We start from the raw sequence: 114,923 nt of genomic DNA, 5'->3' as shown, positions 1-114,923 counted from the left end.
ATGCGCCGTCCAGGATCGAGACCTGCTTTTCGTGCATCTCGCCGATCGCGCTTTCATCCTGGCGCCATTTCACGTCGGGATTGCGGCGCAGGGTGCCCATGCCGGAGCATGGCGCGTCCACCAGCACGCGGTCGATCTTGCCGGCCAGGCGCTTGACCTTGGCGTCGCGCTCGTGGGCGATGGCCACCGGGTGCACGTTGGACAGGCCGGAACGCGCCAGGCGCGGCTTCAGCTTGCTCAAACGCTTTTCGGATACGTCGAAGGCGTACAGGCGGCCGGTGTTGCGCATCTGCGCGCCCAGCGCCAGCGTCTTGCCGCCGGCGCCGGCGCAGAAGTCCACCACCATCTCGCCGCGCTTGGCGCCCAGGATCTGGGCCAGCAGCTGGCTGCCCTCGTCCTGCACTTCAATCGCACCGGATTTGAACAGCGGCAGGTTCTGCAGCGCCGGCTTTTTGCGCAGGCGCAGGCCCAGCGGCGCGAACGGGGTCGGCTCGGCGACGATCGGGGCGGTCGCCAGTTCGGCGATCACCGCGTCGCGGTCGGTCTTCATGGCGTTGACGCGCAGGTCCAGCGGCGCCGGGGTGTTCAGCGCATCGGCCAGCGCCAAGGTTTCGTCTTCGCCGTATTGCTCGACCAGTTTATCGAACAGCCACTTCGGCATATTCGCGCGCATCGACTTGTGCAGCAGCGTGCGGTCGATTTCCAGCTGGCGGGTGAGCCAGGCCGATTCGTCTTCGCTCAGGCCCGGCAGCGCGTCGAAACCGACGGCGTCGGCCATGCCCAGCAGTACCAGGCGGCGCATGGTGGCGCCGCCGGAACCGGCTTCGGCGCGGTCGGTGAAGAAGGCTTTGTTACGCAGCACGGCGTACACCGCTTCGGCAATGGCGCCGCGCTCGCGGCCGCCCAGCTTCGGGTGCGCCTTGAAGAAGAACGACAGGGTGGTGTCGGCGGGCGCGGTGAAGCGCATGATTTCACGCAGCACGCTTTCAGCGTGGGTGAGGACGTATGGTGGCAAACGCATGATGTTCTTTCTTATTTAGTGGCGGTCAATAGCGACCTTGCCATCCTCGACCCGAATACGGCCTTCCACGAACCAGCGGATAGCGCGCGGGTACATGATCCATTCCTGCTCCAGCACGCGCGCCGCCAGCACATCGGCGGTATCGCCCGGCAGCACAGGCACGGCAACCTGGTCCACCAGCGGGCCGTGATCCAGCTCGGCCGTGACGAAGTGCACCGTGGCGCCGTGCGTGGTTTCGCCCGCTGCCAGCGCCTGTTCGTGCGTGTGCAATCCTGGGAACAGCGGCAGCAGCGATGGGTGGATATTCAGCATGCGGTTCTCGTAGTGGGCCACGAAGCCCGGCGTGAGGATGCGCATGAAACCGGCCAGCACGACCAGGTCGGGACTGAAGCCGTCAATGACTTCCTGCAGCGCAGCATCAAATGCTGCGCGGCTCGGGTAATCCTTGTTGCTGACTACTGCGGTCGGGATGCCGTGCTGGGCCGCAAATTCGAGGCCTTTGGCGTCCGCCTTATTGCTGATGACGGCGGCAATGCGCGCCGGCCATTGTTCGGCCTGGGCTGCACGGACCACCGCTTCCATATTGCTTCCGCGTCCGGAAATGAGGATGACGATGTTTTTCATGGCCGCCATTGTACCTGCTCAGGCGAGCCAAGGCGACATTATGCTGCTATGCAGCAAACTACGCAAGAGGGGAAATGGCGTTACTCGAAGGAGTAGAAGACGCGGAACGGAACTTTCTTTTCGGCCCAGAAATCGGCCGCATCGCGGAACACGTCGAGCAGGCACTCGCGCGCTTCGCGGTCAAACTTTTGCGTGTTTGGCAATTGTTCCAGCACGATCAGGAAGCCCGGTTGCTCCCCCGCCTTGGCCATGGTCTCGGTCAGGGTTTCGCGCAGCGCGTCGAAATTCTTGCTGTGCGGCTTAGGAATATGAAAAGACTCGCCGATAATGCCCAGGACTTGCTGCTTGGTCAGGCCGGCATGGCAATGCGCATACAAGAAGTGCTGCCCCAGGCGCGCTGCCTCGTCCTGCAGCTCCGCCACGCGAAACGCGCGAATAGACTGGACTAAATTAGGCGGCACAGTTATCAACAAACTCATCTTTCCCTCAAATCGACCTATCAAATACACGCCACAGGCGGGTCAATGCGCCGGGGCCGGAGCTTTCGTTTCTCCCTGTCAATCTGATTCCACGCCATAAGGGTAACGTGTTGTACTCTATGAATCAACCCGAAAGTGAGTCCTAACGCAAGTTTTGTTAAAAACCTACCATATTAACCCAAATGCATGGGGTTACATTTTGTTGCCTTACTTCCCGCAAGGCCACGGATACCGGCGTTACTATAAACACGTGCAATTCCCATTAAACCCAGCGAACTGCCGCCATAGAAAACGAGGTAAATAAAATGAACACCAAAACTAAATTGCTCTTCGCCGCCCTGAGCCTGGGCGCCCTGCCCCTGGCGCAGGCCACCGATTTTGAAGACTACGGTCGCGTCACCCGGGTCACCCCGGTGACCGAGCAAATCAACCGTCCGCGCCAGGAATGCCGCACGGAATACGTCCAAGTCCAGCAACCGGCCGAGCGCACCGCCGGCGGCGCCATTCTGGGCGGCGTACTGGGTGCCGTGGTCGGCAGCCAGGTCGGCTCCGGCAGCGGCAAAACCGCCGCCACCGCCGCCGGCGCCATTGCCGGCGCCGTGATTGGCGACCGCAGCGCCAACGCCAACGTCCAGCCCGGCGCGGTGCAGGAACAGGCGGTGAAGCAGTGCCGCATGGTGGACGCCTATGAGACCCGCACCACCGGCTACAACGTGGAATACGACTACCGTGGCCGCATTTACACCAACTTCATGAGCTTCGATCCCGGCCAGCGCGTGCGCCTGCGCGTCTCGGTGGAACCGATGCACAACTAAAGTTTCCAAAAAAATGGGGACGTACCCCATTTTTCCGCGGCGCGGGAAAATGGGGTACGTCCCATTTTTTTTTGTTTGTGCGCTTGCTGGGAAGCAAGGATAATGCCGCTATGCTGATCAAACGTAAATCCATCGAAAAAGAAGAATCTTCGCGTCCGGCGACGCGCAAGCCTAAGTTCGCGCCCGTGACCCTGTCCGAACTGGACGGCGTGCGCTACCTGCATTTCGGCACCGAGTGGGTGCAAGGTGCGATGCGCATCCGCAAGCCGGACTGGCTGGAGCTGGAGTATGCGCAGCAAATGATGGCCTGGATGCTGTGGAATCCCGCGCCGCGCCATGTCGCCCAGCTAGGCCTGGGCACCGGGGCGCTGACCAAGTTCTGCTACAAGACCTTCCCCGAGGCGCGGGTGACGGCGGTGGAGCTGAACCCTTCCGTGGTCGGCATCTGCTATTCCATGTTCAAGCTGCCCGACAACGACGGCCGCCTCAATGTGCTGGAAATGGATGCGATGGACTACGTCACCAATCCCGACCACCACGGCACCCTCGACGCGCTGCAGGTCGACCTGTACGACGCCACCGCGCGCGGCCCCGTGCTCGACACGCCGGAGTTCTACCAGGCCTGCGCCGCCTGCCTGACGGACGACGGCATCATGACCATCAACCTGTTCGGCGACCATCCAAGCTATGCCAAGAATCTGAAAGCGATGAAGTTCGCTTTCGCGCAGGTGGTTTCTTTGCCGCAGGTGCATGACGGGAATGTGGTGGCCATCGCCTTCAAGACCCGCCGCGCCATCGACGTTGCCGCGCTGGCCGAGCGCGCCGCGCAAATCGTGGCCGACACCAAATTGCCCGCCAAGTCCTGGCTCAAGGGACTGAAAGCCGCACTCGCATAAGGTTGCACATGGCAAAAGCACTCGATCTACAAGTAATCTTCACCTGGCTGCTGGCTGATGGAATGGTCGAGAAAGCCGACGTCAAGGCGCATTACGCGCAAGCCCAGGGCATCATGCGCAACACCCCGGGCGCCATGCATCCGCTCAGCGCCGTGGCGCACTGCAAGCTGATCTCAATCAAAAGCGGCAAGCTGCTCACGCTGGACGCGCTGACCGAATGGGTGGCGCAGCGCTCCCGCCTGCCCTTCTACCGCATCGACCCGCTGAAAATCGACTTCACCAAGGTGGCAGACGTGATGTCGGCCAGCTATGCGGCGCGCTTCAACATCCTGCCGGTGGAAATTACGCCCGATACGCTGATCGTCGCCACCGCCGATCCCTTCGCCCTTGAATGGGAGGCGGAAATCGCCAAGGTGGCGCGCCGCATCATCAAGCGCGTGATCGCCAATCCGCTCGATATTTCGCAGTACACCTCGCAGTTCTTCTCGCTCGCCAAGTCGATCAAGATCGCCAACAAGAACACCGGCCAGGACGTGGCGCTGCGCAATAACTTCGAGCAGTTGGTGGAGATGGGCAAGACCAACAAGGCGGTCGATGCCAACGACCAGCACGTGGTCAATATCGTGGACTGGCTGTGGCAGTACGCCTTTGAACAGCGCGCATCCGATATCCACCTGGAGCCCAAGCGCGACCTGGGCACCATTCGCTTCCGCATCGACGGCGTGCTGCACCAGGTGTACCAGGTGCCGGCCGTGGTGATGATCGCCATGACGGCGCGTATCAAGCTGCTGGGCCGCATGGACGTGATCGAGAAGCGCCGCCCGCAGGACGGCCGCATCAAGACCCGCACCGCCGGCGGCCAGGAAATCGAGCTGCGCCTGTCGACCCTGCCCACCGCCTTCGGCGAGAAGCTGGTAATGCGTATCTTCGACCCCGAAGTGGTGGTGAAAACCCTGCCGGAGCTGGGCTTCCCACCGCAGGACGCGCAGCGCTGGGACGCGCTGACCAACCGCCCGCACGGCATCATCCTGGTGACCGGCCCGACCGGCTCGGGCAAGACCACCACGCTGTACACCACGCTCAAGGCGCTGGCGACGCCGGAGGTCAATGTCTGCACGGTGGAAGACCCGATCGAAATGGTGGAGGCGTCCTTCAACCAGATGCAGGTGCAGCCAGGCATCGACCTCACCTTCGCCGACGGCGTGCGCGCGCTGATGCGCCAGGATCCGGACATCATCATGGTGGGCGAGATCCGCGACCTGGAAACGGCGGAAATGGCGATCCAGGCCGCGCTGACCGGCCACCTGGTGCTGTCCACCCTGCACACCAACGACGCGCCGTCGGCCGTCATGCGCCTGCTGGAGCTGGGCGTGCCCTATTACATGCTGGAGGCGACGCTGATCGGCATCATGGCGCAGCGCCTGGTGCGCACCTTGTGCGAAGCCTGCAAGGAGACCGGCGGCGAGATCGCCGACGATATCTGGCAAGGCCTGAGCAGCGGCTGGAACCTCGCCAAGCCAGAACAGATCTACCGCGCGGTGGGCTGCCCGGACTGCCGCCAGACCGGCTACCGGGGCCGTACCGGCATCTACGAGCTGCTCACCACCAGCGAATCCTTCAACGCCCTGGTGGAGGAGGAAACCGATATCACCGCCCTGCGCAAGCAGGCCGTAGCCGAGGGCATGAAGCCGCTGCGCATCGCCGGCGCGCTCAAAGTGATCGACGGCGTCACCACGGCGGAGGAAGTGCTCAAAGTCACGGCCATGGGGTGATGTAAAAAGCCTCTTGGCAAACGGCGGGAAGCTTGTATATAATACGGCCTCTTTCGGGTCGTTAGCTCAGTTGGTAGAGCAGCGGACTTTTAATCCGTTGGTCGCAGGTTCGAGCCCCGCACGGCCTACCAGAATGAAACAGGAAAGCCTCGTCTTCGGACGAGGCTTTTTTGTTTTCCCGCCTCCCCCTCCCCGCTCGGTGCCCTCCAGTTTTTGCGCAAGATCAATATGGTCGCAAACCGTTGATCGATACTTGCCTACCTGCGTCCCATCAAACACACTCCCAACGCTAAGGACTGCTGCGATGACCGAGATGAACAAACACGCGGACCTGTACACCCAGTCGCTCTCCTATCGCAGCAATAGCCCGCCTGCCCAGTGCCTCGCCCAGCCCTGGTTTATCCGCGCATCGTATCCAGTCTACTATCCGCGCTATGGGTGCTCCCTCGAACCGCTCATCTGCGGCGAGGAAGTTTTCGCCAGAATCGCCGAGGATCTGGAGAAGGCGCAACACAGCGTAGACATCATCACATGGGGCTTCGACCCGGGCATGGTGCTAGTGCGCGGCGCAACTGCGGAATCCGGCACGCGCGTCGGCGACCTGCTGAAAAGGATCGCGGAGCGCGGCAAAGACAGCGTCAAAGTTCGCTTACTGGTGTGGCACGATGATTTTTTCGCGCATGAAGCGATGAAAAACAACCCCGGCTATTACGGTACCCGCTTCCCAAGCATCGACTGTGTCTTCAATGACTACTACAGCGAATCGCACCAGGCTTATAACGCGGAATGGTACAAGGCCGTCAGCTCGAACAAAATAAGGAACATCCACCTGCACGTAAGACGCGTACCACGCTCCCTGCTTGACCTATCACTGGAGGGAGAAACGGCACCAAGTGGGGTAATGGCAAATCTATCCAAGCTTTACGCGACCCACCACCAGAAGATGGTGTTGATCGACTATGAGATGCCCGAACAGGCCAAGGGCTACGTCATGGGACATAACTTCATCACTGACTTCTGGGATACCAAAGAACACAAGTTCCGTGACATGCGCAGGGAACGCTTCTACGCAAAGGAACACGCAGACGTGCTGAACGAGGCATGGAGTCAGGGCCCGCAGTACGACCGGTTCCATAACCAGCCATCCGAAGCGCAGCGACGAAAAAAAGAGCAACTGGTCCAATCCCATATCGATGCGCACAGCCATGTGGCAAAGCCCTATCAAGACGTTTCCTGCCGTCTGCAAGGCCCCATTCTGTATGACCTTAACCATAACTTCTGCCAAGCCTGGACAGAGTCCAAGCCCCCAAGCTCCACGTTCAAAAAGCTCGCCTGGTGGGTGCCACCGACGCTCTTCCCAGGCACTAAGGAAACGCTCATTTGGGTGGAAGACAAGCTGCACCAGGAAATGGATCCCGGATTTATAGAGCGGCGCAAAACGATCGATTTGCGCGCACTCAGCTTGCGAGATGGCCGGCACAACGTGCAATTGCTGCGCACGCAGCCACTTCACTGCGAAAAATTGGTCAAGGAGTGCTACGCCAACTTTAACAGGCAGGCGCAGAATTACATCTTTATCCAAAACCAATACATCCAGTACAGGCCTTGGGCGGAACATCTGCTTGAATGTGTTCACGAATTGCGTGCAGCTGGATATCCCCACCCAATATACGTGTTCATCCTGACCTCCACACCGGAGAAGGATGGCATGGATCTCCCCACCTACGATGTGGCCAACAGGATCGGCATGAGCCACACCATGCCCGTCGAACATGCGGACGCAATCGCAGAGGCAAAGAAGCAGCGGGCAAGGCCACCGATCACTGCGGACGAACTATCCGTCAATGGCATCAACGTCTTTATGGGTTCGTTGTGGACGTGCGCAGAAAAGGAGGGACAACTGCTTCCCACTGATTACGAAGAGATTTACATCCACGCAAAGGTGGCGATCGTGGATGATGCCGCATTCACGATCGGTTCAGCCAATTTGAATCTACGCAGCATGGCGTTAGATAGCGAGCTTAATGTGCTGAGCGAAGCGCAGGACGTTGCCTACCAATTACGCGTTGATTTGTTCAGCCAATGCAGTGGCCAGCCCGGCCCGAAGCGCTTCGGCGACATGAAAAGCACGATAAGAAAATGGAAAGACCTTGCATTAGACAACAGTCGCTTGAAGGCCAAAGGCAAACACCTCGAAAGCCAATTGCTGCCATTTCATGTCAACCGGAAACCTGGTTCGCCGGTCATATAACGATGAAGAACGCCCGCTTACGATGGACGATCCTTCTGGCTCTGCTTTCTGGACCGGTAGCAGTATTTTTCTATATGGTTTCATCGAGGAGAGAACTTTGCGCGCATTGCCCGATGGCTTCAAAAAATTCAGCCTGTCTGATCCTCTTCCGCCATGTGGTCGCTGGAGGGAACACATGCCGCCTCATCGTGACCCTGCCGCATACCATCTCTACATCGAGGCCCGAAGACTGTGGCGCAGCAAAATTGGCTGGGAACTCACCCACCAGGAAGCTACGCGGATACTAACCGATGTCAGAAAAGCAGCCGACTTGGGCGACTGGGGTGCGCGTGCGCTATTGGCCCATTTCCATTTATACGGACTAGGGTCACTTAAAACTAACCATGTGCTTGATGCGGCGCCAGAAAAAGCTATAGAGATACAGCGAATGGCTGCCAAAGCGGGGCAACCGTGGGGGCTGTATGACCTTGGCGTGGCCTATGAGCACGGATACGGCGGCGTTCCTCGCGACGAAGATCTCGCTTGGGCCTATTATCTGCGAGCAGCAGAACTTGGCAGTCCGGAAGCGCAGATGGCGTTGGCCAGCATCTATCGAGACGCTGGCCGTCTTGAAGACGAAAAGACAATGCATAATTGCGCCTATATGCAGGGGCATGGCCCGGCTGCCTATGCCCTCGGCATGGATGCTAGAGTGGACGGCAGAATTGAAGATTCCGTCACCTATTATCACGAGGGAGCGAAGCTTGGAAGTTCAGACTGCGCGGCCACATTGTGGTTGCTGTTTGCAGAAGGTCATTGGCCAAACGATAGAGACAAGGAAAAGGAAACACTAATACTGCTTGGAATTCGCGCCGACGCTGAACGCGGCCGCCGCTATGAAGCTATCGCGGATGCACTGGCAATCAATCCCGATCTGAAGCTAACCCGCCTGGATTCAGTGCTTCCTCTGCCTCCCGCGCCCTTGCCGGAATGGTCAGGCATTAGCGATGCGATCGCACCTGAACCAAATGGGCCGCCGAAGTATTAAGGAACGACTTGGGCGTAGCGTGCAAGTCATGGCTTTCTGCTACGGCGCTGCGCGCGCACGTGGTGAGTGCCTAACGGCGGCCATTGCGGCGCCCGAAGCCGCCCTGCTGGCGGCGGCGGTTGGCGCTGTTCTGGTCTTGCAGGATGCTGTCGACGCGGGCCGAGGCGGAGCGCGACATATCGAGCGCCAGTGCCACGTCGGGGAAGTAATCCGGTAGACGGTAGCCAATCCAGGCGTAGGCCGAATACAGGCGGCAGGCGTCCTCCGCCTCCTGCAGGTTCATCCAGCCGGACGGCTGATCGCCGGCGTGCAGGCGCGTTACGCGCTGGCGCGAGAGCGAAACGCACCAGTGCTCCCAGGCCTTTTGCAAGGTGACCACGCGCGACGACACCGGCACCAGCGACAGCGTGAACTTGTCGGCCACCGAGAGCGGCAGGGTGTCGAGCCATTCGGCGCGTTCGAACTGCTCCTCCGTGATGCGCGGGAAGAAGAAGCCGTCCGGCACGTCGATGTTGTGCACAAAGCGCTTAAGCAGGCGCGCCAGTGAATCCTCGCCGGTGACGGCGGCGATGCGGTGCAAGTGCTCCAGCGTCGGCGCCACGGCAAAGCCGGTGGCCTTCAGCGGCGGCAGCTTTTCCTTCAGCAGGGAACGCATCACGTTGTGCGTTTCGTCGTCGTAGCCCGCGACGTGGCCTTCCTCGTGCACACCGTAGCGCCCTGCCCGGCCGGCGATCTGACGCGCCAAGGCGGCCGGGATCTCTTCTTCCTCGACGCCGTTGTACTTGACGGTGGTGGTCATCACCACGCGCTGGATCGGCAGGTTCAGGCCCATGGCAATGGCGTCGGTGCCCACCACCACGTCGGCCTGGCCGTCGCGGAAACGTTGCGCCTGGGCGCGCCGCACCTCGGGCGAGAGGTTGCCGTACACCGTGGCTACAGACAGCCCGGCCTCGGTGACCATGTCGCGCCACATCAGCACGTCGCGCCGCGAGAAGGCGATCACGGCGTCGCCCTTGCGCAGGGACTTGAGCTTGCGCACGGCGGACGGCTCCATCGACAGCGGTGCCTTGCGCTTGAGGATATGCACTTCGATCTCGCATTCGAGGCGCTCGGCCAGCGCCTCCACCGCGCGCCGCGCTTCCGCCGCGCCCACCAGGTACACGGTGCGTGCCGGCGCGCCGCACACGGCGGCGGTCCAGGCGGCGCCTCGGTCGCGGTCGGACAGCATCTGGATCTCGTCGATCACCGCCACCTCGACCGGTGTGCGCGTGTCGAGCATTTCGACCGTGCTGGCGATGTGGGTGGCGCCCTCCTCGATGCGGCGCTCTTCGCCGGTCACCAGGCTGACCTTCAGGTCGGGGTCGGCCGCTTGCAGGCGCTCGTAGTTCTCCAGCGCCAGCAGGCGCAGGGGCGCCAGATAAACGCCGCTGCGCGCCTTGGCCAGCGCTTCCATGGCCTTGTGCGTCTTGCCGGAATTGGTGGGGCCAAGGTAGGCGATGAATTTGCGCGGCAGGCGGCGCGCCACTTCAAAGGTGTCGGGATACTCGGCCAGGTTGATGCTCTGGCGTGTGCGTTCGGCGTGGCGCTCTTCGCGGTGGCGCTCCACCGCGTGCTCCAGGCGCTGGCGGATGCGGTCGAACACCTGACCGGCAGGTTCCGACGACTGCATGTCTTCCAGCGCGTGCAGGAAGTCCATCGGCTTCATGCCGTAGTCGTCGCACTCTTCGCGCAGGTCGGCGGCAAAGGCTTCCACGTCGGCGTGCAGGGCCGCGTGCGCCGCCTCGCTGCCGCGTTCCAGCAACAAGGCGGCGCGCCCTTCGCGTTCCAGCTTGCGCCATTTGGAGGGCTTGGCCAGCACGCCCTGCTGCGGCACCAGGTCGTAGGGAATGCGCAAGCCGTCCAGCTGCACGCTACCGGTAAAACGCAGGAAGACCCGGCCTTCCTGCTTGGCCAGCTGGATGCCGCGGGCCGTCAGGCCCAATTCGTTCACCAGCTGTTCGTCGTCGTCAAAATCTGTCATGGCGGGGCGATTATAGCGCCTTGACGCGGCCTGCCGCCCGGCGCACACTTGGGTAATCCCCCTGTCCCGCCGGAGCCCCAGATGGCTGCCTCCTGCCGCCCTTCGCGCCGCCCCTTCCGCTGCCTGATTCTGCTGCTGGCTTTGTGCCTGGCGCCATCGGCGCGGGCGGAGGTGCTGCGCATTGTGGCGGGCATGATTCCGGGCTTCTGCGAGGCCAAGAGCAGCGTCGCCGCCGGCGTCAGCGGGGTCAGTTGCGTGCTGGTGGCCGAGATGGCGCGCCGTGTTGGTTACAAAGGCCCGATCGACCTGATGCCCCAGGCGCGCTCGATCGAGACCGCGCGCGCCGGGCCCATGGTGCTGCTGCCGCTGGGGCGCAATGACAGCCGCGAAGCGTTTTTCCAGTGGCATATCAAGCTGCTGGAGGACGATGTGGTGCTGGTGGCGCGTCAGCATTCGAGCGTCGATATCAGCGCTGTGGGCAAGGTGCGCGAGCAGCCGGTGGGCGGCCTGCGCGGCGGCATGGCGTTTGATATCGCCGAAAGCGAAGGATTGCATCGCCTGGAGGCGGTGGCGGAAGAAAGGCTGAATGCGCGCAAGCTGGCGGTGGGCCGGATTGTGGCCTGGGTCGGCGTATGGAATTCCATCAAACGCGCCCAGGCTTCGGAAAACCTGCCGGTGACGGACTTGCGGCGCGGCGTCGTGCTGCGCCGCGTGGAAATCCACCTGGCGGCGTCGCCCGATGTGCCGCTGTCCGACCTGGCGCGCTGGAGAGCCGCGCTGGAGTCGATGAAGGCCGACGGCACCTATCGCCGCATCCTGGCCGACTATGATTACGAGCAGCCGCGCTAGCGCACTGCGGCTAACTCCAGATGCGATAGATCCAGTAAGTCTCATCGTCCTGCGCGCGGCGCAGGATTTCGCCCGGACTCAGGCCGCTGATCTCGCGCGCTTCGCGGCTCATATGCGCCTGGTCGGCGTAGCCGCCCGATTGCGCCACGTCGCCCAGCGAGACCTTGCCTTTCAGGGCGGCGTCGCGCGCGGCGATAAAGGACTGCTCGGCGCGGTAGTTGCGGCGCAGGCGACGCAGCGGCTGGCCGGCCCATTCGCGGATGCGGCGCTCTACCATGCGCGCGCTGCGGCCAATGCCGGCTGCGGCGGCTTGCGCGCCCAGGCGGTGCACCCAATCCCCCACCACGCCATCGAACGCGCCGCCGGGACGGGCGGCACGCCAGCGCGGCTCCAGGAATTCCTCCAGCAAGGCCACCCGCGCCGCGTCGTCGGGCGCTGCCACCATGCGCGCTCCCAGCGCCTGCCACGGCCCGTCCAGCAGCCCTTCCAGCGGCAGGAACTGGTCGACGATGGCATTCATGTCGAGGCCCGTCAGGCGGTGCAGCGCATCGGGGAAGAACAGCACCATCATGAAGTGCGCCGGTCCCGGATTGCTGGTGGCGGTGGGATGGGCCTGGGCGCCGGACAGCAGCACGCCGCCCGCCGGGCAGACCATGTCCGGGTCCCACGGTTCGGCCATGCCCGACGCGCCGGCCAGTTGCAGGAATATGGTGGGGAATGGCGTGGCCGGATAGCGGTTCAGGCGCTGCTCGGGCTGCAGCGTGCAACCCAGCGTGTTGCGCACGACAATAGCGCGCACGCAGGAAGCGAGCGACAGGCGCGGCACGATGAATTGACTGCTTGGCAACATGGGCAGCATTGTAGCGCGATGTCGCAAATGTTCAAGACCGGGGCGCGCGCACGGCACATACTAGGTGCATGGATACCACTACGACCCAGCACAACGGCGCCCTGCGCCAGCTCTCCGACCTGCCCGGCCCGGCCGGCCTGCCCTTCCTCGGCAACGCGCTGCAGTTGCGGCCGCGTTCCGTACACGCCGACGTGGAGGCGATGGCGCGCCGCTACGGCGCCCTGTTCCGCCTCCGTGTCGGCCGCCAGCAGGCGCTGGTGGTGGCCGATGCCGCCCTGGTCGGCGCCATCCTGCGCGACCGCCCGGACGGTTTCCGCCGCCCCGACGTAACGGCGCAGGTGTCCGATGAAATGGGCGGCGAGCGCGGTGTCTTCCTGGCCGAAGGCGCGGCCTGGCGCAAGCAGCGCAAGATGGTGATGCAGGCCTTTGCGCCACATGCCATCAAGGCCTACTTTCCCTTGCTGGCGCGGGTCGGCAAGCGCCTGCAGGCGCGCTGGGAAGCGGCCGCGCGCGAAGGCCGCCCGATCGCGCTGAATGCGGACCTGAAACGCTACACGGTGGACGTGGTGGCCGGTCTGGCCCTGGGCGAGGAAGTCAACACCATCGAGCACGGCGACGACGTGGTGCAGCAGCAGCTGGAACTGATCATGGAAGGCACGGCGCGCCGCTCCCTGCTGCCGGTGCCTTACTGGCGCTACGTCAAGCTGCCCTTCGACCGCCGGCTGGAGGCGGCGGTGGCCGCGCTGCGCACAGCGACGGACGGCTTTATCGCCAAGGCGCGGCAGCGCATGCGCGACGATCCCGCGCGCGCCGCGCATCCGCAGAACATGCTGGAAGCCATGCTGGCGGCGGCCGACCAGGAAGGCAGCAGTATCGACCACGGCGCGGTGGTGGGCAATGTGAGCACCATGCTGCTGGCCGGCGAAGACACCACGTCCAGTGCGCTGGCGTGGCTGGCCTGGCTGCTGGCGCGCCACCCGCAGGCGCTGCGCCGGGCGCAGGAGGAAGTGCGGCGCGTGGCGCCGGATGCGGATGCCTTCACCATCGAGCAGATGGACCAGCTGGAATACATCGATGCCTGCGCGCACGAAGCGATGCGCCTCAAGCCGCCGGCGCCCTTCATTCCCCTGCAGGCCAACCAAGATTGCGTGGTGGGCGATGTGCAGCTGCCAAAAGACAGCATCGTATGGTGCGTGCTGCGCCACGACAGCGTGTCGGAATCCAAGCTGCGCGATGCGGCGGCGTTCGACCCGCAGCGCTGGCTGGACGGCGGTCCGGCGCGGCAACTGGCCATGCCTTTCGGCGCCGGCCCGCGCCTGTGCCCGGGGCGCTACCTGTCGCTGCTGGAGATCAAGGTGGCGATGGCCTGCCTGCTGGGGCGCTTCGACCTGCTGTCGGTGGAAGGCGACAGCGCGGAGTACCACGGTTTTGTCATGTCGCCCGGCGCTTTGACGATGCGGCTTTCGCCAGCAGCTGGATAGTCAGGGCGAACACGAAGGCGGCGCCGAACGACAGCGGCACCGGCTGGGCGCGCAACAGCAGCGCCACGGCCAGGCAGAAAGCGGCGAAGGCGAAGTAGCCGAGCATGGTGCCGCGCAGCAGTTGCACCGCGCTGTTGCGGCCCGATTGCACGTGGGTGAAGCCGACCAGCACCGTGCCCATCACCGGGAACATGGCGAGGAAGCCGCTCAGGCGCGGCCCCAGCCCCGCCGCCGCCGCGCTGACCGACATCACCAGCACGGCCCCCGCCAGCATGCGCCACGGCAGGTCGCCGCCAAAGCGCTTGCCACCCGCAGGCTGCGACGGCTCCGCGTGCTCGGCTTGCAGCGCAGGAAACAGGCGCGGCGCGATGCACAACGCTGTCACCACCAGCAAGACCGCCAGCGGCAACGCCGGCCGCACAGACTGCAGGCCGGCCACCGCCAGCGCCCACGCGGCCAACGCGAACGGCATGGCGCGTGCCACGTTCCAGCGTCCCGAGGCCCAGGCATACGCCAGGCTGAAGACGATAATCGCCAGCACCGCCATCAGCGTCCCCTCCGCAGCTGTAGCCGCGAAATCAGCCCCCTGCTCCAGCGCAATGGCCAGCAGGATCGGCCCGGCGACGACCGGGAACGCCGACAACCACCCGGCGACGCCCGGCCCCCAACGGCGCCCCGCCAGCGTCACCGCATAAATCAGGGAAGGAACGAGGAACAGCTTGAGCGCGAGGATGGAGTTCATGAACGGCGGACTGGCAAGGAAGGCCGCAATAATAGCAAATTGCCAAGCGCAAGGCGGTGGCCAAGCCTTTGTAACAGCCAAGTAACAGCACGTTGACAGGGGTGGGCCGATTCCGCACTATCTCCGCTTCCATTGACTGAAGGAAGCCAGTGCCATGACTGCAACGAAAACCCTCCTCGCCTCCCTCCTGATCCTCGGCGCCAGCGCCGGCACGGGTCACGCGGCCGCCATCGACCCCGCCAAGCGCGCCATCACCCATGAAGATGTCTGGCTGATGAAGCGCGTCGGCGCCCCGCAACCGAGCCCGGACGGCAAATGGGCTGTGTTCTCGGTCACCGACCCGGCCTACGACAGCAAGGAGCAATGGTCCGACATCTGGATCAAATCCCTGGTGGACGACAGCGCCCCGCGCCGCCTGACCTTCAGCAAGGGCGGCGAATCGGCCCACGCCTGGTCGCCGGACAGCCGCTTCCTGCTGTTTACGGCCAAGCGCGAAGGCGACGACGCGCCGCAAATCTACCGCCTGGACGTCGCCAGCGGCGGCGAAGCGCAGCGCATGACCAGCCTGACGCTGGGTGCGCGCGTGCCGAAGTGGAGCCCGGACGGCAAGCAAATCCTGTTCGTGAGCGAAATCTTCCCCGGCAACGCCGATGAAGAAGCGGTGAAGAAAGCCGCCAAGGAGCGCAAGGACCGCAAACACAGCGCGCGCGCTTATGAGAGCTTCCCGCCGCGCTTCTTCGACAAATGGCTGGACGACAAAAAAGTGCGCCTGTTCGTGATGAACGCGCAGCCCGACGCCAAGCCGCGCGACATCCTGGCCGGCAGCAAGCTGGCCGAGCTGCCGGGCTTTGGCGGCAGCCAGGGCGACGACGGCCAATCGCTCAACGCGGTCTGGGCGCCGGACGGCAAGAGCGTGGTGTTCGCGGTATCGACCAACCGCGACCAGGCGGCGCGCGCCTCCACCTTCACCCAGATCTACAACGTGGCGCTGGCCGGCGGCGAGCCGACCCAGCTCACCAAAGACGGCCGCAGCTACCACGACCTGCGCTTCGCCCCGGACGGCAAAACCCTGTTCGCCCTGACCGAAGAAGAAGTGCCGAACAAGGTGTACGACCTGACCCGCGTCGCCAGCTTCGCCTGGCCCTTCACCAGCGCGCAGCCCAAGATCCTGACGCAAGACCTGGACCGCTCCATCTCGCGCATCGCCCTGCCGGCTGACGGCAAGCGCGTGTACTACTCCTTCGAGCACGCCGGCCTGGAAAAAGTGAACTCGATGAACTACGCCGGCGGCGACAAGCGCGAAGAGCCGTCGCTGCCGAACGGCGCCATCAACGCGCTGAACGCGGGCGGCAAGGCGCTGGTAGGCGTGTGGGAATCGTCCATCAACCCGCCGGAGATCTACTCCTTCAACGGCGCGCCAAAGCGTCTGACCTCCTTCAACGTGGACAAGGCCGCCGCCATCGACTGGCAGGCGCCCGAGCATTTCTGGTTCAAGACCCCGGACGGGCGCCAGATCCACAATATGATCGTGAAGCCGGCCGGCTTTGACCCGAACAAGAAGTACCCGCTGTTCTCCGTGATCCACGGCGGCGCGGCGAATATGTGGCGCGACCAGTTCGTGCTGCGCTGGAACTACCACCTGCTGGCCAAGCCGGGCTACGTGGTGCTGCTGACCGACTACAAGGGCTCCACCGGCTACGGCGAAGAGTTCGCGCGCTCCATCCAGTACGACCCGCTGAAAGGCCCGGCCGACGAAATCAACTGGGCGGTCGACGAAGCGATCAAAAAATACCCCTTCATCGACGGCAGCAAGCTCGCCGCCGGCGGCGCCAGCTACGGCGGCCACCTGGCCAACTGGCTGCAGGCCACCTCCACGCGCTACAAGGCCATCGTCTCACATGCCGGCCAGATGGACCTGGTCATGCAATGGGGTACCAGCGACAGCATCTACGGCCGCGAAGTGAACGGCGGCGGCCCGGTCTGGAGCGACTTGCCGGTTTGGCGCGAGCAAAGCCCGATCATGCAGGGCGGGAACCACGCCAAGGGCACCGGCTTCAAGACGCCGATCCTGATTACCGTGGGCGAGCTGGATTACCGTGTGCCGGTCAACAACGCGCTGATGAACTTCGCGGCGCAGCAGCGTTTGAATACGCCGAGCAAGCTGGTAGTATTCCCGGACGAAAATCACTGGATTCTCAAAGGCGAGAACAGCCGCTACTTCTACAACGAGGTGCATGGCTGGCTCGCCAAATACCTCAATAATTAAAGGAGAAGTACTCGATGACGGTTGCAAACTGGTGTATCGCCGCGGCCTGCCTGCTGCCCGTTTTGGTTGAACTGACGCCGAAAGTGGCCTCGTTCAAAGGCAAAGACCGCTACGACAACGCCCACCCCCGCGATTGGGAGGGCCGCCAGGCCGGCTGGATGCGGCGCGCCCACGCCGCCCACCTGAACGGCTTTGAAGCACTGCCGCTGTTCATTGCCGCCGTCATCCTCGCGCAGCAAGCCCACGCCAACCAGGACAGCATCGACATCCTGGCAATGACCTTCGTCCTGATCCGCGTGTTGTACAGCATTATCTACATCAGCAACCTGGCCACGCTGCGCACGCTGACCTGGTTCGCCGGGGTCGGCGTCAGCCTCGCCATTCTCGCCATGGCTTAAGCCGCACTCGCACCGGCGGGCGCTGCGGCGCGCGCCGGCTGCACGCGCACCGCCAGCACCATCAACGCCGCCACCAGGCACGCCGCGCCGGCGGCAAGCAGCGCCGGGTTATACGTCAGCAGCAGCGTGCGCACCTGGCCCGCGCCGTAAGCCGCCAGCGCTGCGCCCAACTGGTGCGCGGCGAAGATCCAGCCGAACACCATGCCCGCTTTCTCTTTGCCGAACGTGATCGCCACCAGGCGCACGGTCGGCGGCACCGTCGCGATCCAGTCCAGGCCATAGAACATGGCGAACAGCGACAGGCCGTACAGCGTGAACTCGGAATACGGGAGCCACAGCAGCGACAGGCCGCGCAGGCTGTAATACCAGAACAGCAGCTTGCGGTTGTCGTAGCGGTCCGACAGCCAGCCGGAAAGGATGGTGCCGATCAGGTCGAACGCCCCCATCATCGCCAGCACCGACGCCGCCGGCACCGGCCCCATGCCCGCGTCGCCGCACAGCGAAATGAAGTGGGTCTGAATCAGGCCATTCGTGCTCAGGCCGCAGATGAAGAAACTGCCCGCCAGCAGCCAGAACACCCCGCTACGCGACGCTTCGCGCAGCACGCGGAACGGCGTGGCAAAGCCCAGCACCGGCGCTGCGCCTGCGCCCTGCGCTGCCGGCAGCGCCGGGCCGGCTGCGCCGAAGGGCGCAAGGCCAACGTCGGACGGCCGGTTGCGCATCAACCCAAACACCGCCAGCGCAACAAGCGCACAAGCCACCAGCACCGGCACCACCGCCATGCGCCAGCCGAAGCGCTCCACCAGCCACGCCCCCACCGGCAGAAAGATCAACTGCCCGGTTGCCGAACTGGCCGTCAGCACGCCGACCACCAGGCCGCGACGGGATTCAAACCAGCGCGTCGAAACCACCGCGCTGAGCACCAGCGCCGTCATGCCCGACCCCACGCCCAGCATCACGCCCCACAGCAGCACCAGCTGCCAGAACTGCGTCATCCCCAGCGCCAGCAAAGAGCCCGCGCAGATCAGCCCCAGCGCCGTCACCATCACATTGCGCAAGCCAAAGCGCTCCATCAGGATCGCCGCAAAGGGCCCGATCAGTCCAAACAGCGCAAAGCGCAGCGCCAGCGCCGACGACACCTGGTCCACGCCCCAGCCGAATTCCTTACTGAGCGGCTGCAGCAGCGCGCCCGGCAGACCAAGTGCCGCCGAGGAAGCGAGGCCGGTGAAAAAGGTCAAGGCAACGATGACCCACGCATAGTGGATGCCGCGCCGTTGCAGGCGCATGGAGAGGGTATGGGCTATCATGACAATCATCATAAATGACGATCATCATCAAATCAAGTGGAAAAGAAAAGCCGGCGCAGCGGCCGGCTTTTCAGGGCGCGGGGCGCCGGATTATTTCTTGACCTGGATGGAAGATTTCACTTCCTGCACGCCTTCCACTTTGCGCGCCAGTTCAACCGCCTTGTCCGCCTCGGCCTTCGACGGCACGAAACCGCTCAGCATCACGATACCCTTCTGGGTTTCCACGTGAACGTCCATGGCCTTGACCAGGGGATCGGCCGCCATTTCAGCCTTCACCTTGGTGGTGATCATGGTGTCCGACATGGCAACGCGGGTATCGGCGGTTTTTTCACGCGCGGTATCGGCCATGTTCGAGCCAGTCTGGCGTGCATCCTGCGCAATGGCGGCGGTGGTGCTGGTAGCAGGATTGTTCACACTGGCCAGCGCGGTTTTATGGGCCGACTTGGCGTCGTTCTTGCAGGCCGACTTGGTGGAGCCGCTCATGTCATCGCAACGCTCCTTGGCCAGTTCATATTCCGCGTCAGCCAGTTTGCGGCGCGACTTCTCCACATCCTTGGCTGTGTTGTGGTGCTGCGTGGTTGCATCCAACTCTGCGCGGGCTTGCGCCACTTTAGCCTCTTCCTTGCAGACATCTTCAGCATTGCCCTTCAGTTCCTTGCAGCGGTCCTTGGCAGCTTTGTAGTCGGATTCAGCCCTATCCTTCGCGGCTTTGTATGCGTTGTTATCAACAGTTTGCGCAAAGGCAACCGAAGAGCTGAACAGGGCAGCCAGCGAAATACACAGGATTTTCTTCATGGTTAGTCCCCTTTAGGTTAGTTGGCAGAGCGATTAAACGCCTTGCTGGGACTATCTTCTGTGCGCGAGCGTACACAGTCGCGTTATTGACCGTCTTTCAGTAAGCCCTGAGCCCACAACGCCCGCGCCTGTTCGAAGGGGTTACGTTCGCTATCGAACACAGTCGCGCTGCGTGCGAGTTGCAGCCAGGCACGCGTGTTGTGCGAGCCATGTTCCACCGGCTGGCGCACCTGCATCAACCAGGCATGCACCTGCGGATATTGCGCCGCGTTGGCGCGCTGCGTCCACGCCAGCGCTACCAGGTCGGCGAATGCTTCTTCGCGGCGCGTATCGCGGATCTGCTTCGACAACTCCTGCAGTTCCGGGCTGGCCAGCTGCTGCAGAGAGCCTTCCACAAAGCCGGCCGGCACGGCATGCCAGCTGCCGTGCGCCTGGCGCCAGCAGTGGCCCACTTCGTGCGCCGTCATCGCTTCGATCAGCACTTTCTGTTGCGCAGCCGGCACGCCGGCCAGCACTTCTTCCGCCTGCGGGTTGCCGCGCATGGAGAACACCAGCTTGCAGCGGCCGTCGGCAAAGCCCATGGCCAGCGGCACGTCGTTCGGCCCGGCTTGCGGCTGGACGATGATATCGATGGGGAGGTTGAGTTCCTGCTTGGCGTAGGCCAGCACGGGTGCGCCGGCTTGCAGCCAGCGCGTTTCGGTTTCGGTCAGTTGGGCGGCGCCTGCCGAGGCGGCGCAGAAAGACAGCAGAATTGGCAGGCTCAGCTTCATGACGAACTCCGGTAACATGCTTCAACTATACATGCCTTACGGCAAGCTGTTACCGGAGTTTCCGGGCTGTTACAAAATATTGGCTGAGCTAGTCGGCAACTTTATTTTGCGAGCAAGGAGTTGGCAGTCGGGAAAGAAGGACGGATGTCGTTCGGTACCGTTTTCATCTTGTCCAAGGCCTTCTGCACGTCGGGACGGATGACCACGTACTTCGCCATCATGTCCTTGGCGCGCGCGTAATCGCCGGTCGCCTCGATGGTGAGGAACTCGCGGTCAAGATCGCTGACCGCCTGTTTGATCTTCTTGAAATCCACCGAGAAGGTGCCGTCGCCGTGCGATACGAAGCCGCCCTTATCCAGCAGGTAGTTCATCTGGATCGCCATGCCGCGCGCGTGCGAGGAGGTCAGGCCGAAGTGCAGCGTGCGGAAGCCGGACGCGAGGAAGGTGGTGAACAGCTTGCGCTCCGCCGCTTCGCCCTGCCCCAGCGAATCCTTCAGCTGGCCCTTGTCCATCATGTAGATCAGCGCGAACAGGCCGGTCATATCGGCTTTCGCTTCCTCGATGGTGGAATAGGCATCCTTCAAGTCCTGGCGCGGCGTGGAACCGCCCTTGGTGCTGTGCGGGCCCAGGCCGTGCGTGATCTCGTGCGCCAGGATGTGGGTGAAGAAGGAATTAAAGTCCAGGTCCTTCTGGTCCTGCGGGCGCAGCACGATCTTCGAGATCGGCGTCAGGGTCGCCTTGAATTTCTCTTCCTGCACGTTCTTCAGCATCACGCGCTTGGAGCCGCGCTGGCTGATGATGCGCTCATCGTTCGGCAGGTTGTAGGCAGCGGTCTGCACGCCCATATTGCCGTCGCCAGCGCCGTACACCTGGTTCACCACCACCATCGGCGCCACCGCGCCGACTTTAGGGTTGCGGTATTGCGGATCGACCGGCAGGTTGTCTTCCAGCTCCTGCATATGCTTGGCGAAGAAGTCCAGCTTGCGGGTTTCCTTCTCGTCGCGGATGCTGACGTAGGCTTCGAAGGCGGCCTTGTAGCCAAACAGTTCATCGTTATAGGTTTCGTACGGGCCGATAGTGACATCGACCGGCGAATCGAGGTCCATCCACGCGAAATCGGACGGCAGGTAATCGTTGGACAGGAAAGCGTCGGCGCGCAGGTCGAGGAATCTCTTCAGCGAGGCGTTGCTGGTGGCGGCGGACGCCTCCTTCAGCAGCTTGGCCAGTTTCTCCAGCTCCGGCTTGTATTCATCCGAGTATTTAACGACCTTGAACTTGCCGTCGTCGCCCTTGCGGATGGTGGTGAAGAACCACTGCGCTTCCTGCTTCTGGGCGGCGGACAGGCCGTTGATCCAGGACTCAAGCTGCTCCTTGCTCGCGCCTTCCGGATAGAAGTTCGACGCTGCGGGCTTTTGCGCCGGCACCTTGATGCCCGCTACTTCCGCCGGCAGGAAGGACTTGTTGTCATCCAGGATGGACCAGGGGCCCTTATTGAGCCAGAAGTAGTCGGCGCGCGCCTTGCCCAGCGCCGACTTGTCCTTTTGCAGCGCCGCGTACAGGGCCTCGTTGCCGGACCAGCGCTGGCGCAGCTGCAGCGTATCGACGATTTTGGCCGCCTCGATCAATTTGCGGATCGCCTGGCGGTCGCCCGCCGACAGTTGCGACGCATCGGCCTTCAATTGCACCGGCGCGTAGCGTTTGGTCATTTTCTGCAGTTCGGCCACATCGGCCGGCGCAGCGGTGGCGGTAGCGCTGGCAATCGCCAGCACCAGCGGGGACAGGAGGTTTTTCATGTGGCCTTTTCTCTATGTTAAAAGGAAGGCCACATTGTATGCCCCGCCCTACCAGGCGCGGTAAGTTTTTCCGCTCTCCGCGCCTTCCACGCAACGGCTGTCGGCACGCGCCACACGGGCTGCCGGGCCCGCCGCCGAGAACATGCCGCGCACCGATGCGATATCTTCGATGGCCACGCGCAAGTCGCCGCTCTGGCGGCCGTCAGTCAGCATGCGCTGCCGATGGTGCCCGCGCCGCCAAGCACCGGAACCGTACGCATTACCACACGCGATAGGTCTTGCCGTTGTCCGCGCCTTCCACGCTGCGGCTGTAGGCCAGGGCGGCCCGCTTCACAGGGACCGTTTCCATGCCGTAGAAATAAGGACCGTACGTGTCGACCGACTCATCGACCAGGGTCGGACTAACGGCGTTGATGCGCAGGCCGCGCGGCAGCTCAACCGCAGCGCCCAGCACAAAGCCATCCACGGCCGCATTGACGGTACCGGCATTGACGCCGTAACGGATCGGGTTGTGCGACAGGCTGCCGCTGGTCAGCGTAATCGAGCCGCCGTCGTTCAGGTATTTTTGCGCCGCCAGGGCCACATTCACCTGCCCCATCAACTTGGAATTGAGGCCGACGTAAAACTGCTCAGGGGTCATTTCCTGCAGCGCGCCGAAATGCGCATCGCCGGCAGCCACCACCACGCCGTCCACCTTGCCCACTGTTTCGAACAGCGCCTGCACCGAGGCGGGATCCTCGATCTTCACCTGGTACTGGCCGCTGTTGCGGCCCACGCAGATCACTTCATGGCGCAAGCCCAGTTGTTCCACGATGCCCTTGCCGATGGTGCCCGAGGCGCCGATAACGATAATCTTCTTCATGTGCTTTCTCCTGTTGGGTTTCAAAGTGAAGCCAGTATGCACTCCGTCACCACAGGAATAAATGAGCTATCATTTAGTTAATTACGAACTCATGGTTAGCAATGGACAAGCTGCGCAGCATGGAAATCTTCGTCGCCGCCGTCGACAGCGGTAGCTTCACGGCAGCGGCCGAGCGCTTCGGCATGTCCGCCGTCATGGTGGGCAAGCACGTGCGCGAGCTGGAGAAGACGCTGGGCGCAGCCCTGCTCGCGCGCACCACGCGGCGCCAGTCGCTGACCGAAATCGGGCGCCAGTATGCCGAGCAATGCCGCGCCATCCTGGCCCAGATCAACGCCGCCGAAAGCCTGGCCGAAACCATGCGCGTGACGCCGCGCGGCGTATTGAAGATCACCACGGCGGTCTCGTTCGGCATGGAGTGGCTCAGCCCCATGCTGCCCGCCTACCTCGAGATGCACCCCGAAGTCAGCGTGGACCTCAGCCTGAACGACCGCATGATCGATTTAGTGGAAGAAGGATTCGACATCGCCGTGCGCATCGGCACGCTGGAAGATTCATCGCTGGTAGCGCGGCCGTTGCGGCCGTATGGCGTGGTGATCTGCGGTGCCCCGGAATACTTCGCACGGCGCGGTGTGCCGCAGGTACCTTCCGACCTGGCGCGGCACGAATGCCTGGAATTCAGCGGCTGGGTGCCGCAAGCGCGCTGGCGCCTGAAAGGCGACAAGGACGCCCGCCACATTCCCCTGAGCCGCCTGCGCGCCAACAACAGCTACGCCCTGAAGCAGGCCGCGCTGAAAGGCTTCGGCTTGATCATGCAAGCCGAGACAGCGCTGGCGCAAGACATCGCCGCCGGCCGCCTGGTGCGCGTGCTGGACGACTACCTGCCCACTCCGCGCCCCATGCACCTGCTCTACCCGCGCGACCGCCAGCCAACACCCAAGCTGACCAGCTTCATCGACTTCATGTTAGCGCAACTCGGAGCCGGAAAAAATGGGGACGTACCCTATTTTTCGCGCAGCGAAAAATAGGGTACGTCCCCATTTTTCCGGTCCCGAACTTTACCAGCCGCCGCCCAGGGCGCGGGCGACGCTGACGGTGGCCAGCAGGCGCTGGGTGTTGATTTGCGCGGCGGCGCGGTCGGCGGCCAACGCGCTGCGTTGGGCGTCGGTGACGTCGAGGTAGGTGCTGAGGCCGCGCTCGTAACGGGCGCGGGCGACGTCGTAGGCGCGGGTGGCGGCCTGGCGCGACACCAGCTGGGCTTTGCCTTGCTGCCCGCGCTGCTGCAGGTCGGACAGGGCGTCTTCCACTTCGCGCAGTGCGGTCAGCAGCTTGCCTTCGTGGTTGGCTACGGCTTCTTCGTAGCGGGCTTTGGCGGCGGTCAGGTTGGACTGGTTGCGGCCGCCGTCAAAGATCGGCAGCGACAGGGCCAGCGGGCCGGCGCTGAAGACGCGCGAGCCGCCTTTGCCGATATCGCCCAGGCTCTCCGATGCGAAACCAAAATTGCCGGTCAGGCTGACCGATGGATAGAAGGCGCCTTCCGCCACGCCGACATTGGCGTTGGTGGCACGCAGGATCTCCACGCTGGCCGCCAGGTCGGGACGGTGCGACAGCAGGCTGGCCGGCAGGCCGGCGGGAATCACCGGCGGCGCCGGCAGTTCCGCAGCAGCGGCGACAGGCAGTTGCATGCTGCTCGGCGAGGCGCCCACCAGCACGGCCAGCGCGTGCTCCAGCGTGTTGCGTTGGCGTTGCACTTCTTCCAGGTCGGCTTCGGCATTGGCGCGTTCGATGCGGGCGCGCGAGGTGTCCAGCTCATTAGAGAGGCCGGCGTTGAAGCGGGCGTTCACCAGTTCTTCGCTTTCCTTGCGGGTCGCCAGGGCGCCGCGCAGGATCGCCATTTCGGCGTCCAGGCCGCGCAACTGCCAGTAGGTGGTGGCGATTTGCGAAGACAGCAGCAAGAGCACGCCGTCGCGGTCGTGGCGCGCGGCCAGGGCCTGCGCGTCGGCCGATTCCACGGCGCGGCGCACGCGGCCGAACAGGTCCAGCTCATACGAGAAGCCGGCGGCAACCGAGTAGTTATTGCCGTGGATCGAGCGCTGGCCCAGGGCGAGACCCTGCGAAGTATTGGCCGAGGTGCGCGAGTTGGAAACGCCGGTGCTCACCGTGACGGAAGGCAGCTGGCTGGCACGCGCCAGGCCCAATTGCGCTTCGGCCTGGAACAGGCGCTGCGCCGCCGCCTTCACGGTCGGGCTGTCGCGCAGGGCCTGGTGCTCAAGCCGGTTCAGCGTGTCGTCGCTGAACACGGTCCACCACTGCGCCGGCAGTTGCGCTTCAGCCGGTGCGCCAGGCGCGGCGTGGCGGAAGGCTTGCTCCTTCATCTCGGCCGGGGCCTTGAAGTCGCTGCCCACGGTGCCGCAGCCCGCCAGCACTGCCGCTGCGCTTACTGCCATTGCAATCAATTTGATGTTCATATTCGTTCTCTCTTTCAGTGCGCACCAGCGCCGCCGCCCGAAGGCGATTTCACTTTATCGGACAGCCACAGGATCAGGATGCAGGACAGCAGGATGGCGCCCACGATCAGGAAGCCGTCGTTGTAAGCCATCACAAACGACTCGCGCCGCACAATGCCGTCGATCGCTTTCAGCGCCTTGTCCGACGCGGTGACCGGGTCGAAGCCCTTGCTGATGAAGTTCTGCGTCAGCTGGTCCAGGCGCAGCTGGGTGGCGGCGGAGAAGCCGTTCACCGCCTCGCCCAGGCGCGCCGAGTGGAAGTGCTCGCGCTGCGTCAGCTGTGTCGCCAGCAGGGCGATGCCGATCGAGCCGCCCAGGTTGCGGATCATGTTGAACAGGCTGGAAGCGGAAGGCGTATCCTTGGGCGAAATGCCATTCATGGCGAAGTTCGACAGCGTCAGCATGACAAAGGGCTGGCCCAGCGCGCGCACCACCTGCGACAGCAGCAGCTGGTCGTAGCCGGTGCTCGCGTCCATATAGCCGTTCATGATGCAGGACACGCCGAACAGCCCCAGGCCGATCGAGCACAGGATGCGGTTATCCACCTTCATCGACAGCTTGGCCGCAAACGGCATGATGAACAGCTGCGGCAAGCCGGCCCACATGATCACTTCGCCGATCTGCATCGGCGAGTAGCCGGCGATCTGGCCCAGATACAGCGGCAACAGGAAGGACGAGCCGTACAGGCCCATGCCCATTACCGCCGCCAGCGCGGACGCCACCAGGAAGTTACGCTGCGCGAACAGGCCCAGGTTAACAAAAGGATTGGGGCGCATCGCGCTGGTCACCACCCAACCCAGCAAGCCCACCAGCGACAGGCCGGCAAACGCAATGATGAAGCCGGATTCAAACCAGTCCTTGCTATTGCCCTCTTCCAGGAAAATGGTCAGGCAGCCCAGGCCCAGCGCCATGAAGGCGATGCCCAGCCAGTCGGCGTTCAGCAGTTCTTTCAGCTTGCGCTCTTCCGGATCAAGGCCCCAGGCCACGCCGGCAATCAGCAGCAGGCCGGGCACCCAGTTGATATAGAAGATCGACGGCCAGCCATACAGCTCGCTCAGGTAGCCGCCCAGGGTCGGTCCCATGGAAGGCGCCAGCGTGGCGGTCAGGCCGAAGATGGCCATGCCGGCCGCGCGCTTGGAGGGCGGCAGCTTGGCCATGACCAGGGTCATCGCCATCGGGATCAACGCGCCGCCGGTAAAGCCCTGCATCATACGGAACAGGATCATGCTTTCCAGGTTCCAGGCCGCGGCGCACAGGGTGGAAAACACCAGGAACAAGCCGGTGGTGCCCATCATGTAGCCGCGCATGCCGAAGGTGCGCGTCAGCAGCGCCGTCAGCGGGATCACGATGATCTCGGCCACCAGGTAGGCGGTCGAAATCCACGAGCCCTCTTCCTGCGTGGCGTTCAGCGCGCCCAGGATGTCGCGCAGCGAGGAGTTGGTGATCTGGATATCCAGCACCGCCATGAAGGCGCCCAGCATGCCTGCTGCAACGGCGACCCAGGTGCGGGCGGATACCGGGCCTTCCGGCACCGTCATTGGGGCGCTCATTTTGCGTTCGCGACTTTAGCGTTCGATGCGATGCTGACTTCAGCGATGGCGGACATGCCTGGCACCAGGCGGCCATCCAGCGCCTTCAGGTCTTCCGGCTTGAGGGTGATCTTGACCGGCACGCGCTGCACGATCTTGGTGAAATTGCCGGTGGCGTTATCGGCCGGCAGCAGCGCGAACTGCGCGCCGGAGGCTGGCGAGAAGGAGTCCACGCGGCCAACCAGTTCCTTGCCCGGCAGCGCATCGATGGTCAGCGCCACTTCCTGGCCCACGCGCATATCGGCGAGCTGGGTTTCCTTGAAGTTGGCGGTGATCCAGACATTGTCCTGCACCAGTGCCACCAGTTGCTGGCCCGGCTGCACGCGCTGGCCCACTTCCAGGTTGCGCTTGCCGACGCGGCCCGTGACCGGGGCCACGACGCGGTTGTACGCCAGTTGCTGCTGCGCGTCCTTCAACTGCACTTGCAATACTTTGACTTGCGCCTTCAACACTTCGCGCGCGGAAGTGGCGGCGCCGATCTGCGCCTTCGCGGCGACGGCGCTGTCCTTGCGGGCTGCCACATCTGCGGTGGCGGCGGCGCGGGCGGCATTGGCGGCATCCAGTTCAGCTTTCGACACAGCCTTCATCTGGCTGGTGTACAGCTGGCCGTAACGCTCCGCGTCCTGCGAGGCGCGCACCAGGTTGGCCTGCGATTGCGCGATTTGCGCGGCGGCGGCGCTGGCTTGCGCGTTCACCTGCGCCACTTGTGCATCGGCTTGCAGGATCTGCTGCTGCACGCTGGCGATTTGCGCCTGGATCTGCTCCACCTTCACCTGCTGGTCGAAAGGATCGAGTTCGGCGATCACATCGCCCGCCTTCACCAGCTGGTTATCGTCCACCAGCACCTTGGTCACCACGCCGGCAATACGCGCCGACACCGGATGCACGTGGCCTGCCACGTAAGCGTTTTCGGTTTCCACGTAGTGATGGCTGCGGTACCACATGCGGCCACCGGCGACCAGGGCGGCCAGGGTAATCAGGCCGGCGATCACCAGGACGCGGCGGTTAGGAGGCGTGGCGGCTGCCGGGACAGCGCTGAGCACTTTTTGTTCAGCTGGATTGTGCTGGGACATGGGGAGGGCTCCCTAGAAATGAAATGAGTTCATTGCATTATTGGCGAAGCCTTGATCAAAGTCAAGAAATGAAACGATTGCATTTCATTTTAAAGTGGAATAAAGTGCAGCTATCTGATAGCCTCCGGGCATTACGTACGGTTTTCAATCATGTCTGTCGAACAACTCCCTGAGCCAGTCAAAGCCGGCCGCCCCAAGGCCGCCGATGCCGAGGCGCGCCTGAACGACCTGATGGATACGGCGGGACGCCTGATCCTCGAAAAGGGCTATAGCAAGGTCAGCCTGGAAGCCATCGCCAAGGAAGCGCGGGTGGCCGTGCGCACGATTTACGTGAAGTTCGGCGGCAAGGCCGGCCTGCTCAAGGCCATCCTGCTGCGCTACCGGGCCGGCGCATTCGACCCGAGCGTCATGGAAACTGTGAACCGCCCTATGCGCGACACCCTGCTGGAATTCGGCATGCGCTTCCACAGCCTGGTCAGCACCCCGGCCGCCACTGCGCTGTACCAGATCGTGGTGGCCGAATCGCACGCCAATCCCGACCTGGCGGAAGCCTTCTGGGATGCCGGCCCGCGCCAGACGCGCGAGCTGCTGGCGCGCTACTTCGCCCGCCCCGACATCAAGGCCCAGCTCAGCACCGACGCGCCGCCCGAGCGCCTGGCGGTGTACTTCATGAACTGCCTGATGGGCGACCAGCTGCGCCGCTTCCTGTTCGATTCGCGCTGCGGCGTCGCCACCACGCCCGAGGACATTGAACAGGGCGTCGACCTCTTCCTGCATGGCGCGCTGAGGCGGTAAGCCTGTGTGCGGCAGCGCACGGTGTAGCGTTGGCCCGCTGCCGGATACTGGACTCCTCAAAACCATAACTACAGTAGGAGGATGTATGAGCAAGGTCGATCGGCTCGAATGGAGCAGGAAAGTCGCCACCATCAACGAGCGCATCAGAGGCTTCCAGGAAAACCCGAACAAGGAACACCTGGATGCGGCGATCAATGAACTCAAGGCCTATGCGGAAGCTGCCAATAGCGGCGGCATTGAAATACCAGAGCGCTTCATAGCGAGCTGACAACAAACCGGGCAGATCGCCCGGTTTTTTATTGCGGCAAAGCGCATCCTGTGTCAGGATGGCCGCCCCTAATGTACTTTTTTGGTAGTAGAACATGAGCGACCAACAGCAACAGCAACCGAACGAACAGCAACTGAACGAGCAGCAGAAGATCGACGACCAGAAGTTCTTCGAGAACATCGACGCCTACATCGCACTCGCCAACGCCCACGAGACCAGCAACCGCGGCGCACCGCAGCTGGTAGGCGCCTCCCTGATCTTCGCCGCCGCCCGCTACAACACCTTCCTGGTCGCGCGCGCCAACGGTGAACCGGACGCCTTCAACGCCAAGAAGGAAGAAGCGAAAGCCTACTTCATGGACCAGTTCTCCAAAATGCTGGACGACAACTGGGCCGACTACAACCAGAACTTCGAGCAATACCGCATCCAGAAGTAAATGTCCGTTTTGGGGTCAGGAAGAAAAGTGGACATTTTTTCTCCTGGCCCCTGCCTTTCATCTGATTTAGATCAGATTGCCGCATTTTTGGAGTGCTATCGTCGGTGAATGAGCCGACCACCTCGCACCCAGTTCCCTGGCGCCATGCACCACGTCACCGCGCGTGGCAATCGCAAGGCCATCATCTTTCACGATAAGCTCGATTTTCTGAGCTGGCAGACCATCGTCGCCCGCGCGGCGGATCGATTCGGTTTCGTCTGCCATGCGTATTGCCAGATGCCGAACCACTACCACCTGCTGGTGGAGACGCCGACCGCCAACCTCTCCGAAGCCATGCACTACATTAACTGCCTGTATGCGCAGGTGTTCAACGTGCGGCATGGCTTGACGGGGCATGTGCTGCAGGGCCGCTTCCACTCCGTGCTGCTGGAGCAGGAAGAACATTTCATGGAACTGGCCCGCTACATCCCCCTGAACCCGGTGCGGGCGGGCTTGGCGGCCTGTGCGGAGGAATGGCTTTGGAGCAGCTATCGGGCAACCGCCGGGCTTGCCGTGGCGCCCGATTGGCTGGATACGGAAACCATCCGCAAGCGCTTCCACGGCAAGACCGATGCGGAGCGCACCAGCGCATTCTGCGATTTCGTGGCAGCGGGCATTGGCGGGCGCGATCCGCTGCGACCGCCGGCCCTGCCTGCCGTCAATGGCAAGCAAGACCGCCAGCACGCCATTGCGGAAGCCATCCTTTCAGGGCATTACAGCCCGGCCGAGATCGCCGAGCACTTCCAGGTATCGACCAAGACAGTACAAAGAATACGCGCAGCCGAAGCTGCGCGATAACTACAGGAAAATGTCCACCTTTCTTCCTGACCCCAGGGCGGACAAAAGTTGCTTTTTAGCGTTTGCGGGGGGGCGGGAGGTCGGTGCAGACGCCTTCGTAGGCTTCGGCGGCCATGCCGATCGATTCGCCCAGCGTTGGGTGCGGGTGGATCGTTTTGCCGATGTCCACGCCGTCGGCGCCCATTTCGATGGCCAGTGCGATCTCGCCGATCATGTCGCCGGCGTGGGTGCCGACAATCGTGCCGCCGATGATGCGGTGGGTCTCGGCGTCGAACAGCAGCTTGGTGAAGCCTTCGTCACGGCCGTTGGCAACGGCGCGGCCGCTGGCGGCCCATGGGAAGTGGCCCTTCTCCACCTTAATGCCTTTGGCTTTGGCTTCGTCCTCGGTGATGCCGGCCCATGCCACTTCCGGATCGGTGTAGGCCACCGATGGAATGATCTTGGCGTCGAAGTAGGCTTTCTCGCCGTGGGCGGCTTCGGCGGCGACGTGGGCTTCGTGCACGGCTTTGTGCGCGAGCATCGGTTGGCCGACGATGTCGCCAATGGCGAAGATGTGCGGCACGTTGGTGCGCATCTGCTTGTCGACGTCGATGAAGCCGCGCTCGGTGACGATCACGCCGGCTTTGTCGGCGGCGAGCTTCTTGCCGTTCGGGCTGCGGCCTACCGCCACCAGGACCATGTCGTACAGCTGCGGTTCCGGTGCGGTGGCGCCGGCTTCGGCGGCTTCGAAGGTGACTTTAATCCCTTCCGGCAGCGCTTCCACGCCGACGGTCTTGGTTTTGGTCATGATGCGGTCGAAGCGCTTTTCGTTGTACTTCTGCCAGACTTTGACGGCTTCGCGGTCGGCGCCTTGCATCAGGCCGTCCATCATCTCAACGACGTCAATGCGTGCGCCGAAGGTGCTGTACACGGTGGCCATTTCCAGGCCGATGATGCCGCCGCCGATGACCAGCATCCTCTTCGGCATGAAGCGCAGTTCGAGCGCGCCGGTGCTGTCGACGATGCGGTTGTCTTCCGGGACGAACGGCAGCTTCACCACGCTGGAACCGGCGGCGATGATGGCCTGCTTGAACTGGACCACTTTCTTGCTGCCGTCGCCTGCGGTGACTTCGATATGGTTCGGGCTGAGGAACTGGCCTACGCCCTGCACCACATTCACCTTGCGCATCTTGGCCATGCCGGACAGGCCGGTAGTCATCTTTTTGATGACGCCTTCCTTGTAGCTGCGCACCTGGTCGATGTCGATGGTCGGCTTGGCGAAAGTGACGCCGTTCTTGGCCATGTGGCTGGTTTCGTCCACCACGGCTGCCAGGTGCAGCAGGGCTTTCGATGGGATACAGCCAACGTTCAGGCAGACGCCGCCCAGGGTCGCGTATTTCTCGATCAGGACGGTGTTCATGCCCAGGTCTGCGGAGCGGAAGGCGGCGGAGTAGCCGCCTGGGCCGCCGCCCAGGACCATCATGTCGCAGCTGATGTCGACCTGGCCGGCGTAGCCGCCGGCCGCAGGCGCGGTCGCTGGCGCGGCCGGCGCTGGGGCCGGGGCGGGTGCTGCCGCCGGGGCGGAGGCTGGCGCGGACGGTGCAGCGGCCGCTGGTGCGGCTGCGGCGGCGCCTGCGGCCTCCTCCAGCACCATCAGCGGAGAGCCTTCATTGACCTTGTCGCCGACCTTGATCTTGAGTTCCTTGATCACGCCTGCATGGGTCGATGGGATCTCCATGGATGCCTTGTCGGATTCCACGGTGGCCAGCGATTGGTCCACCTTGACGGTGTCGCCAACCTTGACCAGCAGTTCGATCACTTCAACGTCCTTGAAGTCGCCGATGTTCGGTACTTTAACTTCGATCATCGTGGCCTCCTTACAGCAGGATCTTGCGCATATCGGCCAGTACTTCGGCCAGGTATGCGGCGAAGCGTGCACCGGACGCGCCGTCGACCACGCGGTGGTCGTAGGACAGCGACAGCGGCAGCATCAGGCGCGGCACGAACTGCTTGCCGTCCCATACTGGCTTCATGGAGGACTTGGACAGGCCGAGGATCGCCACTTCCGGTGCGTTCACGATCGGGGTGAAGGCGGTGCCGCCAATGCCACCCAGCGAGGAGATGGTGAAGCAGGCGCCTTGCATGTCGGTCGGCTTCAGCTTGCCTTCGCGCGCTGCCAGCGACAGTTCGCCCATTTCCTTGGCGATCTGGGTCACGGACTTCTGGTCGGCGTTCTTCACGACCGGTACTACCAGGCCTTGCGGCGTGTCGGCGGCGAAGCCGATGTTGTAGTACTTCTTCAGGATCAGGTTCTCGCCCTTTTCGTCCAGCGACGAATTGAAGGTCGGGAATTTCTTCAGCGCGGTGACGGATGCTTTGATCACGAACGCCAGCATGGTGAGCTTGGTGGCGTCCTTGTTCTTGGCGTTGGCGTTGTTGCTGTCGACGCGGAACTGCTCCAGGTCGGTGATGTCGGCGTCTTCGAATTGCGTGACGTGCGGGATCATCACCCAGTTGCGGTGAAGGTTCGGGCCGGAGATCTTCTTGATGCGCGGCAGCGGGGACAGCTCGGTTTCGCCGAACTTGCTGAAGTCCAGCGATGGCCATGGCAGCAGGTTCAGGCCTGCACCGCCACCGGCGGCGGCTGGGGCGGCGTTCGGTGCTGCGACGGCGCCGGAGACGATGCCTTTGACGTAGTTCTGCACGTCCAGCTGGGTCACGCGGCCTTTCGGGCCGGTGCCGCCGACGCGGGCCACATCCACGCCCAGTTCGCGGGCGAACTTGCGGACGGATGGGGAGGCGTGGGCCAGTTTGCCGTTCACCGCTGGCGCCGAGGCTGCTGCCGGCGCTGCGGCTGCAGTGCTGCTGGACGGCGCGGCAGCTGGAGCTGCGGCCGGCGCAGGCGCTGGTGCGGACGCGGCGGCGGACGGCGCGGCGGCTGGAGCGGCGCCGCCGACGGCGTCGACGATCAGCACCAGCGAGCCTTCAGCGACCTTGTCGCCGACCTTCACTTTGATTTCCTTGACGACGCCGGCTTGCGACGAAGGGATCTCCATCGATGCCTTGTCCGATTCAACGGTCAGCAGCGACTGGTCGACCTTGATCGTATCGCCCACCTTGACCATCAGCTCGATGACTTCAACTTCCTTGAAGTCGCCGATATCCGGGACTTTCACTTCAACCATGCTCATAGTGTTTGCTCCGTCTTCTAATTATTGGGTCACCGGATTTGGCTTGTTCGGATCGATGCCGTACTTCTTGATGGCGTCTTCCACCACGGACAGCGCGATCTTGCCTTCGTCCGCCAGGGAACGCAGCGCAGCCACGGTGATGTAGTAGCGGTTCACCTCGAAGAACTCGCGCAGCTTGGCGCGGCTGTCCGAACGGCCGAAGCCATCGGTGCCCAGGACCTTGTACGAGCGGCCGGCAGGCATGTATGGACGGATCTGGTCGGCGAAGGCGCGCATGTAGTCGGTGGTCGCCACGATCGGGCCGGTGGTGTCCTTCAGCAGGCCGGTCACGTAGGGCACGCGCTGTTCCTTGGTCGGGTTGACCATGTTCCAGCGTTCGCAGTCGATACCGTCGCGTGCCACCAGGGTCAGCGACGGCGCGGACCAGACGTCGGCGGCGATGTTCCAGTCGTTCTTCAGCAGTTCCGCCGCGAAGATGGATTCGCGCAGGATGGTGCCCGAGCCGATCAGCTGCACGCGCTGCTTGGCGGACTTGTCGCCCTCTTGCAGCAGGTACATGCCTTTCAGGATGCCCTCTTCCTGGCCGGCTTTCAGGCCTGGGTGGGCATAGTTCTCGTTCATGATGGTGATGTAGTAGAACACGTCTTCCTGCTCACCCACCATGCGGCGCAGGCCGTCCTGGATGATGACTGCCAGCTCGTGGCCGAAGGTCGGGTCGTACGGCACGCAGTTCGGGATGGTCGCCGCGACGATATGGCTGTGGCCATCTTCGTGCTGCAGGCCTTCGCCGTTCAGGGTGGTACGGCCGGCGGTGCCCGCCATCAGGAAGCCGCGTGCGCGCATGTCGCCCGCTGCCCATGCCAGGTCGCCAACGCGCTGCAGGCCGAACATCGAGTAGTAGGTGAAGAACGGGATCATCACGCGGTTGTTGGTGGAGTACGAGGTCGCAGCAGCGATCCACGAGCTCATACCGCCCGCTTCGTTAATACCTTCTTGCAGGATCTGGCCGGCCTTGTCTTCGCGGTAGTACATCACCTGGTCTTTGTCGACCGGCTCGTACAACTGGCCTTGCTGGTTGAAGATGCCGATCTGGCGGAACAGGCCTTCCATACCGAAGGTACGGGACTCGTCGACCAGGATCGGCACCACGCGCTGGCCCAGGGACTGGTCGCGCAGCAGTGCGGTGATGATACGCACGTATGCCTGGGTGGTGGAGATCTCGCGGCCTTCCGGGGTCGGGTCGGTCACGGCCTTGAAGGCTTCCAGCGACGGCACCACCAGCTTCTCGTCCGCTTGCATGCGGCGCTGCGGCAGGTAGCCGCCCAGCGCTTGGCGGCGCTCGTGCAGGTACTTCATTTCAGGTGCGTCGTCGGACGGCTTGAAGAACGGGATCTCGGCCAGCTTGTCGTCCGGGATCGGGATGTTGAAGCGGTCGCGCATTTCGCGGATCGCTTCGTCGTCCAGCTTCTTGGTCTGGTGCGCGGTGTTGCGCGCTTCGCCGGACTTGCCCATGCCGAAGCCCTTGACGGTCTTCACCAGCAGGACGGTTGGCTTGCCGACGGATTCGTTGGCTTGCTTGAACGCGGCGTAAATCTTGTGCGGGTCGTGGCCGCCCCGGGTCAGGCGCCAGATGTCGTCGTCCGACATGTTGGCAACCATTTCCAGCAGCTTCGGATGCTTGCCGAAGAAGTGCTTGCGCACGTAGGCGCCATCCTTGGCCTTGTAATTCTGGTACTCGCCGTCCACGGTTTCCATCATCACGCGCTGCAGGATGCCGTCCTTGTCCTGTGCCAGCAGGTTGTCCCAACCCGGGCCCCAGATGACTTTGATGACGTTCCAGCCGGCGCCGCGGAAGTCCGCTTCCAGCTCTTGAATGATCTTGCCGTTGCCGCGCACCGGACCGTCCAGGCGCTGCAGGTTGCAGTTGACCACGATGTTCAGGTTGTCCAGCTGTTCGCGGGCAGCCATGCCGATCGCGCCCATCGATTCCGGTTCGTCCATCTCACCGTCGCCGCAGAAGGCCCAGACTTTACGGCCTTCGGTGTTGGCGATACCGCGCGCGTGCAGGTACTTCAGGAAGCGCGCCTGGTAGATCGCCATCAGCGGGCCCAGGCCCATCGACACGGTCGGGAACTGCCAGAAGTCCGGCATCAGTTTCGGGTGCGGGTAGGAGGACAGGCCTTTGCCGTCCACTTCGCGGCGGAAGTTCAGCAGCTGCTCTTCGCTCAGGCGGCCTTCCAGGAAGGCGCGCGCGTAGACACCCGGGGACGAGTGGCCCTGGATGTACAGCAGGTCGCCGCCGTGCTCTTCGCTCGGGGCGCGCCAGAAGTGGTTGAAGCCGATGCCCAGCATGTTGGCCAGCGAGGCGAAGGAGGACAGGTGACCGCCCAGGTCGCCGTCGGCGCGATTGGCCTTCACGACCATGGCCATGGCGTTCCAGCGCATCCAGGAGCGCAGGCGCTCTTCATATTCCAGGTTGCCCGGGCAGTGCACTTCCTTGTGCGCCGGGATGGTGTTGACGTAGGCGGTATTGGCGGAGAACGGGATATCGGCGCCGCGACGGCGGGCCAGGTCAACCAGGCGCTCCATCAGGTAGTGGGCACGTTCCGGGCCTTCGGCTTCCAGAACGGCTTCCAGCGCGTCCAGCCATTCTTTGGTTTCCTGTGCGTCAGGATCGTTGGCGGTTTGTGCCGTGACCTGGTCAAGTTGAGCTGACATGTATCTAGTCTCCTATCGATTGAGGCGCCCCACCCTTTTTGCTGTCTCCGGACGGTGCTGGTGATTATTTACTAAGACTTTGGCTAAGTGTGAAGGATTCTATCAGCGAATCGCCGGTTTTTCAAATGGCGGAAAAACATTTCGCATTGTGAAATAGCACACCCGCTAGCGCCGGCCGGGAATCCCTCCGCGCCTTGATTTTGCGCAAACCCGGCGCACAGCACTGTTGACCATTCGATGCCGCCGCCTAGCTTGAAATATGCGGACCAGCACCTGTGAGGGCCATATGCTGCAAGAATTCATCCGGGAACATCGCGAGCATTTGCTTGACCGCTGCCGCCAGTTACGCGAGGCGCGCATGGTGAACGGGACGGACCGCCGGACCGACGAGGGGCTGAGCCGCTTTTTCGACCAGCTGGTCGAAACCATCGATGAGGAAAAACGCCAGCAAGGCCAGTCCGATGCCCTGTCCGGCAGCTACTCAGGCATCCCCTCGCAGTACGAAATCGGCAAGTACGCGGCCTTTCTCGGCAAGACGGCGCAGGACCTGGGCTTCAACGTGGACGATGTGATCCACAGTTACGGCGATGTTTGCCGTTCCATCACGGAACTGGCGCTGCAAAAATCACAACATATTCCGGTGGCCGAGTATCGCCAGCTCAACCGTTGCCTGGACAACGCCATTGCCAGTGCCGTTGCCGAATTCACCTTCCGGCGCGATGTCCACCAGGCCAGGCTGCACGGCCAGGAAGAAAACAAGCGCCTGGCAGCGCTCGGCAGTGAGTTGCGCAACCAGCTGGGCACGGCCACGCTGGCGGTGGCCGCGCTCAGGTCGCGCGAGCTGACGGTGGAGGGCACGACTGGCGCCATACTTGCGCGCAGCCTGCACAGTCTGGGCCGCATGATCGACGACATGCTCGACTACGCCGAGATCAAGGCGGCAGTGCCCGGGCTGCTCGACCTGATCTCCCTGACGCAATTCATGGACAGCTTCGAGCGAACCATCGAGCCTGCGGCGCAGATCACCGGGCGCCAGTTACGGGTAACGGAGATCGACCCCACCCTGGCCGTGATGGGTAAGCCGGAAACCCTGCAAGCGGCGCTGGCCGGCCTGCTGCAAACTGCCTTCCAGCAAGCGAAACCGGGAGATACCGTTGAAATCCACGTGTACGCGCACGGTGCCGACGTGCGGATCGACATTGCCTGCCCCAACCGGCCGGTGTCGCTGGCGGAGCAGGAGCCGGCCCTGGCCGTGCCGAGCCAGCTGCTGGCCGGCATGCATGGCCGCCTGGCGATACGGGACGAGCCCGACAGTCCGTATACGCTGACGCTGGTCCTGCCGCGCTACGCACTGCCAAGCTGAACGCTTAGCGCGCCCTGGCCGGCGCCGGGCAAATCCCATGGCGCGGGTGGAAGGGATCCAGCCACAGCTCCTTGCGCGCCAGGATGGCGGGGGCGATGTCGCGATTCGGCAATTCAATGCGGCGGCGTTCGCACAATCTGGCGCGCAGCAGGAAGCCGCGGTGGTGTTCCAGCACGAAGCGCTCCAAGGAGCCATCTTTCAGCAGCAGTTCCATCCCGGCCGAAATGCGCTTGTGCAGGCGCGGGTAACGCGGCGAAACGAAAAACAGCGAGGGAATATTGTCGTGCAGCACGATGCTGTCCTCGATCGCCAGTTGCGGGAAGGCGGCGCGGCGCAGGTCGTACTCCTGGAAGATCTCATTGACGCCGCGCGGGAAGTAGTCGAAGCGGCCAGCCATCAGCATGTCGAACAGCCCGCCGTAATTGCTGCCGGTGACATGCCGGAAACCGTTGTCGCGCAATGCAGCACGCGTGACCCAGGCCGTGCCCACGCCGGCGGTCAGCTCCCGCAAGCCGTCCGGCAGCGCCAGCCGGCGGAACTTGTCCTGCTGGCGCGCGTCGACCAAGGCGATGCGCCAGCTTTGCAAACCCATGTCGATCGGCACCGGCACCGAGCGCAGGGCCGCCAGCCAGGTGGCATCGGCCGGGTAGGCCGTCACGTTCACCAGCTTGCCCTCTTTCAGCGCCTGCAGCAGGCGTGGCCGCTCCATGTGGGCATCGGCAGCTTCAATCGAGAAGGAACCGAATTGGGGAACGGTGCGCTCCATCACCTGCTGCAGCAGGGCGCGCGAGTACTCACGGCGAAAATCGGCGGGCGAGGCGGCGCGGTCGAAGACCACCGCATCCATCGCCTGCGCCATGGGCGCAAGACAGGCCAGTAGCAGCGCAGCCAGGTGCGCCAATGTCTCCTTTATTTTCATCCGCTCATGATAGCGCGGCGTGCCCTGCTGCGCAGCAACGTTGTGGCTATCCGCCACCAGAGAGCAGGCGCTTCAGCGTGCCGCGCGGATTCGCCATGAAGTCGTGCATGACCTGGTAGTGTTCCGTGTCCTCATAGGCGCGCTGCACGATGCCGGCCGGGGTGCAGACGTAGATCGACGCTTCCGGATAGGCCATCAGGATGGGCGAGTGGGTAGCGATCACGAATTGCGAGCCGCCCTGTACCAGCTGGTCGATGCGCTTGAGCGCGGCCAACTGGCGTTGCGGCGAGAGTGCTGCTTCCGGTTCGTCCAGGATATACAGCCCCTTGCCCCTGAAACGCTTCTCCAGCAGCGCCATGAAGGACTCGCCGTGCGATTGCTCGTGCAGCGAAGTGCCACCGTAGGCCGGCAGCAGGTCGCCCAATTGATCGACCTGGGTCGCGACATTGAAGAAGCTCTCGGCCCGCAGGAAAAAGCCATCGCGCGGCAGGCGCACGCCGCGCCCTAGCCGCAGGTACTCATGCAGGCTGGAATGCGATTCCCGTGTGCGGAAATTGAAATGCTTGCTGCCGCCCTCCGCATTAAAACCCAGCGCCACGGCCAACCCCTCCAACAGGGTCGATTTGCCGCAGCCATTCTCGCCGACGATAAATGTCACCGCCGGGTCGAACTCCAGCTTGCCGAGGTGGCGCACGGCGGGCAGGCAAAAGGGATAGGCCGAGAAGTCGGGCGCCTTGTCAGGCCGCAGCTGGGCGTCAAGCAGGAACTGGTAGGAGATCATTTCTTGCCAATCGTACAATCATGCGCAGAGCATTACAAGGCCGCCACCCTTTATAATGTCGACTTTCCATTCCACCAATCCAAGCAATCATGTCTGCACAACTGATCGACGGAGTAGCGCTCTCCCAAAAACTGCGCGCCGAAATCGCTTCCCGCGCCGCCGCACTGACCGCCAAGGGCAAACAGCCGGGCCTGGCTGTGATCCTGGTCGGCGACGACCCGGCCAGCCACGTTTATGTGCGCAACAAGGTCAAAGCCTGCGAAGATGCCGGCATCCGCTCCGTCAAAGAGCAATACCCGGCAGACATGACCGAGCAAGCCCTGCTCGAACGCATCGCCAGCCTGAATGCCGACCCGAGCATCCACGGCATCCTGGTGCAGATGCCGCTGCCAAAGCACATCGACCCGCACCAGGTGATCGAAGCCATCGCCACCACCAAGGACGTGGACGGCTACTCCGTGCTGAGCGCGGGCGAACTGATGACCGGGCTGGAAGGCTTCCTGCCTTGCACCCCGTACGGCTGCATGAAGCTGATCGAATCGACCGGCGTCAATTTGAAGGGCAAGCACGCGGTGGTGATCGGCCGTTCCAACACGGTTGGCAAACCAATGGGCCTGCTGCTCTTGCAAGCGAACGCCACCGTCACCATCTGCCATAGTGGCACGGCGGACCTGGGCTACCACACCCGCCAGGCGGATATCGTGGTGGCCGCAACTGGCCGCCGTAATACCCTGACTGCTGATATGGTGAAGCCGGGCGCCATCGTGATCGACGTGGGCATCAACCGCGACGAAAACGGTAAGCTGTGCGGCGATGTGGATTTTGCCGGTATCAAGGAAGTGGCGTCGCATATCACCCCGGTGCCGGGTGGTGTGGGGCCGATGACGATTACCATGCTGTTAATGAATACTATTGAGTCGGCTGAGCGGGCTTAAACCCGGTAAAGCGGGGTCTGACCCAAAGGGACTAGGCGTCCCCGTCAGACCCCGTCTGCTCAGCTGCAAGCGGTTTTGCTTGTGCGCCTTTGATCTTCGCTGAACATCAAGGGCATAGAACCAACACCGAGATGCATGAACACTGGGGTCTGACCCTTGGGTCAGACCCCGCTTTTAAGGGTTTAGAAATGACCGACAATCCCCTGCTGGACTTTAGCGGCCTGCCGCGCTTCGACGCCATCAAGCCCGAACACGTCACCCCCGCCATCGAGCACCTGCTGGAGCAAAACCGCGCCGCCGTGGCCGAACTGGAAGCGCCGGGCGACAGCGTCAGCTGGGACAATTTCGTCACCCCGCTGGAAAACTCCGCCGAGCTGCTGGGCCGCGCCTGGGGCATTGTCAGTCACCTCAACAACGTGGTCGACACGCCCGAGCTGCGCGCCGCCTACAACGAAAACCTGCCGAAAGTGACCGAATTCTGGACCGCCCTGGCCCAGAACGAAGCCCTGTTCGCCAAATACAAAGCCCTGCGCGCCAGCACCGAATTCGCCACCCTGTCGCCGGCGCGCCAGCGCATCATCGACAACGCGATCCGCGACTTCCGCATGGGCGGCGCCGAGCTGCCGGAAGATAAGAAGGAACGCTTCGCCGCCATCCAGGAAGAGCACGCCGCCACCAGCACCCGCTTCAGCGAAAACGTGCTGGACGCGACCAACGACTGGAAGCTGCTGGTGGAAGACGAAGCCGAGCTGCGCGGCCTGCCGGACGACTCCAAGGCCGCCGCCAAAGCGCTGGCCGAGAAAGACGGCAAGCAAGGCTGGCAGTTCACCCTGCACTTCCCGTCCTACTACCCGATCCTGCAGTTCGCCGACAGCCGCGCCCTGCGCGAAAAGGTGTACCGCGCCAACGCCACCAAGGCCTCCGAGCTGGGCGATGCCTTCAGCAAGCGCGAAGACTGGGACAACAGCGCCAACATCGCCACCCTGCTGAAACTGCGCAACGAAGAAGCACAGCTGCTCGGCTACAAGAATTTTGCCGAAGTGTCGCTGGTGCCGAAGATGGCCAAGTCGCCGGAACAGGTGATCGAATTCCTGGAAGACCTGGCCAAGCGCGCCCGCCCCTTCGCCGAGCAGGACCTGGCCGAGCTGCAAGCCTACGCCAGCCAGGAACTGGGCATCGACGACCTGCAATCGTGGGACCTGCCCTACGCCTCCGAAAAACTGCAGCAGCATATGTATTCGTTCTCGGCGCAGGAAGTGAAGCAGTACTTCCCCGAGCACAAAGTCACCGACGGCCTGTTCAAGCTGGTGCAGACCCTGTTCGGCGTCACCATCAAGCCGGACAGCGCGCCGGTCTGGCACAAGGACGTGCGCTTCTTCCGCATTGAGCGCGACGGCAAGCTGGTGGGCCAGTTCTACCTCGACCTCTACGCGCGCGAAGGCAAGAGCGGCGGCGCCTGGATGGACGACGCGCGCGGCCGCCGCCTGAAAAACGGCGAGCTGCAAACCCCGGTCGCCTACCTGACCTGCAACTTCACCGAGCCGCTGGAAGTGGACGGCCAGCTGCAGCCGTCCCTGTTCACCCACGACGAGGTGATCACCCTGTTCCACGAATTCGGTCACGGCCTGCACCACATGCTGACCCAGGTGGAAGAGCTGGCGGTCTCCGGCATTTCCGGCGTGGAGTGGGACGCGGTGGAGCTGCCGTCGCAATTCATGGAAAACTTCTGCTGGGAGTGGGATGTGCTGGCCCACATGAGCGCCCACATGAAGAGCGGCCTGCCGCTGCCGCGCGCCCTGTACGACCGCATGCTGGCGGCCAAGAACTTCCAGTCCGGCCTGCAGACCCTGCGCCAGGTCGAGTTCGCCCTGCTCGACATGCTGCTGCACTACGACTTCCAGCCGGACGGCGCCAAGTCGGTGCAGGACGTGATCGACGAGGTGCGCCGCAAATTCGCCGTGATCATCCCGCCCGCCTTCAACCGCTTCCAGCACTCCTTCGGCCATATCTTCGCCGGCGGTTACGCGGCCGGCTACTATAGCTATAAGTGGGCGGAAGTGCTGTCGGCCGACGCCTATGCCGCCTTCGAGGAAGCGGCCGCGCTGGACGGCGGCAAGCTGTCCAGCGACACCGGCAAACGCTTCCAGCAGGAGATCCTGGCCGTGGGCGGTTCGCGCCCGGCCCTGGAGTCGTTCACCGCCTTCCGTGGCCGCGAGCCGACCATCGACGCCCTGCTGCGCCACAGCGGCATGGCCGCCTGACCTTGGAGAGACGCATGAAACGCGCTGCCCTGCTTTTACTGTTGCTGACCGCCGGTGCGGCGCACGCCCAGATGTATAAGTGGAAGGACGAAAAGGGCGTCACCCATTTCACCGCAACGCCGCCGCCCGCCTCCGCCAAAAAAGCGGAAGTGAAGAACTATGGCAGCGGCGGCACCGGCAGTGTCGAGCTGCCGTCGGAGCTGGCCGAAGTGGTGCGTGCCCGTCCCGTGGTGCTGTACACCACGGCCCAATGCGGCCCGTGCGACCAGGCGCGCCAGCTGCTGATCACGCGCGGCATTCCCTACCGCGAGAAGACGGTCGCCACGCCGGACGACCACGACGCCCTGCGCAAGGCCGGCAGCAATGGCGAACTGCCCATGCTGCTGGTGGGCCGCACGCGCCAGCTCGGCTTTGAAGCGGCGACCTGGGACGGCGTCCTGAGCGAAGCGGGCTACCCGCCGACCAGGATGCTGCCGGCCGGTTATTCGAACCCGGCGCCCACGCCTGCCGCCCCGCCCCGCCCGCCAAGCCCCGAGGACACCGCGCGCGCCAAGGCCGATGCCGCCAAAGCCGCCGCCGCCGCGGAAAAAGCACGCCGCGATCGCGAAACGCCGCAAAACGCCCCGGAAAATTTCCGCTTCTGACCGCGCTTCTTACCTATGACGCAAATTGATTTCCACAGCGGCGTGCCGGACAAGGTGGCCTATGCCTGCCGCCTGCTGCGCAAAGCCTACGCCAGCACGCCCCGCATCGTCGTGATGACGGAGGATGCGGCGCAACTGGCGGCCCTGGACCAGGCCCTGTGGACCTTCTCCGCCACCGACTTCCTGCCGCACGCCCACGCCAACGACCCGCTGGCGCCCGATTCGGCCATCGTGTTGGTTGACAGCGACACTACCGAATTGCCGGAAGCGGGCCTGCTGGTCAACCTGGCGCGCCGTGCGCCAGGCCAGTTCGAGGCTTTCCCGCGATTGATCGAAGTCATCTCCGCCGACGAGGAGGATGCGGCGGCGGGCCGCCTGCGTTATGCTGCTTACAAACGACAGGATTTCCCGCTCAAACATCTCACCGTAGGCAAGTAATGAACCAGGCATTTGACGCCAGCATCCCGGTACTGACCGAAATCATGCGCGACGAGGCGCCGGCGCCGGCGCCAGCCGCCCGCAGCGCCGCCCCGGCAGCGGCTGCGGCGACGGCGCCCGCCAACGATGCGCCAACCCCGGCCCTGCCGGCGCTGGACGATGCCGAGGCCTGGGACGCGCTGGAGCGCCGCCTGTCCGAACGCGTACTGCAGCAACTCTCCAACCGCGTCGATTTCGTGCTGGAGCAGCGCATCAAGGACAACATCCACGAAGTGCTGAACCACGCCCTGCACGCCCTCACCGTCGAAATCCGCGACGGCCTGCACAACACCATCGGCAAGATCGTGTCGCGCGCCGTACAACAGGAAATCATCCACCTGCAGGCCAATTCCACCCGCCGGAAATAATTCCCTCTTTGCCATTCGGGATTTTTGCTGTATTTTCTGGCGTACGTGAATTTTTGACTGGAGACCCCCGATGCAGTTCAAGAGCAAATTCATCCCTGTCGCCATCGCCCTGGCTTTCGCCGGCAGCGCCTATGCGCAGGACACGATCAAGATTGGCCATGTGTCGCCGGTATCCGGTCCGAACTCCCACCTGGGCAAGGACATGGAGAACGGCGCCAAGATGGCGATGGAAGACCTGGCCGCCAAAGGCATCAAGATCGGCGGCAAGCCGGTCAAATTCGTGGTCCAGTTCGAGGACGACGCGGGCGACCCGAAACAGGGCACCACCGCAGCGCAAAAACTGGTCGACGCCAAGGTACAGGGCGTGATCGGCCACCTCAACTCGGGCACCACCATCCCGGCCTCCAAGATCTACTTCGACGCCGGCATCCCGCAGATTTCCCCGGCCGCCACCTCGCCGGTGTACACCAAGCAGAAATTCAACACCGCCTTCCGCGTGGTGGCCAACGACAATAAGCTGGGCGGCACCCTGGGCGCCTACGCCGTGCAGAAGCTGGGCGTGAAAAAGATCGCCGTGATCGACGACCGCACCGCCTACGGCCAGGGCGTGGCCGACGAATTTGTCAAAGGCGCCAAGAAAGCCCTGCCGGGCGTGCAAGTGGTGGGCAAGGAGTTCACCAACGCCAACGCCACCGACTTCAACGCCATCCTGACCAATATCAAGTCCAAGAACCCGGACCTGGTGTTCTTCGGCGGCATGGACTCGGTCGGCGGCCCGCTGCTGCGCCAGATGAAGGCGCTCGGCATCAACGCCAAATTCATGGGCGGCGACGGCGTCTGCACCGACGCGCTGTACCGCCTGTCCGCCGGCGCCGCAGCCGACGGCGTGGTGACCTGCGCCGAAGCCGGCGGCGTACCGGCCGAGCTGCAAAAGAACATGGACGACTTCCGCGCCAAGTACAAGAAGAAGTACGGCCAGGAAGTGCAGCTGTACGCACCGTACGTGTACGACGCCATCATGACCATGGCAGCCGCCATGCAGCAGGCCAATTCGTCCGAACCGGCCAAATACCTGCCGGTGCTGGCCAAGATCAAATACCAGGGCGTCACCGGCGCCATCGAGTTTGACCAGTTCGGCGACATCAAGGATGGTGCCCTGACCCTGTTCACCTACAAGGGCGGCAACAAGACCAAGATGGAAGTAGTGAAGTAAGCACGAATACCGGGGGGAGCCCGTGGGCCGCCAGCCAGCATGGCGGCCCTTTTCGTTTCAGGAGAAAGTAGCAATGCAAACCAAAACCATCATCGCCGCCATCGCGCTGGCTTTTGCTGGAGCCGCGAGCGCCCAGGAAGTGGTCAAGATCGGCTATGCCGGCCCGCTGTCGGGCCAGTCGGCGCACCTGGGCAAGGACACCCAGAGCGGCGTGCAGCTGGCGGTGGAAGACTTGAATGCCAAGGGCTTCAAGATCAACGGCAAGGCCGTTAAATTCGTGATGATGGCGGAAGACGACGCCGGCGACCCGAAACAGGGCACCGCCGCCGCGCAGAAACTGGTCGACAATAAAGTGAACGGCGTGGTCGGCCACCAGAATTCCGGCACCTCGATCCCGGCCTCGAAGATCTACTACGACGCCGGCATCCCGCAGATTTCCGCCTCCGCCACCAGCCCGGTGTACACCAGCCAGGGCTTCAACACCACCTTCCGCGTGGTCGCCAACGACAACAAGCTGGGCGGTTCGCTGGGCCGCTACGCCACGCAAAAGCTGGGCGCCAAGCGCATCGCCGTGATCGACGACCGCACCGCCTACGGCCAGGGCGTGGCCAACGAATTCCTGAAGGAAGCCAAGAAAGCGGCCGGCGTGCAGATCGTGGACAAGCAATTCACCACCGACAAGGCGACCGACTTCAACGCCATCCTGACCGCGATCCGCGCCAAGAACGCCGACCTGGTGTTCTTCGGCGGCATGGACTCGGTCGGCGGCCCGCTGCTGCGCCAGATGAAAGCGCTCGGCATCAAGGCCAAGCTGATGGGCGGCGACGGCATCTGCACCGAAGCGCTGCCCAAACTGTCGGGCGGCGCCGACGACGTGGTGGTCTGTGCGGAAGCCGGCGGCGTCACACCGGAGCAGGAGAAGAAGCTGGTCGAATTCGGCACCCGCTTCAAGAAACGCTACGGCTTCGAAGTGCAGATCTACGCCCCGTACGCCTACGACGCCGTGATGGCGATGGCGCAGGCGATGGCGGAAGCCAAGTCCGCCGACCCGGCCAAATACCTGCCGCAGCTGCAGAAGGTCAAGCACGAAGGCGTCAGCGGCAAGATCGCCTTCGACGCCAAAGGCGACATCCAGGATGGCGCCCTGACCCTGTTCGGCTACAAGGCCGGCAAGAAAACCCGCCTCGAAGTCATCAAGTAAAAAAGACCGGGCTTTGGCCCGGTCTTTCTATTTAAATGGGGTACGTCCCCATTTTTTTATTTCTGCGCCAGAATCCATTTCACCAGCACTTTGGCATCGGCCTCGCTCACTTGCGGGTTGGCTGGCATCGGGACAGCACCCCAGGCGCCCTGGCCGCCTTTGATGATCTTTTGCGCCAGCTTGGCTTCGGCATCCTTCTGGCCGGCGTATTTGGCGGCGACATCCTTGAATGCAGGGCCGACCAGCTTGTTGGCGACTGCGTGGCAAGCCATGCAGTTTTTGGCTTTTGCCAGGTCAGCGTTAGCAAAAGCAGCCTGCGACGAGAGCGCCGCGGTTACCAGGAAACCAACCATCAGGGAACGTTTCATTTTCATCTCCAAGGAAAAAACTGCCACAATTCTACCCCACAACGCCTACTGCGTAGCATGGGTTGACCCGCAGCCGGATATTGCTATGATGGAATACTAAGGAGTGCAAATCCATGCCAATTATTCTATTGATCATCGCCCTGGTGGCCCTGAAGTACTTTGAAGTCTGGAAATTCGCCGAACTGTCGTGGTGGTGGATTGTCGCCGTGATGGGCGCGGCCTTTATCTGGTTCGAGTTCATCGAGCCGATGCTCGGCCTCGACAAACGCAAAGCCCACAACGTCGACGAACAACGCCGCAAAGACCGCGTCAAGAAGAGCTTCGAAGACTTGCGGAAGCGTAAGTAAAAATTCGGGGTCAGATCTGACCCCGAATCGGTTTTAGCGCTTGAGCTGGCTCAGGTCGCGCACGGCGCCGCGGTCGGCGGAGGTGGTCAGGGCAGCGTACGCCTGCAGGGCTTGCGAGACGTAGCGCTCGCGGTTGAGCGGCTGCCAGGCGTCGGCGCCGCGTGCTTCCATGGCGCCGCGGCGGGCGGCCAGCTCTTGCGGCGTGACGCGCAAGTTGATGGTGCGGGCGGGGATGTCGATGTCGATCATGTCCCCTTCTTCCACCAACCCGATAGCGCCGCCTTCGGCCGCTTCCGGCGAGGCGTGGCCGATCACCAGGCCGGAGGAGCCGCCGGAGAAGCGGCCGTCGGTGAACAGGGCGCAGGCTTTGCCCAGGCCTTTGGATTTGATGTAGGAGGTCGGGTACAGCATCTCCTGCATGCCTGGCCCGCCTTTCGGGCCTTCATAGCGGATGATGACCACGTCGCCTTCGTGCACGGTGTCGCCGAGGATCGCTTCCACTGCCGAATCCTGGCTTTCAAACACGCGCGCCTTGCCGCTGAACTTGAGGATGGACTCATCCACGCCGGCGGTCTTCACGATGCAGCCCTTCTCGGCGATATTCCCGTACAGCACCGCCAGGCCGCCATCTTTCGAGTAGGCGTGCTCCAGGTCGCGGATGCAACCGGCACTGCGGTCGGTGTCGGAGGAGGCAAAGCGTTCGGATTGCGAGAACGCCACCTGGGTCGGCACGCCGCCCGGTGCGGCGCGGAACAGCTGGTGCACGGCCGGGTCGTCGCTGCGCTTGATGTCGTATTTCTCGATCGCTTCGCCCATGCTGGCGCTGTGCACGGTGTGCTGGGTAGTGTCCAGCAGCCCGGCGCGCGCCAGTTCGCCCAGGATGGAGATGATGCCGCCGGCGCGGTGCACGTCTTCGATGTGGAACTTGTCGGTCATCGGCGCCACCTTGCACAGGCATGGCACTTTGCGCGAGATGCGGTCGATGTCGGCCATGGTGAACTGCACCTGCGCCTCATGCGCGGCAGCCAGCAGGTGCAGCACGGTGTTGGTGGAGCCGCCCATCGAGACATCCAGCGCCATGGCGTTCTCGAACGCTTCCTTGGTGGCGATGGAGCGCGGCAGCACGCTGTAGTCGTCCTGCTCGTAGTGGCGCTTGGCCAGGTCCACGATCAGGCGGCCGGCGCGCAAGAACAGTTCCTTGCGGTCGCTATGGGTGGCGACGATGGTGCCGTTGCCGGGCAAGGACAGGCCCAGCGCCTCAGTCAGGCAATTCATCGAGTTGGCGGTGAACATGCCGGAACAGGAGCCGCAGGTCGGGCAGGCGGAGCGTTCGATCTCGGCCACGTCGGCGTCGGACACGCTGCTGTCGCCGGCTTTGATCATGGCGTCCACCAGGTCCAGCTTGATGATTTTTTCGCCGCCGTTGACGGACTTGATCACCTTGCCCGCTTCCATCGGGCCGCCGGAAACGAAGACCGCCGGGATGTTCAGGCGCATGGCGGCCATCAGCATGCCGGGCGTGATCTTGTCGCAGTTGGAAATGCACACCATGGCGTCGGCGCAGTGGGCGTTGACCATGTACTCGACCGAGTCGGCGATCAGGTCGCGCGACGGCAGGGAGTACAGCATGCCGCCGTGGCCCATGGCGATGCCGTCGTCGACGGCGATGGTATTGAATTCCTTGGCGACGCCGCCGGAGGCTTCGATCTCGCGCGCGACCAGTTGGCCCAGGTCTTTCAGGTGCACGTGGCCGGGCACGAATTGGGTGAAGGAGTTGACGACGGCGATGATGGGCTTGTTGAAATCTCCATCCTTCATGCCGGTGGCACGCCACAGGGCGCGCGCGCCTGCCATATTGCGGCCTTGGGTCGTGGTGTAGGAACGGTATTGCGGCATGGTAGGGTCTCCTCAGTAAGAAGCTAAGGGTGCCTCCTGGACGTCCAGTTGTCAAATATATGATAAGCACCCCTGTGATATGCTGTGCGAATGAATATAGAACTTCGCCAGCTGCGCTATTTCGCCACCGTCGCCGAGGAGCTGCATTTCGGGCGCGCCGCGCGCCGCCTGCATATGACCCAGCCGCCTTTGTCGCAGACCATCATGGCGCTGGAGGAGCTGCTGGGGGCACCGCTGTTTGAGCGCAACCGGCGCGGGGTGACCCTCACCGCCGCCGGCGCGGCCCTGCTGCCGGAGGCGCAGCGCTTGCTGCAGCAGGCGGCCGGGCTGCCGGAACTGGTGCAGCGCGCCGCCACGGGCGCCAGCGGGCGCCTGGCGCTGGCCTTCGTCTCGTCGGCCGACTACAGCGTACTGCCGCCGTCCCTGCGCGCCTACCGGGCGGAGTATCCCCAGGTCGAGATCACCCTCAAGGAGGCCACCTCCGACCTGCAGCTGGACGACCTGCTGGCGGGACGGGTCGATGCCGGCCTGCTGATCCCGCCCCTGCCCGACCGCGCGCGCCAGGAGCTGGAATACCTGCCGGTATTGCGCGAGCCGCTGGTGCTGGCGGCGCCGGCCGGCTTGCCGTTGCTGGCCGCCGCCAGCGTGGATCTGCGCACGCTGGCCGGCATGCCGCTGATCATTTTCCCGCGCCATATCTCGCCCGGGCTGTACGACGCCATCCTGTCGGTCTTCCGCGCCGCCGGCGTCACGCCCGAGGTGGGACAGGAGGCGATCCAGATGCAAACCATCGTCAGCCTGGTATCGGCTGGCATGGGAATAGCACTTGTGCCACAATCCGTCTCGAATTTGCGCCGGCCGGGTGTGGAGTACCTGCCCCTGGTCCAGAGCACGCCGCTGGTGGAAACCGGCCTGGCCTGGCGGCGCGACAATGCCTCGCCCGTACTGCGCGGCTTCCTGGAACTCATGAAGAAGAGAATTTGAAATGCCCCTGATCCACCCAATGCCCGATCCGGTCGCCATCCACCTTGGCCCTGTAGCGATCCACTGGTATGGCCTGATGTATGTGCTGGCCTTCGCCATGTTCATTGCGCTGGGCCGCCTGCGCATCAAGCAGCCGCACATCGCGCAGCAGGGCTGGACCAAGGAGGACCTGGATGACATGCTGTTCTACGGCATGCTGGGCGTGATCCTGGGCGGCCGCCTGGGCGAAGTCCTGTTCTACCAGCCGGAAATGCTGCTCACGCCCCTGCGCATCTTCAAGGTGTGGGAAGGCGGCATGAGCTTCCACGGCGGCTTCCTGGGCGTGCTGGTCGCCATGGCGCTGTGGGCGCGCAAACGCCAGCGCAACCTGCTGGACGTGTACGACTTCATCGCGCCGCTGGTGCCGCTCGGCTATGCGGCCGGCCGCATGGGCAATTTCATCAACGCCGAGCTGCCGGGCCGTGTGGTCAGCAATCCGGACCTGCCGTGGGCCATGATCTACCCTGCCGTCGGCGACATGGCGCGCCACCCATCGGCGATCTACCAGATGCTGGTGGATGGCATTTTGGTGTTCTGCATTTTGTGGCCGTTCGCGCGCAAAGCCCGTCCGCGCCTGGCGGTGGGCGCGCTGTATGTGCTGCTGTATGGCTGCGCGCGTTTCTTCACCGAGTACTTCCGCACGCCGGACTGGGAAATCACCGTGGCCGGCCTGCCGATCACTTCGGGCCAGATGCTGTCGCTGCCGATGATTATCGGCGCCATCGCCATGCTGGCCTGGGCTTACCGCCAGCCTGCTGCGCGCACCGCCTGAGATGCAGCTGCAGTTCGCCGCCGATCCCGCCTTGCAGCCGGCCGCCACGCCGGCCGGCGTGCGCTTTGTCTACGAGGCCGCGCCGCAAGCACGCAGCGTGGCGCTGGCGGGCACGTTCAATAGCTGGGTGGGCGATGCCTGCATGATGCAGCGCGTTTCCCCGACGCGCTGGCAGGTAACGCTGCCGATTGCAGCCGGGCGCCACCTCTATAAATTCGTGGTGGACGGCAGCGCGTGGCTGCGCGATCCGGCCAATCCCTGGGTGTCGGAGGATGGCCAGAACAATTCCTGCCTGACGGTCGATGAAAGTGGCGCCGTGCTGCTGCGCCATGCCGGCTTGAGCGCCGCGGCGCCGGGGCCGCTGTATGCGCGCCCTGCCCTGGCCAGCCCGGAGTGGCTGCACGATGCGGTGGTCTACCAGCTGTCGGTCAAGGCCTTCGGCGGCGATTTCGACGGCGTGCGCGCGAAGCTGGGCTACCTGGCTGAACTGGGCGTGAATACGCTATGGGTCATGCCGGTTCAACCGATCGGCATCGAGGGCCGTCGCGGCAGCTGCGGTGATCCGTACGCGGTGCGCGATTTCCTGGCCATCGATCCGGTGCTGGGCGACGAGCAAGGTTTGCGGGCGCTGGTCGATGCGGCGCACGCGCGCGGCATGCGCGTGATGCTCGACTGGACGCTGAACCGCGCCAGCGTGGACAACCCGCTGACGCAGTCGCACCCGGAGTGGTTCACGCGCCGGGCCGACGGCAGCATCTATTACGCGGTGCCGAACCGCGACTATTTCGCCGGCTTCGATTTCAGCAACGCGGCGTTGCGGCGCTACCTGATTGATGCCATGTGCGGATGGGTCGGTCGCTTTGGCTTCGACGGCCTGCGCTTTGACGATTCCGATATCACGCCGCTCGATTTCCTGCAGCAGATCCGTGCCGCGCTGCTGCGCGTGCAGCCGGAAATTGCGCTCATCTCGCAGGCTTACGATGAGTTCCACCATTTCGCCAGCTGCGACCTGACCTACGAGGGCGGCACCCGCGCCATCCTGCTCGCCTGCGCGCAGGGCCAGGCCAGCGGCGCCGACCTGGCGCGCTATTGGCGCGAGTCCACCTACAGTTTCCCGCGCGGCGCGCTGCGTTTGCGCTGGCTGGATGAAAAGGAGCAGGCGCGCGCCAGCGCCTTGCTGGGGCCTGCGCTGCGGCCTGCGGCGACGGTACTGTTCGCGCTGGATGGCGTGCCGCACCTGCTCATGGGGCAGGAGTTCGGCGAGCCGGCCTGGCGCGACTGGACGGTACTCTTTGAGGACTACCGGCTGGACTGGGACGCTTACGACGCCGGCCTGTTCGCGCATTACCAGCGCCTGCTGGCCCTGCGCCGCGATCACGCGGCGCTGCGCCGGGGCGATGTGGTGTTCATCGAAGGGCTGCCGCCAGGGGTGGTCGGCTTCACGCGCGGCACGCCGGGGGAACGCTTGCTGGTGCTGGCAAACCTGCGCCGCGACGCCGCCGCGCTGCCCGCGCTGGCGCAATTGCCGCGCCAGCGGGCGCTGCTGGCGGCCGAGGGCTGGAACGCGGCTGGCGCGACCCTGGCCGCGCATGGCTGGCTGGTCTGCGCGCTAGACCAGGCCGACAGCGCCGGCCAAGGCGCCTAGGACGATCAGCCACACGGGATTCAGCTTGGTGGCATAGGCCGCCGTGGCGGCGGCCAGCGCCAGCGCGATGCCGCGCCAGCCGGTGCCGGACACGCTGAGGAAGGTCCACGCCGCCCCGGCCAGCATGCCGGCCGCCAGCGGCGCCAGCGCGTCGCGCAGGGCGCCGGCCCAGCGCCCTTCCCCGCCACCGTGGCGATTGATGAACGCCCCCAGCGCCAGCACCAGACAGGTGGACGGCAGGATCGCCGCCAGCGTCACCACCACCGCCCCAACCCAGCCTTTGATCATCCAGCCGATCAGCGTCACGAACAGCAGGTTCGGGCCGGGCGCCGCCTGGGCCAGCGCGTAGGCGGAGGCGAACTGCTGGTCGGTCAGCCAGTGGTTCTGCACCGAGACGTAGTGGTGCACATCCGGCGCCACCAGCACCACGCCGCCGCCGATCGCGGTCAGCGAGAGCAGGGCCAGATGCAGGGCCAGGCCGCCCAGCTTGACGTCCTCGCTCATGGCCGCCGCCACACAAAGGCGAACAGCACAAAGCCGATCGGCACCAGCGTACCCACCACCGCCAGCAAGCCAAAGCGCGCCACACCCAGGCCGACGAAGGCCGCCGCCAGCAGCAGAACCTGCACCAGGCGGCGCGCGCCCGGCGCGGTGCCGCGCAGCATGCCCACTGCCAGCTTGAACGAGGTGGCCAGGATCAGACCGGCCGCAGCCGCCGCCATACCGCGCACCGCCGCCGCAAAGACCGGATGGTCGGCCAGTTCCTGGTAGGCCAGGCCCAGGCCGATGACGATGAAGAAGGGGCCGAGCAGCAAGCCGGCCAGCGCGGAAAAGCCGCCCGCCACGCCGGCATAGCGCTGGCCGACCATGACGGACAGGTTGCAGACAGTGGGGCCGGGCAGGAGCTGCGCAATGCCGAGCAACTGGCCGAATTCAGCGGCTGTCAGCCACTGCGTGCGCTCGACCAGGTGGCGGAAGGCGAACGGCAGCACGCCGCCAAAGCCTTGCAGCGACATTTGCGAGAACACCTTGAACAGCGACCAGCAACCGACCTGCATGCCCGCCTCCTGCGTTTATGCGAATGCGTGGTAGAACATGTACGCCGCCAGTCCAAACAGCACCACGGCAAAAGCGCGCTTGAGCGACACCACGTCCATCTTGTGCGCGGTGCGCGCGCCGAGCGGCGCCATGGTCACGCTGGCCGCCACAATGACCGCCAGCGCCGGCGTGTAGATAAAGCCCAGCGAATACTGCGGCAGGCCCGGCTCCGACCAGCCGAAGTAAATGTTCGACAAGGTGCCCGACAGCGCGATCGGGAAGCCCAGCGCCGCGCTGGTCGCCACCGCCTGGTGGATGCGCACATTACACCAGGTCATGAAGGGCACCGAGATAAAGCCGCCGCCCGCCCCCACCAGCCCGGCCACCACGCCGATCACGCCGCCCGCCGCGAACATGCCGGGCGTACCGGGCAGCTCGCGCCCCGGCGCCGGCTTTTTGTTCAGGATCATCTGCAGCGCCGAGAAGGTGACGAAGGCGGCAAACAGCAGCGACAGCGCGCTGGTGTTCATCTGCTTGCCGATCCACGGCCCGATCCAGGAGCCGACCACAATGCCGGGCGCCAGCAGCGCCACAATGCGCCATTGCACCGCGCCGTGCTTGTGGTGGGCGCGCACCGACGACAGCGAGGTGAACATGATGGTCGCCAGCGAAGTGGCAATCGCCATATGCACCACCACCTGCGGCGGGAAGCCCTTGGCCGTGAAGATCATGGTAATGAAGGGCACCAGCACCATGCCGCCGCCGATCCCCAGCAGCCCGGCTGCGAAACCGCCGCCCGCTCCCATCAGCAGCAGGATGCCGACCAGTCCCCAATCCATCAAGCGCCCTTCAGCAGCGCCAGCACCTGCTTCCATTGCGCCGCCGTCACCGGCGTGATCGACAGGCGGCTGCCCTTCTGCAGCACCACCATATCCGCCAGCTGCGGCAGCGTGCGCATTTCCGCCAGCGACAGCAGGCGCGTCTTGCGCACGCCCTTCACGTCGACGGAAATCCAGCGCGGCTGTTCCTGGGTGGCCTTGGCATCGTAGTAATGGCTTTTTGGGTCGAACTGGGTGGCGTCGGGATAGGGACCGCTCGCCACTTCGGCGATACCGGCAATGCCCGGCTCCGGGCAGGAGGAATGGTAGAACAGCACGCCGTCGCCCTCTTGCATCGCGTCGCGCATGAAATTGCGGGCCTGGTAGTTGCGCACGCCGAACCAGGGCACCGTCTTGTCCTTGGCAGACATGACATCATCGATGCTCACCTCGTCGGGCTCGGATTTCATCAACCAATATTGCATGGCGCTCCTCTGGACGTAAAAAAACGGTTGCGCACCCGCAGGTGCTGGCAACCGCTCTTAAATGGAATGAGGCCCCGCCTGTGCCGTTATGCCGGCATCCCGAACCTTACGGTTCAAGGTGGTTGCAGTTAGTTCAACTTCGGGTTCATCAGACTAGTGACGCTCACGCCCGTCGAACAAATTCCCGCAACCGGTGCATGTAAATGGTTCAAGGAATATATGGCAAATCTCGAACACCGCAGGGTGACACGAAGTTTACTCCTCAAACGAATTTGGCGAAAGGCCTAAAACAAATTTTCTTGCGGGGTCAGCGCATTGTCGAGCACCTTGTGCATGGCGCCGATCTTTTCCTGCACTTCCAGCATGGAGGAGCCGCCGCTGGTCTTCGCCGCCAGGAATTCGGCCGCCATGCCCAGCGCCGCCATCACGGCGATGCGGTCATTGCCCTTGACCTTGCCGGCATCGCGAATCGCACTCATCTTTTTATCCAGCAGGTTGGCCGCCTCGCGCAGGGCGCGTTCTTCGTCTTCCTTGCATGCCAGCTTATAGGGCTGGCCCATGATGGTCACATCAACATGGATCATTGGGCATCCTCAGGGGTGTCCGCTTCCGCGGCGGGGATTTTGTCCAGCAGCGCCACGACGCGGTCGTGGGCTTCGCCAAGGCGGCGTTGGTATTCAAGGTTCTCGGTCACCAGGGCTGCATTGGCCTGGCGCAACTGCGAATTCTCGCGGCGCAAGGATTGCGCGAGTTCCGCCAGTTGGTCGATTTTATCGGAAAGGTCTTGGAAGTCTGCGATCATCCCGCAACTATAGGGCCGCACGTTTGCACGGTCAACCTGATGTTGGACATGCATGCCATTTTAGCACGCATGTCCAAGCCCTACGCCGCCTTAGGCGGGCTGGCCGGAGAAGGCCGTGCCCACCAACTGGGCGAAGTCCTGCATGCGGTCAGCGGTCCAGACCGACGCCATCTCGTACGGGCTGGCGCTGTTCTGCGCCCGCTCGAGCAATTGCGCCATCGTGAGCACGCCCACGGTGGCGCCGGCGGCGTCGAGAAGGTCGAGTTCCGCAATGTTGACGGACTTGTAGTTCTCCACCGTGAACTGGGCGTAGGACTTGTTATTGTCCACGTAGTTCACCACCAGGTCGCTCCCCTCGATATTGACCTTCACGTTGTCGGTCTTCATCGCCACGCTAAAGAGCTTGTTGGCGCTGAACTTGAGGATGTCGTTGCCGCCCGCCGTTTCGTGGATGGTGTCCTTGCCGTCGCCCATGGACATGATGTAGATGTCCTTGCCTGCCCCGCCGTGCAAGTGGTCGGCGCCCATGCCGGAGTAGATGGTATCGTCGCCGGCGCCGCCCCAGAGGCGGTTGTTGCCCGCGTACTTGTAGCCCATGGTGTAGGCGATGAAGCCGGCGATGAACAAGTCCATCCCCTTGAACTGGTCGAGCTGCAAGTTGACGCCGAGCTGCTTGCCGAGCCAGTCGATGCCGGAGGCGCTGGCGCCGGAGGCGGTGCTGACTGCCTCGCCGGTCCAGTTGACGGCGGTGCTGATGCCGCTGCCGACATCGACGTCGGCCACATAGCCCACGCCGCTGCCGATGCCGTTAATGGCCGTGTTCAAACCGCCCTTGCCGCCTTCCAGCGCCGACTTGAGCGCGCTGGCGAAGTCAAAATCGGCCATGTTCAGGCCCGACACGCCGTTGATGGCGTTGACGGCGCTGTTGCCGGCATTGGCCATGTCGTCGATCAGGTCGCTGGCGTTGACGGTGGCCTTGTCCAGCGCCGACTTCATATCGGTCGACAGGCTGTTCCAGCCTTTCAGCAGTTCTTCGCCGAAGGACTTGTTCAGGTACTTGGTCACGGCGTCGAAGCCCGCGCCCACGTCGCTCACCGCGCCGCTGATGGATTTGCTGTTGCTGACCAGCAGTTTGGTCAAGACGCCCCAGCCCAGGCCCATCATGGTGTCGTTGCCGTTGCCGCCGCCGACGTAAGTGCCGGCATTGGTGGCGAAGATGGTGTCGTTGCCGTCGCCGCCCACGATCACATTGCCCACCAGGTTCAGCTTGCCCAGGTCGCCCTTGGCCAGGGATGCGTACTGCGACTTGATGAACTTGGCGTTCATGGCGGCGCCCACCCAGTCGCCGGCCGATTCGTACTCGTTTTCGACCAGCGCTTCGGCCGCGTTGAAGACGGTGATCTCGGCCAGGCCGATGATCACGTCGTCGCCGCTGCCGCCGATGGCGACGTTGTTCTGGCCGGAGGACACGATGGTGTCGTTGCCCTCGCCGCCCATGCCGACGGTGGTGGTGCCGGCCAGGATCATGGTGTCGTTGCCGGAACCGGCGTGCACGAAGTTCATGCCGGTGTCGATGCTGACCTTGGAGGAGCTGACAGTCTGCGACTTGTCCGAACCTTCCACCGCCTGGGTGGTCTTGCTGCTGTAGGACAGCTTGCTGCCCGAGTTCAGCACCACCAGGGTGTCGTCGCCGGCGTCTGCCAGCACCACGTTGTGGTCGCCGTACACCACGGCCACGTCGTTGCCGGCGCCGGTCCAGCCCACGTTCAGCTGGGTGCTGCCGGTGGTCTGGCTGGTGGTGGTCTGGTCGGAGCCTTCCTTCTCGGTCGTGGTGTTCTTGGTGTTGGAGCCGCCGTAGCTGATCATCACCGCCACGTCCTTGCCGCTGCCGCCGACCACCACATTGTCCTTGCCGATCACGGTCATGACGTTGTTGCCGTCGCCGCCGACCAGGATGTTGGCGTTGGCGTTGACCTTGGCGGCGCTGCCGATGGCCAGCGCGGTCAGCACGTCGTTGCCGGAGCCGCCTTCGACCAGGTTGGCCTTGCCGACGGTGGTGACGACGTTGTTGCCCTCGCCCGCCACCACCACGTTGTAGGTGCCGACCGCAGTCACCACGTCGTTGCCGGCGCCGGACACGATGCCGGTCTTGCTGCCAGCGACGGTGATCACGTCGTTGCTGGCGCCGGTGGCCACCAGGTTGTTTTCGCCGGCGGCGGTCACGATGGTGGCAGCGCTGCCGCCCACCAGGACGTTGTTCTTGCCGAAGGCGGTGATCACTTCCGTGCCGGACTGGCTGGTCGCGGCGGCGCTCAGGCCTGCCTTGCCGACCAGGTCGGTGGCTGCCACGCCGGCGGCGATGGAGTCGATCAGGCCGACGGCGGTTGCCGCCACTTCCTTGTAGTCGCCGGTGACGACCAGGTTGTTGGCGCCCACCGCGGTCACCTTGTCCACACCCGCATCGCCCCAGACGATATTGCGCGCGCCGAACACGGTGGCGACGTCGTTGCCGTTGCCGCTCCAGACCACGTTGTTGGCGCCGATGGCGGTGGTCACGTCGTTGCCGCCGCCGCTGTACACCACATTGGTGTTGCCGATGGCGGTCACCACGTCATTGCCGTTGCCGCCGGCGACGTTGTTGCCGATGAACTTGGTGATTTGCGAGGTCACGCCGCCCGCCAGGTTGCCCAGCTTGGCGCTGACATCGTTGATGCCTTCGCCCAGGCCGGTGACGACCACGTTGTTCTGGCCGGCGGCCGTCACCACGTTGTTGCCGGCCATGTTCACCACCACGTTGTTGCCGCCCAGGGCGGTGGTGACATTGTCGCCGCCGTTGGCCAGCACGATATTGTTGCCGCCCACGGCGGTCACGATATCCTTGCCGCCGCCGGTGTAGACCACGTTGTTGCCGCCCGCCGCCACCACGATGTCGTTGCCGACGCCGCTGTTGAGGGCGGAGGTCAGCTTGCCGGTGGCGTTGGTCACGGCCTTCGCCGCATCCTTGGATGGCATCACGTTCGACAGCACCGAGCCCAGGCCGCCGGCGGCCGCCTTGACCATGCCGCCCAGTTCGGTCAGCACCACGTTGGTGCCGCCGGCGGCGATGGTGGTGTTGCCGCCCACGGCGCTGGCGATCAGGTTGCCCGCGCCCAGGCCCAGCATGGTGTTGCCGCTGCCGTTGGACAGGATCACGTTGTTCACGCCCACGGCTGCCTGCAGGTTGCCGCCCTGGTTGCTGACCAGGGCATTGGTGCTGCCCAGCGCGCCGACCTTGTTGTTGCCGCCGCCGGTATAGATCACATTGACCGCGCCGCCCGCCACGATATTGCTGCTGCCGCCGCCTTCCACGATGACGTTGGCGCCGCCGCCGGCGATGATGGTGTCGTTGCCGTCGTTGGCGTTGATGCCGTTGCCGCCGCCCAGCGCCAGCACGCTGTCTTTGCCGTCGGCCGCGTTGACCACGTTCAGGCCGCCGATCGCTGTCACGCTGTCGTTGCCGGCGCCGCTGTTGATGACGTTGGAGCCGCCCTTGGCGTCGATCTTGTCGACGCCGGCGCCGGTGGTCACCACGTTGGACGCAGCATTCACCGTCACGGTGTTGTTGCCGTGGCCTAGGTTCATCACGTTGGAAGCGCCGTTGGCGGTCACGCGGTCAGAACCGTCGCCCGCGTTCAGCACATTGCTGGCGCCGTTCAGGGTGACGTTGTTGTTGCCGTGGCCCGCATTGATTTCGTTCGACACGCCCGCTGCGGTGATGGTGTCGTCGTTGCCGCCGGCAGTGACCTTGTTGCGGCCGCCTTCGGCATTGATGGTGTTGTTGCCTTCGCCCGCATTGATCTGGTTATTGGCCGCCTTCACGGTAATGCGGTCGGCGCCGTAATTGGTGTTGATGACGTTGGAAATGCCATCCGCCACCACCACGTCGTCCCAGTTGCCGGTATTGATCACGTTGGAGGCGCCGCCAGCATTCACGGTGTTGTTGCCGTGGCTTGCATCAACCACGTTGGAGCCGCCGTTGACGGTGATATTGTCATGGCCGTCGCCCCAGGCATACACCTTGTTGCTGCCGCCGTTGGCCACCAGCACGTTATTGCCGTCGCCGATCTTGATCTCGTTGTTGACGCCGTTGACGGTGACGCGGTCGTGGCCGCCGTCGGTGTTGATGATGTTGTTGGCGCCATCGACGGTGACGGTATCGTCCCAGTTGCCGGTGTAGATGTTGTTGGCGGCGCCGATCGCGCGCACGGTGTTGACGCCATGGGCCGCGTTGACCACGTTGTTGGCGCCGTTGACGGTGATGTTGTCGTGACCGTCGCCGGTGGTGACCACCTTGTTGTTGCCGCCGTTGGCCACCACGGTGTTGTTGCCACCGCGCAACTCGATGTCGTTCCAGCCGCCGTTGGCGGTCACATCGTCGTTGCCGTTGCCGCCGTCGATCTCGTTGTAGGCCGAGTTGACCGACAGGCGGTTATTGCCCTCGCCCAGGTCGACGTCGGCCGCCGCGCCAGCGGCGATCGTGATGTGGTCGTCGCCATTGCCGCCGGAGACCTTGTTGTAAATGCCAACGTCGATGCGGATGGTGTCGTTGCCGTTGCCGCCGTCGATCACGTTGTAGCCGCCCACCTTGACGGTCAGGGTATCGTTGCCGTCGTCGCCGTAGATATTGTTATAGGCGCCGGCGTTGACCGTGATGTTGTCGTTGCCGCCGTCGCCATGGATGATGTTGGCGCCCAGCGAACTGGCGGTGTAATTGTTATCGCCATTGCCCAGGCTCTTCTTCGTATAGCCCAGCTCCGCGATTTTTTTGGCGGCGGCCGCCATATCGTTGCCGACTTGCTCAAAGGCACTACCAATGTCCTTGAAGTCGTCGCCCATATCCTTCACTGCGTCGCCCACCTTGTCGACCACCTTCTCGATGGGTTTCACGACGTTTTTTTTGAACCAGCTGCCGAAGCCCATGGTTTCTCTCCCGATTGTTGAAAAAGGATTACTACTCTTTCATTACATCAAGAGAAGATGACAAAAGGCCTTACACTTTGATTACAATTCTGTAATCGAGCGCCGCATTGACGGCGCTTTTGTACTTCTGGAAAATAGAAAAATGAAAGCCCTCCTCGTCGAAGATGAACAGCGGATTGCCAGTTTTGTGTGCAGTGGATTGCGCGAACAGGGCTTCCTGGTAGACCATTGCGAAGATGGCAACCTCGGTTACGACTACGCCCTCTCGCGCCAGTACGACATCATCCTGCTCGACATCATGGTGCCCGGGCGTGACGGCCTGGCCATCCTGAAGGGCCTGCGCCGCGAAGGGCGCGACACGCCGGTCATCCTGCTGACCGCGCGCAATGAGCTGGACGACCGCCTGCAGGGCCTGAACCTGGGCGCCGACGACTACCTGGCCAAGCCCTTCTTCGTGGAAGAACTGATCGCCCGCATCCACGCCCTGCTGCGGCGCGTGAGCGGCGAGCGGCAGAACGTGCTGGCGGTGGGGCCGCTCAAGCTGGACCGCCTGACCCGCGTCGCCGAACTGGAGGGCCGCGAAGTCGAGCTCACCAGCCGCGAATTCAACCTGATGGAATACCTGATGCGCTCGCCCGGCCGCGTCTACACCCGCACCCAGATCCTGGAACACGTGTGGGGCTACGATTTCGAGCCGCAGACCAATATGGTGGACGTCTGCATCCAGCGCCTGCGCAAAAAACTCAGCCTGCCCGACAGTATCGCCATCGAAGCGGTGCGCGGCGTCGGCTACCGCCTGCGCAAGCCGGACGGCGACAAAGAGCCGAGCGCATGATTCCCGCCGGCCGCCCCTTCATCCGCTCCTTCCGCGTCCGCATTGCGCTGATCACCACCGGCCTGGCCATTGGCGTGGTGGCGGCGCTGTTTGTCGCCTCCTCCTGGACGGTAATGCAGCGCCGCAGCAGCATCCTGGACCGGATGATGGTGGCCCACCTGGCCGGGCCCGGCTTTGGCGCCACGGCGCACACCGTCTGGCCGGCCATCGACGCCCACCTGAACGCCAGCTTCAGCGGCTTCGCGCCGGTCGGCAGCAGCGAGAACTTCGCCATCCTGCGCGCCGTGAACGGCAAGGGCGAAAAGGTGTACCAGAGCCGCAACTGGCCGGTCTCCCTGCTGGTGCCGGAAGCGCTGGACGGCGAGCTGCGCACCTACTACGGCGGCGGCACCCAGTGGCGCATCGGGCAGACCCGGCGCGGCGACGTCCTGGTGCAACTGGGCGTCAACACCTCCCTGTCGGAGGCGCAGTTGAAAGCCACCATCGTGCGCTTCGGCGGCGCCGTGGTGCTGCTGTGCCTGCTGGTCGGCCTGGTGGCCTGGTACCTGGCCGGGCGCGCCATGCGCCCGATCGAACATTTGACCGGCGTGATGGAGCGCATCCGCGCCAGCGATATGCGGCAGCGCGTGTCGGCCGACGACGAGGCGCTGGAGTTCGAGCGCCTGGTGACCGTCTTCAACGACATGCTGGACCGGCTGGAGCGCAGCTTCCTGCAGTCGGTACGCTTCTCCGGCGACGCCGCGCACGAGCTGCGCACGCCGGTCGCCATCCTGCAGGGCGAACTGGAGCGCGCTTTCGAGCGCGCCGCCGACAACCCGGAGCTGGAACAGGCGCTGGCCGACATGCTGGACGAAGTGCGGCGCCTGGACAGCATCGTGCGCAAGCTGCTCATGCTGTCGCGCGCCGACGCCGGCCAGCTGCAGATCCCGATGCAGCCGCTGGACCTGGTGCCGCTGCTGCGCGAACTGGCCGACGACCTGGACATGATGGCGCCGGAACGCCCGCTGCAGCTGCAGTTGCCGCCGCAGATGGCGACGCGCGGCGACGCCGACCTGCTGCGCCAGGTGCTGCAGAACATGGTCAGCAACGCCGTCAAATACGGCGTGCCGGAAGGCTGGATCGCAATCCAGGCGCGGCGCGCGGCGGGCGGCTGGCAGGTCGATATCGCCAACCAGTCGGCCGGCATCGCCTTCGAACACCGCGAGCGCCTGTTCGACCGTTTCTACCGCGCCGACGAAGCGCACAACCGGCGCGTGGCCGGCGTCGGCCTGGGCCTGGCGCTGGCGCGCGAAATCGCGCGCGCCCATGGCGGCGACTTGCGCCTTGCGGAATGCACGCCAAGCCAGGTCACGTTCAGCCTGACCTTGCCTGCCGCGCAGTAACTAGGCAATCTGCAAGTCATTGATTTCATTGAAATTTCGTCGGAAATTTTTACAGCAATATAATAGTTACCCAAATACCAATTTGTAAGTAATTGATAAGTGCTTGTATTTACACGCAGGCCCAGATTTAGGCATGGCGCTTGCTTATACAGGACTGGCAACCAGTTGGCATTAGCCAAACTTCCAACCAGAACCTGAATGGAGAACAAGCATGAAGAAACAGTTATGCGGATTGCTGGCAGGCGCCCTGGCCCTGCTCGGCGCATCCCAGGCATCCGCTGCCCCGATTTTCACGGTGGACCCAACCACCATCGCCGGCACCGGCACCATCTTTAACGCTGACGCCATCAACGGCTTCTCCTCCAGCCGCATCCGCCACGACGTGGGCGACCCGGTCAATGTGTACAAAGCCAATGGTTACGCCTTCTTCAACGGCTTTGCGCTGGACAGCTCGCCGGTGACCGGCGGCGTCTCGCGCGTGAACGTCGACTACGGCCTGTACGCCGTGTTCAGCCAGCAGTTCACCTGTACCGGCCCGCTGGGCCCGGGCGTGAATTGCACGGTGTCGAGCTTCAGCTTCGAAATGTGGGCCGATCCGGGCAACGACAACACTTATTCGCAATCGACCGTGGCGCTCGATCCGACCGTCGGCGTCAACGGCATCCAATACAAGCTGGCCAGCTCCAACGTCCTGAACGCCGGCATCGGCGGCCTGGATGCACTGGGCGGCGCGTTCCAGAACCTGAACTTCGGCTGGACCCTGTACGACGATCCGGTCAACCCGGACGGCTACGATTTCTTCACCGATCCCCGTCCGTTCTATAACGCCGCCTTCACCGCGTTCAACAACACCTCGCAAGGCATTATCTGCGACACCGCGAACTGCGTGGCGGCCAACGTGGTGGCGATCAACTCCGAGACCGGTATCCTGGACTTCAACGGCAACGCGATTCCTGAGCCGGGCAGCATTGCGCTGCTGGGCCTGGGCCTGATGTTGCTGGGCACCCAGCGCCTGCGCCGCAGCTAAGCAGGCCTCGCGCAAAGTCCCCGCCGCTTGGCGGGGACTAGCTATTTGGGCGACGCATTACGCTTGCCCACATGAGCTCGCCGTGCCACTATTGTTTTTTCGCGCTGCGCGTTTGTTGCATTTCATGGCTTTCACCATGATACCTTTGGAATGAGCTGACGCCTTGCGCTCGTTGGAGGAGTTCGCCATGCAGAGCAGCCAAGACGCCCCATCCAAGCTCGCGCCGGAATCGGCCGACGACGACGCCACCCCGCATACGGTGAGCGAAGGCGACCCCGTACTCGCGCAATTGCCCGACCAGATCACGCAGGAGCTGAACTTCGGGATCAGAATGGTCGACACGCCCGCCGGGCGCAACCAGGCCAGCATGCTGATCCACCGCATGTACAGCTGGCGCGGCTTCAGCGGCAACCACGCCTTGAAACCGGTGGCCAACCGGGTCACCCTGATGGCCAGCCAGAAAGGCGAAGCGGTCGGCACCCTGAGCGTGGGCCTGGATTGCCCGGAAGGCTTGCTGGCCGACGAATTGTTCAAACCGGAGCTGGACGCGGTGCGCGCCGCGGGCGGGCGCATCTGCGAGATCATCAAGTTCGCCTTCGACATGGCCGGCACCAGCAAGCAATACCAGGCCGCCATGTTCCACCTGGCCGTGATCACCGCGCGCGACCTGCACCAATGCACCCATATGTTCATTGAAGTGCAGCCGCGCCACCGCGCCTTCTTCGACAATGCGCTCGGCTTCAAGCAGCTGGGCGAGGCCAAGATGAATCCGCGCGTCAGCGTGCAAGGCATCCTGATGTGCGTGGAACTGGCGTATATGACCGAGCAGATCCAGCGCTACGGCGGCCAGGGCCATGTGCCCGGCGTGCGCTCCTTCTACCCGCATTTTTTCTCGCCGCGTGAGGAAATTGGAATCGTCAACAGAATGCTCGAGCTGCCCAATGGCAAGTCGTGACCAGAAACCGGCCTTCCGCTACGACGAGGCGTTTTCGCGCAACCTCGGCTGGGTAACGCCGGCAGAACAGCAAGCCCTGCGCGGCAAGCGCATCGCCATTGCCGGCATGGGCGGCGTGGGCAGCGGCTACCTGCTGACCCTGGCGCGCCTGGGCGTGGGTGCCTTCCACATCGCCGATTTCGACAGCTACGACATTCCCAACCTGAACCGCCAAGCCGCCTCCTACATGTCCACCATGGGCGTGCCCAAAGTGGAGGCGGCGGCGCGCATGGCGCAGGACATCAACCCGGAAGTCGAGATCCGCCAGTTCGGCGACGGCGTCAATGCGTCCAACGTGGCCGAGTTCCTGCAAGGGGTCGACGTGTATGTGGACGGCCTGGACTTTTACGCCTTTAGCGCGCGCCAGCTGGTGTACGGCCACTGCGCCGCGCACGGCATTCCCGCCACCATGGCGGCGCCGCTGGGCATGGGCGCCTCCTGCCTGAATTTCCTGCCCGGCAAAATGAGTTTTGAGGACTACTTCCAATGGGGCGACCTGCCGGAAGTGGACAAGGCGCTGCGCTTCCTGGTCGGCCTGGCCCCGGCCGGCCTGCACCGCAGCTACCTGGTGTGGCCGCAAGGGGTCGACCTGGCGCAGCGCCGCGGCCCCTCCACCAGCATGGGCTGCCAGCTGTGCGCCGGCATTGCCGCCAGCCAGGCCCTGAAAATCCTCCTGCGGCGCGGCGACGTGCTGGCCGCGCCCTGGGGCTTCCAGTTCGACGCCTACCGCGACAAGATGGTGACCACCTGGCGCCCCGGCGGCAACCGCCATCCGCTGCAGCGCCTGGCACTGGCTTTTGCCCGTCGCCACTTCGTCGGCAACACGCCTGACACCCGCCCCTGAGCTCATATTGCCTTATAGACACAATTGTCTTGTGCGCAAGGTTTGAGCATTCGCAAAAGAAATTCTCTTGAAAAGCCAAAGTGTCGTCCCTATAATCATTGGCACTCGTTAGCCGAGAGTGCTAACAACTGTCAATAAACCGAGTAAAAGGAGTTTTGTATGAACCTTCGCCCTTTGCATGACCGCGTCATCGTCAAACGCCTGGACCAGGAAACCAAGACCGCGTCCGGCCTGATCATCCCTGATGCAGCCGCTGAAAAACCAGACCAGGGTGAAGTGCTGGCAGTAGGCAACGGCAAAGTTGCCGACAACGGCACCGTGCGCGCTCTGGAAGTGAAAGTGGGCGACCGCGTCCTGTTCGGCAAATACGCCGGCCAGGCTGTCAAAGTGGACGGCCAGGAACTGCTGGTAATGCGCGAAGAAGACATCATGGCCGTGGTTCAGAAGTAATCACCGCCCTACCGATACAGAATTCAGGAGAATAAAACATGGCAGCTAAAGAAGTTATTTTCGGCGACAGCGCTCGCTCCAAGATGGTTGAAGGCGTCAACATCCTCGCCAACGCCGTTAAAGTCACCCTGGGCCCGAAAGGCCGCAACGTGGTGCTGGAGCGCTCCTTCGGCGCCCCAACCGTCACCAAAGACGGTGTTTCGGTCGCTAAAGAGATCGAACTGAAAGACAAGCTGATGAACATGGGCGCGCAGATGGTCAAGGAAGTCGCTTCCAAGACCTCCGACAACGCCGGTGACGGTACCACCACCGCAACCGTGCTGGCTCAGGCGATCGTGCGCGAAGGCATGAAATACGTTGCCGCCGGCATGAACCCAATGGACCTGAAGCGCGGCATCGACAAGGCAGTTGCTGCCACCGTCGACCAGCTGAAGTCGATCTCCAAGCCATGCACCACCTCCAAGGAAATCGCCCAGGTTGGCGCGATCTCCGCCAACTCCGACGCATCGATCGGCGAGCGTATCGCTGAAGCGATGGAAAAAGTGGGCAAGGAAGGCGTCATCACCGTGGAAGACGGCAAATCCCTGCACGACGAGCTGGACATCGTGGAAGGTATGCAATTCGACCGCGGCTACCTGTCCCCGTACTTCATCAACAACCAAGAGAAGCAAGTTGCCGTCCTGGAGAACCCATTCGTTCTGCTGTGCGACAAGAAGATCTCCAACATCCGTGACCTGCTGCCAGTACTGGAGCAAGTTGCCAAAGCCGGCCGTCCACTGCTGATCATCGCCGAAGACATCGAAGGCGAAGCACTGGCAACCCTGGTGGTGAACAACATCCGCGGCATCCTGAAGACCTGCGCAGTGAAAGCTCCTGGCTTCGGCGACCGTCGCAAGGCCATGCTGGAAGACATCGCTATCCTGACCGGCGGCCAAGTGGTTGCTGAAGAAGTCGGCCTGACCCTGGAAAAAGCCTCCCTGGCGGAACTGGGCCAAGCCAAGCGTATCGAAATCGGTAAAGAAAACACCATCGTCATCGACGGCGCCGGCGAAGCCTCCGCAATCGAAGGCCGCGTGGCACAGATCCGCACCCAGATCGACGCAGCGACCTCCGACTACGACCGCGAAAAACTGCAAGAGCGCGTGGCCAAGCTGGCCGGCGGTGTTGCCGTGATCAAGGTTGGCGCAGCCACCGAAGTCGAAATGAAAGAGAAGAAAGCACGTGTTGAAGACGCACTGCACGCCACCCGCGCAGCTGTGGAAGAAGGCATTGTGCCAGGCGGCGGCGTAGCCCTGCTGCGTGCTCGCGCTTCCCTGAACGTGAAGGGCGACAACCCGGACCAGGACGCAGGTATCAAGATCGTGCTGCGCGCGATGGAAGAGCCACTGCGCATGATCGTGCAAAACGCCGGCGAAGAAGCATCGGTGGTTGTGAACGCAGTACAAGCCGGCACCGGCAACTACGGCTACAATGCAGCCAACGGCACCTACGGCGACATGGTTGAAATGGGCGTGCTGGACCCAGCTAAAGTCACCCGCTCGGCACTGCAGAACGCAGCGTCGATCGCTGGCCTGATGCTGACCACCGACTGCATGGTTGCCGAAGTCACCGAAGACAAACCAGCCGGCGGCATGGGCGGTATGGGTGGCATGGGCGGCATGGGTGGCATGGACGGCATGATGTAATTCATCCCCCCGCCTCCCGGCACAGAAAGCCCACCCACGCGGTGGGCTTTTTTTATGTACTATGCGCGCATGAGCACCGATACCATCACCTGCCCCACCCACGGCGAAAGCCAGTTCGCCTTCGTCTGCCAGCACCTGCTCGCCAATCCTGTCCAGCCTTGGTACTGCGGCTATCCGGAAGAAGACGCCCAGTGGCGCGACGCCTGGTGCGCCGAGTGCGACCTTGCGCTCGAACGGGAAGGCGAATGGAATGAAAACAACGAGGACGAAGCGGGCATCCAACTGATTTGCTGCCACTGCTACGAGCATCACATCGGCCAGAGCGTTAATCGCCTGCAGGGCCCCGCTCTTGAGGCGTGGACCAAGTTCGTCGACGGCCATTGCGCCACCCTGTCGGAAAAACAGTCCGCCATGACGGCGCAACTCCGGCTGGACGACTATCCGCGCTGGGACTATTACCAGGAGCGCGCGCAGCTGGTGTTTTCCGGCGGCGAGCTGCCCGAACTGGTCGCCGACATCGAGTTCATCGGCACGCTCTCCACCGCCAGCAATACCTGGATGTGGTCCTGGGCGAATTTCAGCCTGCTCGAAGGCGTACGTTCACGCATCGCCGCCGTGCGCGATGCCGGCGAAGAGCGCGACTACCCGCACCTCACTGTCCCCATCTGGGAAGCCGACATGCACGACGGCTGGCACATGACCGCCATCGCCGTCGAGCAGTTGCAGGCCATGGGCGCTTATCGCGTCCCCTCCGACAATGGCTACATCTTCATGGCCATACTGTCCGCCCAGCACCGTCCGGCAGGCTGAAGCGGGCCCACCGGACCCGGATTGCGCTGTTGTCCTCGATACGCCTTTTTTCACGGCTGACGATTTTTTAGGCAATTGCCGTGCTACAATCGCACTGATTTTTGGACAACTAATATTGCTTTTTAATAACATGAAGAAGCTCATCGCTGCACTGCTCATCCTGGCCGCTGGCGCCGCCAATGCCGGCACCATTGAATTAATCAAGAACGGCAGCTTCGAAAACAACGGCGTTGCCGCCAACAGCTGGAACATCAAATACGCCCTGGACAGCTGGCTGGTCGGCGCGAACGGCGCCGAAGTGCGCAACAATGTCGCCGGCGCCGCGCAGAACGGCAGCAACTACCTGGAACTGGACACCACCGGCAACAGCTGGATCAGCCAATCCTTCGACACCAGCAACGGCGCCGAGTATAAGCTGTCCTTCTACTACGCCGCACGCGAGCAAACCGGCGCCGCGACCAATGGTATCGACGTGTACTGGAACGGCCAACTGGTCAAACAGCTGGCGCAGAACAACTACAGCAACCTGACCAACTGGACCAAATACGACCTGTCCCTGTTCGGCGCCGGCAACTTGAGCAAGCTCGAGTTCAAGGCCGCCGGCACCAGCGACAGCTTCGGCGGCTCGCTGGACAATGTATCGCTGACCACCAAGGTATCTGAACCAGGCACCCTGGCCTCGATCCTGCTAGGCCTGGGCTTGCTGGGATTCATGCGCCGCCGCCAGCAATAAGCGCGCTCGCTACATGCAAAAGCCTGCCGGTTTCACGCCGCGCAGGCTTTTTCTTTTACAACTGGCGGAACGCAGCCTGGTATCCGGTGCTGACGTTGAGCCGTTCCGGCCGCCCTTTCAACCGTACCTCCATCATGCCGTCCTCGCGGTAGATCGATTCAACACGGTGCAGGTTCACGATGGCGGCCCGGCTGACCTGGATGAACACGTCGGGATCGAGTTCTTCAATCAGTTCGCGGATCGGCTTGCGAATCAGCGCATCCACCTGCGCCGTCACAACGCGCGTGTACTTGACGTCCGACTGGAAGAAGAAAATCTCATCCACCGTGATCAGGCGCAGCAGGTTGCCGACCGAAGCCTGGATCCATTTCAGGGGTTTGCGTGGGGCCGCCGCCGGCGTCGGCTGGAGCAGCGCCGCCAGCGTCGCTTCCGGCACAAGTTTCAGCGGCTGGCCGAGGCCTGCCTGCAAGCGCTCGATGGTTTGCATCAGCCGCAGCTTGTTGATCGGTTTGGTCAGGTAATCGAGCGCGCCCACATCGAATGCTTCCAGGGCGTGCTGGTTGTAGGCGGTGACAAACACCACGCGCACCCGATCGTGGATCACGCGGGCCACCTCAAGGCCGGTCAGGCCGGGCATATTGATATCGAGGAAGGCGATGTCGGGCGCATGTTCGCGCACCGCTGCAATGGCGGAAACCCCGTCGCCTGCTTCGGCTACGATCGAAAGTCCTGGCCACAAAGCAGACAGCGCGTCGCGCAACTCGGCGCGCAGCAGCGGTTCGTCTTCAGCAATGACAGCGGTTGGCGTCTTCATGCGGCTTTTCCAAGTAAATTCCCTGCTTCATCGGGCACCACGATCGAGGCGATAAAGCCACCCGCAGCCATGGCCCCTACTTCGAGCCAGGCGCGCTGGCCGTAGATGGCCTCCAGGCGCTGGCGGATATTCGACAGGCCCAATCCGGTGCCTTCCACACTTGAAATGGCCGGCCCGTTGTCGATCACCGAGACACGCACCTGCCCCTCTTCGCGCATCGCGGCGCCACCGTCCTCAGCAATGCGTCCGTCGGCTGGGCGGAGATCAAGCTCACGCTGCCCGGACTCAATATCGTCTCGGACAAAGGCCAGACGTCGACCTACGTCAACACTTCCAGCGCCAGCATGACGACCGCAAAAGACATCCTGTATGACGCGATCCGCGACGCCATTGCCGGACTGGATTTCGATGGTGCGGCGATGGAAGTCAGGGATTACCACGTCAAAGCAACGCGGCAATCGGCCGCATCCTCCGGCAAACGCTAGCAGGTCCGTGCACGGGATGGGATCTGTTAGTATGGGCGCACTTTAACTGCTGTGGTGCGCTGCGCATGACCTCTTCCCGCAAATCCGCCATTGCCGGCACGGTCGCCGGCCTTCTCGTTGCCGGCGCCGGCGCCTGGTACGCCAGCAACCACCGATCCGAGGCGGCGCCCGCGCCGGCCATGGCGCCATCGGCTTTGGCGGTGGTCGCTGCTCCGGCGGCGAAAGCCGCCGTGAGCCGCGAACAGGCGGTGGCGAAGCTGATGGCGCTGCCGGAGCTGAAACGCTGGGCCGAGAACATCGAGCAGCGCAGCAGCGGCACCCGCCACGGCGCGCTGCTGGAAACCGATCCCGCGCCGCGCGACGTGAACGGCAAACCCCATTACCAGCTCAGCTTCGTGGAGAATGGCGACGATATGGCGCAGTCGCTGGCCAGCTTCCTGGTCTCGCACGCGAGCGGCGAGATCCTGGTGGAGGACGATACCAGCGGCGAGCTGTTGCCGCTTGATCAGTGGCGCAAGAAGCAGAAGGACTGACCCGATGTTCAAGAAGTTGTTTGCGGCGCTGGGCGTCGGTTCCCGCACCCGCGCTGACGCGCCCTATGCCAAAGACGAGCTGAACGTCGTCCACCGGATGCTGTTCGCCGACGATGCCGGCCAGTTGTTCGGCGATGCGCCCGATGTGCGCGTGGTGCAGGCCATGGCGCAGGATGCCACCGAAGAATCGCGCGTGCGCCTGCTGGCGGCGCAGTGGCTGCGCGCCCACGGCCACGCGCCGGCCGCGCCGCAAGTGCTGGGAGTGGTGATCGAAGTGCCGCTGGAGCACAGCATGGACACGCTGGCCGCCTACGCCGACGGGCGCGTGCGCTATATCGGCCAGGACGGCGGCACTGCCGTCTTCGAAGGCGCGCCGGAGGATGTGGCGCAGCAGGCCAAAACCCTGGTGGCGGCAGCCGTCGCCGCCTATGGCGCGGCCAACCCGCACAAGCCGGCGCACGCGCCGCACAACGGCCGCATGCGCCTGACCATCCTGGCGCAGGAAGGCAACCGCGTGCTGGAGGGCAGCCTGCACAGCATCATGCAAGACGCGCTGGCCAAGCCGGTGCTGGAGCAAGGCCGCAGCCTGCTGCAGCTGGTCGTCAGGCCGGCGAGCGCGTGACCGCCGGGGCGCTGGCCGGCTGCACGCGCCCGACCCACCACACGGCGAACGCCATCAGCACCGAGGCGATGATGCCGATGGTGTCATAGCCGACCAGGCGTCCGCCGGCATCGGTGTGCACCAGCAGGCCGCCGGCAAAGGCGCCCACGCCCGTCCCCAGCTGCTGGACCGCCGCATTCGCGCTCAGGAAGGCGCCGCGCCGTTGCGGCTCGGGGATCGTCGTCAGCAGCGCCTGCATCGGCACGAAGCGTCCTGACATGGCCACCATGAAGAAGGGGAAGAACAGCATCACCAGCAGCAGCGGGATCTGCGGCATGTGCGTCATGAACAGCGTGGGCGCGATCGAGAACAGCGCCACCCAGCGGAACACGCGCTGCTTGCCGGCCTTGTCCGACCAGCCGCCGATCAGGCGTGAGCTGAACAAGGTGGCAATGCCGCCGCACAGGTAGACATAGCTGATCTGCGCCGGCGCGATGCCCAGGTTCCCCACCAGCATGGGCGAGATGAAGGGAATCACCATCATGCCGCTCACCGTGACCGCGAAGCACAGCAAAAAGCCGCGCAAGTGGGCGCCCACCGTGAATAGGCCGAACAGCTCGGGCAGCACGCGCGCCAGCGGCACCGGCGCCCGCGCCATATGCTGCGTCATCGACGGCAGCGCGCGCGCCGCCACGGCCCAGACCAGCATCGACAACAGCACCAGCAGGTAGAACGGCGACTGCCAGCCGAAGTACGCGCCCAGCATGACGCCGGCCGGCACGCCGGCAATGGCGGCCATGCTGAAGGACGTCATCACGATGCCGGTGGCGGCGCCGCGCCGTTCAGCCGGAATCAGGTCGGCGATGATGGACATGCTGAGCGCGCCCAGCACGCCGCCGGTCATGCCGGCAAAGGCGCGCGACAGCACCAGCACATGGAAGTTCGGCGCCAGGGCGCAGGCCAGGTTGGACAGGTTGAACAGCATGAACACGGCCAGCATCAGCTTCTTGCGGTCGAAGCGGTCGGCATAGGTGGCGGCCAGCAGGCCGGAGAGCCCGGCGCACCAGGCGTAGGCCGAGACCGCGCCCGATACCTGGGCCGCGCTGATCGAGAAGGCCTGCATCAGCTGCGGGGCGAGCGGCATCATGACCATGAAGTCCATGATGACGGTGAACTGGATGAACGCCAACAGCCACAGGACTGCGCGTTCGCGTTGCGGGGTAAGTGCTTGGCTCATTAGTTCAGTTTATTGATTTCGTTGGTGGCGTGTTTGAGGATGGCGCGGATGGCATCGACGTGCTCGCGCGTGCTGCGCGGCCCGCGCCCGCGGCTGATGACAGCTTCCTTCAGCGCGTGCATCAGGCTGCGCAAATCGCCGCCCTCTTCCCCGCCGCTGCAGGACAGGCGCGCCATATAGGCGTCCACCATGGCGCGGTTCTCCTCGAGGAAGGCCAGGCCTTCCGGCAGCACGGAGTACAGCTTCTTATTGCCGTCCTTGACGATGTCGACATGGCCCATATCGGCCAGCATGGACAGCAGCGGGTAGATCGCGCCGGGGCTGGGCGAATAGCTGCCGCCGCTCAGCGCTTCCAGTTCCTTGATGATTTCATAGCCGTGGCGCGGCTTGTCGGCGATCAGTTGCAGCACGACGTAGCGCATGGCGCCGGAGTCGAACATCTTCGGCCCGCGCCCGCCGCCGCCGCGCTGGTGATGGTGGTGCTCATGGTGCAGCCGGTGCCGGCCGCGGAAGAAGTGGAACATGACTTTCCCCTTAAGATATATCTCAATACGATATATCGTAGCACTATTCCCTTACTTGCATATGATTTTTTTTGTTGACGTTTCTGAAACGTACGAGCTACATTCGCCTTCCGTCGCATCCCGGCGGTGACTTAGCAATCATGATCAACTTTTTTAAGAAAGAAGTGGAAAATGAAAAAGCAGAATGAGAAAAAGCTGTTTGCATTCAAAGTCGCAGAAATTAAAACCGAAGTGAGAAAGCCAGCCACCCAGCAGTGGCAAGCGCGCCAGGGTGTAGCCACCGCCGGCTGCTCCTTCCCTTCCGAGCGCGCCCGTACGCGCTGGGGCGACGGCGGCGTTTATTGCTGATTCGCGCAAGACAGGAAGCCTTGCTCCACCGGGGCGAGGCTTTTTTGTCGCCCGCCTATGGCACAGAACAACACGATTCTCATCATCAGCAATTCCCGCGACCTGCACGCCGACATGATGGCGCCGCTGCTGGCCGCGCGCGGACAGCGCTGCTTCCGCATCGACCTCGATGCCTTCCCGCGCGACTACCAGCTAAGCCAGGTCTTCCTGCACGGCGTGCTGCACGCGCAGTTGCACCACTTGCCAAGCGGCGCGCGCGTCAGCCTGGACGAGGTGCGCGCGGTGTGGAACCGCAAGTCCGGCGAATTCGCCTTTGCCAGCGACGACCTGGCGCCGCAGGAAAAGGCCTACGCCCTGCAGGAGAGCGAACAAGCCCTGTTTGGGCTGCTGTACACCATCGACTGCTTCTGGATGAGCCATCCGACCGCGCTGCGCGGCGCCTGCTGGAAGGGCGAACAACTGCAGCGCGCCATGTGCCACGGCTTCCGCGTGCCGGCCTCCATCGTCACCAACGACCCGCAGGAAGCGCGCGCCTTCCTCGATGCGCTGCCCGGAGAGGGCATTTTCAAATCGCTGTCCTCGCCCCTGCTGGGCGCCGACCGCGTGGCCGACGACGAGTGCATCGCCACCGGCCTGGCCACGACCCTGGTCACCGCCGACATGCGCGCATGCCTGGACGCGGTCAGCGAGCTGGCATGCCACTTCCAGGAATACATCCCCAAGCAGTACGAACTGCGCGTCACCGTGATCGGCGAGCGCGTGTTCGCCGCGCGCATCGATTCGCAGGACGATGAACGCACGCTGGTCGATTGCCGCGACATGTCCGCCGAGATCCGCTATAGCGCGCAGCGCCTGCCGCCCACCGTGGAACAGCGCTGCCTGGCGTTCGTCCACAGCTACGGCCTGTCCTTCGGCGCGCTGGATTTGATCGTGACGCCGGACGGCGACTACGTCTTCCTCGAAAACAACCCCTGCGGCCAATTCCTCTTCATCGAACAGCTGGTGCCCGAGTACCGCCTGCTCGATGCCGTGGCCGATTTGCTATGCAAGGAGTGCGCATGACAGGATTCGCCGGACTGCAGGCGCTGCGCGGGCTGGAGCAGGTGCGCAGCAGCCGCGTGCTGGTGCTGGCCGCCACCACGCTGGACATCGACATGCTGCCCGCCCTGTACGACCAGCTGCGCGCGATCGGCAAGAACGAGCGGCTCGACGTGCTGCTGTTCAGCCGCGGCGGCGTTGTCAACGGCGCGCGCCGCATCGCCCTGCTGCTGCGCGAATTCACGCAGCACCTGGGCGTGATCGTGCCGCACTACTGCGAATCCTCGGCCACCCTGCTGGCCATGGCGGCCGACGAAATCATCGCCGGCGACCTCGCCATCTTCTCGCCCATCGACCCGCACCTGCACGGCGACGCGGGCGGCGACACCAGCTCCATCTCCGCCCAGGACATCCGCCTGTTCGGCAAGATGTGCGCCAGCTGGTTCGGCGCCGACCCGGACGCCGCGCGCGAGCAGGCCCTGGCGCTGATGTGCCAGAACATCTTCCCGCCCACCCTGGCGGCGTTCTACCGCACCACGCTGGAGATGGAACAGATCGGCGAAGAGCTGCTGCGCCGCCAGTTGCCCCGGCTCGACACGGATGCGCGGCGTGCCATCGTGCGGCGCCTGATGCAGGACTACCACTCCCACAACTACGCCCTGACCGGCCAGGAGCTGGGCGGATTGGGCCTGCGCGTGGAGCGCCACGCCCAGGCCGAAGCGCTGGCCTGGGACATTGCGCGCGCGCTGCACACCAGCTTTGGGCGCGGCGCCGCCGAATCGGAAGAAGACGAATGGGACGACATGCTGCTGGCCACGCGCGACAGCCTGCACCTGCGGCGGCGGCGGCCCGGCGGGCTGCATGGCCGCTGGCGTGCAATCAAACCCGCAGCGCAGCTCGAAGCGCACCCGGCACCATGAGCGCCGCCCCCTTCTGCGCCGACGTGCTGCGCCTGATGGCCGCCCTGCTCCTGCTGGCCGCCGCCCACGGCAAGTGGCAGGCGCTGGGGCAGTTCCGCGCCAACCTCGCCGCCAGCTTTGGCATCGCGCCAGCGCGGGCGGCCTGGCTGGCGCCCGCCATCGCCGGCAGCGAACTGGGACTGGCGCTCGGCCTGGCGGCAGGCGGCGCGACCGGGCAGGCGGCGCTGGCCGGGGCGCTGGCCCTGTTCGTCGGCTTCACCGCCGTGGTGGCATGGAAGTACGCCACCGAAGACATCGTCAAGTGCAGCTGCTTCGGCGATGCCGACCGCGCCGTATCCGGCTTCGACCTGGCGCGCAACCTCGCCATCATCGCGGCGCTGGCGTTCAGCCTGGCGCATGGCGGCACGGCCGCCGCGGCGGCGGGCGGCTGGCAAGCCACGGTATGCGCCCTCGGCGTCGCCACCTTGCTGGCGGTGGTGCTGGCCAAGCTGCACGAGATCATGATGCTGCTCATGTACGCCAGGAAGGGAGTGCTGTGATGGATAGCGGCGTGCTTTACCTGGTGCTGGGCGTGCTGGCATTCGGCGTCGCCCTCGCGCTGCTGCTCTCGTTGGCGGCAGTCGACGCGGCGCGCCACCTGGCTGCGGCAGGCGAACGCCTGGCCACGCCGCCGCGCGGCGAGATCATCCCCGCCGTCACCGCGCGCCCGCTGCAAGGCGGCGCGCGCAGGGAGCTGCCCGGCGCCGGCATGCCCGCCGTGCTGGTCTTCCTCTCCAGCACCTGCCCCAAATGCCGGGAAAAGCTGCCAGAGCTGGCGAACTACCTGCCGCATCTGGACGACGCCGGGCTGGAACTCTGGCTGGTGAGCCGCGAACCGCGCTGGCGCCTGCGGCGCTTCCTGCGCGGCAGCCCGCTCGCGGCCCACACCCTGCGCCTCGACATGCGCAGCTACCAGGCACTGAATCCCACCCTCAGCTCCCCGTTCTACCTGTTCGTCGACGAAGAAGGCCGGCTGCAAACAGGCGGCACGATCGGCGACGAAAACTGGGAAACCTTCCGCCAGCAGATGCAGGAAAGACGCGCCGAGCAGGAGGCCGCCTGAACCCGCATCTGCGCCGCCTGCAACTGGTGCGCCCCTTCGCCTGGCGCATGGCGGCGGGCCTGCTATGCATGGCGCTGGCGGTCGCGGTGCAGCTGGCCTACCCCAAGGCGCTGGCCTACTTCATCGACAACGCCGGCAAGGGCCGCGAGGCGGCATGGTACGGCACCTTCTTCCTGGCGGCGCTGGCCGTGCTGGTGCTGCAAGGCTTTGCCGCCACCCTGCGCTACTACCTGTTCCAATCCACCGGCTACATGATCGTCACCAGCATCCGGCGCCAGGTGTACGCCGCCCTGCTGCGCCAGCCGGTCGCCTTCTTCGACCAGCACCACGTGGGCGAGCTGACCAGCCGCCTGGCGGCCGACGCCGAAGAGCTGCACGACGCCCTGAGCATGGGCCTCTCCATCGCCCTGCGCTGCCTGATCATTGTGGCCGGTGCCGCCGCCATGCTGCTGGCGATTTCGCCCGCCCTGTGCCTGGTGCTGCTGTGCTACACCCCGCTCAGCATGCTGCTCAGCGCCTGGAGCGGCAAGCGGCTCAAAGCCCGCGCGCGCGCGATCCAGCACGGCCAGGCCGAAGCCGGCAAGGTGGCGCATGAATACCTGGCCAATGCACGGCTGGTGCGCGCCTTCGGCCAGTATCGGCGCGCGCAGCAGCACTACGAAGCAGCCACCGCCAGCGCCCTGCAAACCGCCATCGCCAGCACCCGCCTGTTTGGCGCGGTGCGCGGCGTATCGTCCTTCCTGACCTACTTCGCCCTGCTGCTGACGCTGGGATACGGCGCCCACCTGATCAACCAGGGCACGCTCAGCATCGGCGAGCTCACCGCCTTCATTATCTACGCCGCCATGGCCACCGAATCGGCCGGCATGGTCAACGACTTCTGGAGCGACTGGATGCGCACCGTGGGCGCCACCGAGCGCCTGTTCGAAATGATCGACAGCGCGCCGCCGCCCGAGCCGGAAGCCGGAGGCGCCGCGCTCGCAGGGCAGTTCGCCTTCGACTGCGTGAGCTTCCGCTACCCTGAGAGGCCGCAGCACCTGGCGCTCGACAAAGTGGATTTCCGCGTCAGCGCCGGGCAGAAGATCGCGCTGGTCGGCCCATCCGGCGCCGGCAAATCGACCATCGCCAGCATGCTGCTGGGCTTTTACGAACCCGAGGCGGGACGCGTGCTGTTCGACGGCCGCCCCTGCCCCGCGCATGCGGCGCGCGCCGGCATCGCCATTGTGGAACAGGAACCCGCGCTGTTCGCCGGCAGCATCCACGACAACATCGCCTTCGCCCTGCCCGGGCGCAGCGCCAGCCGCGACGAAGTGGCCGCCGCCGCCCGGCTAGCCAACGCGCACGGCTTCATCAGCGCCTTCCCGCACGGCTACAACACCGAAGTGGGCGAGCGCGGCGTGCAGCTCTCCGGCGGCCAGAAACAGCGCCTCACCATCGCCCGCGCCTTGCTGCGCAATCCCGCCATCCTGATACTGGACGAAGCCACCAGCGCCCTGGACGCCGCCAGCGAAACGCAGGTGCAGGCCGCGCTGGAGCGCCTGATGGAAGGCCGCACCACGATCATCATCGCCCACCGCTTCTCCACGATCGTCAAAGCCGACCGCATCCTGGTAATGCAGGACGGCCGCATCGTGCAGCAAGGACGACACGAAGAGCTCATACGCGACCGCAGCGGCCTCTATTTCGACTTGATGCAGCACCAATTAAATTCTGGGTCAGGTCTGACATTCGGACAAAGTATGCGCGAAGCGCATACTTTGTCCGAATGTCAGACCTGACCCCGAATTTCAGTTGTCCAGGTGGGAGATCTGCAGGCGGCGGCTTTCCTGCACCACGCCGTTGGCTTTGTGCTCCAGCACCAGCTCGGCGTTCTGCTCGTCCAGCGAGATGCCGACCGACAGGATGTCGATCAGCAGCAGCTGCAGGATGCGTGAAATCATCGACAGGAAGGCGCTGCTGTCCTCCGAATGGTCCACCGCCAGGCAGACCGAGGCCTTCTTGGCCAGCGGCGACTGGCTGCTGGTGATGGCGATAACGTCGGCGCCGGCGCGGCGTGCCGCTTCCACCGCTTCCAGCAGCTCCGGCAGCTTGCCGGAATTGGAAATCGCAATCACCACATCGCCCGGCTTCAACAGCTCGGCGGCCAGGGTGAACAGGTGCGAGTCGCCGTATGCGGCGGTCGGGATGCGGAAGCGGAAGAACTTGTGCTGGCCGTCCAACGCCACCACGCGCGAATTGCCCATGGCGTAGAACTCGACCTTCTTCGCCTTCGACAGCAGCTCGATCGCGCGGTCCAGCGAATGCACATCCATCTGGTCGCGGAATTTCAAAATCGCCGAAACGGTATTGTCGATCACCTTCGCGCTCAGGTCGTGCGTGCTGTCCGAAACGCGCACCTGGCTGTGGCGCACCGGAATGGCGCCGGTCAGGCTGGACGCGAACTTCAGCTTGAAGTCGGCCAGGCCCTGGAAGCCGAGCGAACGGCAGAAGCGGATGACGGTCGGCTGCGACACCTCCGCCAGGCGCGCGATATCGGCGATCGGCTCGTTCAGCACCAGGCGCGGTTGTTCGATCACCAGCTGCGCCACGCGCTGCTCGGCCGGGGTCAATTCGTGTTTGAGCGACTGCACGCGCTCCATCAGCGTATTGGCGCCGGTGCGGCCGCGCAGGTGCTCGGACAGGATGGTGGCCACGCCGTAGAACGCGGGATTCGGCGTGGTGATCACATAAGTCGGGATTTCCGCCAGATAGGACGAGAAGCGGCCCTTGGCCTCGAAGCGCGCGCGGAACGGCGACTCCTGGAACCACTCCCCCATGCGCGGCACGATGCCGCCGCCGATGAAGATGCCGCCAAAGGCGCCCAGCGTCACCGCCAGGTTGGCCGCCGCGCCGCCCAGCATGGCGCAGAAGCACTCCAGCACCTCGATGCACAGCGCATTCTTGTCCTTCAGTGCGCCGGCGATGATCTGCTGCGAAGTGAGGTCGCGCACGCTCAGGCCATTGCGCCGCGCCAGCGCGCGGTAGATGATCTCCATGCCAGGGCCCGAGATCAGGCGCTCGTTCGACACGTGCGGCCAGGTTTGCCAGGCGTACTGCAGGATCGCGTATTCGCGCTCGTCGGCCGGCGCAAAGTTGGTGTGGCCGCCCTCCGAACCCAGGGTCACAAAACCGTCCGTGGTCGGGATCACGCCCGAGCAGCCCAGGCCAGTACCCGGCCCCAGCACGCCGATCACCGAATTCTGCGCCGGAGAACCGCCGCCCACCTGCATCAGGTCATCCGCCTTGAAGCCGGGGATGGCCATCGCCAGTGCTGTAAAGTCGTTCACCACCAGCAGCGTATGCAGGCCCAGTTCGCGCCGTACCTCGTCGGTGGAGAACTGCCAATCGCGGTTGGTCATGCGAATGAAATCGCCGTGCACCGGGTTGGCCAGCGCCAGCGCGCCGTGATTCAGGGTGATGTCGCCGTGGTCGGCCAGATAGCTGCGCAGCAGCGGGACAATGCCGGCGAAGTCGTCGCACTGCAGCACGCGCACCGCCTTGAATTCACCGGGCGCCGTTTGCAAGGCCAGGCGCGCATGGGTCGCGCCGATGTCCGCCAGCAGGCGCGGGCCGTCCGCAAAAGCGGAACGGTTGGCTTTTGGGTCTGCCTCTATCTGTTTCATTGTCTTTTTAAGTTTTAGATAACGCCTTAAAGGCGGGAGGATACCCGAAAAACAAGGCCCCGTGCACAGACGGGGCCTTCTTATTTATGCCGCATAGCCGAACCAGGCGCCATAGCCGGGCAGCTGCACCTGCCCATCCACCACCTCGCCCGGCAAGCCAGGCTGCGCTAGCTTTTGCGCGCCCTGCGCCGCCGGCAGCGCAAAGTTGACCGGCGCCGCGCCCAGGTTAAACAGCGCAATCACACTACGCTCACCTTCCAGGTCGCGGCGCAGCGCCAGCACCGGCTCCGGCGCATCGAAGAACGCAATATCGCCGCGCGTCAGCTGCGGCATGGTCTTGCGCCAGGCGATCATCTTGCGCGCGAAATTCAGCGGGGAGGCGGGATCATCCTCCTGCACCGACGCCGCAATCGCCTTATGCTCCTCCGCCACCGGCAGCCACGGCGTGCCGCTGGTGAAGCCGCCATGCGCGCCACTGGTCCAGGCGATCGGCGTACGGCAGCCATCGCGACCCTTGAACTCAGGCCAGAAGGTCTTGCCATACGGGTCCTGGATCAATTCATAGGGCACGTCCGCCTCGCTGAACGCCAGCTCATCGCCCTGGTACAGGCACGGCGTGCCCTTCAACGACAACTGCATGGCCAGCACCAGCTTGGCGAAAGCCGCCTGGTTGCCCATACCTTTCCAGCGCGTCACCACGCGCACCGCATCGTGGTTGCCGACCGACCAGGAAGGCTGGCCGTCTTTCACGCGCGCCTTGAAATCCTCCACCTGCTTGCGGATATGGCCAGCGCTGCTATCGGCCGTCAGGAGGTTGAAGCTGTAGGCCATATGCAGCTTGTTGCCGCCCTCCGTGTACTGCGCCATGACCGCCAGCGAATCATCCGCCCCCACCTCGCCGATCGCCACCGCGCCGTATTCATCCAGCAGCACGCGCAGCTTCTCCAGGAAGGCCACGTTCTCCGGCTGGCTCTTGTCATACACGTGCGCCTGCATGCCGTAAGGATTGGCATCGCTCACGGTGGACGTATCGCGCACCAGCGCCGGCGGATTGCTGCGCAGCTGGCGGTCGTGGAAGTGGAAATTGCACGCATCCATACGCACGCCATCGACGCCGCGCTCCAGCCAGAAGCGCAGCGCATCCAGGTGCGCCTGCTGCACTTCCGGGTTATGGAAATTCAGGTCCGGCTGGCTGACCAGGAAGTTATGCATGTAATACTGCTTGCGGCGCGAATCCCACTGCCACGACGAACCGCCGAAAACCGACAGCCAGTTGTTGGGCGGGCAGCCATCCGGCAGCGGATCGGCCCAGATATACCAATCGGACTTCGGGTTGTCGCGCGAAGAACGGCTCTCCTTGAACCAGGCATGGTCCTCCGACGTATGCGACATGACCTGGTCGATCATGATTTTCAGGCCCAGGCCGTGCGCCTTGGCGATCATTTTGTCGAAATCCGCCAGCGTGCCGAACATCGGATCGACATCGCAGTAATCGGCCACGTCGTAGCCGAAATCGCGCATCGGCGACTTGAAGAACGGCGAGATCCAGATGATGTCCACGCCGAGTTTGGCGATATAGTCGAGGCGATCGGTAATGCCGTTCAGGTCACCGATACCGTCACCATTCGTATCCAGGTAACTGCGCGGATAAACCTGATAAATGATTGCTTCTTTCCACCAAGGCGTGCTCATAAGCCGGATCCCCTCCAAAAATCTGTTATGTAGATAATATACATGATGATACGGGGAAGTTCAAATACTATGATTTGTTTAAAATCAATGACTTATAATTTTCCACGTAGTCAAACTACATGTAAGTGAAACCAGTAGTTGCCAAGCCCAGCCCGTTCGCATAGCATCGCGCCCATTCATCAAATTGGAGACTCCATGTCGACGCGAGAAATCGAACAGGGGAACGGGCCGCTACCCCCGCAAATCCCGTACATCATCACCAACGAAGTCTGTGAACGCTTCAGCTTTTACGGCATGCGCAACATCCTGGTGCCGTTCCTGGTCAGCACCCTGCTGCTGTTCATCCCATCCGAACACCGCACCAGCGAAGCCAAGCACGTCTTCCACACCTTCGTCATCGGCGTCTACTTCTTCCCGCTGCTGGGCGGCTGGCTGGCCGACCGCTTCTTCGGCAAATACAACACCGTATTCTGGTTCTCGCTGATCTACTGCGCCGGGCACGCCTGCCTCGCCCTGTTCGAGCACCATCTGGAAGGCTTTTATTTCGGCCTGTTCCTGATTGCCTTCGGCTCCGGCGGCATCAAGCCCCTGGTGGTGTCCTTCGTCGGCGACCAGTTCGACCAGAGCAACAAGAACAAAGCCAAGCTGGTATTCGACGCCTTCTACTGGTCGATCAACTTCGGCTCCTTCTTCGCCTCCCTGCTGATGCCGATTTTCCTGCGCGACTACGGCGCATCGATCGCCTTCGGCATCCCCGGCGCCCTGATGTTCATCGCCACCCTGGTGTTCTGGATGGGGCGCCGCAAGTACGTGCACGTACCGCCGCAAGCGCCGAATGCCGACTCCTTCACCCGCGTTGCCCGCACCGCCCTGCTGGCGCGCGCGCCTGGCCAATCCCGCCCAGGCCTGGCCGTGGCAGGCTTCGGCGCCGTACTGGCCGTGCTGTCGCTCGCCATGTCGTTCAAGTGGGGCTTCGTCATCGCAGCCTGCAGCGCCATTGTCCTGCTGCTCGCCTTCGGCGGCATCGGCACCGCCATGCAGCTCGAACGCGCACGCGGCACGCACCCGGACGAAGCAGTGGACGGCACCCGCGCCGTGCTGCGCATCTTCATCGTCTTCGCGCTGATCACCCCATTCTGGTCGCTGTTCGACCAGAAGGCCTCGACCTGGATTGTGCAAGCCAACGACATGGTGCGCCCGACCTACGAGCTGCTGGGCTGGAGCTTCAAATTCGAACCGGCGCAGATGCAGGCGCTGAACCCGCTGTTCGTGATGCTGCTGATCCCGCTGAACAACATCCTCATCTTCCCCATGCTGCGCAAGATCGGCGTTGAACCGACCCCGCTGCGCCGCATTGGCGCCGGCATCATGCTGTCCTCGATGTCCTGGATTGTCATCGGCACGATCCAGATGGTGATGGACGGCGGCACCCCGGTCTCGATGACCTGGCAAGTGCTGCCCTACGTGCTGCTGACGGCCGGCGAAGTGCTGGTATCCGCCACCGGCATCGAATTCGCCTACTCGCAAGCCCCGGCTTCGATGAAAGGCGCGATCATGGCGCTGTGGTACCTCGGCACCACGATTGGCAACCTGTGGGTGCTGATCCTGAACGCCAGCGTAAAGAACGAAGCCGTCTCCGCCTACATCTCCACCACCGGCCTATCGGTGATGGCCTTCCAGATGTACTTCTGCGCCGCCTTCGCCGCCGTAGCCGGCACCATCTTCGCGATGTACGCCACGCGCTACAAGATGATGGACTTCTACCGAAAAGACTAGATTCCGGGGTCAAAATTCGGGGTCAGGTCTGACAATCGGACACCGACCGCACACTTTTGATCTTTATCAAAACGCCCTGTTCCCGGCTCATCCAGGAACAGGGCGTTTTTTATGATGCGAAAGCTTTGAGAAATATCAAAGGTAAGCTGCCGGTGTCCGATTGTCAGACCTGACCCCGAATTTTGACCTCGAATTGACGTAGTAGGACTACACATATTGATGTAATATTTCTGTAGCATCACTACTACGGAGACAATATGCAGCAGCGTATCCTTGCGGCGGCACTCGCCACCGCCCTGGCCTCGGCAGCTCAGGCAGCCGCCCCAACCACCGCCCTCACCGCCGCGCCTACCGCTACCACGCCGCCTACCCTGGCTGCTTGCGATGGCCCGCACGAAACCGTGCTGGCGCGGACCCAGGGCTTTGATGCGCGTGCGTTGTGGCTGGATGGCGGGCGGGCCACTTGGCCGGGCGTGCAGGCTGGGGGGATCTTCAAACTATATTACGCGGCAGCTGCGGGGATCAGTGCAGCGCAAGGGGCGTCCGTTAGCGGTGCGGATGGCGCGTTGGCGCTGTCCGTGTCGGAGTCGGCGTTGCCGGCGCGCTTCAAGTACGCGGGCGATGGCGTGGTGCTGGCCGTGGCGCAGTCGGACCGGGCGCGCCTGCCTTCGCTGCTGTCCAGGCAACTGGTGCTGGTGCAGGAGAATCCGGACGGTACGGTGCGCGATGCGACCGGGCTGCAATTACCAGGCGCGCTGGACGCCCTCTACGCTGCAGCCGAGGATGCGCACGACCTGGGCGCGACCGTCGGCAAGGCCGGCACCAGCTTCAAGCTGTGGGCGCCGACTGCGCAGCGCGTGTCGGTGTGCTTGTTCGATACAGGCAGCAGCAAGCCGAAATCGATTACCTCGATGCGGGCGGATGCGAAGACCGGGATTTGGTCGGCGAACCTGCGCGGCAACCTGTCCGGCGCCTATTACAAATACATCGTGGATGTGGTGGCGCCGCGCACTGGCCTGGTGCGCAATGCGGTGACCGATCCCTATGCCGTCAGCCTGACTGCGGATTCGGCGCGCAGCTATATCGCCGACCTGGCGGACCCGCGTCTGGCGCCTGCCGGCTGGGGCAAGGATGCGCCGCCGGCCACGGTGAAGGCGCAGCCGGATATGTCGATCTATGAGCTGCATGTGCGCGATTTTTCGATCAACGACCTGTCAGTGAGCGCGGCGAATCGCGGCAAGTACACCGCTTTCAGGGAGGCCGGTTCGAATGGGATGAAGCACCTGGCTATGCTGGCGAAAGCGGGCATGACCGATGTGCACCTGCTGCCGGTGTATGACCTGGGCAGCGTGCCGGAAAAGGGTTGCGTGGCACCTGTCGTGCATGGGGCGCCGGACAGCGACCAGCAGCAGCGCGTCGTCGGGGAGAATGCGCAGAAGGATTGCTATAACTGGGGCTATGATCCGTGGCACTTCAATGCGCCGGAGGGCAGCTACAGCACCGATGCGTCGGATGGGGGGCGCCGCATCATCGAGCTGCGCGAGATGGTCATGGCCCTGCATCAGGCCGGCCTGCGGGTGGGTACGGATGTGGTCTATAACCATACTTATCGCGGCGGTCAGCACGAACGCTCGGTGCTGGACCGCATCGTGCCGGGCTACTATCATCGCCTGAACCTGAAGGGCGACATTGAGCAGTCGACCTGCTGCTTCAACACGGCGACCGAGAACCGCATGATGGCGAAGCTGATGATCGATTCGGCGGAGCTTTGGACCAAGCATTACCACATCGATTCCTTCCGCTTCGATTTGATGGGCCACCAGCCGCGGGCGGCGATGGAGGCGCTGCAGGCGCGCGTCAATAAGGCTGCGGGCCGTCATGTGCATTTGATCGGCGAGGGCTGGAACTTTGGCGAGGTGGCGGATGGCGCGCGCTTTGTGCAGGCTTCGCAGCTGTCGTTGAACGGTAGCGGCATCGGTACCTTCAGCGATCGCGGGCGCGATGCGGTGCGCGGCGGCGGTGCGGGCGATTCGGGCTTGCAGATGATTGCGCAGCAGGGCTTCGTGAATGGCTTGGTGTATGACGCGAATGCCGGTGCGGGCCTGCGTCCGGTGGCGGATTTGATGAGGGCGGCGGATATGGTGCGGGTGGGACTGGCGGGTTCGCTGCGCACTTACCGCATGCAGACATATACCGGTGCGACGCAGGAGTTGCAGTCCATCGTTTACGGTGGCAACCAGCCTGCGGGTTATGCGAGCGAGCCGGGCGAGGTGGTCAATTATGTGGAGAACCATGATAACCAGACGCTGTACGATATCAATGCCTTCAAGCTTCCGTTGGCCACCACCAGTGCCGACCGGGCGCGCGTGCAGGTGCTGGCGGCGGCGATCAATGCGTTTTCGCAGGGTGTGGCTTACTATCATGCGGGGCAGGAGATTTTGCGTTCTAAGTCGCTGGACCGGAACAGCTTTGAGTCGGGCGATTGGTTCAACCGCCTGGACTGGACTTACCAGGATAACTATTTCGGCGTGGGCCTGCCGCCGGCTGCGGACAACGGCAAGGATTATGCGCTGATCCAGCCGCTGCTGGCGAACCAGGGGCTGAAGCCGACGCCGACCGATATCGCTTTCGCGCGCGATGCGTTCCGCGATCTGCTGCGCATTCGTGCTGGCAGTACCCTGTTCCGTATGCGTTCGGCGGAGGATGTCAGGCAGCGTTTGCATTTCCTGAATACGGGCCCGCAGCAGGTGGCGACCGTTGTGGCGGCGCGTCTGGATGGTGCTGGTTATGCGGGGGCGGGTTTCCGGACTGTGGCTTACTTTATCAATGTGGATAAGGTGGAGCAGACTATCGTGGCGCCGTCGGAGATTGGCAGGGCTTACCGCTTGCATCCGGTGCAGGCGGCGCGTGACGCAGGGGATAAACGGGCTGCGGAGGCGCGCTTCGATGCGACCAGCGGGAGGTTTACGATTCCGGCGCGCACGGCTGTGGTGTTTGTTGAGTAGTTGAGGGGCTAGGAAAACCAGGGGCAGACCCTGGTTTTCCGGGTTTCCGGTTTTACCGGTTTTATTGCGAGAGCAAAATGGTATCGTGCTTGCCACTGGTGCGCACAACGCCATTCTTCACCTTGTACGTGGCACCGGAATAGGCATCCTTCACGCGGACGCCATCGGCGAACACGCCCGCTACCGGAATATCCAGGGCCTTCCCGGTCCCTGCATCCAGCGCCACCACAACCTTGTCATCCCCCCGCACCCGGCTGAAGGTATAAGGCGAGTCAGCCAGCTTCCTATGCTCCCCTGCCCCGATCGACGCGTGCGCGCGGCGGAACTTGCCCAGCTTGGCCCAGTGCGCGCGTACGGCCGCCACCTTGTAGCCTTCGCGCTGCGCATTCGATGTCAAATCCTCCCAGTTCATATAAGAACGCAGCTTGGCGTCGCCCGTCGCTTCCGCGATATCCAGCCGGCGCGCGGTTTCGTCGCCGTAGTAGATCTGCGCAAGGCCGGGCGCCAGCAGCAGCTTATTGGCCGATTCGAACGGCTTCTTGCGGGCCGGGTCGAACGGGTTACCGTCGTCGTGCGATGAAATATAGTTCAGCACCGAGTAGCCCTTCAGCGGGCCGGCCAGGTGCGCGGCGTATTTGCCGAACACGGACTCGTAATCGCCCTTGGCGTCATGCACCAGCCCGAAGTTGATCAGGTTGTCGAAGCTGTCGGCGTAAAAGTTGGTCTTGGCACCGCCGCCCATGTCGAATGACAGCCCGTGCGCGATGTTGTAGTTGTACACCTCCGCAGTCATGAAGAAGCGCCCGTCGCCCAGCACCTTCTTCGGGTTGGCGCGCTTCCAGTCTTCGTGCGCGGCCAGGGCCACCTTGCGCAGCTCGGCCCAGACGCCGGACTCCACATGCTTGACCGTGTCGGCGCGGAAGCCGTCGATGCCGAACTTGCGCACCCAGTCGGCGTGCCATTTCATGAGGTAGTAGCGCGGTGCGCGCGGGTAGCCGGTGCGGGCGAAGAAGTCGTCCAGCTCTTTCACTTCGCGCTCGTAGCGGCCTTCGGCCTTCCATTTGGCGGCCAAGGCTTCCGGCAGTGCGACCGGCTCATTGCTCTCGGTGCGGAAGTCGGGCAGGTTTTTCACCAGGGTACATCCGATCGTGCTGGGCGCGTCCTTGTACTGGCATTGCGGTTCGGTGCGCACCCAGCCAGCGGGCCACACCGGATCTGCATCGGTGACGGGGCCGGTGTGGTTCATGACCACGTCGAGCAGCACGCGGATGCCGCGCGCGTGCGCTGCTTCGACAAAGTCGCGGAAGTCCTTTTCGGTGCCGAGGTTAGCGTCCAGCGCCGTGAAGTCGCGCACCCAGTAGCCGTGGAAGCCGTAGGATTTTCCGGTGCCTTCATCCGTTCCCGCGTGGATCTGCTCGACCGGCGGCGTGGTCCAGATCACGTCCACTCCCAGCTCGTCAAAGTAGCCTGACTTGATCTTGGCGGTCAGGCCCTTGAAGTCGCCCCCCATATAGCCGCGCAGCGGTGCGCCGTCGGCCTTGCGGCCGTAGGCCAGGTCGTTGGCCTTGTCGCCGTTGGCGAAGCGGTCGGTCAGCAGGAAGTAGACGGTCGCACTCTCCCAGAGGAAAGGCTTGGGCGGCGCGGCGAGTGCGCTGTGCGCGCCGGTGGCAAGCAGCAAGGACAATGCGAGGGATGACAGTTTCATGCGGCTGGTTCCTTATGCGGTTTAGGTGATGACGGTGGGGTTACTGCGGCCGGTGTGCATGGCAATGCTGGCCACGCTGTCGGCAATGGCGATCAGCCCCGCCAGGGCTTGCTGCGTTGGTATATGGTGCTGCGCCGGGTCGGCCTCGTAGCGTTCGAGGTAGACGCGCAGGGTGGCGCCTTCGGTGCCGGTGCCGGACAGGCGATACACGATGCGCGAGCCGTCCGTCATCATGATGCGGATGCCTTGCTGGCTGGCGTGCGAGCCGTCCACCGGGTCGGTGTACTCGAAATCGTCGGCCGACTGCACCTGGTAGTGGTTCATGTTCTGGCCCGGCAGGTTGGCCAGCTTGATGCGCAGGTCTTGCATCAGCCGGCGCGCCGCGTCGGGATCGATGGCTTCGTAGTCGTGGCGCGAGTAGTAGTGGCGGCCGAAGCGCTGCCAGTGGGCGCTGACGATGTCCCGCACCGAGCCGCCGCGCACGGCCAGCAGGTTGAGCCAGAACAGCACGGCCCACAGGCCGTCTTTCTCGCGGATATGGTTTGAGCCGGTGCCGTAGCTCTCTTCGCCGCACAGCGTCGCCTTGCCGGCGTCGAGCAGGGTGCCGAAGTATTTCCAGCCGGTGGGGGTTTCGTAGCAGGGTATGCCCAGCGCATCGGCCACGCGGTCGGCGGCGCGCGAGGTGGGCATGGAGCGGGCAATGCCGGCCAGGCCGCCGGCGTAGCCGGGCGCTACCCCGGCATTGGCGGCCAGCACGGCCAGGCTGTCGGACGGCGCGACCTCGAAGCTGCGGCCGACGATCATATTGCGGTCGGCGTCGCCGTCCGAAGCGGCGCCAAAGCCGGGCGCGCCGGGGGCGGCCATCAGGGCGATCAACTGTTCGGCGTTGACCGGGTTGGGGTCGGGGTGCAGGCCGCCGAAGTCTTCCAGCGGCTGGCCGTTGATCACGCTGCCGGCGGGCGCGCCCAGCATGCCTTCCAGGATGGCGCGGGCGTAGGGGCCGCTCACGGCGTGCATGGCGTCGAAGCACATGGTAAAACCGCCCGCGAACAGGCGGCGGATGGCGGCGAAATCGAACAGCTGCTCCATCAGTTGCGCGTAGTCGGCCACGGGGTCGATCACCTCCACCGGCATGGCGTCGACGGTGCGCGTGCCGCGGCTGTCGATGTCGATGTCGGGCGCGTCGCTGATGCGGTATTCGGCCAGCGCCAGCGTGCGCTGATAGATTGCTTCGGTCAGCGCTTCCGGGGCGGGGCCGCCGTTGGCGCCGTTGTACTTGATGCCGAAGTCGCCCTCCGGGCCGCCGGGGTTATGACTGGCGGAGAGGATGATGCCGCCCAGCGCGCCGTGCTTGCGGATCACGCAGCTGGCGGCGGGCGTGGACAGGATGCCGCCCTGCCCCAGCAGCACGCGCGCGAAGCCATGCGCTGCCGCCATCTTCAGGATGACCTGGATTGCGGCACGGTTGTGGTAGCGGCCATCGCCGCCCAGCACCAGTGTTTGGCCGGCGGCGGCGCCCAGCGTGTCGAACACGCCCTGCACGAAGTTCTCAAGATAATGCGGCTGCTGGAAGGCGCTGACCTTCTTGCGCAGCCCGGAAGTCCCCGGGCGCTGGCCGGGGATGGGGGACGTTGCTACGGTCTGAATTGCCATGTTCGCTCCTCCGAAAAAAATGGGGTACGTCCCCATTTTTTCCTAGTTTGCCGCGAACGGCGCGGGCGGTGCGCGCCGCTGGATGGTCAGGCTTCTTTCTTGGCCGAGTCGCTCACGATGAGCGTGAGCACGCCGCCGATGGCCATGGAGATGCCGCCCAGTACCAGCACGCTGGCGGAGTGGCCGTCGAACAGGTGCTTGATGACCGGGCCGAGCACCAGGTTGGCGACGATCTGCGGCAGCACGACGAAGTAGTTGAAGACGCCCATGAAGTAGCCCATGCGCTTGGCCGGCAGCGCGCCTGCCAGGATCGCGTATGGCATGGTCAGGATGCTGGCCCAGGCAATGCCGACGCCGATCATCGGCAGCAGCAGCATGTGCCGGTCGTGGATGAAGGCGACGCTGGCCAGGCTCACGCCGCCGATCACCAGGCAGAGCATGTGCACAAAGCGGCGGCTGGTGACGTGCGCCAGTTTGGGCAGCAGGAATGCGGCCATGGCGGAGACGCCGCCGTAGGTGGCGAACAGCCAGCCGACCCAGTTGCCTGCTTCCTGGAACAGGGCGGATTTGCCGTCGGTGGTGCCGAACACGTTGTCGGCCACTGCCGGCGTGGTGAAGACCCACATGCCCATCAGCGCGAACCAGGTGAAGAACTGCACCAGCGCCAGCTGGGCCATGGTTTTCGGCATGTGCATCACGCCGCCGAATACTTCCTTCAGCGAGTGGGCGAAGCCGCGGCGCTGGGCGCGCTCCATGCGGAATTTCTCCACGTCTTCCGGTGGCAGTTCGTCGGCGGTCAGCACGGTCCACAGCACGGCCAGGAAGTAGGCGGCGCCGCCGGCGTAGAAGGAGTAGCGCACGGAGTCCGGAATGGCGCCGTTGACCACTTCGTTGCTGACGTGGAGGACGTCGGTGAAGATGGTCGGCAGCAGGGAGGCGATCACGCCGCCCAGGCCGATGAAGAAGGTCTGCATCGCGAAGCCGGCGGTCTGCTGCGATTCATCGAGCTTGTCGCCGACGAAGGCGCGGAACGGTTCCATCGAAATGTTGATCGATGCGTCCATCAGCCACAGGACCAGGATGGCCATCCACAACGCGGTGGAATTGGGCATCAGGAACAGGGCGATGCTGGCCAGCAGCGCGCCGATGAAGAAGAACGGGCGGCGGCGGCCCCATCTGGCGTGCCAGGTGTTGTCGCTCAGGTAGCCGATGATCGGTTGCACCAGCAGGCCGGTGACCGGTGCGGCCAGCCAGAACAGGGGCAATTCGTCCGGGGTGGCGCCCAGCGTGGAGAAAATGCGGCTGGTGTTGGTGTTCTGCAGCGCGAAGCCGAACTGGATGCCGAAGAAGCCGAAACTCATGTTCCACAGCTGCCAAAATGACAGCCGCGGTTTGATGGTGGAAGGTTGCATCTGGTGTCCCCGTTTTTTGTCCGCGCTTGCGTAAATTTGTAGCAAAATAACATGGCAACTACAGGCTGTCAATGCAATGACAGCCCGTAAACAGCCAGTTTCAGTGCTAATTTGTAGTCATGTTACAGAACGACTGACAATTTCGCTTTCATTGCCGCGCGCGCCGGCAGGGTCAGCTCAAGGGTGCGCGTGCGGGCGTCCCAGCGGGCGGCGACCGGCTTGCCATCCAGCGCCACGCTGCGCGGGCGGCTTGCCACATTGTGCACCTTGAGGGCATAGGTGCGGGCGACCGGCTGCCAGGCCTTGCCTACTTCGGTGTCGATGCCAATTGCAAAGCCGGCGGCGGAGGCGGCGGCGCTGAAGCGGGCCAGTTCGTACTTGCCTTGCGCGTGGGCGTCGGCGCTGGCCCCGTCGTCGTCGTACAGCTTGCCGGACGAGGCGGCGGCGCTGGCGTCATAGTAATAGTGCAGGTCAATCTGCTTTGCGCTGTAGTCGCGGGTGGATTGCACCACCTTGGCCATCGGCACCAGGGCGCCGGCGCGCACGAACACGGGAATGCGCTCGGGGACGACCTGCACTACTTCGTTGATGCCGCCCTTGTGCGCGGCGCCGCTGTGGAAGTCGAACCAGACTTTGGACGAGGCGGGGAAGTTGACTTCCTTGCGTTGCGCGCCAGGCTCGGTGACCGGGGCCACCAGGAAGTCGCGGCCCCACAGGTAGGTGGAGGCCACGCCGCCATCGCCGCCTTCGAACAGGATGGGGCGCATCAGCGGCAGGCCGCTCTGGCTGTTGTCGAAGGCTGCGCTGTAGTTATAGGGCAGCATGGCGTAGCGCAGGCGGATCGCTTCGCGCGCCAGCGATTTGGCGCGCTCGGCGCGGAACACCGGCTCGGACGGCACTTCCTCTTGCGCGTGCGGGCGGAACACGGGCTGGAACACGCCGTATTGCAGCCAGCGCACATACAGCTCGTCATCCAGCATCGGCGAGGCGAAGCCGCCCAGGTCGGAGTGCATATAGGCCAGGCCCTGCATGCCCATTTGCAGCGCGATCTCCATCTGCGACTGCAAACCGCCCCAGCTGCGCTGCACGTCGCCCGACCAGGGGATCATGCCGAAGCGCTGCGAGCCCGAGTAGCCGGCGCGCATCAGGATGAACGGGCGCTCCTGCGGGAACTCTTTTTGATAGCCTTCGGCGATCAGGCGCGCCCAGTCGTGACCATAGATATTGTGCACCTCGTCGGCGCCCAGCTCGCCCTTGCTGCCGTGGCGCAGGCTGGCCGGATGCACTTCCGGCTCGCCCAGGTCGCCCCACCAGCCGGCCACGCCGCCGGCCTTCAGCTCTTTATAGATGTTCCAGAACCAGTCGCGTCCTTCGGGGCGGTACAAGTCGATCAGGCCGGTGTTCCCAAAGTAGAAGTCGTAGCGGCCCGGCGCGCCGGTGGCGTCGCTCGCCAGCGCCTTCTTGGCGACCGCCTCCTGCCAGCGGCTGGAGGTGGTCAGCACGAAGGGCTCGGTGATGATCACGGTCTTCACGCCCTTGGCTGCCAGGTCGGCCATCATGCCTTTCGGGTTGGGGAAGCTGTCTTTGTCCCAGGCCAGGTTGCCCATGGTGCCCTGGACGGTCTTGCCGAACCAGTACAGGTCCAGCACCACGGCGTCGACCGGGATCTTCTCGGCGATGAACTTGTCGACCACGGCGCGGGTTTCCGCCTCCGTGCGGTAGCCGAAGCGGCTGGCGAAATTGCCGAAGGTCCAGCGCGGCGGCAAGGGCTGGCGGCCGGTCAGGCTGGTGTAGTTGGCCACCACGTCTTCCCATTGCTCGCCCGCCACCACCTGGTAGGTCTTGCGCCCGCCGATGGTTTCGTACGACAGGGTGCCGTCCTTCTTGCTGTCGAAGTCCAGATAGCCGGTCTGCGGGTTGTCGAAGTGGATGGCGTACTTCTTCGACGACAGCGCCATCGGGATGGTGAAGTTCAGCAGCGTGGAGCGCGCTTCGTAGCCATAGTGGGCGCGGTTATACAGTTGGAAGCGGTGGCCACGGCGGTTCATGCCGACCGCGCGCGCACCGGCGCCGTACAGGGCTTCGTCGCCGTCCAGCGCGAACTCCAGCGCCTCCATCTTGCCTTCGCGGCGGTAGCCGCGCTTCTCGGCCACCAGCGGCTTGCCCTTGTAGGCGTAGCTGATGCGGAAAGGCTTCTTCTCAATGCGCACGGTCAGGCCGGGCGTGGCGTATTCCAGCGCCCCGCCCTCTTCGCGCAGCGTGGTGGCCACGCCCGTTGGCGCCAGCACCACGGCGTGCGAGGCCGGGTCGAACTGTTCGCCGTTGGGGATAAAGGTGGTTTCCACCACAGCCGCCGAATACGGCTTGATGATGTATTTACCGTCATTTGTGCCGATTTCCAGCGAATTCGCGCTGCGAGCGGCAGAAATGAACTGGCGGTCGGCATTTTGGGCCAGGGCGGCCTGGCTGCAGAGGGCCAAAACTGCGAGTTGTATGAGTTTCATGAGTGATATATTAGCGGGCAGTTTTATCTGAGAGGAGATTGAATTGACTAAAACTACTATGAAAAAACCACTGGTCCTGGCCCTGGGCCTGGCCCTGGCGACGGGCTTCGCCCACGCCGCCCCCGCCCCGAAAAAGGGCAAGGGCACCCCGGCTGAAGCGAAGAAGTTTATCGCCCAGACCGAAGAAAAGTTCGACAAGCTGGGTCACATCGGCAGCCGCGCCGCCTGGGTCGCGCAAAACTTCATCACCGACGACACCGAAGCGCTGACCGCCTACTTCGGCGAGCTGCAGCTGGACGCGTCCGGCCAGGCCGCGCTGGAAGCACGCCGCTTTAACGGCGTGAAGCTGAGCGACGAGGAAGCGCGCAAGATCAAGCTGCTGCAATTGACGCTGATGCTGCCGAACGAGAAAGAGCGCCAGGCTTACGCCGACGCCAACGCCAAGCTGAATGGCGCCTACGGCAAAGCCAAGTACTGCACCGCCGACGGCAAGTGCCAGGCCCTGGGCGACCTGGAAAAAACCCTGGCCACCAGCCGCAACCCGAAAGAGCTGCTGGAAGCGTGGAGCGGCTGGCACCAGCAATCGCCGTCCTACAAAAAGCTGTACACCGAGTACGTTGAGCTGTCCAACAAGGGCGCGCGCGAAATGGGCTACGCCGACACCGGCGCCCTGTGGCGCGCGGGCTACGACATGAAGCCGGAGGAATTCTCGGCCGAGATGGAACGCATCTGGCAGCAGGTCAAGCCGCTGCACGAAGCGCTGCACACCTACACCCGCTACAAGCTGCGCGAAGCCTATGGCCCGGAAGTGGTGCCGCTGACCGGCCCGATCCCGGCCCACCTGTTCGGCAATATGTGGAGCCAGAGCTGGGAGAACATCTACCCGCTGCTGATGCCGGCCACCGGCGCCTCCAAATTCAACCTGACCAATGTGCTGGAACAGAAGAAGACCAGCGCCAAGGAGATGGTGCAGTACGGCGAGCGCTTCTACACCTCGCTCGGCATGCCTAAGCTGCCGGAGTCCTTCTACGAGCGTTCGCTGCTGGAAAAACCGCGCGACCGCGACGTGGTGTGCCACGCTTCCGCATGGCAGCTGGACGGCAAGGACGACGTGCGCATCAAGATGTGCATCCGCCCGACCGAAGAGGAATTCGCGGTGATCCACCACGAGCTGGGCCACATCTACTACGACCTGGCCTACAAGAACCAATCGAGCCTGTTCCGCAACGGCGCCAACGACGGCTTCCACGAAGCGATCGGCGACACCATTGCCCTGTCCATCACCCCGAACTACCTGAAGAAGGTCGGCCTGATGAACGAGGAACCGGACCCGAATGCCGCCACCGGCGAGCTGCTCAAGCGCGCCCTGGCCAAAGTAGCCTTCCTGCCATTCGCCTACTCGGTGGATAAATGGCGCTGGGACGTGTACGCCGGCAAGACCAAGCCTGCGGACTACGACAAGAGCTGGTGGCAGCTGCGCGAGCAGTACATGGGCGTGAAGCGCCCGCTGCCGATGCTGGCTGACGGTTTCGACGCCGGCGCCAAGTACCACGTGGCGGCCGACGTGCCGTACGCGCGCTACTTCCTGGCCCACCTGCTGCAATTCCAACTCCATCGTGCCCTGTGTAAGGAAGCCGGCTACACCGGCCCGCTGCACCAGTGCTCGATCTACGGCAGTGAAAAAGCAGGCAAGAAGCTGTGGTCCATGCTGGAGATGGGCGCTTCCAAGCCGTGGCCGGAAGCACTGAAAGCCGCCACCGGTGAAGAACGCATCGATGGCCAGGCTATGCTGGACTACTTCGCCCCGCTGAAAACCTGGCTGGACGAACAAAACAAGCAACTCGCCGCTAAAGCGAAGTAAAACAAAATCGGGGGCCGCGGCCCCCGATTTTTTTATGCTGCAGGATTAGAACTTGTAGTTCGCGCCCAGCAGGACGGTGCGGCCATACTTCTGGTATTCCAGTTGCTGGTTGGCGATACCGTTGTAGGTCTCGTAGGCTGCGTTGCGCAGGTTGTTCACCTGCAGCACCAGGCCCATGCCCTTGAACATGCCTTCGCCGAAGCTGTAGCCGATCTGGAAGTCGATGATGTTCTCACCCACCACGTAGCGCAGGGTGCGCTCGCCGGCGAAGTTACCGATCTCGCCCACGAAGTCGGAACGGCGACGCTGGCTGACACGGGTTTCGAAGCCTGCCTTCTCGTAGTACAGGGTCAGGTTGCTGGTGTTCTTCGACAGGCCCGGCAGCATAATGTTGGTGGCGATGCTGCTGCTCGGGTCCTTGATGGTGATCGCGCTGTCGGTGTAAGCATAGCTGCCGCTCACGCCGAAGCCGTCCAGCACCGGGGTTACCATGTTCAGCGGCAGGGAAGCGGTCAGCTCCAGGCCTTTCATGTTGCCGCCCTTGCCGTTGTAAGGCGCGGTGTAGTTACCGAACGGGGTGATCGCCTTGGTGCCCGGGATCTGCGCCGAGAAGTCGCGGGTGCGGGTCTCGGTGAAGATGTAGGTATCCAGCTTCTTGTAGAAACCAGCCAGCGACACGTACGCCTTCTTGCCGAAGTATTTTTCGTACGAGATGTCGAAGGCCTTGGCGCGCCATGGGTCCAGCTGGGCGTTACCGCCGCTGCCGCCTGGTTTGAAGTCGTTGGTGCCGACGTTGAAGTCCAGCGCAGCGCGCAGCTGGTCAACACGTGGGCGAGCCATCTGCTTGGCCAGGGCCATGCGCACGGTGTGGTCATTCTCGAAGCCGAACGCCAGGTTCAGGCTTGGCAGGTAGTCGGTATAGGTCTTGCCGTCGTGGACTGGCTTGACCTGGCTGCCGGCCGGGGCGGTGCCGTCCCAGTACTTGGCGTCGGACGACTGTTTGGTGTGCTGTGCCTGCACGCCGAAGTTACCGCGCACTGAAACGCCGCCCATGTCGTAGTCGATATTGGCTTTGGCGAAGGTGGTGGTGATCTTCTCATCCACGGTCCATGCCTTGGCAATCAGGTAGTCCAGGTTGTTGACCGGTGCAAAGGTCATGTACTTGGCAACCACGCCCGGGACGTTCCAGGCCGGGATCATGCCGACGCCGGCAAAGCCGAGATCGACCGAGTTATACATCAGGTCGGACGAGATGGTGGATGGCGCGCCCTTCAGGTTGATGCTGCCTTCCGGCTGGTCTTTGAACTTGCTGCGGTCGGAATAGTGCACGCCGAAATCGAAGCTCGAGAAGTACTTCTCCATAGCACCCGAGGACTGGATGTTGGCGGCCAGCTTGAAGCCGTTCAGCTCATCCTCGACCTTCGGGGTCTTGCCGTAGCCGGAACCGTAAATGGTGTTACGCACGTACAGGTTGGCCGGGTTGCTGTAATCGCGGCCAGGGTCCATGGTCGGGAAACCGCCGGTGCGGAAGCCCAGCTTGACGGAATCAAGGAATGGATTGCCGGCAGCATCGCTAATCTGCAGGTTGTTTTCCAGGCTCACTTCATCGCGCTTGGCGGTGGAGCGGCTGATGTCGGCTACCAGGGACCAGCCATCCAGCTTCCATTCATTGTTCCAGCCGATGGCGCGGATATCGTCCTTGCGCTTGTCGTACATGCCGCGCACCAGCGGGTACACGCCGGTTGCGGTGGCGCTGGACAGCACGCCGCCATTTGCGACGGCGTTTTCGAAGTTCAGGCCAGGGGTGTAGTTGCCGTTGTAGCCGCCGATATGCACTTCGAACTGGTTGGCGGTGTCTTCATGCTTGAACTGCGACGCGTACACGTCGATCATGCTGGTGAAGGTCTTGCTTGGGCGGTACTGCAGCACGCCCATCAGGCCATTGCGTTTGTTGTAGCCGCTGCGGCCCAGGGACTTGATGCCGTCGGTAACGGTGGTGCCAGCTGCTACGCCTGGGCGCGATTCGCGCTTCCATGGCTCGTACACGCCGGTTTCATAGGCCAGCTGCGGCTGATCCTGGTGGGCAAAGCCGATCGCCACGCCGATGGTGCGGTTGGCAAACTGGTCGATGTAGCTGAAGTTGAAGCGGTTGCCGCGGTCGTCGGTGTTGGCGATACCGCCCAGCGAGTTCTTCTCGACGCGGCCGCCCATGGAGAAGGTGCGCTTGCCAAAGGCCAGCGGACGCACGGTCTGCAGGTCCAGCGTACCGGACAGGCCCTGGCCCACCATGCCCGCATCCGGGGTCTTATAGATGGTCACGCCGCTAATCAGCTCGGACGGGTACTGGTCGAATTCCACGCTGCGGTTGTCGCCGGTGGAAACTTGCTCGCGGCCGTTCAGCAGGGTGGTGGAGAAGTCCGGCGACAGGCCACGGACGGAAATGTTCTGGGCACGGCCGGCAACACGCTGGGCGGCCAGGCCTGGCAGGCGGGCGATGGATTCGGCGATGGAGGAATCCGGCAGCTTGCCGATGTCTTCGGCGGAAATCGCTTCGACGATCGAGGTGGCGTTCTTCTTGACCGAGATCGCGTCTTCAATACCACGACGGATGCCGGACACGGTCACGGTTTGCATGGACGCATCGGCCGCCTGGCCGGTGGTGGTGTCTTGTGCGTATGCGGAGCCGGCGAAGGCAGATACGAAGACAGCGCAGCCAGCTGCAACTGGGCTCAGTCGGAATACGGTATTGCCTCGCTTACTTGCGAAGATGTTCATTAAAGTCCCCTCACTCATTAAACAATTTTCCCGCAACCTGCGCATACCGGTTTATTTCGACTACACGGGAATCCTTAGGAAGCGAACGCTCTTTCGGACGCTCTGAGCCGGATTCTGTACTAAAACTAGATTCAATGTCAATGAATGACTATCATCACCAGCATGTATTACTGCGAATAATTGAAGGCCGCCTTGGGGATTTCCTGTTGTTGCGTTGTATTTCGGCTACAGCCAGAGGCCAAATTCGATGTAGTAGAACTACAGCTCAATTGGGTGTATTGTCGGGCCCGTAAGACATTCCAACCGGAGACATGATGAGAAAGACCATTTGCGCCGCCCTGTTCGCGGCGGCCCTGCTGCCGAGCGCCTTCGCCGCCGAGGCGCGCATCCAGCATATGGAACCGCCGTTCTGGTGGGCCGGCATGCAGGACCCCAGGCTACAGTTGATGGTGCATGCGCCGCAGGTGGCGGGACTGGAGCCGTCCATCGACTATCCGGGCGTGCGCATTGCGAGCGTGAGCCGGGTCGCCAACCGCAATTACCTGTTCATCGACCTGGTGCTGGCGCCAGGCGTGGCGCCGGGGCGCTTCGACATCCGCTTCGCGGCACCGGGCAAGAGCGGCATGACGTATAGCTACCAGCTGCTGGCGCGCGCACCCGGCTCGGCCCAGCGCCAGGGTTTCAATTCGGCCGATGCGATCTACCAGGTCATGCCGGACCGGTTCGCCAACGGCGATCCGGCCAACGACAGCGTGGCGGGCATGCCGGACAAGGCCAACCGCGCCGATGGCAGCGGGCGCCACGGCGGCGACCTGGCCGGCATGACGGCGCACCTGGACTATGTGCGCGACATGGGCTTCACACAGATCTGGCCGACACCCCTGGTCGAGAACAACCAGGACAAGCATTCTTATCACGGCTATGCGGCAACCGACCATTACAAGGTGGATGCGCGCTATGGCAGCAACGAGGACTTCCGCAACTTCGTGGCGCAGGCGCGTACGCGCGGCATCGGCGTGATCCAGGACGTGGTGCTGAGCCACATCGGCAGCCGTCACTGGTGGCTGAAGGATATGCCGATGCCCGACTGGCTGAGCTACGACGGCAAGTTCACGCCCACGGCGCACCATCGGGTGGCCAATGTCGACCCTTACGGCAGCAAGGAGGATGCGCGCAACTTCACCCAGGGCTGGTTCGGGCCGCATATGCCGGACATGAACCAGGCCAATCCCTATGTGTCGAACTACCTGATCCAGAACAATATCTGGTGGATCGAGTATGCCGGGCTGTCCGGCCTGCGCGTGGACACCTACGGCTATTCCGAGACCGGCTTCCTCACCGAGTGGTCGCGCCGCCTGCGGGCGGAGTATCCGAACCTGAACATGGTGGGCGAGGAATGGAGCACGCGCATCCCGATCGTGGCGCGCTGGCAGGCGCTCAACGCGCCGAGCCTGATGGACTTCCCGCTCAACGACGCGCTGCGCAAGGCGCTGGCCGATACCGACGGCAGCTACCGCCTGTACGATGTGTACGAGACGCTGGCGCAGGACTACCTCTACCCTGCCCCCTCCAACCTGGTGCTGTTCGAGGGCAATCACGATTTGTCGCGCAGCTTCAGCGCGGTAAATAGCGACCCCGCCTTGCTGCGCATGGCGCTGGCCTTCACCCTGACCGTGCCGCGCATTCCGCAGTTCTATTACGGCACCGAGATCCTGATGCCGAGCACCGTCAAGGGACGCGACGATCCGTCCTACCGCCACGATATGCCGGGCGGCTGGGCCGGCGACCAGGTGAACGCCTTTACCGGCGCCGGCTTGAGCGCGGCGCAGCGCGAGATGCAGGCGTTCGTGCGCAAGCTGGCCAACTGGCGCAAGGGCTCCAGCGCGGTCAAACATGGCAAGATGATGCAATTCGGACCGGAGCAGGATACCTATGTGTACTTCCGTTATGACGACAAGCAGAAAATCATGGTAGCGCTGAACAAGAACACGGCCGATGTCACGCTGGACGCCGACCGTTTCCGCGAGATGCTGGCCGGTGCGCGCAGCGGCACCGACGTCATCACCGGCCGCAGCATGCCGCTGCAAGGCAAATTCACGCTGCCGGCGCGCAGCGTGCTGGTAATGGAGGTGCAGTGATGGCGCCCCGCCTCGCCCACGTCCAGCACCGGCCGGGCATGCCGCGCAAGGGCCGCGGCGCGGCGGCGCTCGCGGCATCCTTTGCGCTGGCGCTATCGGCCGCGCCGGCGCTCGCCAGCACCAGCATCGAACTGCCCTTCGGCGACCACCGCGCGCGCTTCGCAACGCCGGACGCGCAGGCGGCGCTGCGCAGCTACACGCACGCTACCACCATGGCGCTGCGCGACAACGCGCCGCAATCCATCACCTACACCGAGCAAGCCAGCCTGCCGCGCGTCCGCAGCGGCAACCTGGCCTTCGACGCCCTGTTCGCGCTGGCGGTCACGGAGATGAAACAGGACTCCGTCCAAGCCATCCGCGACGGCAGCTATAACGGCGGCCAGCCGATCGCCTGCGAGTGCTTTGAAACCGGCGAAAAGTGGCACTACGTGTGGACGCGCGACCTGTCCTATGCCGCCCACCTGGGCCTGGCCATGCTGGACCCGCAGCGCACCCGCAACTCCCTGCTGTTCAAGCTCTCCGGCTACCGTCAGGGCAAGCCCGCACTGGCGGCCGGCAGCGCAGACGGCCTGCAGATCGTGCAGGACACCGGCAGCGGCGGCAGCTGGCCGGTCAGCACCGACCGTGTCAGCTGGGCCTTCGGCGCCGAGCAGGCCCTGAAATCGTTGCCTGCCGCCGAACGCGCGCCGTTCGCGGCCAGCGCGCTGCAAGCCCTGCGCAACACCATCGAAAACGACCGCCTTGCAGCCTTCGATGCCGCCAGCGGCTTGTATAACGGCGAGCAATCCTTCCTGGACTGGCGCGAGCAGTCCTACGCGGCGTGGATTGCGCGCGACCTGTCCAGCATGGCCAGCGCCAAGTCGCTTTCCACCAACATCGCCCACTACAAGGCGCTGACGCTGGCCGCCGAGCTGGCACAGGAAGCGGGCGACAACAGCACCGCGCGCCGCTACACGCAATGGGCGGGCGCGCTGAAAATCGCCATCAACGAGCGCCTGTGGCTGAAGGATGCCGGCATGTACAGCAGCCTGACCGCCGGCCACTTCGACGGTGCGCCTTTGCACAAGTTCGACTGGCTGGGGCAGGCGCTGGCCATCATCACCGGCGTGGCCGATGCCGGCCAGGCCCAATCCATCCTGGCGCGCTACCCGCATGGCCCGCTCGGCGCGCCGGTCATCTGGCCGCAGCAGCCCGGCGTGCCGGTCTACCACAACCGCGCCTTGTGGCCCTTCGTTACCGCCTACGGCCTGCGCGCGGCGGTGCAGCATACCAATGTCGCGGTGGCGGATGCCGCCTACGCCAGCCTGCTGCAGGGCGCGGCGCTCAACCTCTCCAATATGGAGAATATGGAATGGCGCAGCGGCGATCCGTCCGCGCCGGCCATCAACTCGCGCCGCCAGCTTTGGTCGGTGGGCGGCTATCTCGGCATGGTGGTGCAGCAGATGTTCGGTATCGGCGTGGACGCGGAGCGTTTGCACGTGAACCCGTTCATCACCTCGCGCCTGCGGCGCGAATGGTTTGCCGGCAGCGACGTGGTCGAGCTTTCCAATCTCACATTGCATGGCAAGCGCCTGCACCTCAGGATCAAATTGCCGCCAGCCGTGGCGCTGGAAGGCGTCTACGTGCCAATCGGCGGCAAGCTGAACGGCCGCGACGCGCGCAGCCCGGTGCCGTGGAGCGAGCTGGCGGAGGATAACCTGATCGAGGTGGAAATGGGGCCGCTGGTGCCAGGGCGGCAGTCCATCACCTTCGCCGGTAGCGAAGACGCCTCCACTGCCCCGCCCGAACCCATCGTCCAGCAGGCCGCTGCCGGCGCGGCGGCAACGCTGCGTATCGCGCCCGCGCCCGGCACGCGCGACGAAGCGCGCTACAACATCTACCGCGACGGCCAGCTCGCCGCGCAAGGCGTCGCGGCCGGCGAGTGGCGCGAGCGCGCCACCGCGTCCCCGGCGCGGCATTGCTACACAGCGGAGGCAGTCCACCCGTCCAGCGCGGCGCGCAGCCACCATTCGCAACCGCTCTGCCCTGCCGGCGCACTGCAGGCTGACATCGACGCGCTGACGGTGACCAGGGAAGGCCGCTACCATCTGCAACTGCGCTACAACAACCACGCCCACCAGATCAACCTCGGCATCACCAACGCTGTGCAAGCCCTGCGCCTGCGCGACCAGCACGGCGCCCTGGTCGCGCAAGGCATCGTGCAAATGCCGCACAACGCCCCCGCCGACGGTCCCGCATGGTCCACCCCGCTGACCGCCCGGCTCAAGCCCGGTAGCTACAAGCTGGAATTGCAGCCCTTCTACAACATGAGCGACCTGCAAAGCAACGCCAGCTACGCCGACGCCGGCGGCGCCAGCGGCGCGCGCAACCGCGCCGAGGTACTGGCCACGCGCCTGCTGCCGGCAGCCGAAGCGCCCAAGCCGGCGCGCCACGGCACCCTGCAGCTGGTCGAAAAATTCAAATCGCCGCAACTTGGCAACGAACGCAGCTTGCGCATCTACCTGCCGCCCAGCTACGGCAGCGACACCAAGCGCCGCTACCCCGTGCTCTATATGCACGACGGCCAGAACCTGTTCGACGCCAAAACCGCCGCCTACGGCACTGAATGGAATATCGACGAAGTGGCCGACCGCCTGGTCAGGCAAGGGGATATGGAAGAAGTGATCGTGGTCGGCATCGACAATACCAGCGACCGCATCGGCGAATACACCCCCTGCTGCGACGCCAAGCATGGCGGCGGAAAGCTCAACGCCTACGCCGACTTTGTCGCCAAGACCGTCAAACCCTGGGTCGACAAGCAATACCGCACCAAGCCGGGCCGCGCCCACACCGCCATCATGGGATCTTCGCTGGGCGGCATCGCCTCGCTCGGCATCGCCCAGCGCTACCCTAAAGTCTTTTCGATGGCAGGCGGTTTCTCCAGCTCCTTCTGGTGGAACAACCGCGACGCGGTCCGCAACCCGCCCAAGCGCATGCCGCTCAAGCTGTATATCGACGCGGGAACGGTGTATGACGGCCTGGAGGACAGCGAAGCCTTCCGCCAGGCCCTGGTGAAGACCGGCTATCGCGAAGGGCGCGACCTGCTGTTTGTCGCCGACCAGGGCGGCCGCCACAACGAACTGTCATGGGCCAGCCGCGTCCACCTTGCGCTGGCCTGGTTCTTCGGCAAGCCAGCGCCCGGCGGGAAGCCTTAAGCAGGCAGGGTCTGCAGGCTGCGGCCTGCGGACATGCGCGTGCGGCCGGCAGCACCGGCCGGCTCGTGCACCTTGAACACCGAAACCGCCTCCGACAAGCTGGCAGCCTGCTGCTGCAAGGCCTCGGCGGCGGCAGCCGCCTCCTCCACCAGCGCCGCGTTCTGCTGCGTCACGCTATCCATCTGGCTGATGGCATCGCTGATTTGCTCGATGCCTTGGCTTTGCTCCCCGGTCGCCATGGCGATCTCGCCGATGATCGAGGTTACGCGACGCACGCTGCTCACCACTTCCTCCATGGTCACGCCAGCCTCGCCCACCAGGCGGCTGCCCGCTTCCACACGCTCCACGGAATCGCCGATCAGCTCCTTGATCTCCTTGGCCGCCGCAGCGGAGCGGTGCGCCAGGTTGCGCACCTCGCCCGCCACCACCGCAAAGCCGCGCCCCTGCTCGCCGGCGCGCGCCGCTTCCACCGCCGCATTCAGCGCCAGGATATTGGTCTGGAACGCAATGCCGTCGATCACGCCGATGATGTCCACGATCTTGCGCGACGATTCGTTGATCGCGCCCATGGTCTGCACCACCTCCGACACCGTGGCGCCGCCGCGCACCGCCACGTTGGACGCCTCGTCGGCCAGCTTGCGCGCCTGCGTGGCGTTCTCGTTGTTCTGCCTCACGGTACTGGTCAGCTCCGTCATGGAGGAAGCGGTTTCCTCCAGCGAGCTGGCTTGCTGCTCGGTGCGCGTAGACAGGTCCATGCTGCCCGTCGCCACCTCGTTGGACGCGCTGGCGATGGTCTCGGTGCCCTGCCGCACGCGGCTCACGATATCCGACAGGTTGCCGCTCATTTGCTTCAGCGCCGTCAGCAGCTCGCCCACCTCATCGCGCGTGGTCACTTCCACATCGCAGCGCAGGTCGCCCGCCGCCACGGTCTTGGCGATATCCAGCGCCTGGTCCAGCGGACGCGTAATGCCCTGCACAATCCACCACAGGAGGGCGGCGCCGATGGCGGTCGTCACCACCAGCACGATCATCAGCGTGAGGGTGGCGGCGCGGCTGCTCGCATCCGCCGCCGCCACCGCCTCTCCCGCATTCTTCTTGGCCTGGGCACCGATGTAGTCGACGATTTCATCGATCTTCTTGGTCGGCGCACGGTCCATGCCCTGCACCGCCTTGTCCAGCATCTTGTAGCTCTCCGGATTGGCGGAGTCGAACTGCTGCAGCGCAGCGCCGTAATTCTTGCCCAGCTCTTCGTGCATCTTGATCGCCTCATCCACCAGCGGGGTCTGCATCTTCAACTGGGTCAGCAAGCCGGACAGCTTTTGCAGCTCGGCGGCAGTGGACTGGCCGCTCTTTACAAAGGCCTTGGAGTACTTGTCCAGCTGCGCCGGGTCATGGCCGCGCACCAGGATATTCTTCCACTCCTGCACCTGGATCTTGAATTCCACCTGCGCGCCGCGCGCCGTGTCGACCGCCTGCGTCAGCGCGACCGAGCGCTGCATGCTCACCGCGTTGTCGGCCTTGATGGCGCCGATCGCGCTCCAGCCCTGGAAGCCCACCACCAACAAGGCGAGCAAAAAAAATCCACCCAGGCACGCCAGGCGGATACCGATTTTTAGGTTTCCGAAGTTCATGATTTGTATCCCGATTTGGTTGGCTGTTCGCCGGTTTTTTTCTTGGGGGCAACATTATGCCCCGCTTCCGGTCTGCTATCCAAATCATGCGCTCGAAAGTTGTAAAAGCCAAGAAACCAATCTTGGCCCAAACCTACTTGTTGTGTGGCGGGAACTCCATGCGGTACAGGTCAGTGGTGGGCTGGATGCGCTCCACGTAGTGCATGCCCAGCTTGCGCAGCAGCTGCGAGGAAGCGGTGTTGCTCGGCGACACGATACCGAGCAAAAACGGCAGGCCGACCACATCGCGGCCATAGGCCAGGGCGGCGGACGCCGCCTCCCACGCGTAGCCCTGCCCCCAATAGTCGGGCAGGTAGGCGTAGCCGATATCGGTGCCGGGCAGGGTGTCGCGCTTGATCAGGCCGCACATGCCGATGGCCGCACCGTCCTCCTTGCGCAGCACCAGCCACAGCGAATAGCCGAGGCGCGCCTGCATCTCGATCGGGCCGGCCAGCATGGCCGCGCGCGCGCCGTCCAGGTCGCGCACGCCTTTGTCGCCAATGTTTTCCAGGAAGGACGGCTCGTTCAGCAGTTTCAGGTAGAACGGCGCATCGTCAAGTGTGAGGGGACGCAGGGTCAGGCGTTGGGTATCGATCATTGTTCAGGCCAATCGTTGGGATCGGCCAGGAACTTGTACATCACATACACGTCGACAAAACCGAGCTGCTGGTGGCGGTAGGCACGCGGCAGCGTGCCGATTACGGAAAAGCCAAGCCGCTTCCACAGCAGCACGGCCGAGACATTGGTACTGACAACATAATTGAACTGCATGGCCAGATAGCCGTCGCGCCGCGCCTGCTCCAGGCAATGGCGGCCCAGCATCTTGCCGATGCCCACGCCTTGCGCGGCGGGGCTGACCATGAAGGAGGCATTGGCCACATGCGCGCCGCGGTCAAGCTGGTTGGACAACAGGCGGTACATGCCCAGCAGGCGGCCGGTATTCAGCACCGCCACCCAGGTCTTGACGCCGCGCCCGAACCAATAGGCATGGCAGTCATCGCGGCTGGTGTCCGCCGCGAAATAGTAGGTATCGCCGCTGGCGATCAACTCCTGGAAGATGGTCCACATGGAGTCAAAATCGTCTTCGGTGGCGGGGCGGATGACGATATCTTTCAAAGCTGCTCCTAATGGCAGGAATGATGCACAATTTTCATGCATTTTCCCTTGCAAGTCCAGCGCACCTGTCCAGCCGGAATCCGGTCTCGGCCGGACGGCCCGGCAAGTCCAGCCGCGCCCGCGCGCGCGGCGACTCGGCCACCACCCGGCCGCGCCGCAGCACCATGCGCCGGGCCGCGCGCAGGCGGATCGCCTCCACCGGATCGGCCGCGTCCAGCAGCACCAGGTCGGCATGGCAACCGGGCTGCAGGCCGTAGCCCTCCAGGCCCAGGATGCGCGCCGGGGCGCTGGTCACCGCCTCGAAGCACTGGCGCATGGCGTCCTGGCCCGTCATCTGCGCCACATGCAGTCCCATATGGGCCACCTCCAGCATATCGCCCGAACCCAGGCTGTACCACGGGTCCATTACGCAATCGTGGCCAAAGGCGACCTCGATGCCATGCGCCAGCATTTCCGGCACGCGGGTCATGCCGCGCCGCTTGGGGTAGCTGTCGTGCCGGCCCTGCAAGGTGATGTTGATGAGCGGGTTGGCGATGGCGGCCACGCCGGCTTCGCGGATCAGCGGCAGCAGCTTGCTCACATAGTAGTTGTCCATCGAATGCATGGAGGTCAGGTGCGAGCCGGCCACCCTGCCCTGCAGGCCCAGGCGCTGCGTGTGGTAGGCCAGGGTTTCGATATGGCGCGACAGCGGATCGTCCGATTCATCGCAATGCATATCCACGCGCACGCCCTGCTCCGCCGCGAATTCGCACAGGAGGCGCACCGACTCGGCGCCATCGGCCATGGTGCGCTCAAAGTGCGGGATGCCGCCCACCACGTCCACGCCGAGCGCAATGGCGCGTTTCAGGTTGGCCAGCGCGGTCGGGCTGCGCAGCACGCCATCCTGCGGAAAGGCCACCAGCTGCAGGTCGAGGTAAGGGGCCACGCGGCGCTTCACCTCCAGCAGCGCCTCCACCGCCAGCAGGCGGTCGTCGCAGACATCGACATGGGTGCGGATCGCCAGCAAGCCGCGCGCCACGGCCCAATCGCAGTATTGCAGCGCGCGTTCCACCAGCGCCTCCTGCGTCAGCTGCGGCTTCAGCTCGCCCCACAGCGCGATGCCCTCCAGCAGGGTGCCGGACTGGTTCACGCGCGGCAAGCCGTAGCTCAGGGTGGCGTCCATATGGAAATGGGCATCGACGAAAGGCGGCGCGACCAGGTCGCCCTCCGCATCGATTTCGCGCGCCGCCTTTACTTGCAAGGCGGGAGCGACAGCGGCGATGCGGCCACCCGCAATCGCAATATCGATATTCTGGCGCCCATCGGGCAGGCTGGCATGGCGGATCACAAGGTCCATCGCGGACTCCACAGGTGGGGATGGCCGATTGTAGGCAGGCGGCGGCGGGCATGCAATGTTGCGGTGCATAACTTCTGCTTAAAAAGTCGGCAGAAATGTCTTTCCATTGCAATAATTCGCCGCTAGAATGGACTTATTGCAGCGCACCATTTCCCATCGTTCCAGGAGAGAATATGTTTTCGATTCCCGAGCAATTTTCCGCAGCCACCAAGTCGCAGCTGGAAGCGCAGCTGAAAATCCTCAACAACTTCGCCTCCACCGCCTTCGAAGGCGCGCAAAAGGTGATCGCCCTCAACCTGAGCACCACCAAGGCCACTGTCGCCAAAGGGTCCGCCACCGCGCGCGAACTGCTGGAGGCCAAAGACCCGCAGGAATTCCTCGCCAAGAGCACCGCCAGCGTCCCGAATTTCGACGGCGTCTTCGCCTATGGCCGCGAGCTGTTCAGCATCGCCAGCAAGACCCAGTCCGAATTGTTCCAGGCCGCGCAAGAGCAGATCAAGGAAGCCAGCAAGCAAGCCGTGAAAGTGCCAAAACTGGCCGCCCCGGCAGCCGCGCCAGCACCGGTTGCAGCGCCCGTAGCAGCGCCAGCGGCCGCGCCAGTGGCGGCACCAGCCCCAGTAGCCGCAGCAGCCCCGGCACAAGCCGCCCCGAAAGCGGCAAAAGCCGAAGCCAAACCAGCCGCTAGCAAGCCTGAAGCCAAAGCTGAACCCGAAGAAGCACCGAAGTCCAAGAAATAAAGTAAGCGAATTCGTTGCATGAAAAATGGGGACGTACCCTATTTTCGCTCCGCGAAAGTAGGGTACGTCCCCATTTCTTTTGCAACGAATTTTCGTCTCCGGCGGGAAAATCTGCGCTGATGTATCCTAGCAGGCTCTTCGCAGCATTTTTCTTCTAAGCATATGAGTTTATCGCGCCTGATCGGTGGCTTCGTCCGCAGCCACTGGCGTCCTTATGCAGCGGCCGGCGCCATGCTGACCGGCGTTGCCATCATCGGTATCATGATTCCGCGCCAGATCGGCTTGATGGTCGATGGCCTGGCGGCCGGCCAACTTGGCCGGGAGGCGCTGTGGCAGGCGATCGGCCTGCTGCTCTTGCTGGGCCTGGCCAACTACGGCTTGCGCGTGGCCTGGCGCATGAAACTGTTTTCGGCGGCTTACCAGTTGGGCGTGGAGCTGCGCACGCGCTTTTATCGCCGCCTGTCCCTGCAAGGCCCGCAGTTTTTCCAGAAGCAGCGCACCGGCGACCTGATGGCGCTGGCCACCAATGATATCGATGCCATCGAGATGGCAGCCGGCGAGGCCATGCTGGCGGGCTTTGACGGCACGCTCACTTTGCTGCTGGTGCTGGGCATGATGCTGGTCGGCGTCGATTGGCGCCTGGCGCTGTTTGCGCTGATCCCCTTCCCCCTCATGGCGTGGGCGTTCTGGCGCATCTCTTCGCACATCCATACCGCGTCGGCCGATTCGCTGGGGCGCTTCAGTGCATTGAACGACCACGTGCAAGAGACCTTGTCGGGCGTGCGCACCTTGCGCGCACTGGGCCTGGAGCAGCGCAGCAGCAAGCGCTTCGAGGAGCTGGCCGGCGCGGCGGCGGATGCGAGCCTGAGCGCGCAGCGCTGGGAGGCGGCCTATGAGCCGGCGGTCGGTTTGACGCTGACGGCGGCCACCGGCCTGTCGCTGGGCCTGGGCGGCTACCTGGTGTGGATCAATGAGCTGACCATCGGCGAGCTGACCAGCTTCAGCATGTACCTGGGGCAGTTGATCTGGCCGATGTTCGCGGCCGGCTGGGTGCTGTCGCTGATCGAGCGTGGCCGCGCCGCTTATGCGCGCCTGCAGCCGATGCTCGATGCGCCGCTCACCATCGAGGACCACGGCACCCTGCCGCACGTCGCTGCGGGCGACCTGGAACTGCGCGGCGTGGGCTTTGCCTATCCGGGCCAGCAGGAGCCGGCGCTGGCCGACATCTCGCTGGTGCTGAAGCCGGGCCAGACCCTGGGCCTGGTGGGCCCGACCGGTTCCGGCAAGACGACTTTGCTGCGCGTGCTGCTGCGCCAGGTCACGCCGACCAGCGGGCAGGTTGCGTGGAACGGCGCCGCGCTGGATTCCTATACGCTGCAGGCGCTGCGTTCGGCCATCAGCTGGGTGCCGCAGGAGTCCTTCCTGTTCTCGGCGTCGATCGCGGAAAATATCGCGCTGGCGCGGCCTGAAGCGACCCGCGCGGAGGTGGAGCGCGCAGCCAACCTGGCGGCCATCCACGACGATATCCTGCTCTTCCCGCACCAGTACGAAACCGAAGTGGGCGAGAAGGGCATCACCCTCTCCGGCGGCCAGCGCCAGCGCGTGGCGATTGCGCGCGCCCTGCTGTCGGACAACGATTTGCTGCTGCTGGACGATGCGCTGTCGGCGGTGGATACCGGCACCGAGACCGCCATCCTGCAGCACCTGGAGGAACTGCGCCGCGCCCACACCACGCGCTGCGCCATCATCGCCAGCCATCGCCTGAGCGCGGTGGTGGATGCGGACCAGATCGTGGTGCTGCAGCATGGCCGCATCACGGAATCGGGCTCGCATGAGGAACTGCTTGCGCTGAACGGCTGGTATGCCAGCCAGTGGCGCTATCAACAACTGGAGGCCAGCCTTGACGCAGCCTGAGAAACAAAACGCCGGCGAACAAACGCGCCGGGCGATCGGCCTGCTGCGCGAAGCGTCCGGCCCCGACCTGCACCACCTGGGCTGGGCGGTGCTGTTCCTGACCGTGGCGGCCGGCCTGGAAGTGCTCGGCCCTTTGCTGGGCAAGCGCCTGATCGACAATCACCTGCTGCCCAAGCATCTGGACTGGCCGGTCATGGCCCTGCTGCTGGGCGGCGTGCTGGTGACGGGCTGGATTTCGACCTGGGTGCGCTACCGCCAGCTGGTGCGCCTGTCGGGCGTGGCCATGCGCTCGGTGCAGCGCCTGCGCGAGCGCGTCTACACCCATGTGCTGAAGCTGCCGATGGCCTTCTTCGACCGCGCCATCACCGGCCAGCTGGTATCGCGCGTGACCAACGACACGGAGGCGGTGAAAGGCCTCTACATCCAGGTGCTGTTTGTGATCCTGGACAGCACCATCGTGCTGCTCGGCACGGTGGCGGCCATGGGCTGGCTGGACTGGCGCCTGATGCTGATCGTGGTGGCGCTGCTGCCCTTCGTGCTGGTGATTGTCTGGCTCTACCAGCGACTGAGCGCGCCGGCGGTGACGCGCGCGCGCCAGCTGCGCAGCGATATCAATGCGCAGATCGCGGAATCGATCGGCGGCATGACGGTGCTGCAGGCGAACAACGCCGAGCTGCGCTTCGGCCAGCGCTTCGCCGCCACCAACGCGGACCACTACACCCAGCGCATGGCGGAGATCCGCGCCAACGCCTGGCTGCTGCGCCCGGCGCTGGACATGCTGAATATCCTGCTGCTGGCATCGGTGATTTTCGTCTTCGGCCAGCGCGATATGAGCGCGGCGGAAGTGGGCGTGCTGTACGCCTTCATCAACTACATCGCGCGCGTGATCGAGCCGCTGATCCAGATCACCATGCAGTTCAGCCAGTTGCAGCAATCGGTGGTGGCGACGGCGCGCGTGGCGGTGTTGCTGGATGAAGCCGTGGCGCAGGAGCACAACGCGGCCGGCGCCGCCCATGTGCGCCACGCCGCCAACGACGAGAACGCGCCGGCGGCCGACATCCGCCACCTGGACTTCGAATACATCGCAGGCCAGCGCGTGCTGCACGACCTGTCGCTGCAGATCCCGCAGGGTTCCTTCTTCGGCATCGTGGGCCATACCGGCAGCGGCAAGTCCACCCTGCTCTCGCTACTGCTGCGCTACTACCCGGCGCCGCACGGCAGCATCCGCATGAACGGCATGCTGCTGGATGAAATCGACAACGAGCAATTCCGCGCCGATGTCGGCCTGGTGCCGCAAGACCCCTTCCTGCTGGCCGCTTCGGCACGCGAGAACATCGATATGGGGCGCGGCCTGTCGCAGCAGGAGATCGAGGCGGCCGCGCGCGCGGCGCACTGCCACGACTTCATCATGGCGATGGAGGATGGCTACGAAACCGTGATGGGCGAAGGCGGCTCGCGCCTGTCTTCCGGCCAGAAGCAGCTGATCGCCATCGCCCGCGCGCTGGCCGGCAAGCCGCGCATCCTGCTGCTGGACGAGGCGACCTCGCGCATCGATTCGCACACCGAGCAAATCGTGCAGGTGGCGCTGAATGAGTTGCGCGGCCAGGTCACCATCATCGCCATCGCGCACCGCCTGTCCACCATCCGCGCGGCGGACCGCATCGTGGTGCTGAACCACGGCCGCATCGAGGAACAGGGCCCGCACGAGGATTTGATGCAGATTGAGAACGGTCTGTATCAACGACTCTACCTTTTACAACAGCTGGCCGCGTAACTTGTTGTGTCAGCGCAAAAGGTATTACTAGTAGATCGCTAGTGGGCGTATGCTGTCCCTGGAGTGTTCTTTCAAAAAGATCGCAACGGGGGCGGCGTCATGCAAAAAAATCTATCGATCAAGCGCATTTTCATTGCCTTTTTCGCCATCACAGTGGTGCTGGCGGCGATGACCACCCTGGCCCTGCTGCGCGTCGACAGCAAAGCGGCGGAAGCCAACCGCGCGGCCGATTCGCGCTACCAGTCCTACCTGCTGGCCGACGAGCTGCGGCAAAGCTCGGACGACCTGACCCGCCTGGCGCGCGTGTATGTGGTCTCGGGCGAGGCGGCCTACGAGCAGCAGTACATGGACATCCTGGCCATCCGCAACGGCCAGAAGCCGCGCCCCAAAAACTATGAGCGCATCTACTGGGACTTTGTGGCGGCGGGGGCGCCGGTCTCCCCGTCCTCCGGCCAGACGGTGGCGCTGTCCGAGCTGATGAAACGGGCCGGTTTCACCGAGCAGGAATTCGCCAAGCTGAAGGAGGCCGAGGCCAATTCCAATGAACTGGTGCGCACCGAGGTGATCGCCATGAACGCGGTCAAGGGCAAGTTCGACGACGGCAAGGGCGGCTTCACGCGCGAGGCGGAGCCGGACCTGGAACTGGCGCGCCGCATCATGCACGACAAGGCCTACCACCAGAACAAGGCCAAGATCATGCAGCCGGTGAACGAGTTCCTGGCCCTGCTCGACGAGCGCACCGGGGCCGAAGTGGCCGCCGCCACGGCGGCCTTCGACAAGGCGCAGTTCATGGCGCAGCTGCTGCAGACGCTGTCGGTGATCGCGGCGGTGGGCTGCCTGCTGTTCGCCTACCGCTACATCCGTTCCGGCCTGCAGCAGGCCATCGACACGGCGGAGTGCATCGCCGGCGGCGACCTGAGCCAGGATATCGACACCAGCCGCAGCGACGAAATTGGCCAGCTGCTGCTGGCGATGGAGCACATCAACAAGGGGCTGGCCGACATGATCGGCAATATCCGCAGCAGCACCGACCAGATGACGGTGGCCACCAGCGAGATCGCCACCGGCAATGCCGACCTGTCGGCGCGCACCGAGGCGCAGGCGTCCTCGCTGGAGGAAACGGCGAGCGCAATGGAGACCCTGACCGATACCGTGCAGCAGAACGCGACCAACGCCCAGCAAGCCAACCAGCTGGCGGCCGACGCGGCCGATGTAGCGGGGCAAGGCGGCGATGTGGTGGCGCAGGTGGTGAGCACCATGGGGGCGATCAAGGACAGCTCGGCGCGCATCAGCGACATCATCGGGGTGATCGACGGGATCGCGTTCCAGACCAATATCCTGGCCCTGAACGCGGCGGTGGAAGCGGCGCGCGCGGGCGAACAGGGGCGCGGCTTTGCGGTGGTGGCGTCCGAGGTGCGCAACCTGGCGCAGCGCAGCGCGGCGGCCGCCAAGGAGATCAAGGAACTGATCGGGGCGTCCGTCGCGCGCGTGGAGGAAGGCGGGCGCCTGGTCGATACGGCGGGCGACACCATGCAGCGCATCGTGGAGTCGGTGCACAAGGTGGCCGGCATCATGGGCGAGATCACCAGCGCCAGCCAGGAGCAGAGCAGCGGCATCGGCGAGGTGAATACCGCCATCGGGCAGATGGATGCGATCACGCAGCAGAACGCGGCGCTGGTCGAAGAAGCCGCCGCAGCGGCGGAAAGCTTGCAGGAGCAGGCGCAGTCGCTGGCGCAGGCGGTCAGTATCTTCCGCTTGAAGGGCGGCGGCCGCGCCGCGTCGCCGGCCGCCCGCGCCAAGGCCAGCGCCATCGCGCCTACACCGCGCGCCGCGGCGCACGCGTCAACGCTGGCCGTACACCGCGCCGCGCCAACCGCATCGAACGCCGCCGCCGCCGCCACCTCGGCAGCGGCG

97 protein-coding genes, 1 tRNA gene and 1 other RNA gene (1 of these 99 running past the window's edge) are annotated in these 114,923 nt (G+C 64.0%); 54 read left to right on the top strand and 45 right to left on the bottom strand.

The genetic code is table 11. The features are described 5' to 3' along the window. The 3 genes from GTP41_RS06555 to GTP41_RS06545 form a co-directional block, all read right to left on the bottom strand. On the bottom strand, positions 1-1,021 hold the 5' portion of the coding sequence (locus GTP41_RS06555; RefSeq protein WP_161024769.1) for an RsmB/NOP family class I SAM-dependent RNA methyltransferase. The gene continues 284 nt to the left of window position 1, outside the view; 1,021 of the gene's 1,305 nt are visible here — the first part of the coding sequence; it begins with the start codon at positions 1,019-1,021; its stop codon lies beyond the left edge, outside the window. Positions 1,022-1,036: 15 nt separating this feature from the next. Beyond that, a complete protein-coding gene (purN, locus tag GTP41_RS06550) occupies positions 1,037-1,645 on the bottom strand; it encodes a phosphoribosylglycinamide formyltransferase (protein ID WP_161024768.1) in 609 nt (202 codons plus the stop codon). Positions 1,646-1,725: 80 nt separating this feature from the next. Next, positions 1,726-2,124, bottom strand: a complete 399-nt coding sequence (locus GTP41_RS06545; protein ID WP_161024767.1) for a barstar family protein — start codon at positions 2,122-2,124, stop codon at positions 1,726-1,728. A gap of 305 nt (positions 2,125-2,429) precedes the next feature. Between GTP41_RS06545 and GTP41_RS06540 the strand changes: the two genes are divergently transcribed. From GTP41_RS06540 to GTP41_RS06515, 6 genes are all read left to right on the top strand, one after another. Continuing rightward, the gene (locus GTP41_RS06540; RefSeq protein ID WP_161024766.1) at positions 2,430-2,939 is read left to right on the top strand and encodes a glycine zipper 2TM domain-containing protein; all 510 of its coding nucleotides are present in this window, start codon (positions 2,430-2,432) and stop codon (positions 2,937-2,939) included. Positions 2,940-3,049: 110 nt separating this feature from the next. Continuing rightward, complete coding sequence (locus GTP41_RS06535; RefSeq protein WP_161024765.1) at positions 3,050-3,835, top strand: spermine/spermidine synthase domain-containing protein; 786 nt, start codon at positions 3,050-3,052, stop codon at positions 3,833-3,835. A gap of 8 nt (positions 3,836-3,843) precedes the next feature. Then, a complete protein-coding gene (tfpB, locus tag GTP41_RS06530; protein WP_161024764.1) occupies positions 3,844-5,607 on the top strand; it encodes a type IV pilus assembly ATPase TfpB in 1,764 nt (587 codons plus the stop codon). A gap of 55 nt (positions 5,608-5,662) precedes the next feature. Then, positions 5,663-5,738, top strand: a tRNA-Lys gene (locus GTP41_RS06525). Between the two features lie 173 nt (positions 5,739-5,911). Next, positions 5,912-7,858, top strand: coding sequence for a phospholipase D-like domain-containing protein (locus GTP41_RS06520; RefSeq protein WP_161024763.1), 1,947 nt, complete (start codon positions 5,912-5,914; stop codon positions 7,856-7,858). A 22-nt stretch (positions 7,859-7,880) separates the two neighbouring features. Continuing rightward, positions 7,881-8,885: a tetratricopeptide repeat protein gene (locus GTP41_RS06515; protein ID WP_161024762.1), complete on the top strand. Its 1,005-nt coding sequence runs from the start codon at positions 7,881-7,883 to the stop codon at positions 8,883-8,885. Between the two features lie 70 nt (positions 8,886-8,955). Here GTP41_RS06515 and GTP41_RS06510 read toward each other — a convergent pair whose 3' ends face one another. After that, the gene (locus GTP41_RS06510) at positions 8,956-10,905 is read right to left on the bottom strand and encodes a helicase-related protein (RefSeq protein WP_161024761.1); all 1,950 of its coding nucleotides are present in this window, start codon (positions 10,903-10,905) and stop codon (positions 8,956-8,958) included. A gap of 81 nt (positions 10,906-10,986) precedes the next feature. Between GTP41_RS06510 and GTP41_RS06505 the strand changes: the two genes are divergently transcribed. Continuing rightward, complete coding sequence (locus tag GTP41_RS06505; RefSeq protein ID WP_161024760.1) at positions 10,987-11,754, top strand: substrate-binding periplasmic protein; 768 nt, start codon at positions 10,987-10,989, stop codon at positions 11,752-11,754. Between the two features lie 10 nt (positions 11,755-11,764). Here GTP41_RS06505 and GTP41_RS06500 read toward each other — a convergent pair whose 3' ends face one another. After that, positions 11,765-12,604, bottom strand: a complete 840-nt coding sequence (locus tag GTP41_RS06500) for a helix-turn-helix domain-containing protein (RefSeq protein WP_161024759.1) — start codon at positions 12,602-12,604, stop codon at positions 11,765-11,767. Between the two features lie 68 nt (positions 12,605-12,672). Between GTP41_RS06500 and GTP41_RS06495 the strand changes: the two genes are divergently transcribed. Continuing rightward, the gene (locus GTP41_RS06495) at positions 12,673-14,085 is read left to right on the top strand and encodes a cytochrome P450 (protein WP_161024758.1); all 1,413 of its coding nucleotides are present in this window, start codon (positions 12,673-12,675) and stop codon (positions 14,083-14,085) included. On the opposite strand, the gene GTP41_RS06490 is transcribed toward GTP41_RS06495, so the two are convergent. Further along, positions 14,036-14,827 carry a hypothetical protein gene (locus GTP41_RS06490; protein ID WP_161024757.1) on the bottom strand — a complete coding sequence of 264 codons (792 nt, stop codon included), beginning with the start codon at positions 14,825-14,827 and terminating at the stop codon, positions 14,036-14,038. The two genes, GTP41_RS06495 and GTP41_RS06490, sit on opposite strands and share 50 nt — an antisense overlap. A gap of 154 nt (positions 14,828-14,981) precedes the next feature. Between GTP41_RS06490 and GTP41_RS06485 the strand changes: the two genes are divergently transcribed. Both GTP41_RS06485 and GTP41_RS06480 read left to right on the top strand, forming a co-directional pair. Further along, positions 14,982-17,093 carry a dipeptidyl-peptidase 5 gene (locus GTP41_RS06485; protein ID WP_161024756.1) on the top strand — a complete coding sequence of 704 codons (2,112 nt, stop codon included), beginning with the start codon at positions 14,982-14,984 and terminating at the stop codon, positions 17,091-17,093. 14 nt (positions 17,094-17,107) lie between these two features. After that, a complete protein-coding gene (locus GTP41_RS06480) occupies positions 17,108-17,491 on the top strand; it encodes an MAPEG family protein (protein WP_161024755.1) in 384 nt (127 codons plus the stop codon). Here GTP41_RS06480 and GTP41_RS06475 read toward each other — a convergent pair. From GTP41_RS06475 to GTP41_RS06450, 6 genes are all read right to left on the bottom strand, one after another. Next, positions 17,488-18,798 (bottom strand): MFS transporter, encoded by a 1,311-nt coding sequence (locus tag GTP41_RS06475; RefSeq protein WP_161024754.1) that lies wholly within the window; start codon positions 18,796-18,798, stop codon positions 17,488-17,490. The two genes, GTP41_RS06480 and GTP41_RS06475, sit on opposite strands and share 4 nt — an antisense overlap. A gap of 90 nt (positions 18,799-18,888) precedes the next feature. Then, positions 18,889-19,593, bottom strand: a complete 705-nt coding sequence (locus GTP41_RS06470; protein WP_161024753.1) for a BON domain-containing protein — start codon at positions 19,591-19,593, stop codon at positions 18,889-18,891. 83 nt (positions 19,594-19,676) lie between these two features. Further along, positions 19,677-20,363, bottom strand: coding sequence for a hypothetical protein (locus tag GTP41_RS06465; RefSeq protein WP_229502770.1), 687 nt, complete (start codon positions 20,361-20,363; stop codon positions 19,677-19,679). Positions 20,364-20,464: 101 nt separating this feature from the next. Further along, entirely contained in the window at positions 20,465-22,156 is a 1,692-nt protein-coding gene (locus GTP41_RS06460) for a dipeptidyl-peptidase 3 family protein (RefSeq protein WP_161024751.1), read from the bottom strand. A 48-nt stretch (positions 22,157-22,204) separates the two neighbouring features. Then, positions 22,205-22,369, bottom strand: a complete 165-nt coding sequence (locus GTP41_RS06455; protein WP_161024750.1) for a hypothetical protein — start codon at positions 22,367-22,369, stop codon at positions 22,205-22,207. Positions 22,370-22,415: 46 nt separating this feature from the next. Beyond that, on the bottom strand, positions 22,416-23,018 hold the full coding sequence (locus GTP41_RS06450) for a short chain dehydrogenase (RefSeq protein WP_161024749.1): 603 nt from the start codon (positions 23,016-23,018) through the stop codon (positions 22,416-22,418). Between the two features lie 101 nt (positions 23,019-23,119). Between GTP41_RS06450 and GTP41_RS06445 the strand changes: the two genes are divergently transcribed. Beyond that, entirely contained in the window at positions 23,120-24,043 is a 924-nt protein-coding gene (locus GTP41_RS06445) for a LysR family transcriptional regulator (protein ID WP_161024748.1), read from the top strand. Positions 24,044-24,073: 30 nt separating this feature from the next. Here GTP41_RS06445 and GTP41_RS06440 read toward each other — a convergent pair whose 3' ends face one another. From GTP41_RS06440 to GTP41_RS06430, 3 genes are read right to left on the bottom strand one after another with little or no spacing between them, the layout of a single operon-like run. Continuing rightward, entirely contained in the window at positions 24,074-25,483 is a 1,410-nt protein-coding gene (locus GTP41_RS06440) for an efflux transporter outer membrane subunit (RefSeq protein WP_161024747.1), read from the bottom strand. 14 nt (positions 25,484-25,497) lie between these two features. Further along, positions 25,498-27,072: a DHA2 family efflux MFS transporter permease subunit gene (locus tag GTP41_RS06435; protein WP_161024746.1), complete on the bottom strand. Its 1,575-nt coding sequence runs from the start codon at positions 27,070-27,072 to the stop codon at positions 25,498-25,500. Beyond that, positions 27,069-28,184, bottom strand: coding sequence for an HlyD family secretion protein (locus tag GTP41_RS06430; protein WP_161024745.1), 1,116 nt, complete (start codon positions 28,182-28,184; stop codon positions 27,069-27,071). Before GTP41_RS06430 ends, GTP41_RS06435 begins: the two co-directional genes overlap by 4 nt. Positions 28,185-28,334: 150 nt before the next feature. Here GTP41_RS06430 and GTP41_RS06425 point away from each other — a divergent pair, with 150 nt between their 5' ends. From GTP41_RS06425 to GTP41_RS06415, 4 genes are all read left to right on the top strand, one after another. After that, the gene (locus GTP41_RS06425) at positions 28,335-28,979 is read left to right on the top strand and encodes a TetR/AcrR family transcriptional regulator (protein ID WP_229502769.1); all 645 of its coding nucleotides are present in this window, start codon (positions 28,335-28,337) and stop codon (positions 28,977-28,979) included. An 85-nt stretch (positions 28,980-29,064) separates the two neighbouring features. Continuing rightward, positions 29,065-29,247, top strand: coding sequence for a hypothetical protein (locus tag GTP41_RS27070; protein WP_202419647.1), 183 nt, complete (start codon positions 29,065-29,067; stop codon positions 29,245-29,247). Between the two features lie 94 nt (positions 29,248-29,341). Continuing rightward, positions 29,342-29,683: a DUF3144 domain-containing protein gene (locus GTP41_RS06420; RefSeq protein ID WP_161024744.1), complete on the top strand. Its 342-nt coding sequence runs from the start codon at positions 29,342-29,344 to the stop codon at positions 29,681-29,683. A gap of 108 nt (positions 29,684-29,791) precedes the next feature. Beyond that, positions 29,792-30,520, top strand: a complete 729-nt coding sequence (locus tag GTP41_RS06415) for a transposase (RefSeq protein ID WP_161024743.1) — start codon at positions 29,792-29,794, stop codon at positions 30,518-30,520. 55 nt (positions 30,521-30,575) lie between these two features. On the opposite strand, the gene lpdA is transcribed toward GTP41_RS06415, so the two are convergent. From lpdA to aceE, 3 genes are read right to left on the bottom strand one after another with little or no spacing between them, the layout of a single operon-like run. Next, on the bottom strand, positions 30,576-32,366 hold the full coding sequence (gene lpdA / locus GTP41_RS06410) for a dihydrolipoyl dehydrogenase (protein WP_161024742.1): 1,791 nt from the start codon (positions 32,364-32,366) through the stop codon (positions 30,576-30,578). Positions 32,367-32,376: 10 nt separating this feature from the next. Further along, a complete protein-coding gene (aceF, locus tag GTP41_RS06405) occupies positions 32,377-33,690 on the bottom strand; it encodes a dihydrolipoyllysine-residue acetyltransferase (RefSeq protein WP_161024741.1) in 1,314 nt (437 codons plus the stop codon). 21 nt (positions 33,691-33,711) lie between these two features. Further along, positions 33,712-36,408, bottom strand: a complete 2,697-nt coding sequence (gene aceE, locus GTP41_RS06400; protein WP_161024740.1) for a pyruvate dehydrogenase (acetyl-transferring), homodimeric type — start codon at positions 36,406-36,408, stop codon at positions 33,712-33,714. 286 nt (positions 36,409-36,694) lie between these two features. Here aceE and GTP41_RS06395 point away from each other — a divergent pair, with 286 nt between their 5' ends. Continuing rightward, complete coding sequence (locus GTP41_RS06395) at positions 36,695-37,771, top strand: histidine kinase (RefSeq protein ID WP_161024739.1); 1,077 nt, start codon at positions 36,695-36,697, stop codon at positions 37,769-37,771. A gap of 4 nt (positions 37,772-37,775) precedes the next feature. Here GTP41_RS06395 and GTP41_RS06390 read toward each other — a convergent pair whose 3' ends face one another. Both GTP41_RS06390 and GTP41_RS06385 read right to left on the bottom strand, forming a co-directional pair. After that, positions 37,776-38,690: a transporter substrate-binding domain-containing protein gene (locus GTP41_RS06390; RefSeq protein ID WP_161024738.1), complete on the bottom strand. Its 915-nt coding sequence runs from the start codon at positions 38,688-38,690 to the stop codon at positions 37,776-37,778. Between the two features lie 46 nt (positions 38,691-38,736). Then, positions 38,737-39,471 carry an AAA family ATPase gene (locus GTP41_RS06385; RefSeq protein WP_161024737.1) on the bottom strand — a complete coding sequence of 245 codons (735 nt, stop codon included), beginning with the start codon at positions 39,469-39,471 and terminating at the stop codon, positions 38,737-38,739. 89 nt (positions 39,472-39,560) lie between these two features. Here GTP41_RS06385 and folD point away from each other — a divergent pair, with 89 nt between their 5' ends. From folD to GTP41_RS06350, 7 genes are all read left to right on the top strand, one after another. Beyond that, entirely contained in the window at positions 39,561-40,406 is an 846-nt protein-coding gene (gene folD, locus GTP41_RS06380) for a bifunctional methylenetetrahydrofolate dehydrogenase/methenyltetrahydrofolate cyclohydrolase FolD (protein WP_161024736.1), read from the top strand. Between the two features lie 188 nt (positions 40,407-40,594). Next, complete coding sequence (locus GTP41_RS06375; RefSeq protein ID WP_161024735.1) at positions 40,595-42,667, top strand: M3 family metallopeptidase; 2,073 nt, start codon at positions 40,595-40,597, stop codon at positions 42,665-42,667. A gap of 14 nt (positions 42,668-42,681) precedes the next feature. Continuing rightward, positions 42,682-43,311: a glutaredoxin family protein gene (locus GTP41_RS06370; RefSeq protein WP_161024734.1), complete on the top strand. Its 630-nt coding sequence runs from the start codon at positions 42,682-42,684 to the stop codon at positions 43,309-43,311. A 15-nt stretch (positions 43,312-43,326) separates the two neighbouring features. Then, on the top strand, positions 43,327-43,749 hold the full coding sequence (locus GTP41_RS06365) for a DNA polymerase III subunit chi (RefSeq protein WP_161024733.1): 423 nt from the start codon (positions 43,327-43,329) through the stop codon (positions 43,747-43,749). Beyond that, a complete protein-coding gene (locus tag GTP41_RS06360; protein ID WP_161024732.1) occupies positions 43,749-44,156 on the top strand; it encodes a DUF2486 family protein in 408 nt (135 codons plus the stop codon). The genes GTP41_RS06365 and GTP41_RS06360 overlap by 1 nt, the downstream gene beginning before the upstream one ends. A gap of 70 nt (positions 44,157-44,226) precedes the next feature. Continuing rightward, positions 44,227-45,369 carry a branched-chain amino acid ABC transporter substrate-binding protein gene (locus GTP41_RS06355; protein WP_161024731.1) on the top strand — a complete coding sequence of 381 codons (1,143 nt, stop codon included), beginning with the start codon at positions 44,227-44,229 and terminating at the stop codon, positions 45,367-45,369. A gap of 73 nt (positions 45,370-45,442) precedes the next feature. Then, entirely contained in the window at positions 45,443-46,570 is a 1,128-nt protein-coding gene (locus tag GTP41_RS06350) for a branched-chain amino acid ABC transporter substrate-binding protein (protein ID WP_161024730.1), read from the top strand. A gap of 56 nt (positions 46,571-46,626) precedes the next feature. Here the strand turns inward: GTP41_RS06350 and GTP41_RS06345 are convergent, their stop codons facing one another. Continuing rightward, on the bottom strand, positions 46,627-46,938 hold the full coding sequence (locus GTP41_RS06345; protein WP_161024729.1) for a c-type cytochrome: 312 nt from the start codon (positions 46,936-46,938) through the stop codon (positions 46,627-46,629). A gap of 113 nt (positions 46,939-47,051) precedes the next feature. Between GTP41_RS06345 and GTP41_RS06340 the strand changes: the two genes are divergently transcribed. Beyond that, a complete protein-coding gene (locus tag GTP41_RS06340; protein ID WP_161024728.1) occupies positions 47,052-47,285 on the top strand; it encodes a TIGR04438 family Trp-rich protein in 234 nt (77 codons plus the stop codon). Between the two features lie 33 nt (positions 47,286-47,318). On the opposite strand, the gene ilvD is transcribed toward GTP41_RS06340, so the two are convergent. Further along, positions 47,319-49,181, bottom strand: coding sequence for a dihydroxy-acid dehydratase (gene ilvD, locus GTP41_RS06335; protein WP_161024727.1), 1,863 nt, complete (start codon positions 49,179-49,181; stop codon positions 47,319-47,321). 90 nt (positions 49,182-49,271) lie between these two features. On the opposite strand from ilvD, the gene GTP41_RS06330 reads away from it, so the two are divergent. From GTP41_RS06330 to GTP41_RS06320, 3 genes are read left to right on the top strand one after another with little or no spacing between them, the layout of a single operon-like run. Further along, positions 49,272-50,165, top strand: coding sequence for a LysR family transcriptional regulator (locus tag GTP41_RS06330; RefSeq protein WP_161024726.1), 894 nt, complete (start codon positions 49,272-49,274; stop codon positions 50,163-50,165). Position 50,166: 1 nt separating this feature from the next. Further along, positions 50,167-50,976 (top strand): prolipoprotein diacylglyceryl transferase, encoded by an 810-nt coding sequence (lgt, locus tag GTP41_RS06325; RefSeq protein ID WP_161024725.1) that lies wholly within the window; start codon positions 50,167-50,169, stop codon positions 50,974-50,976. Position 50,977: 1 nt separating this feature from the next. Then, positions 50,978-52,621: an alpha-amylase family glycosyl hydrolase gene (locus tag GTP41_RS06320; protein ID WP_161024724.1), complete on the top strand. Its 1,644-nt coding sequence runs from the start codon at positions 50,978-50,980 to the stop codon at positions 52,619-52,621. On the opposite strand, the gene GTP41_RS06315 is transcribed toward GTP41_RS06320, so the two are convergent. From GTP41_RS06315 to GTP41_RS06280, 8 genes are all read right to left on the bottom strand, one after another. After that, positions 52,586-53,125: a chromate transporter gene (locus GTP41_RS06315; protein ID WP_161024723.1), complete on the bottom strand. Its 540-nt coding sequence runs from the start codon at positions 53,123-53,125 to the stop codon at positions 52,586-52,588. The genes GTP41_RS06320 and GTP41_RS06315 overlap by 36 nt on opposite strands. Continuing rightward, positions 53,122-53,679 (bottom strand): chromate transporter, encoded by a 558-nt coding sequence (locus GTP41_RS06310; protein WP_161024722.1) that lies wholly within the window; start codon positions 53,677-53,679, stop codon positions 53,122-53,124. Before GTP41_RS06310 ends, GTP41_RS06315 begins: the two co-directional genes overlap by 4 nt. 15 nt (positions 53,680-53,694) lie before the next feature. Then, entirely contained in the window at positions 53,695-54,498 is an 804-nt protein-coding gene (locus GTP41_RS06305) for a sulfite exporter TauE/SafE family protein (RefSeq protein ID WP_161024721.1), read from the bottom strand. Next, a complete protein-coding gene (locus GTP41_RS06300) occupies positions 54,498-54,962 on the bottom strand; it encodes an EVE domain-containing protein (RefSeq protein ID WP_161024720.1) in 465 nt (154 codons plus the stop codon). Before GTP41_RS06300 ends, GTP41_RS06305 begins: the two co-directional genes overlap by 1 nt. 67 nt (positions 54,963-55,029) lie before the next feature. Beyond that, positions 55,030-55,210, bottom strand: a non-coding RNA gene (ssrS, locus tag GTP41_RS06295) — 6S RNA. 36 nt (positions 55,211-55,246) lie between these two features. Next, on the bottom strand, positions 55,247-55,546 hold the full coding sequence (locus tag GTP41_RS06290) for a cell division protein ZapA (RefSeq protein WP_161024719.1): 300 nt from the start codon (positions 55,544-55,546) through the stop codon (positions 55,247-55,249). Beyond that, positions 55,543-55,764, bottom strand: coding sequence for a hypothetical protein (locus tag GTP41_RS06285; RefSeq protein ID WP_161024718.1), 222 nt, complete (start codon positions 55,762-55,764; stop codon positions 55,543-55,545). The genes GTP41_RS06290 and GTP41_RS06285 overlap by 4 nt, the downstream gene beginning before the upstream one ends. 90 nt (positions 55,765-55,854) lie before the next feature. Continuing rightward, entirely contained in the window at positions 55,855-60,723 is a 4,869-nt protein-coding gene (locus GTP41_RS06280; protein ID WP_229502768.1) for a serralysin-like metalloprotease, read from the bottom strand. Positions 60,724-60,865: 142 nt separating this feature from the next. On the opposite strand from GTP41_RS06280, the gene GTP41_RS06275 reads away from it, so the two are divergent. The 9 genes from GTP41_RS06275 (at position 60,866) to GTP41_RS06235 (ending at position 69,483) form a co-directional block, all read left to right on the top strand. Next, complete coding sequence (locus GTP41_RS06275) at positions 60,866-61,558, top strand: response regulator transcription factor (RefSeq protein WP_161024717.1); 693 nt, start codon at positions 60,866-60,868, stop codon at positions 61,556-61,558. Then, the gene (locus GTP41_RS06270) at positions 61,555-62,940 is read left to right on the top strand and encodes a sensor histidine kinase (RefSeq protein WP_202419646.1); all 1,386 of its coding nucleotides are present in this window, start codon (positions 61,555-61,557) and stop codon (positions 62,938-62,940) included. Before GTP41_RS06275 ends, GTP41_RS06270 begins: the two co-directional genes overlap by 4 nt. A 211-nt stretch (positions 62,941-63,151) precedes the next feature. Then, entirely contained in the window at positions 63,152-63,967 is an 816-nt protein-coding gene (gene pepA, locus GTP41_RS06265) for a flocculation-associated PEP-CTERM protein PepA (RefSeq protein ID WP_161024716.1), read from the top strand. A gap of 187 nt (positions 63,968-64,154) precedes the next feature. Further along, entirely contained in the window at positions 64,155-64,922 is a 768-nt protein-coding gene (locus GTP41_RS06260) for an N-acyl amino acid synthase FeeM domain-containing protein (protein ID WP_229502767.1), read from the top strand. Further along, complete coding sequence (locus GTP41_RS06255) at positions 64,909-65,805, top strand: ThiF family adenylyltransferase (protein ID WP_161024715.1); 897 nt, start codon at positions 64,909-64,911, stop codon at positions 65,803-65,805. Before GTP41_RS06260 ends, GTP41_RS06255 begins: the two co-directional genes overlap by 14 nt. 159 nt (positions 65,806-65,964) lie before the next feature. Next, complete coding sequence (gene groES, locus GTP41_RS06250; RefSeq protein ID WP_028101749.1) at positions 65,965-66,255, top strand: co-chaperone GroES; 291 nt, start codon at positions 65,965-65,967, stop codon at positions 66,253-66,255. 38 nt (positions 66,256-66,293) lie between these two features. After that, the gene (groL, locus tag GTP41_RS06245) at positions 66,294-67,940 is read left to right on the top strand and encodes a chaperonin GroEL (RefSeq protein WP_161024714.1); all 1,647 of its coding nucleotides are present in this window, start codon (positions 66,294-66,296) and stop codon (positions 67,938-67,940) included. Between the two features lie 69 nt (positions 67,941-68,009). Next, on the top strand, positions 68,010-68,750 hold the full coding sequence (locus GTP41_RS06240) for a DUF6882 domain-containing protein (RefSeq protein ID WP_161024713.1): 741 nt from the start codon (positions 68,010-68,012) through the stop codon (positions 68,748-68,750). A gap of 130 nt (positions 68,751-68,880) precedes the next feature. Continuing rightward, positions 68,881-69,483, top strand: a complete 603-nt coding sequence (locus tag GTP41_RS06235; protein WP_161024712.1) for a DUF642 domain-containing protein — start codon at positions 68,881-68,883, stop codon at positions 69,481-69,483. 55 nt (positions 69,484-69,538) lie between these two features. Here the strand turns inward: GTP41_RS06235 and GTP41_RS06230 are convergent, their stop codons facing one another. Beyond that, on the bottom strand, positions 69,539-70,297 hold the full coding sequence (locus GTP41_RS06230) for a LytR/AlgR family response regulator transcription factor (RefSeq protein ID WP_161024711.1): 759 nt from the start codon (positions 70,295-70,297) through the stop codon (positions 69,539-69,541). Further along, complete coding sequence (locus GTP41_RS06225; RefSeq protein ID WP_161024710.1) at positions 70,294-70,515, bottom strand: hypothetical protein; 222 nt, start codon at positions 70,513-70,515, stop codon at positions 70,294-70,296. The genes GTP41_RS06230 and GTP41_RS06225 overlap by 4 nt, the downstream gene beginning before the upstream one ends. A 126-nt stretch (positions 70,516-70,641) precedes the next feature. On the opposite strand from GTP41_RS06225, the gene GTP41_RS06220 reads away from it, so the two are divergent. From GTP41_RS06220 to GTP41_RS06210, 3 genes are all read left to right on the top strand, one after another. Continuing rightward, complete coding sequence (locus GTP41_RS06220) at positions 70,642-70,782, top strand: hypothetical protein (protein ID WP_161024709.1); 141 nt, start codon at positions 70,642-70,644, stop codon at positions 70,780-70,782. 65 nt (positions 70,783-70,847) lie between these two features. Further along, complete coding sequence (locus GTP41_RS06215; protein ID WP_229502766.1) at positions 70,848-71,315, top strand: hypothetical protein; 468 nt, start codon at positions 70,848-70,850, stop codon at positions 71,313-71,315. Between the two features lie 4 nt (positions 71,316-71,319). Further along, positions 71,320-71,937 carry a hypothetical protein gene (locus GTP41_RS06210; RefSeq protein ID WP_161024708.1) on the top strand — a complete coding sequence of 206 codons (618 nt, stop codon included), beginning with the start codon at positions 71,320-71,322 and terminating at the stop codon, positions 71,935-71,937. Here the strand turns inward: GTP41_RS06210 and GTP41_RS06205 are convergent. After that, complete coding sequence (locus GTP41_RS06205; RefSeq protein WP_161024707.1) at positions 71,918-73,153, bottom strand: MFS transporter; 1,236 nt, start codon at positions 73,151-73,153, stop codon at positions 71,918-71,920. The genes GTP41_RS06210 and GTP41_RS06205 overlap by 20 nt on opposite strands. Further along, positions 73,153-73,677, bottom strand: coding sequence for a PadR family transcriptional regulator (locus GTP41_RS06200; RefSeq protein ID WP_229502765.1), 525 nt, complete (start codon positions 73,675-73,677; stop codon positions 73,153-73,155). Before GTP41_RS06200 ends, GTP41_RS06205 begins: the two co-directional genes overlap by 1 nt. Positions 73,678-73,848: 171 nt before the next feature. Between GTP41_RS06200 and GTP41_RS27065 the strand changes: the two genes are divergently transcribed. The 6 genes from GTP41_RS27065 to GTP41_RS06175 are packed head-to-tail and all read left to right on the top strand — an operon-like array spanning position 73,849 to position 78,863. Further along, on the top strand, positions 73,849-74,025 hold the full coding sequence (locus tag GTP41_RS27065) for a hypothetical protein (RefSeq protein WP_202419645.1): 177 nt from the start codon (positions 73,849-73,851) through the stop codon (positions 74,023-74,025). 57 nt (positions 74,026-74,082) lie between these two features. After that, on the top strand, positions 74,083-75,087 hold the full coding sequence (locus GTP41_RS06195) for an ATP-grasp domain-containing protein (protein WP_161024706.1): 1,005 nt from the start codon (positions 74,083-74,085) through the stop codon (positions 75,085-75,087). Then, positions 75,084-75,983: an SDH family Clp fold serine proteinase gene (locus GTP41_RS06190; protein WP_161024705.1), complete on the top strand. Its 900-nt coding sequence runs from the start codon at positions 75,084-75,086 to the stop codon at positions 75,981-75,983. Before GTP41_RS06195 ends, GTP41_RS06190 begins: the two co-directional genes overlap by 4 nt. Beyond that, complete coding sequence (locus GTP41_RS06185; protein WP_161024704.1) at positions 75,980-76,522, top strand: MauE/DoxX family redox-associated membrane protein; 543 nt, start codon at positions 75,980-75,982, stop codon at positions 76,520-76,522. Before GTP41_RS06190 ends, GTP41_RS06185 begins: the two co-directional genes overlap by 4 nt. After that, positions 76,522-77,085 carry a redoxin domain-containing protein gene (locus GTP41_RS06180; protein WP_161024703.1) on the top strand — a complete coding sequence of 188 codons (564 nt, stop codon included), beginning with the start codon at positions 76,522-76,524 and terminating at the stop codon, positions 77,083-77,085. Before GTP41_RS06185 ends, GTP41_RS06180 begins: the two co-directional genes overlap by 1 nt. 26 nt (positions 77,086-77,111) lie before the next feature. Continuing rightward, positions 77,112-78,863 (top strand): ABC transporter ATP-binding protein, encoded by a 1,752-nt coding sequence (locus GTP41_RS06175; protein ID WP_371867286.1) that lies wholly within the window; start codon positions 77,112-77,114, stop codon positions 78,861-78,863. A gap of 9 nt (positions 78,864-78,872) precedes the next feature. Here the strand turns inward: GTP41_RS06175 and GTP41_RS06170 are convergent, their stop codons facing one another. Together GTP41_RS06170 and GTP41_RS06165 are read right to left on the bottom strand one after the other, a co-directional pair. Beyond that, on the bottom strand, positions 78,873-80,747 hold the full coding sequence (locus GTP41_RS06170) for a glucokinase (protein ID WP_161024702.1): 1,875 nt from the start codon (positions 80,745-80,747) through the stop codon (positions 78,873-78,875). Between the two features lie 84 nt (positions 80,748-80,831). Then, positions 80,832-82,439: an alpha-amylase family glycosyl hydrolase gene (locus GTP41_RS06165; protein ID WP_161024701.1), complete on the bottom strand. Its 1,608-nt coding sequence runs from the start codon at positions 82,437-82,439 to the stop codon at positions 80,832-80,834. Positions 82,440-82,634: 195 nt separating this feature from the next. Here GTP41_RS06165 and GTP41_RS06160 point away from each other — a divergent pair, with 195 nt between their 5' ends. Together GTP41_RS06160 and GTP41_RS06155 are read left to right on the top strand one after the other, a co-directional pair. Next, positions 82,635-84,215: a POT-type proton-dependent oligopeptide transporter gene (locus GTP41_RS06160; RefSeq protein WP_161024700.1), complete on the top strand. Its 1,581-nt coding sequence runs from the start codon at positions 82,635-82,637 to the stop codon at positions 84,213-84,215. A gap of 257 nt (positions 84,216-84,472) precedes the next feature. Next, positions 84,473-87,220, top strand: coding sequence for an alpha-1,6-glucosidase domain-containing protein (locus GTP41_RS06155; RefSeq protein WP_161024699.1), 2,748 nt, complete (start codon positions 84,473-84,475; stop codon positions 87,218-87,220). Between the two features lie 61 nt (positions 87,221-87,281). Here the strand turns inward: GTP41_RS06155 and GTP41_RS06150 are convergent, their stop codons facing one another. The 4 genes from GTP41_RS06150 to GTP41_RS06135 form a co-directional block, all read right to left on the bottom strand. Next, on the bottom strand, positions 87,282-88,925 hold the full coding sequence (locus GTP41_RS06150) for an alpha-amylase family glycosyl hydrolase (RefSeq protein ID WP_161024698.1): 1,644 nt from the start codon (positions 88,923-88,925) through the stop codon (positions 87,282-87,284). Between the two features lie 21 nt (positions 88,926-88,946). Next, positions 88,947-90,578, bottom strand: a complete 1,632-nt coding sequence (locus GTP41_RS06145) for an alpha-D-glucose phosphate-specific phosphoglucomutase (RefSeq protein ID WP_161024697.1) — start codon at positions 90,576-90,578, stop codon at positions 88,947-88,949. 86 nt (positions 90,579-90,664) lie between these two features. Further along, a complete protein-coding gene (locus GTP41_RS06140) occupies positions 90,665-91,939 on the bottom strand; it encodes an MFS transporter (RefSeq protein ID WP_229502764.1) in 1,275 nt (424 codons plus the stop codon). A gap of 173 nt (positions 91,940-92,112) precedes the next feature. Next, complete coding sequence (locus GTP41_RS06135; RefSeq protein ID WP_202419644.1) at positions 92,113-94,494, bottom strand: glycoside hydrolase family 31 protein; 2,382 nt, start codon at positions 94,492-94,494, stop codon at positions 92,113-92,115. Between the two features lie 43 nt (positions 94,495-94,537). On the opposite strand from GTP41_RS06135, the gene GTP41_RS06130 reads away from it, so the two are divergent. Further along, positions 94,538-96,355 carry a M2 family metallopeptidase gene (locus tag GTP41_RS06130; protein ID WP_229502763.1) on the top strand — a complete coding sequence of 606 codons (1,818 nt, stop codon included), beginning with the start codon at positions 94,538-94,540 and terminating at the stop codon, positions 96,353-96,355. A 45-nt stretch (positions 96,356-96,400) separates the two neighbouring features. Here the strand turns inward: GTP41_RS06130 and GTP41_RS06125 are convergent, their stop codons facing one another. Continuing rightward, the gene (locus GTP41_RS06125) at positions 96,401-99,130 is read right to left on the bottom strand and encodes a TonB-dependent receptor (protein ID WP_161024694.1); all 2,730 of its coding nucleotides are present in this window, start codon (positions 99,128-99,130) and stop codon (positions 96,401-96,403) included. Positions 99,131-99,441: 311 nt separating this feature from the next. Between GTP41_RS06125 and GTP41_RS06120 the strand changes: the two genes are divergently transcribed. Together GTP41_RS06120 and GTP41_RS06115 are read left to right on the top strand one after the other, a co-directional pair. Beyond that, positions 99,442-101,268 (top strand): glycoside hydrolase family 13 protein, encoded by a 1,827-nt coding sequence (locus GTP41_RS06120; protein ID WP_229502762.1) that lies wholly within the window; start codon positions 99,442-99,444, stop codon positions 101,266-101,268. After that, positions 101,268-104,462 (top strand): alpha/beta hydrolase-fold protein, encoded by a 3,195-nt coding sequence (locus GTP41_RS06115; protein ID WP_229502761.1) that lies wholly within the window; start codon positions 101,268-101,270, stop codon positions 104,460-104,462. Before GTP41_RS06120 ends, GTP41_RS06115 begins: the two co-directional genes overlap by 1 nt. Here GTP41_RS06115 and GTP41_RS06110 read toward each other — a convergent pair. From GTP41_RS06110 to GTP41_RS06095, 4 genes are all read right to left on the bottom strand, one after another. Then, the gene (locus GTP41_RS06110) at positions 104,459-106,093 is read right to left on the bottom strand and encodes a methyl-accepting chemotaxis protein (protein ID WP_161024693.1); all 1,635 of its coding nucleotides are present in this window, start codon (positions 106,091-106,093) and stop codon (positions 104,459-104,461) included. The two genes, GTP41_RS06115 and GTP41_RS06110, sit on opposite strands and share 4 nt — an antisense overlap. Before the next feature lie 133 nt (positions 106,094-106,226). Then, entirely contained in the window at positions 106,227-106,730 is a 504-nt protein-coding gene (locus GTP41_RS06105) for a GNAT family N-acetyltransferase (protein ID WP_161024692.1), read from the bottom strand. Next, positions 106,727-107,248, bottom strand: coding sequence for a GNAT family N-acetyltransferase (locus GTP41_RS06100; protein ID WP_161024691.1), 522 nt, complete (start codon positions 107,246-107,248; stop codon positions 106,727-106,729). Before GTP41_RS06100 ends, GTP41_RS06105 begins: the two co-directional genes overlap by 4 nt. A gap of 34 nt (positions 107,249-107,282) precedes the next feature. Next, positions 107,283-108,584: an amidohydrolase family protein gene (locus GTP41_RS06095; RefSeq protein ID WP_161024690.1), complete on the bottom strand. Its 1,302-nt coding sequence runs from the start codon at positions 108,582-108,584 to the stop codon at positions 107,283-107,285. Positions 108,585-108,757: 173 nt separating this feature from the next. Between GTP41_RS06095 and phaP the strand changes: the two genes are divergently transcribed. From phaP to GTP41_RS06075, 4 genes are all read left to right on the top strand, one after another. Further along, positions 108,758-109,321, top strand: a complete 564-nt coding sequence (gene phaP / locus GTP41_RS06090) for a TIGR01841 family phasin (RefSeq protein WP_161024689.1) — start codon at positions 108,758-108,760, stop codon at positions 109,319-109,321. Between the two features lie 162 nt (positions 109,322-109,483). Then, positions 109,484-111,235 (top strand): ABC transporter ATP-binding protein, encoded by a 1,752-nt coding sequence (locus GTP41_RS06085; protein WP_161024688.1) that lies wholly within the window; start codon positions 109,484-109,486, stop codon positions 111,233-111,235. Then, the gene (locus GTP41_RS06080; RefSeq protein ID WP_161024687.1) at positions 111,183-113,009 is read left to right on the top strand and encodes an ABC transporter ATP-binding protein; all 1,827 of its coding nucleotides are present in this window, start codon (positions 111,183-111,185) and stop codon (positions 113,007-113,009) included. Before GTP41_RS06085 ends, GTP41_RS06080 begins: the two co-directional genes overlap by 53 nt. Before the next feature lie 99 nt (positions 113,010-113,108). Next, positions 113,109-114,923: methyl-accepting chemotaxis protein (locus GTP41_RS06075; RefSeq protein WP_161024686.1), on the top strand; the 1,815-nt coding region annotated here is incomplete at its 3' end.

Source organism: Pseudoduganella guangdongensis (assembly GCF_009857475.1).
Taxonomy (GTDB): domain Bacteria; phylum Pseudomonadota; class Gammaproteobacteria; order Burkholderiales; family Burkholderiaceae_D; genus Rugamonas; species Rugamonas guangdongensis.
The sequence above is the reverse complement of the archived record's forward strand: the minus strand, read 5'-3'. Positions and strand labels throughout refer to the sequence as shown.

What these genes read in the sequence shown, in the direction of transcription:
- GTP41_RS06435 (WP_161024746.1), bottom strand. Translation starts at nt 27,072, where the DNA reads ATGAGCGCCCCAATGACGGTGCCGGAAGGCCCGGTATCCGCCCGCACC.
- GTP41_RS06200 (WP_229502765.1), bottom strand. Translation starts at nt 73,677, where the DNA reads ATGTTCCACTTCTTCCGCGGCCGGCACCGGCTGCACCATGAGCACCAC.
- GTP41_RS06115 (WP_229502761.1), top strand. Translation starts at nt 101,268, where the DNA reads ATGGCGCCCCGCCTCGCCCACGTCCAGCACCGGCCGGGCATGCCGCGC.
- GTP41_RS06210 (WP_161024708.1), top strand. Translation starts at nt 71,320, where the DNA reads ATGTTCAAGAAGTTGTTTGCGGCGCTGGGCGTCGGTTCCCGCACCCGC.
- GTP41_RS06140 (WP_229502764.1), bottom strand. Translation starts at nt 91,939, where the DNA reads ATGAGTTTCGGCTTCTTCGGCATCCAGTTCGGCTTCGCGCTGCAGAAC.
- GTP41_RS06305 (WP_161024721.1), bottom strand. Translation starts at nt 54,498, where the DNA reads ATGGATTGGGGACTGGTCGGCATCCTGCTGCTGATGGGAGCGGGCGGC.
- aceF (WP_161024741.1), bottom strand. Translation starts at nt 33,690, where the DNA reads ATGAGCATGGTTGAAGTGAAAGTCCCGGATATCGGCGACTTCAAGGAA.
- GTP41_RS27065 (WP_202419645.1), top strand. Translation starts at nt 73,849, where the DNA reads ATGAAAAAGCAGAATGAGAAAAAGCTGTTTGCATTCAAAGTCGCAGAA.
- GTP41_RS06350 (WP_161024730.1), top strand. Translation starts at nt 45,443, where the DNA reads ATGCAAACCAAAACCATCATCGCCGCCATCGCGCTGGCTTTTGCTGGA.
- GTP41_RS06275 (WP_161024717.1), top strand. Translation starts at nt 60,866, where the DNA reads ATGAAAGCCCTCCTCGTCGAAGATGAACAGCGGATTGCCAGTTTTGTG.
- GTP41_RS06490 (WP_161024757.1), bottom strand. Translation starts at nt 14,827, where the DNA reads ATGAACTCCATCCTCGCGCTCAAGCTGTTCCTCGTTCCTTCCCTGATT.
- lpdA (WP_161024742.1), bottom strand. Translation starts at nt 32,366, where the DNA reads ATGATCGAAGTTAAAGTACCGAACATCGGCGACTTCAAGGACGTTGAA.
- GTP41_RS06425 (WP_229502769.1), top strand. Translation starts at nt 28,335, where the DNA reads ATGTCTGTCGAACAACTCCCTGAGCCAGTCAAAGCCGGCCGCCCCAAG.
- folD (WP_161024736.1), top strand. Translation starts at nt 39,561, where the DNA reads ATGTCTGCACAACTGATCGACGGAGTAGCGCTCTCCCAAAAACTGCGC.
- pepA (WP_161024716.1), top strand. Translation starts at nt 63,152, where the DNA reads ATGAAGAAACAGTTATGCGGATTGCTGGCAGGCGCCCTGGCCCTGCTC.
- GTP41_RS06330 (WP_161024726.1), top strand. Translation starts at nt 49,272, where the DNA reads ATGAATATAGAACTTCGCCAGCTGCGCTATTTCGCCACCGTCGCCGAG.
- GTP41_RS06225 (WP_161024710.1), bottom strand. Translation starts at nt 70,515, where the DNA reads ATGCGCGAAGAGGGGCAGGTGCGTGTCTCGGTGATCGACAACGGGCCG.
- GTP41_RS06290 (WP_161024719.1), bottom strand. Translation starts at nt 55,546, where the DNA reads ATGATCCATGTTGATGTGACCATCATGGGCCAGCCCTATAAGCTGGCA.
- GTP41_RS06455 (WP_161024750.1), bottom strand. Translation starts at nt 22,369, where the DNA reads ATGCTGACTGACGGCCGCCAGAGCGGCGACTTGCGCGTGGCCATCGAA.
- GTP41_RS06300 (WP_161024720.1), bottom strand. Translation starts at nt 54,962, where the DNA reads ATGCAATATTGGTTGATGAAATCCGAGCCCGACGAGGTGAGCATCGAT.
- GTP41_RS06445 (WP_161024748.1), top strand. Translation starts at nt 23,120, where the DNA reads ATGGACAAGCTGCGCAGCATGGAAATCTTCGTCGCCGCCGTCGACAGC.
- GTP41_RS06125 (WP_161024694.1), bottom strand. Translation starts at nt 99,130, where the DNA reads ATGAACATCTTCGCAAGTAAGCGAGGCAATACCGTATTCCGACTGAGC.
- GTP41_RS06480 (WP_161024755.1), top strand. Translation starts at nt 17,108, where the DNA reads ATGACGGTTGCAAACTGGTGTATCGCCGCGGCCTGCCTGCTGCCCGTT.
- lgt (WP_161024725.1), top strand. Translation starts at nt 50,167, where the DNA reads ATGCCCCTGATCCACCCAATGCCCGATCCGGTCGCCATCCACCTTGGC.
- GTP41_RS06340 (WP_161024728.1), top strand. Translation starts at nt 47,052, where the DNA reads ATGCCAATTATTCTATTGATCATCGCCCTGGTGGCCCTGAAGTACTTT.
- GTP41_RS06450 (WP_161024749.1), bottom strand. Translation starts at nt 23,018, where the DNA reads ATGAAGAAGATTATCGTTATCGGCGCCTCGGGCACCATCGGCAAGGGC.
- GTP41_RS06220 (WP_161024709.1), top strand. Translation starts at nt 70,642, where the DNA reads ATGACGACCGCAAAAGACATCCTGTATGACGCGATCCGCGACGCCATT.
- GTP41_RS06165 (WP_161024701.1), bottom strand. Translation starts at nt 82,439, where the DNA reads ATGAGCACGCCTTGGTGGAAAGAAGCAATCATTTATCAGGTTTATCCG.
- GTP41_RS06540 (WP_161024766.1), top strand. Translation starts at nt 2,430, where the DNA reads ATGAACACCAAAACTAAATTGCTCTTCGCCGCCCTGAGCCTGGGCGCC.
- GTP41_RS06170 (WP_161024702.1), bottom strand. Translation starts at nt 80,747, where the DNA reads ATGAAACAGATAGAGGCAGACCCAAAAGCCAACCGTTCCGCTTTTGCG.
- GTP41_RS06390 (WP_161024738.1), bottom strand. Translation starts at nt 38,690, where the DNA reads ATGAAAATAAAGGAGACATTGGCGCACCTGGCTGCGCTGCTACTGGCC.
- GTP41_RS06440 (WP_161024747.1), bottom strand. Translation starts at nt 25,483, where the DNA reads ATGAACATCAAATTGATTGCAATGGCAGTAAGCGCAGCGGCAGTGCTG.
- GTP41_RS06310 (WP_161024722.1), bottom strand. Translation starts at nt 53,679, where the DNA reads ATGCAGGTCGGTTGCTGGTCGCTGTTCAAGGTGTTCTCGCAAATGTCG.
- GTP41_RS06145 (WP_161024697.1), bottom strand. Translation starts at nt 90,578, where the DNA reads ATGGCAATTCAGACCGTAGCAACGTCCCCCATCCCCGGCCAGCGCCCG.
- GTP41_RS06495 (WP_161024758.1), top strand. Translation starts at nt 12,673, where the DNA reads ATGGATACCACTACGACCCAGCACAACGGCGCCCTGCGCCAGCTCTCC.
- GTP41_RS06420 (WP_161024744.1), top strand. Translation starts at nt 29,342, where the DNA reads ATGAGCGACCAACAGCAACAGCAACCGAACGAACAGCAACTGAACGAG.
- phaP (WP_161024689.1), top strand. Translation starts at nt 108,758, where the DNA reads ATGTTTTCGATTCCCGAGCAATTTTCCGCAGCCACCAAGTCGCAGCTG.
- GTP41_RS06470 (WP_161024753.1), bottom strand. Translation starts at nt 19,593, where the DNA reads ATGAAGAAAATCCTGTGTATTTCGCTGGCTGCCCTGTTCAGCTCTTCG.
- GTP41_RS27070 (WP_202419647.1), top strand. Translation starts at nt 29,065, where the DNA reads ATGAGCAAGGTCGATCGGCTCGAATGGAGCAGGAAAGTCGCCACCATC.
- GTP41_RS06260 (WP_229502767.1), top strand. Translation starts at nt 64,155, where the DNA reads ATGCAGAGCAGCCAAGACGCCCCATCCAAGCTCGCGCCGGAATCGGCC.
- GTP41_RS06505 (WP_161024760.1), top strand. Translation starts at nt 10,987, where the DNA reads ATGGCTGCCTCCTGCCGCCCTTCGCGCCGCCCCTTCCGCTGCCTGATT.
- GTP41_RS06515 (WP_161024762.1), top strand. Translation starts at nt 7,881, where the DNA reads ATGGACGATCCTTCTGGCTCTGCTTTCTGGACCGGTAGCAGTATTTTT.
- GTP41_RS06285 (WP_161024718.1), bottom strand. Translation starts at nt 55,764, where the DNA reads ATGATCGCAGACTTCCAAGACCTTTCCGATAAAATCGACCAACTGGCG.
- GTP41_RS06345 (WP_161024729.1), bottom strand. Translation starts at nt 46,938, where the DNA reads ATGAAACGTTCCCTGATGGTTGGTTTCCTGGTAACCGCGGCGCTCTCG.
- GTP41_RS06430 (WP_161024745.1), bottom strand. Translation starts at nt 28,184, where the DNA reads ATGTCCCAGCACAATCCAGCTGAACAAAAAGTGCTCAGCGCTGTCCCG.
- GTP41_RS06475 (WP_161024754.1), bottom strand. Translation starts at nt 18,798, where the DNA reads ATGATAGCCCATACCCTCTCCATGCGCCTGCAACGGCGCGGCATCCAC.
- ilvD (WP_161024727.1), bottom strand. Translation starts at nt 49,181, where the DNA reads ATGCCGCAATACCGTTCCTACACCACGACCCAAGGCCGCAATATGGCA.
- GTP41_RS06415 (WP_161024743.1), top strand. Translation starts at nt 29,792, where the DNA reads ATGAGCCGACCACCTCGCACCCAGTTCCCTGGCGCCATGCACCACGTC.
- GTP41_RS06545 (WP_161024767.1), bottom strand. Translation starts at nt 2,124, where the DNA reads ATGAGTTTGTTGATAACTGTGCCGCCTAATTTAGTCCAGTCTATTCGC.
- GTP41_RS06395 (WP_161024739.1), top strand. Translation starts at nt 36,695, where the DNA reads ATGCTGCAAGAATTCATCCGGGAACATCGCGAGCATTTGCTTGACCGC.
- GTP41_RS06205 (WP_161024707.1), bottom strand. Translation starts at nt 73,153, where the DNA reads ATGAGCCAAGCACTTACCCCGCAACGCGAACGCGCAGTCCTGTGGCTG.
- GTP41_RS06465 (WP_229502770.1), bottom strand. Translation starts at nt 20,363, where the DNA reads ATGAAGCTGAGCCTGCCAATTCTGCTGTCTTTCTGCGCCGCCTCGGCA.
- GTP41_RS06235 (WP_161024712.1), top strand. Translation starts at nt 68,881, where the DNA reads ATGAAGAAGCTCATCGCTGCACTGCTCATCCTGGCCGCTGGCGCCGCC.
- GTP41_RS06160 (WP_161024700.1), top strand. Translation starts at nt 82,635, where the DNA reads ATGTCGACGCGAGAAATCGAACAGGGGAACGGGCCGCTACCCCCGCAA.
- GTP41_RS06215 (WP_229502766.1), top strand. Translation starts at nt 70,848, where the DNA reads ATGACCTCTTCCCGCAAATCCGCCATTGCCGGCACGGTCGCCGGCCTT.
- GTP41_RS06520 (WP_161024763.1), top strand. Translation starts at nt 5,912, where the DNA reads ATGACCGAGATGAACAAACACGCGGACCTGTACACCCAGTCGCTCTCC.
- GTP41_RS06485 (WP_161024756.1), top strand. Translation starts at nt 14,982, where the DNA reads ATGACTGCAACGAAAACCCTCCTCGCCTCCCTCCTGATCCTCGGCGCC.
- GTP41_RS06185 (WP_161024704.1), top strand. Translation starts at nt 75,980, where the DNA reads ATGAGCGCCGCCCCCTTCTGCGCCGACGTGCTGCGCCTGATGGCCGCC.
- GTP41_RS06385 (WP_161024737.1), bottom strand. Translation starts at nt 39,471, where the DNA reads ATGATCTCCTACCAGTTCCTGCTTGACGCCCAGCTGCGGCCTGACAAG.
- GTP41_RS06255 (WP_161024715.1), top strand. Translation starts at nt 64,909, where the DNA reads ATGGCAAGTCGTGACCAGAAACCGGCCTTCCGCTACGACGAGGCGTTT.
- GTP41_RS06180 (WP_161024703.1), top strand. Translation starts at nt 76,522, where the DNA reads ATGGATAGCGGCGTGCTTTACCTGGTGCTGGGCGTGCTGGCATTCGGC.
- GTP41_RS06195 (WP_161024706.1), top strand. Translation starts at nt 74,083, where the DNA reads ATGGCACAGAACAACACGATTCTCATCATCAGCAATTCCCGCGACCTG.
- GTP41_RS06535 (WP_161024765.1), top strand. Translation starts at nt 3,050, where the DNA reads ATGCTGATCAAACGTAAATCCATCGAAAAAGAAGAATCTTCGCGTCCG.
- GTP41_RS06365 (WP_161024733.1), top strand. Translation starts at nt 43,327, where the DNA reads ATGACGCAAATTGATTTCCACAGCGGCGTGCCGGACAAGGTGGCCTAT.
- GTP41_RS06280 (WP_229502768.1), bottom strand. Translation starts at nt 60,723, where the DNA reads ATGGGCTTCGGCAGCTGGTTCAAAAAAAACGTCGTGAAACCCATCGAG.
- GTP41_RS06095 (WP_161024690.1), bottom strand. Translation starts at nt 108,584, where the DNA reads ATGGACCTTGTGATCCGCCATGCCAGCCTGCCCGATGGGCGCCAGAAT.
- GTP41_RS06270 (WP_202419646.1), top strand. Translation starts at nt 61,555, where the DNA reads ATGATTCCCGCCGGCCGCCCCTTCATCCGCTCCTTCCGCGTCCGCATT.
- GTP41_RS06460 (WP_161024751.1), bottom strand. Translation starts at nt 22,156, where the DNA reads ATGAAAAACCTCCTGTCCCCGCTGGTGCTGGCGATTGCCAGCGCTACC.
- GTP41_RS06510 (WP_161024761.1), bottom strand. Translation starts at nt 10,905, where the DNA reads ATGACAGATTTTGACGACGACGAACAGCTGGTGAACGAATTGGGCCTG.
- groL (WP_161024714.1), top strand. Translation starts at nt 66,294, where the DNA reads ATGGCAGCTAAAGAAGTTATTTTCGGCGACAGCGCTCGCTCCAAGATG.
- GTP41_RS06375 (WP_161024735.1), top strand. Translation starts at nt 40,595, where the DNA reads ATGACCGACAATCCCCTGCTGGACTTTAGCGGCCTGCCGCGCTTCGAC.
- GTP41_RS06355 (WP_161024731.1), top strand. Translation starts at nt 44,227, where the DNA reads ATGCAGTTCAAGAGCAAATTCATCCCTGTCGCCATCGCCCTGGCTTTC.
- GTP41_RS06360 (WP_161024732.1), top strand. Translation starts at nt 43,749, where the DNA reads ATGAACCAGGCATTTGACGCCAGCATCCCGGTACTGACCGAAATCATG.
- GTP41_RS06320 (WP_161024724.1), top strand. Translation starts at nt 50,978, where the DNA reads ATGCAGCTGCAGTTCGCCGCCGATCCCGCCTTGCAGCCGGCCGCCACG.
- GTP41_RS06190 (WP_161024705.1), top strand. Translation starts at nt 75,084, where the DNA reads ATGACAGGATTCGCCGGACTGCAGGCGCTGCGCGGGCTGGAGCAGGTG.
- groES (WP_028101749.1), top strand. Translation starts at nt 65,965, where the DNA reads ATGAACCTTCGCCCTTTGCATGACCGCGTCATCGTCAAACGCCTGGAC.
- GTP41_RS06155 (WP_161024699.1), top strand. Translation starts at nt 84,473, where the DNA reads ATGCAGCAGCGTATCCTTGCGGCGGCACTCGCCACCGCCCTGGCCTCG.
- GTP41_RS06240 (WP_161024713.1), top strand. Translation starts at nt 68,010, where the DNA reads ATGAGCACCGATACCATCACCTGCCCCACCCACGGCGAAAGCCAGTTC.
- GTP41_RS06230 (WP_161024711.1), bottom strand. Translation starts at nt 70,297, where the DNA reads ATGAAGACGCCAACCGCTGTCATTGCTGAAGACGAACCGCTGCTGCGC.
- GTP41_RS06370 (WP_161024734.1), top strand. Translation starts at nt 42,682, where the DNA reads ATGAAACGCGCTGCCCTGCTTTTACTGTTGCTGACCGCCGGTGCGGCG.
- aceE (WP_161024740.1), bottom strand. Translation starts at nt 36,408, where the DNA reads ATGTCAGCTCAACTTGACCAGGTCACGGCACAAACCGCCAACGATCCT.
- GTP41_RS06315 (WP_161024723.1), bottom strand. Translation starts at nt 53,125, where the DNA reads ATGAGCGAGGACGTCAAGCTGGGCGGCCTGGCCCTGCATCTGGCCCTG.
- GTP41_RS06135 (WP_202419644.1), bottom strand. Translation starts at nt 94,494, where the DNA reads ATGAAACTCATACAACTCGCAGTTTTGGCCCTCTGCAGCCAGGCCGCC.
- purN (WP_161024768.1), bottom strand. Translation starts at nt 1,645, where the DNA reads ATGAAAAACATCGTCATCCTCATTTCCGGACGCGGAAGCAATATGGAA.
- GTP41_RS06120 (WP_229502762.1), top strand. Translation starts at nt 99,442, where the DNA reads ATGATGAGAAAGACCATTTGCGCCGCCCTGTTCGCGGCGGCCCTGCTG.
- GTP41_RS06110 (WP_161024693.1), bottom strand. Translation starts at nt 106,093, where the DNA reads ATGAACTTCGGAAACCTAAAAATCGGTATCCGCCTGGCGTGCCTGGGT.
- GTP41_RS06085 (WP_161024688.1), top strand. Translation starts at nt 109,484, where the DNA reads ATGAGTTTATCGCGCCTGATCGGTGGCTTCGTCCGCAGCCACTGGCGT.
- GTP41_RS06500 (WP_161024759.1), bottom strand. Translation starts at nt 12,604, where the DNA reads ATGTTGCCAAGCAGTCAATTCATCGTGCCGCGCCTGTCGCTCGCTTCC.
- GTP41_RS06080 (WP_161024687.1), top strand. Translation starts at nt 111,183, where the DNA reads ATGCCAGCCAGTGGCGCTATCAACAACTGGAGGCCAGCCTTGACGCAG.
- GTP41_RS06105 (WP_161024692.1), bottom strand. Translation starts at nt 106,730, where the DNA reads ATGATCGATACCCAACGCCTGACCCTGCGTCCCCTCACACTTGACGAT.
- tfpB (WP_161024764.1), top strand. Translation starts at nt 3,844, where the DNA reads ATGGCAAAAGCACTCGATCTACAAGTAATCTTCACCTGGCTGCTGGCT.
- GTP41_RS06150 (WP_161024698.1), bottom strand. Translation starts at nt 88,925, where the DNA reads ATGAAACTGTCATCCCTCGCATTGTCCTTGCTGCTTGCCACCGGCGCG.